Annotated in this window: 98 protein-coding genes, 9 tRNA genes, 2 riboswitches and 2 other annotated features (1 of these 111 cut by a window edge); of the genes, 73 read left to right on the top strand and 34 right to left on the bottom strand. The window is 38.7% G+C overall.

Translation table 11 applies throughout. The features are described 5' to 3' along the window. Positions 1 to 101: 101 nt before the first annotated feature. From WKH56_RS05270 to WKH56_RS05205, 14 genes are all read left to right on the top strand, one after another. Positions 102 to 178 (top strand) — tRNA-Met (locus WKH56_RS05270). Between the two features lie 4 nt (positions 179 to 182). Then, positions 183 to 258, top strand: a tRNA-Asp gene (locus tag WKH56_RS05265). Between the two features lie 8 nt (positions 259 to 266). Next, positions 267 to 342 (top strand) — tRNA-Phe (locus WKH56_RS05260). A gap of 10 nt (positions 343 to 352) precedes the next feature. Continuing rightward, positions 353 to 428 (top strand) — tRNA-His (locus WKH56_RS05255). A gap of 11 nt (positions 429 to 439) precedes the next feature. Then, a tRNA-Gly gene (locus WKH56_RS05250) sits at positions 440 to 513 on the top strand. 6 nt (positions 514 to 519) lie between these two features. After that, positions 520 to 596: transfer RNA gene (locus tag WKH56_RS05245), tRNA-Ile, on the top strand. A gap of 3 nt (positions 597 to 599) precedes the next feature. After that, a tRNA-Asn gene (locus WKH56_RS05240) sits at positions 600 to 674 on the top strand. A gap of 3 nt (positions 675 to 677) precedes the next feature. Next, positions 678 to 768 (top strand) — tRNA-Ser (locus WKH56_RS05235). Positions 769 to 788: 20 nt separating this feature from the next. Beyond that, positions 789 to 860: transfer RNA gene (locus WKH56_RS05230), tRNA-Glu, on the top strand. A gap of 294 nt (positions 861 to 1,154) precedes the next feature. Then, positions 1,155 to 3,116 carry a 1,4-alpha-glucan branching enzyme gene (gene glgB / locus WKH56_RS05225; protein WP_310884125.1) on the top strand — a complete coding sequence of 654 codons (1,962 nt, stop codon included), beginning with the start codon at positions 1,155 to 1,157 and terminating at the stop codon, positions 3,114 to 3,116. Then, a complete protein-coding gene (locus WKH56_RS05220; protein WP_016765788.1) occupies positions 3,067 to 4,218 on the top strand; it encodes a glucose-1-phosphate adenylyltransferase in 1,152 nt (383 codons plus the stop codon). Before glgB ends, WKH56_RS05220 begins: the two co-directional genes overlap by 50 nt. 22 nt (positions 4,219 to 4,240) lie before the next feature. Beyond that, positions 4,241 to 5,266, top strand: a complete 1,026-nt coding sequence (locus WKH56_RS05215; RefSeq protein WP_025750736.1) for a glucose-1-phosphate adenylyltransferase family protein — start codon at positions 4,241 to 4,243, stop codon at positions 5,264 to 5,266. Continuing rightward, complete coding sequence (gene glgA, locus WKH56_RS05210) at positions 5,263 to 6,693, top strand: glycogen synthase GlgA (protein ID WP_033579578.1); 1,431 nt, start codon at positions 5,263 to 5,265, stop codon at positions 6,691 to 6,693. Before WKH56_RS05215 ends, glgA begins: the two co-directional genes overlap by 4 nt. 13 nt (positions 6,694 to 6,706) lie before the next feature. After that, the gene (locus tag WKH56_RS05205; protein WP_028411871.1) at positions 6,707 to 9,118 is read left to right on the top strand and encodes a glycogen/starch/alpha-glucan phosphorylase; all 2,412 of its coding nucleotides are present in this window, start codon (positions 6,707 to 6,709) and stop codon (positions 9,116 to 9,118) included. Positions 9,119 to 9,156: 38 nt separating this feature from the next. Here the strand turns inward: WKH56_RS05205 and WKH56_RS05200 are convergent, their stop codons facing one another. Both WKH56_RS05200 and WKH56_RS05195 read right to left on the bottom strand, forming a co-directional pair. Next, on the bottom strand, positions 9,157 to 9,954 hold the full coding sequence (locus WKH56_RS05200) for a TIGR00266 family protein (RefSeq protein ID WP_063248614.1): 798 nt from the start codon (positions 9,952 to 9,954) through the stop codon (positions 9,157 to 9,159). A gap of 94 nt (positions 9,955 to 10,048) precedes the next feature. Continuing rightward, on the bottom strand, positions 10,049 to 10,801 hold the full coding sequence (locus WKH56_RS05195; RefSeq protein ID WP_013059568.1) for a TraR/DksA C4-type zinc finger protein: 753 nt from the start codon (positions 10,799 to 10,801) through the stop codon (positions 10,049 to 10,051). Between the two features lie 353 nt (positions 10,802 to 11,154). On the opposite strand from WKH56_RS05195, the gene WKH56_RS05190 reads away from it, so the two are divergent. The 8 genes from WKH56_RS05190 (at position 11,155) to WKH56_RS05155 (ending at position 22,519) form a co-directional block, all read left to right on the top strand. Further along, complete coding sequence (locus WKH56_RS05190; protein WP_063248615.1) at positions 11,155 to 12,576, top strand: isochorismate synthase; 1,422 nt, start codon at positions 11,155 to 11,157, stop codon at positions 12,574 to 12,576. Continuing rightward, complete coding sequence (gene menD, locus WKH56_RS05185; RefSeq protein ID WP_033579580.1) at positions 12,563 to 14,317, top strand: 2-succinyl-5-enolpyruvyl-6-hydroxy-3-cyclohexene-1-carboxylic-acid synthase; 1,755 nt, start codon at positions 12,563 to 12,565, stop codon at positions 14,315 to 14,317. Before WKH56_RS05190 ends, menD begins: the two co-directional genes overlap by 14 nt. 3 nt (positions 14,318 to 14,320) lie before the next feature. Continuing rightward, entirely contained in the window at positions 14,321 to 15,130 is an 810-nt protein-coding gene (gene menH / locus WKH56_RS05180) for a 2-succinyl-6-hydroxy-2,4-cyclohexadiene-1-carboxylate synthase (RefSeq protein WP_028411867.1), read from the top strand. 16 nt (positions 15,131 to 15,146) lie between these two features. Further along, positions 15,147 to 15,965, top strand: coding sequence for a 1,4-dihydroxy-2-naphthoyl-CoA synthase (menB, locus tag WKH56_RS05175; protein WP_013085280.1), 819 nt, complete (start codon positions 15,147 to 15,149; stop codon positions 15,963 to 15,965). 82 nt (positions 15,966 to 16,047) lie between these two features. Then, positions 16,048 to 17,511 (top strand): o-succinylbenzoate--CoA ligase, encoded by a 1,464-nt coding sequence (locus WKH56_RS05170; RefSeq protein ID WP_028411866.1) that lies wholly within the window; start codon positions 16,048 to 16,050, stop codon positions 17,509 to 17,511. 3 nt (positions 17,512 to 17,514) lie between these two features. Next, complete coding sequence (gene menC / locus WKH56_RS05165) at positions 17,515 to 18,618, top strand: o-succinylbenzoate synthase (protein ID WP_063248617.1); 1,104 nt, start codon at positions 17,515 to 17,517, stop codon at positions 18,616 to 18,618. A 278-nt stretch (positions 18,619 to 18,896) separates the two neighbouring features. Continuing rightward, positions 18,897 to 19,082, top strand: a riboswitch (cobalamin riboswitch). Between the two features lie 133 nt (positions 19,083 to 19,215). Continuing rightward, entirely contained in the window at positions 19,216 to 21,459 is a 2,244-nt protein-coding gene (locus tag WKH56_RS05160; protein ID WP_028411864.1) for a ribonucleoside-diphosphate reductase subunit alpha, read from the top strand. Between the two features lie 16 nt (positions 21,460 to 21,475). Beyond that, the gene (locus WKH56_RS05155; RefSeq protein WP_013059560.1) at positions 21,476 to 22,519 is read left to right on the top strand and encodes a ribonucleotide-diphosphate reductase subunit beta; all 1,044 of its coding nucleotides are present in this window, start codon (positions 21,476 to 21,478) and stop codon (positions 22,517 to 22,519) included. Between the two features lie 29 nt (positions 22,520 to 22,548). Here the strand turns inward: WKH56_RS05155 and WKH56_RS05150 are convergent, their stop codons facing one another. Continuing rightward, on the bottom strand, positions 22,549 to 22,752 hold the full coding sequence (locus tag WKH56_RS05150; protein ID WP_013059559.1) for a hypothetical protein: 204 nt from the start codon (positions 22,750 to 22,752) through the stop codon (positions 22,549 to 22,551). Between the two features lie 66 nt (positions 22,753 to 22,818). After that, entirely contained in the window at positions 22,819 to 22,977 is a 159-nt protein-coding gene (locus WKH56_RS05145; RefSeq protein WP_013059558.1) for a DUF1540 domain-containing protein, read from the bottom strand. A 207-nt stretch (positions 22,978 to 23,184) separates the two neighbouring features. Here WKH56_RS05145 and WKH56_RS05140 point away from each other — a divergent pair, with 207 nt between their 5' ends. The 3 genes from WKH56_RS05140 to WKH56_RS05130 are packed head-to-tail and all read left to right on the top strand — an operon-like array spanning position 23,185 to position 24,750. Continuing rightward, positions 23,185 to 23,466: a DUF2325 domain-containing protein gene (locus WKH56_RS05140; RefSeq protein WP_028411863.1), complete on the top strand. Its 282-nt coding sequence runs from the start codon at positions 23,185 to 23,187 to the stop codon at positions 23,464 to 23,466. A 54-nt stretch (positions 23,467 to 23,520) separates the two neighbouring features. Further along, positions 23,521 to 24,276, top strand: a complete 756-nt coding sequence (locus tag WKH56_RS05135; RefSeq protein WP_230624654.1) for a hypothetical protein — start codon at positions 23,521 to 23,523, stop codon at positions 24,274 to 24,276. 15 nt (positions 24,277 to 24,291) lie between these two features. Continuing rightward, positions 24,292 to 24,750, top strand: coding sequence for a flavodoxin (locus WKH56_RS05130; RefSeq protein ID WP_063248618.1), 459 nt, complete (start codon positions 24,292 to 24,294; stop codon positions 24,748 to 24,750). 29 nt (positions 24,751 to 24,779) lie between these two features. Here WKH56_RS05130 and WKH56_RS05125 read toward each other — a convergent pair whose 3' ends face one another. Next, positions 24,780 to 25,817 (bottom strand): cytochrome d ubiquinol oxidase subunit II, encoded by a 1,038-nt coding sequence (locus WKH56_RS05125; RefSeq protein ID WP_048019669.1) that lies wholly within the window; start codon positions 25,815 to 25,817, stop codon positions 24,780 to 24,782. Positions 25,818 to 25,832: 15 nt separating this feature from the next. Further along, complete coding sequence (locus WKH56_RS05120) at positions 25,833 to 27,167, bottom strand: cytochrome ubiquinol oxidase subunit I (RefSeq protein ID WP_028411859.1); 1,335 nt, start codon at positions 27,165 to 27,167, stop codon at positions 25,833 to 25,835. Between the two features lie 152 nt (positions 27,168 to 27,319). On the opposite strand from WKH56_RS05120, the gene WKH56_RS05115 reads away from it, so the two are divergent. After that, positions 27,320 to 27,565, top strand: a complete 246-nt coding sequence (locus WKH56_RS05115; RefSeq protein WP_013059552.1) for a type B 50S ribosomal protein L31 — start codon at positions 27,320 to 27,322, stop codon at positions 27,563 to 27,565. Between the two features lie 29 nt (positions 27,566 to 27,594). Here the strand turns inward: WKH56_RS05115 and WKH56_RS05110 are convergent, their stop codons facing one another. Both WKH56_RS05110 and WKH56_RS05105 read right to left on the bottom strand, forming a co-directional pair. Then, complete coding sequence (locus WKH56_RS05110; RefSeq protein ID WP_028411857.1) at positions 27,595 to 28,554, bottom strand: metal ABC transporter solute-binding protein, Zn/Mn family; 960 nt, start codon at positions 28,552 to 28,554, stop codon at positions 27,595 to 27,597. 83 nt (positions 28,555 to 28,637) lie between these two features. Continuing rightward, positions 28,638 to 29,825 (bottom strand): GTP-binding protein, encoded by a 1,188-nt coding sequence (locus WKH56_RS05105; protein ID WP_310884124.1) that lies wholly within the window; start codon positions 29,823 to 29,825, stop codon positions 28,638 to 28,640. A 119-nt stretch (positions 29,826 to 29,944) separates the two neighbouring features. Between WKH56_RS05105 and WKH56_RS05100 the strand changes: the two genes are divergently transcribed. Beyond that, complete coding sequence (locus WKH56_RS05100) at positions 29,945 to 30,517, top strand: beta-class carbonic anhydrase (RefSeq protein ID WP_028411855.1); 573 nt, start codon at positions 29,945 to 29,947, stop codon at positions 30,515 to 30,517. A gap of 3 nt (positions 30,518 to 30,520) precedes the next feature. Here WKH56_RS05100 and yidD read toward each other — a convergent pair whose 3' ends face one another. Continuing rightward, positions 30,521 to 30,748 carry a membrane protein insertion efficiency factor YidD gene (gene yidD / locus WKH56_RS05095; protein ID WP_080754454.1) on the bottom strand — a complete coding sequence of 76 codons (228 nt, stop codon included), beginning with the start codon at positions 30,746 to 30,748 and terminating at the stop codon, positions 30,521 to 30,523. A gap of 150 nt (positions 30,749 to 30,898) precedes the next feature. Between yidD and WKH56_RS05090 the strand changes: the two genes are divergently transcribed. The 5 genes from WKH56_RS05090 (at position 30,899) to ytkD (ending at position 33,453) form a co-directional block, all read left to right on the top strand. Then, positions 30,899 to 31,372, top strand: coding sequence for an S-ribosylhomocysteine lyase (locus WKH56_RS05090; RefSeq protein WP_013059547.1), 474 nt, complete (start codon positions 30,899 to 30,901; stop codon positions 31,370 to 31,372). A gap of 163 nt (positions 31,373 to 31,535) precedes the next feature. Beyond that, positions 31,536 to 31,976 carry a Dps family protein gene (locus WKH56_RS05085; RefSeq protein ID WP_013059546.1) on the top strand — a complete coding sequence of 147 codons (441 nt, stop codon included), beginning with the start codon at positions 31,536 to 31,538 and terminating at the stop codon, positions 31,974 to 31,976. Between the two features lie 81 nt (positions 31,977 to 32,057). After that, positions 32,058 to 32,483, top strand: coding sequence for a phage holin family protein (locus WKH56_RS05080; protein WP_014457957.1), 426 nt, complete (start codon positions 32,058 to 32,060; stop codon positions 32,481 to 32,483). 74 nt (positions 32,484 to 32,557) lie between these two features. Continuing rightward, complete coding sequence (locus WKH56_RS05075; RefSeq protein WP_033579584.1) at positions 32,558 to 32,878, top strand: hypothetical protein; 321 nt, start codon at positions 32,558 to 32,560, stop codon at positions 32,876 to 32,878. A gap of 104 nt (positions 32,879 to 32,982) precedes the next feature. Further along, a complete protein-coding gene (gene ytkD, locus WKH56_RS05070) occupies positions 32,983 to 33,453 on the top strand; it encodes an RNA deprotection pyrophosphohydrolase (RefSeq protein ID WP_034271379.1) in 471 nt (156 codons plus the stop codon). A gap of 46 nt (positions 33,454 to 33,499) precedes the next feature. Here the strand turns inward: ytkD and WKH56_RS05065 are convergent, their stop codons facing one another. Genes WKH56_RS05065 through WKH56_RS05055 form a run of 3 tightly spaced genes read right to left on the bottom strand, consistent with a single transcriptional unit; the run spans position 33,500 to position 36,063 of the window. After that, a complete protein-coding gene (locus WKH56_RS05065; protein ID WP_033579585.1) occupies positions 33,500 to 34,306 on the bottom strand; it encodes an ABC transporter permease in 807 nt (268 codons plus the stop codon). Further along, positions 34,293 to 35,063: an ABC transporter ATP-binding protein gene (locus tag WKH56_RS05060; RefSeq protein ID WP_025750714.1), complete on the bottom strand. Its 771-nt coding sequence runs from the start codon at positions 35,061 to 35,063 to the stop codon at positions 34,293 to 34,295. The genes WKH56_RS05065 and WKH56_RS05060 overlap by 14 nt, the downstream gene beginning before the upstream one ends. Before the next feature lies 1 nt (position 35,064). Continuing rightward, complete coding sequence (locus WKH56_RS05055) at positions 35,065 to 36,063, bottom strand: ABC transporter substrate-binding protein (protein WP_048019671.1); 999 nt, start codon at positions 36,061 to 36,063, stop codon at positions 35,065 to 35,067. A 172-nt stretch (positions 36,064 to 36,235) separates the two neighbouring features. On the opposite strand from WKH56_RS05055, the gene WKH56_RS05050 reads away from it, so the two are divergent. Next, entirely contained in the window at positions 36,236 to 37,018 is a 783-nt protein-coding gene (locus WKH56_RS05050) for an alpha/beta hydrolase family protein (RefSeq protein ID WP_028411850.1), read from the top strand. A 54-nt stretch (positions 37,019 to 37,072) separates the two neighbouring features. Further along, on the top strand, positions 37,073 to 37,315 hold the full coding sequence (locus WKH56_RS05045; RefSeq protein WP_028411849.1) for a DUF2584 domain-containing protein: 243 nt from the start codon (positions 37,073 to 37,075) through the stop codon (positions 37,313 to 37,315). Between the two features lie 34 nt (positions 37,316 to 37,349). On the opposite strand, the gene pckA is transcribed toward WKH56_RS05045, so the two are convergent. Beyond that, on the bottom strand, positions 37,350 to 38,939 hold the full coding sequence (pckA, locus tag WKH56_RS05040) for a phosphoenolpyruvate carboxykinase (ATP) (RefSeq protein WP_028411848.1): 1,590 nt from the start codon (positions 38,937 to 38,939) through the stop codon (positions 37,350 to 37,352). A 373-nt stretch (positions 38,940 to 39,312) separates the two neighbouring features. Beyond that, positions 39,313 to 39,430: riboswitch (SAM riboswitch) on the top strand. Positions 39,431 to 39,562: 132 nt separating this feature from the next. Here pckA and metK point away from each other — a divergent pair. After that, a complete protein-coding gene (gene metK, locus WKH56_RS05035) occupies positions 39,563 to 40,765 on the top strand; it encodes a methionine adenosyltransferase (protein WP_013059536.1) in 1,203 nt (400 codons plus the stop codon). Between the two features lie 33 nt (positions 40,766 to 40,798). Here metK and WKH56_RS05030 read toward each other — a convergent pair whose 3' ends face one another. The 3 genes from WKH56_RS05030 to WKH56_RS05020 form a co-directional block, all read right to left on the bottom strand. Further along, positions 40,799 to 41,944: a glycosyltransferase family 4 protein gene (locus WKH56_RS05030; RefSeq protein WP_310884123.1), complete on the bottom strand. Its 1,146-nt coding sequence runs from the start codon at positions 41,942 to 41,944 to the stop codon at positions 40,799 to 40,801. An 18-nt stretch (positions 41,945 to 41,962) separates the two neighbouring features. Beyond that, positions 41,963 to 42,487, bottom strand: a complete 525-nt coding sequence (locus tag WKH56_RS05025) for a phosphatase PAP2 family protein (protein ID WP_028411846.1) — start codon at positions 42,485 to 42,487, stop codon at positions 41,963 to 41,965. A 191-nt stretch (positions 42,488 to 42,678) separates the two neighbouring features. Next, on the bottom strand, positions 42,679 to 43,206 hold the full coding sequence (locus WKH56_RS05020) for a gamma carbonic anhydrase (protein ID WP_028411845.1): 528 nt from the start codon (positions 43,204 to 43,206) through the stop codon (positions 42,679 to 42,681). A gap of 107 nt (positions 43,207 to 43,313) precedes the next feature. Here WKH56_RS05020 and WKH56_RS05015 point away from each other — a divergent pair, with 107 nt between their 5' ends. Both WKH56_RS05015 and WKH56_RS05010 read left to right on the top strand, forming a co-directional pair. Next, a complete protein-coding gene (locus tag WKH56_RS05015; protein WP_013059532.1) occupies positions 43,314 to 44,090 on the top strand; it encodes an alpha/beta fold hydrolase in 777 nt (258 codons plus the stop codon). Between the two features lie 31 nt (positions 44,091 to 44,121). Then, positions 44,122 to 45,180 carry a tetraprenyl-beta-curcumene synthase family protein gene (locus tag WKH56_RS05010; protein ID WP_028411844.1) on the top strand — a complete coding sequence of 353 codons (1,059 nt, stop codon included), beginning with the start codon at positions 44,122 to 44,124 and terminating at the stop codon, positions 45,178 to 45,180. 12 nt (positions 45,181 to 45,192) lie between these two features. Here the strand turns inward: WKH56_RS05010 and mnmM are convergent, their stop codons facing one another. Together mnmM and mnmL are read right to left on the bottom strand one after the other, a co-directional pair. Then, the gene (gene mnmM, locus WKH56_RS05005) at positions 45,193 to 45,762 is read right to left on the bottom strand and encodes a tRNA 5-(aminomethyl)-2-thiouridylate-methyltransferase MnmM (protein ID WP_034271406.1); all 570 of its coding nucleotides are present in this window, start codon (positions 45,760 to 45,762) and stop codon (positions 45,193 to 45,195) included. Beyond that, the gene (gene mnmL / locus WKH56_RS05000) at positions 45,759 to 46,721 is read right to left on the bottom strand and encodes a tRNA modification radical SAM protein MnmL/YtqA (protein WP_063248622.1); all 963 of its coding nucleotides are present in this window, start codon (positions 46,719 to 46,721) and stop codon (positions 45,759 to 45,761) included. Before mnmL ends, mnmM begins: the two co-directional genes overlap by 4 nt. Before the next feature lie 169 nt (positions 46,722 to 46,890). On the opposite strand from mnmL, the gene WKH56_RS04995 reads away from it, so the two are divergent. The 7 genes from WKH56_RS04995 (at position 46,891) to WKH56_RS04965 (ending at position 53,797) form a co-directional block, all read left to right on the top strand. Next, complete coding sequence (locus WKH56_RS04995; protein WP_013059528.1) at positions 46,891 to 47,154, top strand: YtzC family protein; 264 nt, start codon at positions 46,891 to 46,893, stop codon at positions 47,152 to 47,154. Positions 47,155 to 47,166: 12 nt separating this feature from the next. Then, complete coding sequence (locus tag WKH56_RS04990) at positions 47,167 to 47,322, top strand: hypothetical protein (protein WP_013059527.1); 156 nt, start codon at positions 47,167 to 47,169, stop codon at positions 47,320 to 47,322. Between the two features lie 158 nt (positions 47,323 to 47,480). After that, positions 47,481 to 48,668 carry an MDR family MFS transporter gene (locus WKH56_RS04985; protein ID WP_033579590.1) on the top strand — a complete coding sequence of 396 codons (1,188 nt, stop codon included), beginning with the start codon at positions 47,481 to 47,483 and terminating at the stop codon, positions 48,666 to 48,668. 157 nt (positions 48,669 to 48,825) lie between these two features. After that, the gene (locus WKH56_RS04980) at positions 48,826 to 50,148 is read left to right on the top strand and encodes a GntP family permease (RefSeq protein WP_028411840.1); all 1,323 of its coding nucleotides are present in this window, start codon (positions 48,826 to 48,828) and stop codon (positions 50,146 to 50,148) included. A 132-nt stretch (positions 50,149 to 50,280) separates the two neighbouring features. Then, positions 50,281 to 50,478: a hypothetical protein gene (locus WKH56_RS04975; RefSeq protein ID WP_155404579.1), complete on the top strand. Its 198-nt coding sequence runs from the start codon at positions 50,281 to 50,283 to the stop codon at positions 50,476 to 50,478. 81 nt (positions 50,479 to 50,559) lie between these two features. Continuing rightward, positions 50,560 to 50,778, top strand: a binding site (T-box leader). A gap of 64 nt (positions 50,779 to 50,842) precedes the next feature. Then, complete coding sequence (leuS, locus tag WKH56_RS04970; RefSeq protein WP_310884122.1) at positions 50,843 to 53,257, top strand: leucine--tRNA ligase; 2,415 nt, start codon at positions 50,843 to 50,845, stop codon at positions 53,255 to 53,257. 228 nt (positions 53,258 to 53,485) lie between these two features. Beyond that, on the top strand, positions 53,486 to 53,797 hold the full coding sequence (locus tag WKH56_RS04965; protein ID WP_028411838.1) for a rhodanese-like domain-containing protein: 312 nt from the start codon (positions 53,486 to 53,488) through the stop codon (positions 53,795 to 53,797). Positions 53,798 to 53,843: 46 nt separating this feature from the next. On the opposite strand, the gene WKH56_RS04960 is transcribed toward WKH56_RS04965, so the two are convergent. After that, the gene (locus tag WKH56_RS04960; RefSeq protein ID WP_342834732.1) at positions 53,844 to 53,984 is read right to left on the bottom strand and encodes a hypothetical protein; all 141 of its coding nucleotides are present in this window, start codon (positions 53,982 to 53,984) and stop codon (positions 53,844 to 53,846) included. Between the two features lie 27 nt (positions 53,985 to 54,011). Between WKH56_RS04960 and WKH56_RS04955 the strand changes: the two genes are divergently transcribed. Then, positions 54,012 to 54,191 carry a sporulation protein Cse60 gene (locus WKH56_RS04955; protein ID WP_013059521.1) on the top strand — a complete coding sequence of 60 codons (180 nt, stop codon included), beginning with the start codon at positions 54,012 to 54,014 and terminating at the stop codon, positions 54,189 to 54,191. A 4-nt stretch (positions 54,192 to 54,195) separates the two neighbouring features. On the opposite strand, the gene WKH56_RS04950 is transcribed toward WKH56_RS04955, so the two are convergent. After that, the gene (locus WKH56_RS04950; protein WP_028411837.1) at positions 54,196 to 55,467 is read right to left on the bottom strand and encodes a BaiN/RdsA family NAD(P)/FAD-dependent oxidoreductase; all 1,272 of its coding nucleotides are present in this window, start codon (positions 55,465 to 55,467) and stop codon (positions 54,196 to 54,198) included. Between the two features lie 210 nt (positions 55,468 to 55,677). Here WKH56_RS04950 and WKH56_RS04945 point away from each other — a divergent pair, with 210 nt between their 5' ends. Together WKH56_RS04945 and WKH56_RS04940 are read left to right on the top strand one after the other, a co-directional pair. Continuing rightward, complete coding sequence (locus tag WKH56_RS04945; RefSeq protein WP_168761354.1) at positions 55,678 to 57,321, top strand: putative polysaccharide biosynthesis protein; 1,644 nt, start codon at positions 55,678 to 55,680, stop codon at positions 57,319 to 57,321. A gap of 50 nt (positions 57,322 to 57,371) precedes the next feature. Next, positions 57,372 to 58,088 (top strand): pseudouridine synthase, encoded by a 717-nt coding sequence (locus WKH56_RS04940; protein WP_028411835.1) that lies wholly within the window; start codon positions 57,372 to 57,374, stop codon positions 58,086 to 58,088. A 222-nt stretch (positions 58,089 to 58,310) separates the two neighbouring features. On the opposite strand, the gene WKH56_RS04935 is transcribed toward WKH56_RS04940, so the two are convergent. Beyond that, a complete protein-coding gene (locus WKH56_RS04935; RefSeq protein ID WP_013059517.1) occupies positions 58,311 to 58,532 on the bottom strand; it encodes a DeoR family transcriptional regulator in 222 nt (73 codons plus the stop codon). Between the two features lie 408 nt (positions 58,533 to 58,940). Here WKH56_RS04935 and pepV point away from each other — a divergent pair, with 408 nt between their 5' ends. Further along, positions 58,941 to 60,344 (top strand): dipeptidase PepV, encoded by a 1,404-nt coding sequence (gene pepV / locus WKH56_RS04930; RefSeq protein ID WP_028411834.1) that lies wholly within the window; start codon positions 58,941 to 58,943, stop codon positions 60,342 to 60,344. On the opposite strand, the gene WKH56_RS04925 is transcribed toward pepV, so the two are convergent. Both WKH56_RS04925 and cysK read right to left on the bottom strand, forming a co-directional pair. Then, entirely contained in the window at positions 60,337 to 60,552 is a 216-nt protein-coding gene (locus tag WKH56_RS04925; RefSeq protein WP_047749728.1) for a hypothetical protein, read from the bottom strand. The two genes, pepV and WKH56_RS04925, sit on opposite strands and share 8 nt — an antisense overlap. 126 nt (positions 60,553 to 60,678) lie before the next feature. After that, a complete protein-coding gene (gene cysK / locus WKH56_RS04920; RefSeq protein ID WP_033579594.1) occupies positions 60,679 to 61,611 on the bottom strand; it encodes a cysteine synthase A in 933 nt (310 codons plus the stop codon). A gap of 189 nt (positions 61,612 to 61,800) precedes the next feature. Between cysK and thpR the strand changes: the two genes are divergently transcribed. The 4 genes from thpR (at position 61,801) to WKH56_RS04900 (ending at position 66,637) form a co-directional block, all read left to right on the top strand. Further along, the gene (thpR, locus tag WKH56_RS04915) at positions 61,801 to 62,355 is read left to right on the top strand and encodes an RNA 2',3'-cyclic phosphodiesterase (RefSeq protein WP_028411832.1); all 555 of its coding nucleotides are present in this window, start codon (positions 61,801 to 61,803) and stop codon (positions 62,353 to 62,355) included. A gap of 135 nt (positions 62,356 to 62,490) precedes the next feature. After that, positions 62,491 to 63,417, top strand: a complete 927-nt coding sequence (locus WKH56_RS04910) for a hypothetical protein (protein WP_048019679.1) — start codon at positions 62,491 to 62,493, stop codon at positions 63,415 to 63,417. 92 nt (positions 63,418 to 63,509) lie between these two features. Then, positions 63,510 to 65,651, top strand: a complete 2,142-nt coding sequence (gene pulA, locus WKH56_RS04905) for a type I pullulanase (protein ID WP_048019680.1) — start codon at positions 63,510 to 63,512, stop codon at positions 65,649 to 65,651. A gap of 161 nt (positions 65,652 to 65,812) precedes the next feature. Continuing rightward, on the top strand, positions 65,813 to 66,637 hold the full coding sequence (locus WKH56_RS04900) for a phosphotransferase family protein (RefSeq protein WP_176344694.1): 825 nt from the start codon (positions 65,813 to 65,815) through the stop codon (positions 66,635 to 66,637). A gap of 6 nt (positions 66,638 to 66,643) precedes the next feature. On the opposite strand, the gene WKH56_RS04895 is transcribed toward WKH56_RS04900, so the two are convergent. After that, complete coding sequence (locus tag WKH56_RS04895) at positions 66,644 to 66,922, bottom strand: YtzH-like family protein (RefSeq protein ID WP_028411828.1); 279 nt, start codon at positions 66,920 to 66,922, stop codon at positions 66,644 to 66,646. 127 nt (positions 66,923 to 67,049) lie between these two features. Here WKH56_RS04895 and trmB point away from each other — a divergent pair, with 127 nt between their 5' ends. Together trmB and WKH56_RS04885 are read left to right on the top strand one after the other, a co-directional pair. Then, a complete protein-coding gene (gene trmB, locus WKH56_RS04890) occupies positions 67,050 to 67,700 on the top strand; it encodes a tRNA (guanosine(46)-N7)-methyltransferase TrmB (protein ID WP_028411827.1) in 651 nt (216 codons plus the stop codon). A gap of 75 nt (positions 67,701 to 67,775) precedes the next feature. After that, a complete protein-coding gene (locus tag WKH56_RS04885) occupies positions 67,776 to 68,633 on the top strand; it encodes a YtnP family quorum-quenching lactonase (protein WP_048019681.1) in 858 nt (285 codons plus the stop codon). On the opposite strand, the gene WKH56_RS04880 is transcribed toward WKH56_RS04885, so the two are convergent. Continuing rightward, positions 68,602 to 68,913, bottom strand: coding sequence for a PepSY domain-containing protein (locus WKH56_RS04880; RefSeq protein WP_310884121.1), 312 nt, complete (start codon positions 68,911 to 68,913; stop codon positions 68,602 to 68,604). The two genes, WKH56_RS04885 and WKH56_RS04880, sit on opposite strands and share 32 nt — an antisense overlap. Positions 68,914 to 69,065: 152 nt before the next feature. Here WKH56_RS04880 and WKH56_RS04875 point away from each other — a divergent pair, with 152 nt between their 5' ends. The 6 genes from WKH56_RS04875 to WKH56_RS04850 all read left to right on the top strand — a co-directional run bounded on the left by WKH56_RS04875 (position 69,066) and on the right by WKH56_RS04850 (position 76,217). Continuing rightward, positions 69,066 to 70,139, top strand: coding sequence for a M42 family metallopeptidase (locus WKH56_RS04875; protein ID WP_013059506.1), 1,074 nt, complete (start codon positions 69,066 to 69,068; stop codon positions 70,137 to 70,139). A gap of 58 nt (positions 70,140 to 70,197) precedes the next feature. Continuing rightward, positions 70,198 to 70,722, top strand: a complete 525-nt coding sequence (locus WKH56_RS04870; RefSeq protein WP_033579598.1) for a DUF84 family protein — start codon at positions 70,198 to 70,200, stop codon at positions 70,720 to 70,722. A 153-nt stretch (positions 70,723 to 70,875) separates the two neighbouring features. After that, positions 70,876 to 71,193 carry a thioredoxin family protein gene (locus tag WKH56_RS04865; RefSeq protein ID WP_028411823.1) on the top strand — a complete coding sequence of 106 codons (318 nt, stop codon included), beginning with the start codon at positions 70,876 to 70,878 and terminating at the stop codon, positions 71,191 to 71,193. A 72-nt stretch (positions 71,194 to 71,265) separates the two neighbouring features. Further along, entirely contained in the window at positions 71,266 to 72,078 is an 813-nt protein-coding gene (locus WKH56_RS04860) for a DUF1444 domain-containing protein (RefSeq protein ID WP_080754456.1), read from the top strand. A 2-nt stretch (positions 72,079 to 72,080) separates the two neighbouring features. Further along, positions 72,081 to 72,686, top strand: coding sequence for a YtpR family tRNA-binding protein (gene ytpR, locus WKH56_RS04855; RefSeq protein WP_310884120.1), 606 nt, complete (start codon positions 72,081 to 72,083; stop codon positions 72,684 to 72,686). A 429-nt stretch (positions 72,687 to 73,115) separates the two neighbouring features. Beyond that, entirely contained in the window at positions 73,116 to 76,217 is a 3,102-nt protein-coding gene (locus WKH56_RS04850) for a DNA translocase FtsK (RefSeq protein ID WP_310884119.1), read from the top strand. 68 nt (positions 76,218 to 76,285) lie between these two features. On the opposite strand, the gene WKH56_RS04845 is transcribed toward WKH56_RS04850, so the two are convergent. Then, positions 76,286 to 76,498, bottom strand: a complete 213-nt coding sequence (locus WKH56_RS04845) for a hypothetical protein (protein WP_155404578.1) — start codon at positions 76,496 to 76,498, stop codon at positions 76,286 to 76,288. A 59-nt stretch (positions 76,499 to 76,557) separates the two neighbouring features. On the opposite strand from WKH56_RS04845, the gene WKH56_RS04840 reads away from it, so the two are divergent. Then, positions 76,558 to 77,211 carry a hypothetical protein gene (locus WKH56_RS04840; protein ID WP_028411819.1) on the top strand — a complete coding sequence of 218 codons (654 nt, stop codon included), beginning with the start codon at positions 76,558 to 76,560 and terminating at the stop codon, positions 77,209 to 77,211. Between the two features lie 185 nt (positions 77,212 to 77,396). Beyond that, entirely contained in the window at positions 77,397 to 78,698 is a 1,302-nt protein-coding gene (gene murC / locus WKH56_RS04835) for a UDP-N-acetylmuramate--L-alanine ligase (protein WP_013059499.1), read from the top strand. Between the two features lie 42 nt (positions 78,699 to 78,740). On the opposite strand, the gene WKH56_RS04830 is transcribed toward murC, so the two are convergent. Then, positions 78,741 to 79,856: an aminopeptidase gene (locus WKH56_RS04830; protein WP_310884118.1), complete on the bottom strand. Its 1,116-nt coding sequence runs from the start codon at positions 79,854 to 79,856 to the stop codon at positions 78,741 to 78,743. A 282-nt stretch (positions 79,857 to 80,138) separates the two neighbouring features. Between WKH56_RS04830 and WKH56_RS04825 the strand changes: the two genes are divergently transcribed. The 7 genes from WKH56_RS04825 to motS all read left to right on the top strand — a co-directional run bounded on the left by WKH56_RS04825 (position 80,139) and on the right by motS (position 86,043). Continuing rightward, on the top strand, positions 80,139 to 80,624 hold the full coding sequence (locus WKH56_RS04825) for a DUF948 domain-containing protein (RefSeq protein WP_028411817.1): 486 nt from the start codon (positions 80,139 to 80,141) through the stop codon (positions 80,622 to 80,624). Positions 80,625 to 80,651: 27 nt separating this feature from the next. Further along, entirely contained in the window at positions 80,652 to 81,107 is a 456-nt protein-coding gene (locus WKH56_RS04820) for a YtxH domain-containing protein (RefSeq protein WP_013059496.1), read from the top strand. Positions 81,108 to 81,354: 247 nt separating this feature from the next. Continuing rightward, positions 81,355 to 81,678, top strand: a complete 324-nt coding sequence (gene ytxJ / locus WKH56_RS04815; RefSeq protein WP_028411816.1) for a bacillithiol system redox-active protein YtxJ — start codon at positions 81,355 to 81,357, stop codon at positions 81,676 to 81,678. A gap of 227 nt (positions 81,679 to 81,905) precedes the next feature. Next, positions 81,906 to 82,982: a bifunctional 3-deoxy-7-phosphoheptulonate synthase/chorismate mutase gene (locus WKH56_RS04810; protein ID WP_028411815.1), complete on the top strand. Its 1,077-nt coding sequence runs from the start codon at positions 81,906 to 81,908 to the stop codon at positions 82,980 to 82,982. A 559-nt stretch (positions 82,983 to 83,541) separates the two neighbouring features. Beyond that, positions 83,542 to 84,540, top strand: coding sequence for a catabolite control protein A (gene ccpA / locus WKH56_RS04805; protein WP_013059493.1), 999 nt, complete (start codon positions 83,542 to 83,544; stop codon positions 84,538 to 84,540). A gap of 53 nt (positions 84,541 to 84,593) precedes the next feature. Continuing rightward, on the top strand, positions 84,594 to 85,397 hold the full coding sequence (gene motP / locus WKH56_RS04800) for a flagellar motor protein MotP (RefSeq protein ID WP_014458004.1): 804 nt from the start codon (positions 84,594 to 84,596) through the stop codon (positions 85,395 to 85,397). Next, positions 85,387 to 86,043, top strand: a complete 657-nt coding sequence (gene motS, locus WKH56_RS04795; protein ID WP_028411813.1) for a flagellar motor protein MotS — start codon at positions 85,387 to 85,389, stop codon at positions 86,041 to 86,043. The genes motP and motS overlap by 11 nt, the downstream gene beginning before the upstream one ends. Positions 86,044 to 86,072: 29 nt before the next feature. Here motS and WKH56_RS04790 read toward each other — a convergent pair whose 3' ends face one another. Genes WKH56_RS04790 through WKH56_RS04780 form a run of 3 tightly spaced genes read right to left on the bottom strand, consistent with a single transcriptional unit; the run spans position 86,073 to position 88,540 of the window. After that, complete coding sequence (locus WKH56_RS04790) at positions 86,073 to 87,236, bottom strand: acetoin utilization protein AcuC (protein WP_028411812.1); 1,164 nt, start codon at positions 87,234 to 87,236, stop codon at positions 86,073 to 86,075. After that, positions 87,236 to 87,877, bottom strand: coding sequence for an acetoin utilization AcuB family protein (locus WKH56_RS04785; RefSeq protein WP_028411811.1), 642 nt, complete (start codon positions 87,875 to 87,877; stop codon positions 87,236 to 87,238). The genes WKH56_RS04790 and WKH56_RS04785 overlap by 1 nt, the downstream gene beginning before the upstream one ends. Positions 87,878 to 87,907: 30 nt before the next feature. After that, positions 87,908 to 88,540 (bottom strand): hypothetical protein, encoded by a 633-nt coding sequence (locus tag WKH56_RS04780; RefSeq protein WP_028411810.1) that lies wholly within the window; start codon positions 88,538 to 88,540, stop codon positions 87,908 to 87,910. A 284-nt stretch (positions 88,541 to 88,824) separates the two neighbouring features. On the opposite strand from WKH56_RS04780, the gene acsA reads away from it, so the two are divergent. Together acsA and tyrS are read left to right on the top strand one after the other, a co-directional pair. Then, entirely contained in the window at positions 88,825 to 90,540 is a 1,716-nt protein-coding gene (acsA, locus tag WKH56_RS04775) for an acetate--CoA ligase (RefSeq protein WP_028411809.1), read from the top strand. A 139-nt stretch (positions 90,541 to 90,679) separates the two neighbouring features. Continuing rightward, positions 90,680 to 90,890, top strand: a binding site (T-box leader). Positions 90,891 to 90,963: 73 nt separating this feature from the next. Continuing rightward, entirely contained in the window at positions 90,964 to 92,223 is a 1,260-nt protein-coding gene (gene tyrS / locus WKH56_RS04770) for a tyrosine--tRNA ligase (protein ID WP_028411808.1), read from the top strand. A 72-nt stretch (positions 92,224 to 92,295) separates the two neighbouring features. Here tyrS and rpsD read toward each other — a convergent pair whose 3' ends face one another. Together rpsD and WKH56_RS04760 are read right to left on the bottom strand one after the other, a co-directional pair. After that, entirely contained in the window at positions 92,296 to 92,898 is a 603-nt protein-coding gene (rpsD, locus tag WKH56_RS04765; protein ID WP_013059485.1) for a 30S ribosomal protein S4, read from the bottom strand. A gap of 415 nt (positions 92,899 to 93,313) precedes the next feature. Continuing rightward, positions 93,314 to 93,793, bottom strand: a complete 480-nt coding sequence (locus WKH56_RS04760) for a GAF domain-containing protein (RefSeq protein ID WP_014458011.1) — start codon at positions 93,791 to 93,793, stop codon at positions 93,314 to 93,316. A gap of 217 nt (positions 93,794 to 94,010) precedes the next feature. Between WKH56_RS04760 and refZ the strand changes: the two genes are divergently transcribed. Next, positions 94,011 to 94,658, top strand: coding sequence for a forespore capture DNA-binding protein RefZ (gene refZ, locus WKH56_RS04755; protein WP_310884117.1), 648 nt, complete (start codon positions 94,011 to 94,013; stop codon positions 94,656 to 94,658). Here the strand turns inward: refZ and hisJ are convergent. Next, on the bottom strand, positions 94,650 to 95,444 hold the full coding sequence (gene hisJ / locus WKH56_RS04750) for a histidinol-phosphatase HisJ (protein ID WP_048019685.1): 795 nt from the start codon (positions 95,442 to 95,444) through the stop codon (positions 94,650 to 94,652). The genes refZ and hisJ overlap by 9 nt on opposite strands. 213 nt (positions 95,445 to 95,657) lie before the next feature. Between hisJ and ezrA the strand changes: the two genes are divergently transcribed. Then, complete coding sequence (gene ezrA, locus WKH56_RS04745) at positions 95,658 to 97,349, top strand: septation ring formation regulator EzrA (protein ID WP_013059480.1); 1,692 nt, start codon at positions 95,658 to 95,660, stop codon at positions 97,347 to 97,349. A gap of 30 nt (positions 97,350 to 97,379) precedes the next feature. On the opposite strand, the gene brnQ is transcribed toward ezrA, so the two are convergent. Continuing rightward, positions 97,380 to 98,628, bottom strand: the 3' portion of a protein-coding gene (gene brnQ, locus WKH56_RS04740) for a branched-chain amino acid transport system II carrier protein (protein WP_014458014.1). 107 nt of this gene lie beyond the right edge of the window; 1,249 of the gene's 1,356 nt are visible here — the last part of the coding sequence; its start codon lies beyond the right edge, outside the window; it ends in the stop codon at positions 97,380 to 97,382.

The raw sequence follows: 98,628 nt of genomic DNA, 5'->3' as shown, positions 1-98,628 counted from the left end.
CGGCTGAAGGGATCGGTCTTGAAAACCGACAGGGGTGTTAAAGCCCGCGGGGGTTCGAATCCCTCTTCCTCCGCCATTTATTTATATCATATTCATATCATCGCGGGGTGGAGCAGTTCGGTAGCTCGTCGGGCTCATAACCCGAAGGTCGCAGGTTCAAATCCTGTCCCCGCAACCAAAGTGGTCCCGTGGTGTAGCGGTTAACATGCCTGCCTGTCACGCAGGAGATCGCGGGTTCGATTCCCGTCGGGACCGCCATTTTGTTTGGCTCGGTAGCTCAGTTGGTAGAGCAAAGGACTGAAAATCCTTGTGTCGGCGGTTCGATTCCGTCCCGAGCCACCATTTTAAGACGGCGATTGTGGCGAAGTGGTTAACGCACCGGATTGTGGTTCCGGCATTCGTGGGTTCGATTCCCATCAGTCGCCCCATCTTAAGTAACGCGGGTGTAGTTTAGTGGTAAAACCTCAGCCTTCCAAGCTGATGTCGTGAGTTCGATTCTCATCACCCGCTCCAAATAATGGGCCTATAGCTCAGCTGGTTAGAGCGCACGCCTGATAAGCGTGAGGTCGGTGGTTCGAGTCCACTTAGGCCCACCATATTCCACAGTAGCTCAGTGGTAGAGCTATCGGCTGTTAACCGATCGGTCGTAGGTTCGAGTCCTACCTGTGGAGCCATACGGAGAAGTACTCAAGTGGCTGAAGAGGCGCCCCTGCTAAGGGTGTAGGTCGTGTAAGCGGCGCGAGGGTTCAAATCCCTCCTTCTCCGCCAGTCGTTTTAAATTTAAATATGGCCCGTTGGTCAAGCGGTTAAGACACCGCCCTTTCACGGCGGTAACACGGGTTCGAATCCCGTACGGGTCATCTTAAAAAGGTTTGCATATATGCAAACCTTTTTTTATTTGCGCTTTTTTAAAGATTAAGTAAACAGGAATAATAATTAGGAATAATTACCATGAATTTTCAGAATAAAAAGTAAGTTTTAAGCAGGATTTTCCCTATATCATATGGAATTATTCATAAAGTAATAAAGTATGAAGAGTATGGAATAAAGAGTAATTTTAAAGAACATTTATTCTATTATATTTGTAGAAAAGGTTTATGTTTTTACTATAAAAGGGAATGAGTGGTAAGAAGCGTATATTATGTGCGTATATTATGTTTGAAGTTAAAGGGGTGGCAAAAGTGAATCTAGCGGTTCAGCCTACTGAATTTGATGTTCATTTGTATCACGAAGGAAACTTATTTCGCAGTTACTCTATTTTCGGTGCGCATCAGGTAACGGTAGAAGGAATTGAAGGCGTACGATTTTGCGTGTGGGCACCTCATGCAAAGGGTGTAAGCGTTGTAGGTGATTTTAATAAATGGAACGGTTTTCAACATTCAATGGTTAAAGTTAATGAAGAAGGTATTTGGATGACATTTATCCCTGAATTAGAACAAGGGACTATTTATAAATATGAAATCATCACACAAAGCAATCAAAAAAAATTAAAAGCAGATCCATACGCTTTCTTCAGTGAAGTGCGTCCAAACACTGCGTCTATTGTTTACTCATTGGATGGGTACAAATGGAACGACCAATATTGGCGTAGAAAGAAAAAACAGCAAAATATATATGAAAAACCACTGTGTATTTACGAGCTGCATGCAGGGTCTTGGAGGACTCATGAAGATGGCAGCCTTTATACATACAGTGAATTAGCACAGGAGCTTATTCCTTATATTGCTGAACAAGGTTTTACACATATTGAGTTATTACCAGTCATTGAGCATCCGCTCGACCGATCCTGGGGATATCAAGGAACTGGATACTATTCTGCTACCAGTCGATACGGTACACCTAAAGAGTTGATGAACTTTATAGATGAGTGTCATCAAAATAATATAGGCGTTCTTTTAGACTGGGTACCCGGGCATTTTTGTAAGGATGAACATGGTCTGTATATGTTCGATGGAGAACCTACTTATGAATACAAAAAAGAACCCGACCGTGAAAACTATGTTTGGGGAACAGCTAATTTCGATTTAGGCAAGCCTGAAGTACAAAGTTTTCTCATTTCGAACGCTTTGTTTTGGTTGGAGTACTTCCACATAGATGGATTTCGAGTAGATGCTGTAGCTAATATGCTTTATTGGCAAAATTCTTCTGGAAAAGCAGTAAATGATGGAGCTGTCAGCTTCTTAAAAAAATTGAATGAAGCTGTTTTTAAATCTGATGAAACGATATTAATGATGGCAGAAGATTCAACGGATTGGCCCCTTGTTACAGCACCTACGTATGAGGGCGGTTTAGGCTTTAATTATAAGTGGAACATGGGATGGATGAATGACGTTTTAACGTACATGGAAGCTGGCGTGGAAAGACGTCCCTATCTTCACGATAAAATGACCTTTTCACTAATGTATGCGTTTAACGAAAACTTTATTTTGCCGCTTTCTCATGATGAAGTCGTACATGGGAAAAAATCATTGCTTAATAAGATGCCAGGTGATTACTGGCGCAAGTTTGCACAGCTTCGACTGCTATATGGATATTTCTTTGCACACCCTGGAAAAAAGCTTTTATTTATGGGCGGAGAGTTTGGCCAATTTGATGAGTGGAAAGATTTAGAAGAGTTAGACTGGATGCTTTATGACTTTGACATGCATCGCAATCTTAACGGATATATGAAGGATCTCATCAAGATTTATAAAAGAAGCAAGCCTTTATATGAATTAGACCATAATCCAGATGGATTTGAATGGATTGATGTTAACAATCATCATCAACAAATTTTCTCCTTTATTCGCAAGTCGAAAGAAAATCAGGAGATTTTTATAGTTGTTAGCAATTTTTCTGAGTATCCATATCATTCTTACAAAGTTGGAGTTCCAGTTGAGACAGAGTACATTGAAGTTATTAACAGTGATGACGAAGTGTACGGCGGTTCAGGCATTGTAAATAAAAAGGCATTAAAATCAGTGGATGAATCGTTTCACGGTCAACCTTTTTGCATTGAAATGAATATTCCGCCGTTTGGCATTAGTATACTACGAGCAAAGAGAAAACGAGGGGAGAGAAAACAACATGTTAAAAAAGAAATGCGTAGCGATGTTATTGGCAGGAGGAAAAGGTAGTCGGCTAAGTTCACTTACAAAAAATCTAGCAAAGCCAGCTGTACCATTTGGTGGTAAGTATCGAATTATTGATTTTGCTTTAAGTAATTGTACAAATTCAGGTATTGAAACAGTAGGTGTATTAACACAATATCAACCGCTAGTTCTCAATTCATACATTGGAATTGGAAGCGCTTGGGATTTGGACCGACGGAATGGTGGCGTCACAGTATTGCCTCCATACGCGGAGTCAGATGGAGTAAAGTGGTATAAAGGCACGGCTAGCGCTATTTATGAAAATTTAAACTATTTGACACAATATGATCCTGAGTACGTACTGATTCTATCAGGTGATCACATTTATAAAATGAACTATGAAAATATGCTTGATTATCATATAAACAAAGAAGCAGATGTAACGATTTCTGTTATTGAAGTACCTTGGGAAGAAGCGAGCCGTTTTGGTATTTTAAATACAAATAGTGACCTAGATGTAATGGAGTTCGATGAAAAGCCACAGCGCCCTAAAAATAATCTAGCTTCTATGGGGATTTATATTTTTAAATGGAGTATTTTAAAAGAATATTTAGAAATGGATGCACGCAATCCATACTCAAGCCATGATTTTGGTAAAGATGTTATTCCGCTTTTACTAGATGAAAAGAAAAAGCTAATTGCATATCCATTCCAAGGTTATTGGAAAGATGTAGGAACTGTAAAAAGCTTATGGGAAGCGAATATGGATTTGTTATGTGATAAAGACGAGCTTAATTTATTTGACTCTTCATGGAAAGTATACTCTGTTAACCCTAATCAGCCTCCTCAATATATTGCGCCAAACGCCTGCGTGGTGGAGTCATTAGTAAATGAAGGGTGCGTTGTCGAAGGAAACGTAGAGCAGTCCGTGTTATTTCCAGGTGTACAAATCGGTTCAGGTTCTGAAGTTAAGAAAACGGTTGTCATGCCTACTGCAAAGATAGGCTCTAACGTATATATTGAAAACGCAATTGTTCCATCGGACATTGAAGTTCCAGACGGTACTATCATTCGACCGACCAAAGGAAGCGAAGAAGTAATTCTTGTTACTCAAGAATTGATTGAATCAGTTGCTAAATGCATTTAACGAACAGAGAGGATGAACGACATTGAATAATCAAATGCTTGGTATTATTGATGCTTGTACAAACACAACAGCGCTGCAGCCTTTAACCTTTTATAGATCGATTGCTGCCATTCCTTTTGCAGGGCGCTATCGATTAATCGATTTTACGCTTTCTAATATGGTGAACTCTGGAATTTCGAGCGTTGCCATTTTTCCTCGTGATCGCTATCGCGCATTGATGGATCATATAGGTTCAGGAAAAGAATGGGATTTGGATCGGAAGCGAGATGGATTGTTTATCTTCCCTCCTATGACAAGTGATTTACACTTAGAGAGTCCATCACTATTCACGCAGTTCCGTTATCATATTGATTATTTCTTAAGAAGTAAGCAGGAATACGTATTAATTGCTAATAGTTATACGATATGTACAGTTGACTTTGAGCACGTGCTGCAGCGTCATATTGCTTCAAATGCAGATATTACTGAAATGAAGCAGGGTGATAAATCGCTTAATATGTATATTATTAATAAATCTATTCTAGTTAATATTTTGCAAAATGAATCGCATGATTTTTATACGATTAAAGAAATGGTTCGATATATGGCACAATCTCATCGTGTAGAAAAGTACGAGCACCATGGATATACGGCTGAGATTTCTAGCTTAGATGCCTACTATAAAACAAGTATGGAAATTTTATCTCCAGATGTTTGGAAGCAGTTATTTATCAACGAACGTCCTGTTTTCACTAAAGTAAAAGATGAACCGCCTACTCGTTACGCAAAAAAAGCGGTTGTGAAAAACTCAATGATCGCAAACGGGTGCGTGATTGAAGGACATGTGGAAAATAGTATTATCTTCCGAGGCGTTAAAATTGGAAAAGGTACGGTCGTTAAGAATAGCATTGTGATGCAAAAAGGCGTTATTTTAGAAAATAGTGTATTAGAAAATGTTGTTTTAGACAAAGATGTGAAAATAGGAAGTAATGAAACGTTGCTAGGTGAGTCAGGTCTACCTAGAGTCATTGCTAAAGGAACAACTCAAGGAGCGTTGATGAAGTCGTGAATGTATTATTTGCTGTATCAGAATGTGTACCTTTTATTAAAACAGGAGGATTAGCAGACGTAGCAGGTGCCCTGCCTAAAGAATTAAAAAAGTTAGGAACGAACGTATGTGTAGTCATGCCAAAGTACGGAACCATTCCTCAACATTATCAAGATGAAATGGTGCTTGAAAAAGTTATTCATGTGCAGGTTGGGTGGAGAAGACAGTACTGTGGGATTGAATCGTTAACGATGGATGGCGTTAAATATATTTTCATTGATAATGAATATTATTTTAAAAGAGATAGCTTATATGGGCACTACGATGACGCTGAACGATTTGCTTTCTTCAGCAGAGCTGTGCTTGAAGCTATCCCATTTTTAGAGAATGAGCCTGATATCATTCATTGTCACGACTGGCATACGGCTATGATTCCATTTTTACTTCGTGCTAATTATGATATGTATGATCATATCCAGACGGTCTTTACGATTCATAACTTGCAATTCCAAGGAATTTTCCCTAAAAGCAATTTATATGAGCTATTAAATTTAAATGATTATTATTTTACTACAAGCCAGCTCGAGTTTTATGGGAATATTAATTTTATGAAAGCGGCTCTTGTATCAGCTGATAAAATTACCACGGTAAGTCCTACATATCGAGATGAAATTCAAATGCCCTATTACGGAGAAAGTTTAGATGGATTATTGCGTCAGCGAAATCAAGATTTAATTGGGATTGTAAATGGAATCGATGAAGAAGCTTATAGCCCAGACGCAGATCAGCTTATATCTTATCCATATTCTGTAGAAGAGATTGAAGGAAAATATAAAAATAAAAAAGAGCTCCAGCGCTATCTTGAATTAGAGGAAAATAAGGATGTTCCAATTATTTCGATGGTTACAAGGTTAACCCAGCAGAAGGGATTGGATTTAGTCAAGCACGTTTTCCATGAGACGGTTAACTTAGGAGCCCAAATTGTTATTTTAGGAACTGGCGAACACGAGTTTGAGCAGTTTTTCCGTGAGATGGAAGATACGTACCCGCAACAAGTAAAAGCCATTATTGGTTTTAATGAGGAACTTGCTCATAAAGTTTATGCCGGTACGGATTTATTTTTAATGCCTTCCCGTTTTGAGCCTTGCGGACTCGGACAATTAATAGCCTTAAAGTATGGAACCATTCCAGTCGTGCGTGAAACGGGCGGCCTGAATGACACGGTCAAAGCTTATAATGAATATAGCGGAGAGGGAAATGGCTTCTCTTTTAAGAATTATAATGCTCATGACATGCTTCATACGTTAGAAAGAGCTGTTTCATTTTATCACCAGAAAGATGTATGGAAAAAATTAATGATGGATGCTATGAGTCAGGATTATAGCTGGGGGCAATCGGCATTTAAATATAATCAATTGTATTCAAATTTGACATCTACTCCATCGTGAAAGGGTGAGCAGATTGTTCTCTGATAAAAAAAGCTTTCAAGAGGCTTTTTTAAAAAAGCTGGAAATGACATATGGAAAGAGCTTTAAAGAATCTACTGTTCAAGATCACTATCATACATTAGGAAATATGGTGCGAGAGTATATTAGCAGCGATTGGATTTCAACCAATGAAATTCATAGGTCTTCACATACAAAGCAAGTGTATTATCTTTCTATCGAATTTTTATTAGGCAGACTGTTGGGTCAAAATCTGTTGAACTTAGGAATTCGGGAAGTTGTAAAAGAAGGATTAAGTGATCTGAATATTTCACTTGAAAATATTGAGGAAATCGAAGTAGACGCAGGATTAGGAAACGGGGGATTAGGCAGGCTTGCTGCTTGTTTTTTAGATTCTCTTGCTTCACTTAATCTTCCTGGTCACGGTTATGGGATTCGCTATAAACACGGTTTGTTTGATCAAAAGATTGTAAACGGCTTTCAAATTGAGCTCCCAGAACAATGGTTAAGGCATGGGAATTCATGGGAAGTACGTAAATTAGATCAAGCAATCGAAGTGAACTTTTGGGGCGAAGTTGAAATGGTACAGGAAGACGGAACATTCTCTTTTCGTCATGTAAAAGGAGAACCCGTCTCTGCTGTTCCTTATGACATCCCGGTTATCGGGTATAAAACAGATACAGTGAATACACTTCGCCTTTGGAATGCGGAGCCTTCATCATTTCCAGTACATAAAGATGTGATGGAGTATAAGCGTCAAACAGAGGCTGTATCAGAATTTTTATATCCGGATGATACACATGAAGATGGTAAAATATTAAGGTTGAAACAGCAATATTTTCTTGTGTCAGCTAGCTTACAAAGTATTATCAGAGCACATCGAAATACCTATCAAACACTTACAAACTTTCACGAAAAAGTAGCCATTCATATTAACGATACGCATCCTGTACTTGCGATTCCTGAGCTAATGAGAATTTTACTGGATGAAGAAAAAATGGAATGGGAAGATGCATGGCATATTACGTCCAATACCATTTCATACACAAACCATACGACTCTTTCTGAAGCCCTTGAGAAATGGCCGATTGATTTATTTCAACCCTTGCTTCCACGAGTGTATATGATTATTGAAGAAATTAATGAGCGCTTTTGTAAAGAATTATGGGAAGCATATCCAGGAGACTGGCAGCGGATTGAAAATATGGCTATTTTAGCGCACGGGCTAGTAAAGATGGCTCATTTAGCAATTGTGGGAAGTTATAAAGTAAACGGCGTGGCAAAGATTCATACTGATATTTTAAAAGAACGAGAAATGAAAGATTTTTATCAGTTTTATCCTGCTAAATTTAACAATAAAACGAATGGAATTACCCACCGGCGCTGGTTGTTAAAAGCTAACCCGCAGCTTTCCTCTCTTATTACCGAGGTGATAGGAGATAAATGGATTAAACAGCCGCATTCTCTTATAAAGCTCCAAGAGTATGTGGAAGATCCAAGCTTTTTACAAGGACTAAAAACAGTAAAACAACAGCGTAAAAAGCTGCTTGCCGATATTATTCAAGAGCAAACGGGAATTAAAATAGATTCACATTCTATTTTTGATGTACAGGTTAAAAGGCTTCATGCTTATAAAAGACAGCTTTTAAATGTACTGCACATTATGTATTTGTACAATCGATTAAAAGAAGACCCTAATTTTCAAATCGTGCCTCGTACATTTATTTTTGGTGCGAAAGCTTCTCCCGGCTATTATTATGCAAAAAAAGTCATCAAGCTAATTAATTCTGTAGCTGATGTTGTCAATCATGATCCACAAACATCACCGTTTTTAAAAGTCGTTTTTTTAGAAAACTATCGAGTGTCACTTGCTGAGTATATCTTTCCTGCAGCGGATGTCAGCGAACAGATTTCAACCGCCAGCAAAGAAGCTTCGGGAACGGGAAATATGAAATTCATGATGAACGGAGCGTTAACTCTTGGTACGATGGACGGAGCGAACGTCGAAATTAGCGAGGCAGTAGGAAAAGATAATGTCTTTATTTTTGGGTTAAAAGCCGAAGAAGTATTGAGCTATCAGCAAAATGGAGGATACCGTGCCTATGATTATTACCATCATGATAAGCGGATTCGACAAGTGCTCGAGCAGCTCACAAACGGCTTCTTACCTGACACATATGACTTATTCGAGCCTATATATGATTCATTATTAATGCAAAATGATGAATACTACGTACTCCGTGACTTTGACTCATACGTTACGGCACAGCAAAAAGTAAACGAAGCTTATGGAAATGAAAATAAATGGCTTCAAATGAGTGCGACGAACATTGCACATTCCGGTTTTTTTTCTAGTGACCGAACGATTGAGGAATATGCATCTGATATTTGGGGAATTCATTCCACTAAAAATTTATTAAATCAATAAATAAAAAAGGTGTAGTCAACGACTACACCTTTTTTATTTTATCTGTTGTCACCGTTTAAGAAATCACCTAAAGAACCAAGGATACTGCCTTCGCCTTTACCTCCCGTTGGTGAAACTGCACTTGATAAAACGCGATCGGCTAGTCGACTAAAAGGAAGAGATTGAATCCAAACTGTTCCCGGTCCTGACAGAGTAGCAAAAAACATGCCTTCTCCTCCAAACAGAGCTGTTTTAATTTTCCCTACATACTCGATGTTGTAATTTACATCACGGGTCATGGCCACTAAACAGCCAGTATCCACACGAAGGCGTTCACCCGGCTGCAGCTGTCTCTTATGAATGGTGCCGCCTGCATGCAAAAATGCGAGGCCATTGCCTTCTAATTTTTGCATAATAAAACCTTCACCGCCAAAGAAGCCAGTTCCTAGTTTTTTTTGAAAGTCAATACCAACGGATACGCCTTTGGCGGCGCATAAAAAGGAGCTTTTTTGACAAATAATTTTATGATCGAGCTGCTCTAAATGGACAGGAATAATCTTACCTGGAAAAGGTGAAGCGAAAGATACTTTTCGCTTGTGATATCCGTTATTTGTATATACCGTCATAAATAAACTTTCACCAGTTAATACGCGTTTTCCAGCACCTTTTAGTTTATTAAAAAGTCCGCTGCTGTTGGAGGAAGAACCGTCACCAAAAATGGTTTCCATCTCAATATCATCTTCCATCATCATCATTCCTCCAGCTTCTGCTATCACACTTTCTGAAGGATCTAATTCAATTTCAACAAACTGCATGTCATCTCCATACAATTTATAATCAATTTCATGTGCATTCATTATGTTCACCTCATTATTAATTCTAATCTCCTATTCATTCGATGTCATCTCCCATAGCTCCTACTAAAAATAGAAAAAAGAGTAGTATGAAGAACTACTCCTTTTCAGTGTATGGATCTTTCTCATAGGCCGGTAAATCTCCAAATATGGTCATCGTACCTTCTTCATCCAGTGCATTTTCATATCGCTCATGCTCTTTTGAAGGGTAAATAGGAAGAGGCTGTCCATATAAATCGGTAGCGGCAAAGTTTTCATAATCTTCAACGTACCCAATAGCTTCATCCGCCTCAATATAGGTTTCACTATAGTTAGACGTATCTTCTATAAAATCAGAAGGAGATTCAGACGTCCCGTAACGCGCAACGTCTTGCCAAGAATCTTCTGCGTCGTATCCTGTCGTCTCGGTATCGTCATAGTCGTATTGACCAAATGGGTGATGGAGAACATTTTCTTCTACAGGTCTGTGCTTTGGAATATCCTGTGATGGGCTATGTTCTCTACAGTATAAAGTAGTTGGTACAGCCTGAAGTCTTTCAAACGAGATATCTGCTCCACATACTTTGCATGTTCCATACGTGCTGTGAGCGATTGCCTGCAGTGCTTCTTCTATTTCATGTAGCTCTTGTTTTGCATGTTCATTTAGTGCAAGGTCTTTTTCACGCTCGTATGTTTCTGTGGCTGTGTCACCAGGGTGGTTATCGTAGCTTGAAAGTTCTCCTACAGCATCGTGAGCGTCGCTTCGAGTTAGACCAAAATGATCATTTTGATCAAAGTGCGATTGAATATCAGCCTGCTGCTGCTGTAAATTTTGTTTTAACTGACTGATTTCTTGTTTTGAAAGTGTCATGAAGCTCCCCCTTAAAAATTTAGTGTGCTTTTGTAGTATGTGTTAAAAATTCAAAAAAACACGATTCATATTAGGAGGATTTGGGGTATTCATGAAGCTAAGAGAGAAATGGAGTGGAAAATTAAAGAAAGGTAAAGGTTATAGAAAAGGGTATGATAAAAATAACGTTCTTGAGGGCTAAAGAGTACTAAATAGATCATAAAGATTTTTTTATTGGTTTACTGAAAAGGCGTAATTTAGACAAGCGAAATTAATTTTTGCTCATGAATCGCGATGCTAGATTTTTTTGAACTGAAAGTTTATAATAAGTTAGTTACAGACTTAAGAAAAAAAGATGAACGGGGGGACGTAGTGTGATTGCAACGACCGAACAGTTAGTACAAGAATACATTAAAGATGCGATTGAGTGTGCAAAAAATGAAAATCAGCCAAAATTGGTCAGTTTAGTGAAAAAAGTAAGACCTATTGACCCCCTTATTTTTTATGCGAACGGACATGACCAGTTTTATAAAGAACGCTTTTTTTGGAAAGATCCCAACAGTTATTATACATTTGTTGGATTAGGATATGCGCATACTATTTGCACCAATGCGGCAAAAGAACGTTATTTCCACATTGAAAATGAATGGAAGCGCTTTATAAAAGAAGACTTTTATAAAAATAACCAAATTTTCCCTGATGGGACAGGTCCTCTTTTATTTGGAGGATTTTCATTTGACCCAAATCAGTATCGAGAAAACTATTGGAGTGATTTCCCGAGTTCAAAATTTATGATTCCAACTGTGTTATATACCCAGGTAAATAAAGAAGGATATCTTACCGTTAATATGATGGTTAAAGGACAAGATTCTGTAAAAGAGCACATCAATTATTTCGAAGAGGTCCAAAAACTTGTTCTTTGTGAAGAGTACGACGGGGAATCTCATATTTCACCTTTGCTGTTGGAAAAAGAAGAAATTGGGGTAGAGAAATTTAAAGGAAATATTGAAAGAGCTACTACTTTAATTAAGCAACAGGTTATAGAGAAAGTGGTTCTTGCTCGCCAATTAAAAGTAAAATTTAATGAAGATATTTCTACTGAATACGTGCTTCAGCGTCTGTTAAAGGAACAGCCAACTAGCTACACATATATTTTAGAGGGAGAGCATCAGCATTTTATCGGCGCTTCCCCAGAAAGACTAGTACAAAAACAAGGAGATTACGTGTTTTCCACTTGTTTAGCGGGTTCGATTCCAAGAGGAAAGACAAGGCAGGAAGATCACGAACTAGGTGAGGAATTGCTTCAGGATCCTAAGAACTTAATTGAGCACGATGTTGTTGTTCATATGATTAAAGAAGCGATGAATTCTTATTGTTATGAAGTAGAAATTCCAAGTAAGCCAAGTTTATATAAAACAAAGCATATTCAACATTTGTATACACCTGTGAAAGGGCGTATAAAGGAAGATGTGACGCTATTTTCATTTATTCAAAAGCTCCATCCAACACCAGCGTTAGGAGGATATCCTCAACAGGAGGCCTTGCCTATTATTCGAAAGCTCGAATCCTTTGACCGAGGGTGGTACGCAGCTCCTTTAGGATGGATGGATATCAATGGAAACGGTGAATTTATAGTAGGAATCCGCTCGGCTATTATTCAGCAAAAAGAAGCTGTTTTATTTGCGGGCTGTGGAATTGTAGCAGATTCTACGCCTGAAAGTGAATATGAAGAAACAAAAATTAAATTCAACCCGATGCTTTCAGCTTTAGGAGGGATTATGCGTGGAACACATTAAATCATTAACAACGTATATTGCGTCATTCGTGGATGAATTAGTAGAAGCAAATGTTGAAGAAGTAGTGGTCAGTCCAGGGTCACGTTCAACGCCTATTGCGATGCTTATGGCTGAGCACCCTGATATTCATGTGCATTTAAACATTGATGAACGTTCTGCCGGCTTTTTTGCTCTAGGAATAGCAAAAGCAAAGAAAAAACCAGTGGCGCTTGTATGTACATCTGGAACAGCTGCAGCGAATTATTATCCTGCAGTAATTGAAGCTCACTACTCACGCATTCCTTTAGTCGTTATCACAGCCGATCGGCCGCACGAGTTAAGGGATATAGGTGCCCCGCAGGCAATTAATCAGAATCATCTTTTCGGTCAGTATGCGAAGTGGTTTGTAGATACAGCTTTACCAGAAGAAAGTGCAGATATGAATCGTTATATTCGAACAGTAGCTTCAAGGGCTGTTCATACAGCTCAAGCTATACCGAGCGGTCCTGTACACATTAACGTACCTTTACGTGAACCGATTGTACCAGATTTGTCTATTGAAGATTTATGGAGTCAGGGGAAACGCGGTAAATCATATGTGGCTGCTATTCATGGAGAAGCATCTCTATCTGAAAAAGGATTCGAAGAAATTGCGAAGCGCCTAGAGGGAACAACAAAAGGACTTATTATATGCGGAGATCAAATGTCTTTAAAAGCAGTAGACAGCGTATGCCGTTTAGCTGACGCTTTAAGCTTTCCGGTGCTCGCAGATCCGTTATCACAATTAAGAAGCGGCAAGCATTCAAAAGAAAATGTAATAGAGACATATGATACATTTTTAAAAAGTGATAAGGTTGATGAGCGTTTTTACCCCGAAGTTGTCATTCGTTTTGGCGCGATGCCGGTATCGAAACCGCTATTGCAATTTTTAAAAGCACACGAGCCGAAAGAAATGTTTGTAGTTGACCAAGGTAAAGGCTGGAGAGATCCTACTTTGCGTTCAACAGTGATGATTGAAGCCAATGAAACATTATTTTGTGAAGAACTGATCAAGCGCCTTTCAGCGAATCAAGAGGAGTCTACTTCATGGCTGAGTCTATGGAAAAAGATTAATGCTCAAACTGCACAGGCTCTCAAAACATTAACTTCTGGCCAGGAATGGTTCGAAGGACAAGTAGTTCAAGAAATTGTGGATGTAGTACCTGAAGGCACGGCTTTGTTTGTTGGAAATTCAATGCCTGTTCGAGATATTGATTCTTTCTTCTTAAATACGGAGAAAGATATTCCACTTTTTGTAAACCGAGGAGCAAATGGAATTGATGGTGTGGTTTCGTCTGCTCTAGGCGTAAGCACGGCTTACGATCACACCGTTTTATTTATTGGTGACCTATCTTTTTATCACGATTTAAATGGTCTGCTGGCAGCTAAGATGCATAATTTAAATTTAACCGTTGTGCTAGTTAACAATGACGGCGGAGGAATTTTTTCATTTTTACCGCAGTCAAAACAAGAAAAGCACTTTGAATTTTTATTCGGTACGCCAACTGGATTGAATTTTGAGCATGCCACTCGTCTGTATGATGGCACATTTTCTTCAGCAAGCAGCTGGGAAGAATTTCGACATGCAATGAACCATGCTTTCACAAAAGGCGGGTTACATGTTGTAGAGATTCGCACAACTCGTACAGAAAATGTAGAGACTCATCGCAGTTTGTGGAAACTTGTTTCCGAGGAAATAAATTTGTCAAACGGTGAGGAATAAGCAATGATGTATCAATTAAATGGTGTATCTTACTATGTGCACACCGAGGGAAAAGGAGAGCCGCTGCTGCTTCTTCACGGCTTTACCGGTTCTTCTCAAACCTGGCGTACCTTTATGAAGAAATTCGTTAAAGACTATCAAGTGATTGCTGTTGATATTATTGGTCATGGCCAATCAGCAGCTCCGAAAGAAATCAAACCATATTCAATGGAAGCAGTTGTTGAAGCACTGCATGAGCTGCTTCAACAGCTATCTCTATCACAGGTGAATGTAATTGGATATTCGATGGGAGGAAGGCTTGCTCTCTCATTTGCTCAGCGATATCCACACCTTGTGAAAAAGTTGGTATTAGAAAGCGCATCGCCTGGTTTAAAAACGCGAGAAGAACAAAAGCTAAGAAAAGAAAAAGATGAGCAGCTGGCGAGCCGCATTGTGAAAAATGGAATTGAAGAATTTGTGAACTTTTGGGAGGAAATCCCTCTTTTTCGTTCTCAAAAGCAATTGCCTAGCTATGTTCAAGAAGCGGTGCGTCAAGAAAGACTTTCGCATACAGAAATCGGCCTTTCCAACAGCTTGAAAGGAATGGGAACAGGAGTCCAGCCGTCCCTTTGGGAGAAGCTGGACGATCTGTTGATGCCGGTTTTGCTTATTACAGGAGAAGTAGATCAAAAGTTTTGTTTAATTTCCAAAGAAATGCAAACATTAATACCAAATGCTACTTCTAAAATTATTTTAGGGACAGGCCATGCAATTCACGTGGAACAACCCGAGATTTTTGGTAGAATAGTAAGTGAGTTCTTAGCTACTACATAATTAGGAGGAAATAAAGATGACAGTTGAATGGACATCAGTACGTCAATATGAAGACATTTTATACGAAACATATAACGGAATCGCTAAAATTACGATTAACCGTCCGGAAGTGCACAATGCATTCCGTCCAAAAACAGTAATGGAATTGATCGATGCATTTGCTTATGCTCGTGACGATGCAAGCGTTGGAGTAATTGTATTAGCAGGTGCTGGGGATAAAGCATTTTGCTCAGGCGGAGACCAAAGAGTTCGCGGTCACGGCGGCTATGTAGGAGAAGATGAAATTCCACGTCTAAACGTTCTAGATTTACAGCGTTTAATTCGCGTAATTCCAAAGCCGGTTGTTGCAATGGTATCAGGCTATGCAATTGGTGGAGGCCACGTTCTTCACGTTGTATGTGACTTAACAATTGCAGCGGATAACGCAGTCTTTGGACAAACAGGTCCTAAAGTTGGAAGCTTCGATGCAGGATATGGCTCTGGTTACTTAGCTCGCATCGTAGGCCATAAGAAAGCACGTGAGATCTGGTTCTTATGCCGTCAGTACAACGCTCAAGAAGCACTAGACATGGGATTAGTAAACACGGTCGTTCCATTAGAACAGCTTGAAGCTGAAACAATTCAATGGTGTGAAGAGATGTTAGAAAAAAGTCCAACCGCTCTTCGTTTCTTAAAAGCAGCATTTAATGCTGATACGGACGGCTTAGCTGGTATCCAGCAATTTGCGGGTGACGCAACGCTTCTTTATTACACAACGGACGAGGCAAAAGAAGGTCGCGATGCATTTAAGGAAAAACGCAATCCAGACTTCCAACAGTTCCCACGTTTCCCTTAAACAGCTGAAACAGCTTGGTGATTATCATCAGGCTGTTTTTTCAATTTGATTTAGTTAATTAGTATAAAAAGGAGAGAAATTTATGAGTGGCCAAACGATTCCTAATGGGCTTATGCAAAGAGCATATTTGACGCCAAACCGAGTGGCGGTAGAAACACTGCAAACGTCGCTTACTTTTCAAGAGCTTCATAAGCGTGTTCAAAAAGTAGCGCAGCAGCTTTCGTTTAACGGTGTAAAGCAAGGTGATACCATTGCTTTATGCATGAAAAACAGCGTGGAGTTTATTGAGATTTTACATGCGGTTTCTTATATTGGCGCTCGGGTGCTGCTCGTCAATACTCGTTTGACAAATGAAGAAATCAATTATCAGCTAACAGATGCAAACGTGTCGTTGCTTATTACGGATGAAGCATTTTTAACGAGAGAGTTCCAAAGTTCCATTACTCAGCTTCCTTTATCTTCTTTAAAAAGTTCTCCAGAAACAGAAACGTATTTTCAGAAAACGTGGAATCTCGAGGAGACGTTCACCATTATGTATACGTCTGGAACAACAGGTAATCCAAAAGGAGTGCTGCAGACATATGGAAATCACTGGTGGAGTTCCATTGGTTCAGCGCTTAATTTAGGATTAAATGAAAAAGACTGCTGGCTTATAGCGGTTCCTTTGTTTCATATTAGCGGATTATCCATTTTAATGCGGAGCGTCTTTTACGGAATGAAAATCATTTTAGAAGAACGATTTGAAGCAAGAGCGGTGAATGAAGCCATTGAAAACAAAGGAGTAACAATTATTTCGGTTGTCACTTCCATGCTATCGAATATGCTGGATGAATTAGCTGAACGTAAATATCCAAATACATTTCGCTGTATGCTTTTAGGAGGAGGACCCGCACCGCTTACTATTTTAGAGGCTTGTGTGAATAAAGAAATTCCTGTTTATCAAACGTATGGAATGACAGAAACATCTTCACAGTTCGTTACGCTTTCACCTGAAGATAGTTTGCGAAAACTGGGATCAGCAGGTAAACCATTATTTCCGTGTGCAATGAAAATTGTAGATGAGAATGGAAATGAAACACGTGAAGCAGGAGAAATCATTGTTAAAGGTCCAAATGTTACAAAAGGATATTTAAATAAACCTGAAGCTACTAAAAAAGCCCTTCAACAAGGCTGGTTCTATACAGGAGATATCGGGAAAGTGGATGAAGAAGGCTTTCTATATGTATTAGACAGACGTTCGGACCTTATTATTTCAGGTGGAGAAAATGTATATCCAGCTGAAATTGAAAATGTTTTGTTGAAGCATCCGGCTGTTAAAGAGGCCGGTGTAACGGGAGTAGCCGATGGAAAATGGGGACAAGTTCCTGCAGCATGCATTGTTATAAACGAAGACGTTTCAGATGAAGAGTTATCTTTACACATTCAACAATTTTTAGCAAAGTACAAACTTCCAAAGTATTTCGTTCGAGTAGAGGAGCTACCGCGAACGGCCTCTAATAAAATCATACGCCGGAAGCTATCATCGTTCATACAGAAAGGAATTTAATCGATGATTATCAAAAAAGTACATCTTTATAAAATTGACATGAAGCTTCTTTCTCCTTTTTCAACAAGCTATGGTACGGTCCAGGATCGAGAATTGATTTTGCTTGAAGTAGAAGATGAAAAAGGATTTACAGGATGGGGAGAAGTCGTTGCTTTTTCATCTCCTTGGTATACGGAAGAAACGATTCGGACATGTTTTCATATGTTAGACGATTTTTTAATTCCTTCTCTTCTTCACCAGCAGCTTCAAAAACCAGAGGATGTTCAAAAGTTATTCAAACCTCTAAAGCGCAACAACATGGCTAAAGCAGCTTTGGACTGTGCTGTATGGGATTTGTATGCAAAGCGCCAAAATAAGCCCTTAGCCGAAGTAATTGGCGGAGTAAGGCCTGCTGTAGAAGCTGGAGTGGTAGTTGGCTTAAATGATATTTCCATCATGAAAGAACAAATAAAGACTTATATGAAAGATGGTTATAAGCGCTTTAAAGTGAAAATTAAGCCAGGCGCTGACTATGAGCTACTGAAACAAATTCGAGATGAATTTCCAAGCATTCCTCTTATGGCTGATGCCAATTCAGCCTATACGTTAAGCGATAGTGATTCATTGAAAAAACTAGATGAATTGAATTTAATGATGATCGAACAGCCGTTAAGTTCGGATGATATCCTTGATCATCGATTATTACAAAAGCAAATGAAGACGCCGATTTGCTTAGATGAAAGTATTGTGAGCTATGAAGATGCACGTCATGCAATCGAACAAAAAAGCTGCAAGATTATCAATGTGAAAATCGGTCGAGTTGGCGGAATGTCTGTAGCAAAAAAAATTCATGATTTATGCGCCCTACACGGTGTAAGGCTTTGGGTTGGCGGAATGTTAGAAGCCGGGATTTCACGAGCTCATAACATCGCCCTTGCCACACTGCCTTCTTTCACGATACCAGGTGACATTTCTGCGTCGTCTCGCTATTGGGAAAAAGATATTATTAAGCCCGAAGTAGAGGTAGAAGCCGGAGTAATAAAGGTGAAGGAAAAACCGGGGATCGGATACGATATTGATAAAAAGTTTATCAAAACAATCACAGCATTTGAAAAAGAATACAAATAATTAAAAACCGTTTTTTATGAAAAACGGTTTTTTTATTGATGTTGGCAATGTTTAGTAGAAAAATAGGACAAATTTTTTAAAAAGAGCACATTGTTCCATCAAGCGTGTCAAAACATGTTATGATGGAGTAGTTTGATGAAAAAAGTCGAAGGATTTTATCGTAAAAAACAAAATTATTTTTGAAAATAGGTTGATAGTTTTCTAAGTTGTCCTATATAATGTGTTTATAACATAACACAATATGTTGTTTGTTAAACAATAATAAAATACTATATTTTGTGTTTTCCAGTGAAAAAGGTGTCTGATAAAAAGACTTAAAAGGGAATTTGGTGAAAATCCAAAGCTGTCCCCGCAACTGTGAATGCTGATGAAATAAGGAGATCCACTGTGAGTAAACATCATGGGAAGGCCTTAAAGTAAAAAGAAGCATAAGTCAGGAGACCTGCCTTTTTTATGTCGTTTTATCTTCTTCGGGAGGTGAGAGGGTAGAGCGAGGATTGAGAAAAGACTTAGTGTCTTCTTCTATCTTCGTTCTATTCGCTCACCGAGGTACGGTGAGCGATTTTTTATTTTGAAGTGAAGAGAGGAGCCATATTTATGGTGAATACATTAAAGCCTACAATTCTACATGAATTAACTGCATATATTGAACGTTTAAAAAAAGAATTTACGCAGCTTGATTTTTCTTTGTATGAGGAAAAGGTTATTCAAACTGTTACAGTAAAGGAAAATATGACGGACGAAAAGGTTGCAAACGTACTAATTTTGGCAGCCCTAGAGCGTATTTCAATGGAAGAACCAGATTGGACGTACGTGGCGGCAGACGTCTACTTAAACGAACTATATCGAAAAGCAGCGGACAACCGAGGTTATGATAAAAAAGAGAAGTACGGTTCGTTTTATCAGCTTATTCAAGAACTAACAAAAATCGGCATTTATAATAAACAGCTATTAAAAACATATACAGAAGAAGAAATTAATGAAATTGCTTCAGTCATTATTCCTGAACGCGATCGTTTATTTACATACATTGGATTGCTGACATTAGCAGATCGCTATTTAGCGACATCACATGATAAGCGTGTATACGAATTACCGCAAGAACGTTTTCTTATCATTGCTATGACGCTGATGTCTCAAGAAAAGAAAGAAAATCGAACAGCATTAGTAAAAGAAGCGTACTGGGCGCTTTCTAGTCTATATATGACGGTTGCCACACCAACACTCTCAAACGCAGGAAAGAGCTACGGACAGCTATCTAGCTGCTTTATTGATACGATTGATGACAGCTTACGCGGTATTTATGATAGCAATACAGATTTGGCCACGCTTAGTAAAAATGGAGGCGGAATTGGTGTCTACCTCGGTCATATTAGAAGCCGAGGAAGTGATATAAAAGGTTTTAAAGGCGTATCATCAGGAACAATTCCATGGATGAAACAGCTAAATAATACGGCTGTAAGTGTCGATCAGCTAGGTCAACGACAAGGAGCTATTGCCGTGTATTTAGACGTTTGGCATAAAGACATTTTTTCATTCTTAGACGCGCGTTTGAACAATGGTGATGAACGCCAGCGCACGCATGATTTATTCACTGGCGTATGTTTGCCAGATTTGTTTATGGAAAAAGTAGAAGCACGTGAAGACTGGCACTTATTCGATCCTCACGAAGTTCGTACGCTGATGGGCTACTCGTTAGAAGATTTTTATGATGAAGAAGAAGGCAGCGGTTCGTTCCGCACTCGTTACGCTGAGTGTGTAAACAATGAACAGCTTTCAAGAGAAACAGTGCCTGCTATTGAGATCTTCAAGCGCATTATGCTTTCGCAGCTTGAAACGGGAACTCCTTATATGTTCTATCGTGATACGGTTAACCGAGCTAATCAAAACCGACACGCGGGCATGATTTACTGCAGTAACTTATGTACAGAAATCACACAAAACCAAAGTACAACGGTCGTAACAGAGGAAATTACGGAAGACGGAAAAATTATTATTACAAAGAATCCGGGCGATTTTGTTGTATGTAATCTTTCTTCTATTAACTTAGCGAGAGCCGTAACTGAAGATGTACTTGAACGTTTAATTCCAATTCAAGTACGCATGCTTGATAATGTTATTGAGTTAAATGATTTGCCGGTACTTCAAGCAAAGCTAACGAATCAAAAGTACCGCGCAGTAGGGCTTGGCACATTTGGCTGGAACCATTTGCTTGCCTTAAAGAAAATAGCATGGGAGACAGATGAAGCGGTAGCATATTGCGATGAATTGTATGAACAAATTTCTTACTTAACCGTGCAGGCAAGCATGAACTTAGCTAAAGAAAAAGGCGCATATCCATTATTTAAAGGCTCAGATTTTGAGTCAGGCGCTTATTTTGAAACACGTGAATACACGAGCGAAGCGTGGAGTGAACTGCGTAGCGAAGTTCAAAGCAATGGGATAAGAAATGGATATTTAATGGCTGTAGCACCTAATTCATCAACATCTATTATCGCGGGTTCTACGGCAAGTATTGATCCGATTTTCCGTAAGTTTTATTCAGAGGAAAAGAAAAACTATAAAATCCCAGTGACGGCACCAGATTTATCGCCAGCAACAAACTGGTATTATAAGTCCGTTTATTTAATTGATCAGCACTGGAGCATTAAGCAAAACGCCAAGCGCCAGCGTCATATTGATCAATCTATTTCATTCAATTTATATGTACAAAATGATATCCGAGCAAAAGAGCTGCTGGATCTTCATATGACGGCATGGAAAGAAAAATTAAAAACGACCTATTACGTACGTTCAACATCAAGTGAAGTCATTGAAGAATGTGAAAGCTGTCATAGTTAAAAGGAGTGAATAATTGATGACAAGCATGTTAAAACGAGAATTAATGAACGAAACAGCTCCGAACCGTTCGACAGGAATCATCAACGGCAAGAGCTCCAATATTCTAAACTGGGATGACGTCCGATTTTCATGGGCGTTCCCTAAATACAAGCGTATGCTAGCTAATTTCTGGACGCCGTTTGAAATTAATATGGGTCAAGATATTAAACAGTTCCCTCAGTTAACCGCTGACGAACAAGAGAGCTTTCTAAAAATTATTGGCCTGCTGGCGCTACTGGACAGTATTCAATCAGATTATGCTAGCAAAGTAGCTGACTATGTAACCGATTCTTCGATTAACGCTCTAATGATTATTTTAGCGCAGCAAGAAGTGGTTCATAATCATTCGTATTCATATGTTTTATCAAGTCTTGTACCAAAAGGAAAACAAGATGAAGTATTTGAATACTGGCGTACAGACGAAAAGCTTCGCGCACGAAATGACTTTATTACAAACGGATATAAAGCATTTAGCGAAGAAGCAACGGTTGAAAACTTTTTGAAGTCTATGGTATATGATGTTATTTTAGAAGGACTTTTCTTCTATAGCGGATTTGCGTTCTTCTATAATCTTGCGAGAAATCAAAAGATGGTGGCGACATCTACGATGATTAATTATATCAATCGTGATGAACAGCTTCACGTTGGGTTATTTGAAAAGATTTTCAAGGAAGTACTAAATGAAAATCCAGCTTATCGTACGGAGGAGCTAGAAACGTTTGTAGTTGAAACGTTCCAAGAGGCAGCTCGTCTTGAAATTGAATGGGCGGAATCTGTTATTGGAGAAAAATTCGACGGCATTACGATGAAAGAACTGCAGCAGTACATTGAATATATGGCGAATAAACGCTGTAATCAGTTAGGCTTCGGTCGAGCTGCTTTCCCAGAAGCACCGATTGAAAATCCTCTTCGTTGGATTATTGCTTATCAAGAGGTAGATTTAGGGAAAACCGATTTCTTTGAACAGAAATCACGACAATATACAAAAGCATCAGATGCAAATGGATTTGATGATCTATAAACACAAAAGCTGACTAATTTCCTTATTGATTAGTCAGCTTTTTTTAAGTGAATAAGTCCAAGTTCTAACGCACGTGTGGTAATTAAGTCATCAATTTCTTCTGGAATGTTTTCAAGTGTTCCCCATTTGTATGTCCATAAATGAGTAAATGATTGTACATAGATTGGAAAGGTTTGTTCATTTGCTTTTATGGCTTCTTCTTTAAAAAAATGAATCAGTTGTTCAGTCTTCATACTAGTCTCCTTTTTTATGATCTTGAAGAGAGAAAAAAGACAACCCAGAGGCTGTCCTTTTGCGGGTTACGCTTCAGTTGGCTTGAACGTTTTACAGTCTGTTTCATAGCTGCTTGCTGCATGTTTTCCGCTATGACTTACTACGTAAATTTCTTCTGCACTGCAGTGATTTCCATTTTTCCAAAAGTGACAGTTATTTACTTCACAAAGAATGTTTTGTTCCAACGTTAACCCTCCTTTGTATGTGATAGCTATAGTATGGTCAAAATTCAACTAACTTATAAGAAAGGTGGTAGACTTTCATTTTAATTGAGAATTTTTATCAATTAAACATTGACAAAGAGAATCATTCTCAATTAAACTGTATATATAGTAAAGAATACAGGTTGTTGTCAAATCATTAAATGAATAATTAATTGGGAGGGAACAAACATGTCATCAGTCATGGTTGTAGGAGGAGACAGGTTAAAGCATATTACAGATCGTCTAGCGGGAGAAGGGTTTAATGAAGTAATTCATTTAGATGGCCGTAAAAGCAATATGGTGAAGCGAGAAATTCCCGAACATATTGGGTTTGTATTAGTTATTACGGATTTTATTAATCACAATATGGCAAAAGTCATTAAAGAGAAAGCAAAAAAACAGCAAAAACCAATTTATTTCGTCAAACATTCATGGAGTGCTATTCGTAAAGTGATTGAGCAAATTTCATGATTTAATTTTTGATCATTATTGAGAATGAATTTCAATTAGGGTGGTGAGACATAGATGGAACCGATGAAAGTGCATATAAAGACACTCTCCAATAACCACATCGAACAATTTATTCGATGTCCGTACAAATTTTATCAGCAGCAGCTTCTTTTGAAAAAGACATCTATAGATTGGAAACAGCATGTTCAAGTAACCGTCCATCAAATCATTAAAACATACTATAGCAAGCCAGTTGAGTATCGCTCAAACCTCTATGTTTTACAGCTTATTGAAAAATATTGGCGTCTAAAGCCAAATATGTTTTCATCACCCATTCACTATTACGATGTGTTAGCTAAAGTAAGTGATTATTTACTGAGGTTTTTAGGCGAGAAAACACATGTGGAGCTACCACTTTTTGTGTTTGAGAAATACAGCGTTTATGTAGAAGAAATTCAAAGCAACCTTTCTCTGACCATTGATTTTGCTGCATGGACAGAGAAGTCTTATACGGTAACAAAATTCATTCTAGATGACCATGAAGAAGTGAAGAACGCAATGAAAGACTTTATTATCGTTTTTTCGAAACAAGCTTTTAAAAAGGTTCCTGAACAAATTCGTTTTTATTCATTATTAACCGGAGAAACAACAACTTATTATATTGCAACAGGCGATTATGAAAAAGCCATACTTCAACTACATATTGTCAAAAGTGTGTTAATGGAACCAAAACATTTTCAAAAGAACTATGCATCCAGTGAGTGTGAAAACTGTCCTCTTAAGCAAGAATGTGATGAAGAAGGGGATGTGCGGCCCACACTGCTGGTGTAAAGGAGCGTCATTTACATGAAGGAAATCTTACTAGCTTATGCGAGTATGTCAGGCAACACAGAAGCAATAGCCGATTTGATCGAAGAAGAATTAGTCAAGCATGGATTGCATGTGAAACGAGCAGAAGTATATGACATTGATGCTTCGGACCTTGTATTGGCAGAATCTATTATCTTTGGAGCTTATACGTGGGGAGATGGAGAGCTGCCAGATGATTTTTTAGATCTTTATGATGAAATGGATGATATAGATCTCAGTCAAAAGCAGATGGCTGTATTTGGTTCAGGTGATTCATCATATGATGTTTTTTGCGGAGCAGTTGATTTAATTGAAGAAAAAATAAAGGGACGCAACGGAAATATAGCTGTTCCTGGTTTGAAAATCGAGCTTTCTCCCTTTGGAGAAGATGTAGAAAAATGTAAGGTATTTGCTAAAGACTTTGCTGAAGTAGTGGCAAAATCTGCTACTTCATAAGAAAACCCGGTCAAGTGCTGACCGGGTTTTTAATATGGCTTCTTTTTGCTGTATTCTTTATTATCTTTCATAAATAGACGCCAGAAATAAAAGAATCCAGGAAATAAAATCGCAAAGCCAACAATATACACAATAAATAACGAATGGAACGCATCGGGATGTGTAAATCCATTCTCAATCGTTACGTTTGGATACACGACATACGGTAAATGACTTCGTCCGTATACGTAACTTGCTAAGAAATATTGAAGGACGATTGATACCACGGCTAAACGAGGCATTCCTTTTCCTTTTTGAGAAGGCAGCAGCAGAGCAATACCAGCTACTACAAATAGACCTACAGACCCGTAAAGAAGTGGCTTAAACTGCATCATTTTATCATATAACCAGCTGGCTTCTGATTGCATTGTAATCATAATAAAGATAGCCATTAGCAGTGAAAGAGGTCCTGTAATGAGCGCATCGCGCCGATAGACCGCATAAGCTTCCATTTCGTCAGATGACTTCGAGTAATCTGCTAATAAAAGAGACGACAGAAACAGGGAAGAGGTAATGGCAAAACCAATAAATGAATAGACGTGCGGACTTGAAAACACTTTTGCTAAATTTAATCGCTGCGTTCCGTCAATTACATCAATAAATCCACCTTGACTTACGGGCAGTACGGCGATTAAAAAAGCAGGAATTAATACGCCAGATATACCAGATACATAAACCAACGCTCTCCGATATTTGAAGCTGCCAGCATAGTGTGAAAACACTAAAAATCCGCTTCGAATAGATAAGAGAAGTAAAATGATACTCCCCGGTACTAGTAGCACTGTTCCAAGCGTAAATGTAGCTCGCGGAAAAAAGCTAAACAGCGCAACAACAATCGCAACGATAAATACATTGGTTACTTCCCAAGTAGGCGAGAGATATCTGTTTGCTACATCTGTAGCATTTGTTTTCGTACGGTTAATATAGACCATCGACCAAAAACCAGCTCCAAAGTCCATCGTTCCCATTACAGCATAGATAAAAATGAAGCCCCATATTACAGTAATTGCTAGTAATGAATCACCCATATTCTCACATCCTTTTTAATCTGCTTGCGCAGCAAGCTCTTTAGAAAGCGGATTTCGTCTAAAATAAAACACCAGTACAAGGGCGACTGCGGCCACGAGTACGATATAAACAAGCAAAAACAAGAAAAATAAAATATGCAAATTAGCAGAAGTAGTAACGGCTTCTGATGTACGCATGATGCGGTAAATGACCCAGGGTTGTCTGCCTGTACATGCGAAAATCCATCCGAATTCAATGCCCATAATCGCGAGAGGGCCCGTTGCGACAAATGCCCACATGAAAACTTTAGGGAAGCTTTTCTTCTTTAAAAACTTGTACCAAACAACGCCCACTAGCGCCACTAAAATTAAAATCGATCCGATAATGACCATACCGTTAAACAAGGTATGCACAAAAAGCGGCGGCCAATAATCTCTAGGGAAGTCATTGAGTCCAGTAATCACTGTATTAAAGCTATTACCCGACAAGAAGCTGAGCATCCATGGAAACTCAATGCCATACTTGACTCGCTGTTCTTTTTCATCTGTAAATCCGCCTAAAGCTAATGGCGCATGATCTTGCGTTTCAAATAGACCTTCAGCTGCTGCAAGTTTTTCGGGTTGATATTCGTATACTTTTTGCATCGATTCATGTCCATTCAAAGCTGTTACAAAAGAAAAAATCCCGCCGATTACTAATCCCATCATCAATGCTTTATGATGAAATTTATATTCTCTTGGATTATGTTTTCGCGCACGAAGCATTTTAAAGGCAGCGACTGAAGCAATGACAAAGCCTCCGGTTGTATAAGCAGAAACGGCTACGTGACCGGACGTTACAAAGAAACTCGGATTAAAGAAAGCTGCCCAAGGATCTACGCTTACAATTTCGCCATTTAAAATTCGAAAGCCAGCAGGTGTTCCTTCAAATGCGTGCACGTTTGTAATTAAAACGGCAGAGGCAAGAGCGCCTATTGCTACTAAAATGAGACTGATAATCCTCATTTTTCGAGAAATACGGTCCGCTGCGTATACGTAAATAGAGAGAAAAAGAGCCTCAATAAAGAAAGCATAAATTTCAATTTGAAAAGGAAGAGCCATCACTTTTCCTACGATTTCCATAAAACCCGGCCAAAGCAACGCTAATTGCACACCAGCAATCGTTCCCGTAGGAATAGCGACTCCAAGCAGGACAGCAGCTCCTTTTGTCCAGCGCTGTGCCATAAGTTCATAATCTTTATCTTTTGTTTTGTAGTAAAGAATTTCAGCCAATAAAATCATGAGAGGAATGCCGACGCCAAGAGTGGCAAAAATGATATGTACTCCCATGTTCAGACCAAACATTGAACGTGCAGTAACTAAATGATCCATTCATTTTTCAACCTTTCCAGTAAAGTATTGATAAACCTTATTGTCCACTTTTTACCACGCTTTATGCATCAGAATTGGTAAAACATATAACTTGAAAATAGTAATCATTACGATTATAATAAGTATATATTGTTTTAAAGGAGAGATATTTAATGAAAACAAATATTCATCCAGACTATCGTAAAGTTGTGTTTATGGATACAAATAGCGGAACATCATTTTTATCAGGATCTACAAAACAATCAAATGAGACCGTCCAATGGGAAGATGGCAACACATATCCGCTTTTAAAAGTTGAAATTAGTTCGGATACACATCCATTTTATACAGGAAAACAAAAATTTGCTGATAAAGGCGGCCGTGTGGAACGCTTTAAGCAAAAATATAAATTACAATAAAAAAACTAGCCGAGAGGCTAGTTTTTTTATTAATATAATGCTTTTTTCAACGTATCAATGTTGTGTTGCATAATGGAGAAATAATCTTCTTTATTTTTAACATCGTTTTTCGTTAATGACTCTAAGTTATGAAGTGTTAAAGCTTGAGCTCCCACTTCATTTTTTACAAGTGTAGACACTTTAGGCTTTAAATTTTGGTCAAAGATAAAGTATTTGATATGGTCTTTTTTTGCTTGTTTTACGATGTTTTCTAATTGTTTTTGAGACGGCTCATTTGTAGGAGATAAACCCGCTACGCTAATTTGCTTTAATCCGTATCGTTTTTCCCAGTAGCCGTAGGCTGCATGTGATACTAAAATTTCTTTATGAGGTGCGTCGCCAATCGTTGTTTTTAACTCTTGGTTCACATCTTCAAGCTGAGTCTTTAAGGATTGGAAGTTCTTTTCAAATTCTGCTTTTTTATCTGGTTTTAATTCAACAAGTTCATTTTTAATATTTTCTGCTAATTGAATAGCTAAAATAGGATCAAGCCAAACGTGAGGGTCTGTATCTCCGTGGTGATGCTCTTCTTCATGTGCATGTTCGTCCTCATGGGCATGCTCATCTTCAGAACTCTTTGCTAGTTCAATTCCTTTTGCAGCTTCTACTAAAGCGACATCTTCATTCTTTAGCGTAGACTGTGCTTTATCTGCAAAGCCTTCAAGCCCAATTCCTGAGTAAACGAATGCGTCCGCGTTTGCGATTTTGACCATTGTTTTTGTGGTAGGTTCAAATGAGTGAGCATCTACACCGGTTGGTAAAATGCTTTTAGCTTCTACATATTTTCCACCGATTTTTTCAGTGAAATCCTGTAAAGGGTAAATTGTTGTGTAAACTTCTAATTTTTTATTTTTATTATCAGATGCGTTATTTGCACTGCTTGAACTGCACCCTGCAAGGGCTGTTCCAATTCCTAATGCCAGCACCATTAAAAGTGGTTTGAATTTCATTATGTTGCTCCTTCCGTTCGTATCGTAACCATTTATGACCTATGTTATTATATCGTAATTATTACGATTTGAAAACTAAAAATTTACGCACTTACTGTAAACTTAGGAAGGGGGTCTTTGAAAGTAGCCCAATCTTGATTCATTTCCTCATTTGTCAGCAAACAGTGGTCTAAAGTTTCAATTATTTCAGCTTTGTTCATATCAATACCAATCAATACAAGCTCGTTAATACGGTCTCCAAATTGTTCATCCCATTTTGCTCGTAATTCAGGTTCTTCCTTTAAGGTTTGTTCCCTTTCCTCTGCTGTGTACGTTGCGACCCATTCACCCGCTCCTTGAATCATAATGGACGTACCTGCTTGAGAAAGAAGTCCTGCCATATGGTTACGTGAAGCAAGCCAGAAAAATCCTTTTGCACGTACAATATCAACCGGCCAGTCCTCTAACCATTTCATAAAGCGTTCAGGATGAAGGGGACGATTCCTTCTATATACAAAAGAAGAAATACCAAACTCTTCTGTTTCAGGCGTATGGTGTTCTTCATTTAATTCTTTAATCCACCCGGCTCCTTGACTAGCTTTTTCAAAGTCGAATAAGTCGGTATGAAATATGGCTTCAAGTTTTACCTCACTATTAATTGTTTGGATAACAGTGGCCTCTGAGTTTAATTTGTGAAGAACAGCCTGCAGCTCATCTGCATCATCTTTTGTTAACAAATCAACTTTGTTTAATAAAATGACATTTGCAAATTCAATTTGATCGATTAATAAATCAACCACTTCTCTTTTATCGTTTTCATCCGTTCCTTCTTTGCGGTCTAATAAGCTTTCGCCGGATGAAAAGTCTTCCCAAAAGCGATTAGCATCTACTACAGTGACCATCGTATCTAATGAACATTTCTGAGTTAAATCAATGCCAAGCTCTTCATCAATATAAGTAAATGTTTGAGCAACAGGGATAGGTTCGCTGATTCCGGAAGATTCAATGACAATATAATCAATATCATCATTGTCAGCGAGGCGTTCTACCTCTTTCATTAAATCATCTCGAAGCGTACAGCAAATACAGCCATTTTGCATTTCAACAAGTTTTTCTTCTGTTCGAGAAAATCCGCCTTGTTTAACTAAGTCTGCATCAATATTTACTTCGCTCATGTCATTGACAATGACCGCGACCTTTAAACCTTCTTTATTTTTTAAAATATGGTTCAAAAGAGTTGTTTTACCTGACCCAAGGTATCCGCTTAAAACGGTAACGGGAATTTTTTTCACTGTTATAACCTACTTTCTTGTCTTTAAATAATAATGATTACGATTTAACACTTTTCATCTTATAGGAAAAAGTATTATAATACAAGAAAGAATTTTTTTTATGAAGGAGAAGACAGCAAATGAGCTTATTACAAGATGTTTTAGAATTCAACAAAAAATTTGTAGAAGAAAAGAAGTATGAACTTTACGAAACAAGCAAATTCCCTAATAAAAAAATGGTTATTTTATCGTGTATGGACACAAGATTGGTAGAATTGCTTCCGCACGCTTTAAATCTGCGTAACGGAGACGTGAAAATTGTTAAAAATGCAGGAGCACTTGTTTCACATCCATTTGGAAGTATTATGCGAAGCATTTTAGTAGCTGTGTACGAGCTACAAGCTGATGAGGTATGTGTAATTGGTCACCATGACTGCGGAGCAGGTAAACTTCAGGCGGAACCTTTTTTAGAGAAAGTAAGAGCAAAAGGCATCTCAGATGAAGTGATTAATACCATTGAATATTCTATGGACTTGAAAAAATGGTTAACGGGTTTTGATTCAGTAGAAGAGACTGTTCAGCATAGTGTAGAGACAATTCGTAATCATCCTCTATTTTCAAAAGATACTCCTGTACATGGACTAGTTATTGATCCAAATACAGGAAAGCTAGATGTTGTTGTAAATGGGTATGAAGCAATCGAAAACAACTAAAGCTTAGTGTGATTTTTTCTCAGGTACTTCATCGATGCCACCCGGATGGAACGGGTGGCATTTTAAAATGCGTTTTATAGTCAAATAAGATCCCTTTACGGCACCAAAGCGTTTAATGGATTCAACTCCGTACTGGGAGCAAGTAGGGTAAAACCGGCACCTTGCCGGAAGAAAAGGCGAAATTCCTTTTTGATATCCTTTTATAAGTAAAAGCAAAAGCTTTGCAATCATTTATTATCACGTTCTTTCTTTCGTGTTTGCTCATACTATAAGGGATAGAAGGAATAAAAAGCAACTAAAAGAAATAAAGGTTATTAAATGGATGAAATATATCGGAATTGCATGTTATGATAGGTGAAAGAAGAAAAAAGGAGTGGTATTATGCCATCAGTAGAAAGTTTTGAGCTAGATCATAATGCAGTTAAAGCACCTTACGTAAGACACTGCGGTGTTCACAAAGTGGGAAGCGACGGCGTTGTAAATAAATTCGATATTCGTTTTTGCCAACCAAACAAACAAGCAATGAAGCCGGACGTTATTCATACGTTAGAGCATTTATTAGCTTTTAATATTCGTACTCATGTAGAAAAATACGATCACTTTGATATTATTGATATTTCGCCTATGGGATGTCAAACGGGATACTACTTAGTAGTGAGCGGGGAGCCGACTGTACGTGAAATTATTGATTTGTTGGACGATACGCTAAAAGATGCAATTAACATTACTGAAATTCCAGCAGCAAATGAAAAACAGTGCGGTCAAGCAAAACTTCACGATTTAGAAGGAGCAAAACGCTTGATGAAGTTCTGGTTAGAACAGGACAAAGAAGATTTAGAAAAAGTATTTGGCTAAAAATAAGCAGTCCGCTGGGCTGCTTATTTTATTTGGAAAAAGATGAAGACGTTTCTCTGAGTCTAAAGAAAGGGAAATGTCTCTTTTTATGAAAAAAATGTTTTAATCAACTAAAAAAGGGTACAACTATACTATATAAAGAGTTCATAAAGGAGCGAACAACATGGCAGCAAATGTAAATGAAATTGTTAATAAACAAGTGGCAAACTTTAGTGTAATGTACATAAAACTTCATAATTTTCATTGGTACGTGAAAGGTGAACAATTCTTCACTCTTCATGAAAAGTTTGAAGAGCTGTATACGGAAACAGCTACAATTATTGATGACCTTGCAGAACGCCTTTTAGCACTAGAAGGAAAACCTGTGGCAACAATGAAAGAATCGTTAGAGCTTTCTTCTATTAAAGAAGCGGATGGAAGCGAAACGGCTAAAGACATGGTTGCTTCTTTAGTAAGCGATTTTGATACGCTAACTGCTGAATTAAAAGAAGGAATGGATGCAGCCGGTGAAGCGGGCGATGAAACAACAGGAGACATGCTGTTAGCTATTCATCAAAGCTTAGAAAAACATACGTGGATGTTAAAGTCATTCCTAGGCAAGTAAGTAAAACCTGCGAGCAATCGCAGGTTTTTTTATGATAAGATGGACGAACACTTTTTTTTCACCGGCATATACTGTAGGGATATGACTGCTGAAAGGGTGAAAAAAGTGGATATGCAGAAGCTTTCTGTCTTGATAATTTCAAGTTTAGGTTCACTGGCTTTTTTTTTATTTGGAGAGTGGGACTATTTACTAATGGCTTTAGTAGCATTAGTGGCAATGGATTACTTGACAGGCACGATTGCAGCTTTTATAAATAAACGTTTATCTAGCAAAGTAGGTTTTAAAGGAATTGCCAAAAAAATTTTTATTTTTGCCATGATTGCTGTAGCAAACTTTATCGATTCTGTATTTTGGGAAAACGGTCATATTATTCGAGATGGAGCTATTTTGTTCTATATTTTAAACGAAATGATTTCAATTACAGAAAACGCAAGAATTGTAGGGGTTCCAATTCCAGAGCCGTTAAAAAAAGCAATAGCGATTTTAAAAGACCGCTTTAAATCGTAGAGTGTATAAAAAAAGAATAAGATACACATAAGAAAGATAAGTTGGCACTAGAAAGAAGGAGCTGAATATCTTTCATGACAAAAAAATATTATGTATCTCTGAGTTCAGGGGAAATCAATCAGTCAAATACTGCTTCAGATTGGAATTATGCGATTGAAGCAACAGATGAAGAAGTGGAGCAGCTGAGAACCTATTTAGATCAGCGCGCTTCAAGCGATTGGTCAAGCTTTTGGCGATCCCATATTCCGTATCTGGAATATCATCATGATTCTCAAAATGATATGTACGATAAAACAACAGTTGACATATATGCCATGCTTTATCAGCTGGGAGACGATGAAACAAAATCACATATCAAACAGATGAATATTTTATCTTCAGATAGAACGGAATAAGGGGTAAAATGCAAAGAAAAAAAGTACGAGCATACTTTTCTTATCAGGTATGGCCATAATGTATGATAAAATAAGGGAAAAATCAAATGGAGTTTGAGTCGACCATGTACACATTTAAGGATGCATATCATAATCAAGTATTTTTATCATTTGAAAAAAATCCATTCTCGAAAACTCCACGTCATGTTTGGGTCGTATGCAGGTATGAAAATCAATGGTTGCTAACGAATCACTCAAAACGAGGTTTAGAATTTCCCGGAGGAAAACTAGAAGGCAATGAAATACCAGAAGAAGCAGCGGTTCGAGAAGTGTTTGAAGAAACAGGCGGAGAAGTCTCTTCTTTAACTTATATTGGTCAATATAAAGTAGTAAGTAAAGGAAAGACCATTATTAAAAATATTTATTTTGCTACGATTGGAAATGTAATTAAAAAAGAAGACTACATGGAAACAGATGGTCCCGTAATGATTGACGAACTACCTTCGGGCATTCAACAAGATGATGCGTACAGCTTCATTATGAAAGATAATGTTTTGCAGTATGTAATGAAATATGTAAAGCGAACATTTTTGTAAAAGCATCATATCAACGAAAATACCCCCGTTTGTACGGGGGTATTTTTTATGAGCGTCGAATCAATTTCTTTTCTAGATAAGCCACGCCTTGGTACATAATCGTAGCGAAAATGGCAATTAATAATAAGCTGAGAAGAACAAGAGTAAAGTTGAAGACTTGGAAACCATAAATAATCATATATCCAAGCCCTTTTGAAGAAACTAAAAATTCTCCTACGATGACGCCTACCCAAGATAAACCGACGTTTACTTTAAATGTGGAAATAATGGCAGGCATGGAAGCTGGAAGAATTGCTTCTTTAAAACAGCGGGTTTTCGTTGCCCCGAAGCTTTTTAGTAATTTAATATAGTTTGGATCCACTTCTTTAAAGGCTGTGTAAACGACGATGGATGTAATGATAACGGATATAATCGCTCCCATCGTTAAAATTGAGAAAAATCCTGGCCCAATTGCTACAATTAAAATAGGGCCCAGCGCTACTTTAGGCATGGCGTTTAAAATAACGAGGTAAGGGTCTAATATATGTGCAAGCCTAGTTGAATACCAAAGGGCCGTTGCAAGTAAAATACCTAGCACTGTGCCTAAAATGAAGCCAAGAACTGTTTCGAATAACGTAAAACCAATATGTTCTGCCAGCGAGCCGTCGGCAAGTTTAATTAAAAATAAATGCCATACTTTAGTAGGGGAACTGAAGATTAAAGGGTCAATCCACTTTAAACGAGAAGCCAGTTCCCAGAAGCTAAAAAAGGCTAAGAAAATGACCAGCTGTACGCTCAGTACTAATCGTTTTTCGCCCCGAACCTTGCGAAGGTAGCTTTCGTGAAGAGTATCTAGGGAGCTAGTGGGTTTCAAGTTGATCAAGCTCCTTCCATATGTCCATAAATAAATCGTTATAGACAGGATGCTGTCGTGCTTCAAACGGAGAGAGGGTTCGTAAAATAGAAGGAACCGTGAATGTTTTTGCGATTTTTCCTGGCTTGGCTGAGAATAAAAAGATTCGGCTGCTCATAGCAATGGCTTCGCCGATATCGTGCGTGACCAAAACGGCCGTTTTTTGATAAGTCATCAGTGTTTTGGAGACAAGTTCTTCAAGCTTGAGTTTTGTTTGAAAATCAAGTGCTGAAAAAGGTTCATCCAAGAGTAAAATAGCGGGGTCAATGGCAAGTGTTCGGACTAAAGCGACGCGTTGTCTCATGCCTCCGGATAATTGGTGTGGATATAGGTCATCTACGCCTTGTAGACCAATTTCTTTTAGGAGCAGCAGTGCTTTACTCTCCGTTTTGTCTGTTAGCTGTCCGCGAATTTCAAGCCCAAGTAAAATATTTTCTTTAATGGTTTTCCACGGAAACAAATAATCTTGTTGAAGCATATAACCGATGTTTGGAACTGATGTTCCGATATTTTCACCGTCTATTGTGACAGAGCCTGACGTTGGTTCAATCAAGCCTGCAATAATCGATAGAAGCGTCGTTTTTCCACATCCGCTTGGGCCGAGAAAGGAAACGAATTCTCCTTCTTCAATAGACAAATTAATATGTTCAAGTGCAGTGGTAGCAGACTTTGTCGTAAGGTACATATGTTGAACATCTTGAATGTGAAGTTTTGTCATATTACTCCCTCATTGCATCTTTTGCGAATTTTGTGTTGACTAGCTTGCTGTGATCAATGTGTCTTGGAAGTTCTCCAGATTCGTCCATGATTGTTTGTAAATGATCCCACTCTTTCTCATCTAATAAAGGGTTAGTTGCAAAGGATTTTTGCGATTTATAGCGGTCAATAACAGTTTTTAGCGTGTCTTTAGGTGTATCTTCAAAATACGGTGCAACCACTTCAGCAATTTCATCTGTGCTATGTGTATTCACCCATTTTTGTGCTTTGTAAATAGCTCGAGTAAATTTAGCTGCTGCTTCAGGGTTATCTTTTAAATAGCTTTCTTTGGCCATAAATGTTGTATAAGGAACTGTTCCTGATTCTTTTCCGAAGGAAGCAACGATATGTCCTTTTCCTTGTTTCTCTAAAATACTAGCCGTTGGCTCAAATAATTGAACGTAATCTCCAGTACCAGAAGCAAAAGCATTCGCAACGTTAGCAAAATCAATGTTTTGAACGAGTTTTACATCTTTTTTAGGATCAATATTATGCTGTTTCAACACATATTCCCCTACCATTTGCGGCATGCCGCCTTTACGTTGACCAAGAAACGTTTTGCCTTTAAGCTGATCCCATGAGAATTGATTGACCTTTTTACGCGCTACTAGAAATGTTCCATCGGTTTGGGTTAGCTGTGCAAAGTTGATGACGGGATCACTAGACCCTTGTGCATATACGTAGATTGACGTTTCCGAGCCGACTAAGGCGACGTCGATGCCATCAGATAAAAGTGACGTCATTGTCTTATCTCCGCCCCAAGTTGTTTTTAAATCTACCTTTAGTCCTTCTTCTTCAAAAAAGCCTTTTGAAATAGCGACGTACTGGGGAGCATAAAAGATAGAGCGAGTTACTTCGCCGACACGAACCGTTTGTACAGATGTTGTTTTGCTGCAGCTAATTAGTGGAATGAGTAAAATCATAATAGCAAGCAAAGAAAAAAGCCATTTAATTGGTTTCATAAAGCAAGCCTCCTTAAAGTAATAAAATATTTTATGATAATGTATGTAAAGAAGTGGAAGAAGGTGAGTGCCTATATAACTATGTGGAAAATCAAAGAAGTAGTAGTCAACGACTGAAAGTAAACCTTAGCGGAAGAAAGTAGGCTAGTTATATAAAGAATGGAGGAAAAAAATGAAAGATGGAACAATTCTTCATAAACAGCGTTTCCCATCATCAAATCCTCGCGTGACGCTGTGGGTGATTACATATGCATGTCAAGGGCTTAAGATTAAAGGAATGCTTGCAGAGCCAAAAGAAAAAGGAATGTATGACGGCTTTTTATACTTAAGAGGAGGTATTAAGAACGTAGGAACGGTTCGCCCTGCTCGCCTCATTCAATTTGCTTCACAAGGTTTTATTGTGATGGCTCCGTTCTATAGGGGAAATCAAGGAGGCGAAGGAAACGAAGATTTTGCAGGAGATGATCGTTACGATGCTTTTGCTGCTTACGATTTACTGAAACAGCTCCCTAACGTCCACCATGACCGCATTCATATTTTTGGGTTTTCACGAGGGGGAGTGATGGCTTTACTCACAGCCATTGAAAAAAAAGACAGCCGTTCTCTTGTGCTGTGGGGAGGCGTCACGGATATGGTGCTGACATATGAAGAAAGAGAAGATTTAAGAAGAATGATGAAGCGGGTGATTGGAGGAACTCCTTCTAAATATCCTGAAAGATACGAATGGAGGACACCTTTGCATCGTGCTCATCTCGTCGAGCCGCCGGTCTTGCTTATTCATGGTTTAGAAGATAAAAACGTCTCAATTGATCATTCCTATCAGCTCGAATCTAAACTAAAGAAGTCCAATAAAAAAGTTACCAGCTGGTATTTTGAAAACTTTCCACATGCTTTTCCACCAAAAGAAAACCGAGAAACGGTAAAGAAGTTAACGAAGTGGATGAAAGCGCAATAAAAGATATGCTACGATAGAAAAAACAAGTAGAATAACAGTGAGGAGTGAGAGAAAATGGGGATGCCGCTAGAATTAAATACAATGATTGTGACAAAAGGCAACGAAAAGCGTGTAACAGATAACATTTTTCAAGTTGAGAAAAAAGGATATCGTTTGTATCCGTTAGATATTCCATTAAACATTCACAAAACGAAAAATGGAGAATGTATTGGAACTGCTGTTGTGCGTAAGGTAGAAATGGAGCAGGAAAAAACCATTGTCACATATGAACTGACAAAATTACATTCGACTAACTAAAAAACCGATCGTCTATAAGACGATCGGTTTTTTATTAGACTCTAGGTCCGCCTAATGTTGAAATGTCCGATGCTACATCATTAAAACGCTTGAAGTTCGCTTTGAATTTAGCGGCAAGTTCAGTTGCTTTTTGGTTATAAGCTGTTGCATCGTTCCATGCTTTAGAAGGCTGAAGCACTTCATCAGGAACTCCCGGAACATGAGTTGGAATCGATAAACCAAAAATAGCATCTGTTACTGTTTCGGTATTAGCTAGTTCTCCTTCAAGAGCTGCTTGAACCATAGCTCGAGTGTAACTTAACTTCATTCGTTCACCCACGCCGTATTCACCGCCGGTCCATCCAGTGTTTACAAGGTAGACATTTACGTTATGTTCATCGATTTTCTTTCCTAGCATTTCTGCATAAGTTGTTGGAGCAAGAGGTAAGAAAGGCTCACCAAAGCATGTAGAGAAAGTAGCCTGTGGCGATGTTACGCCGCGCTCTGTTCCAGCTAATTTACTAGTGTATCCGCTCAGAAAATGGTACATCGCTTGTTCTTTTGTAAGCTTGCTGATTGGAGGTAAGACGCCGAAGGCATCAGCAGTTAAAAAGACAATAGCTGTAGGGTGCCCAGCAACGCTTGGCAATACCGTATTATCAATAGAGTCAATTGAATAAGCGGCACGAGTATTCTCTGTTAAACTATTATCATTGTAATCTGCTACTTTTGTATTTTGATTCAACACTACATTTTCCAGTACTGCGCCGAAGCGAATTGCATTAAAAATTTGCGGTTCTTTTTCTTCGGAAAGCTGAATGCACTTCGCGTAGCAGCCTCCTTCAATATTAAATACACCAGAGCTTGACCAACCGTGCTCGTCATCTCCGATTAAACGACGGTTTGCATCAGCAGAAAGCGTTGTTTTACCCGTTCCAGATAAACCAAAGAATAATGCAACGTCACCTTCTTCTCCTACGTTAGCAGAACAGTGCATGGATAGAATATTGTTTTGAGGAAGCAAGAAGTTCATCACTGAAAAAATAGATTTTTTCATTTCACCAGCGTATTCAGTTCCTCCAATTAGCACAATGCGTCGCTCTAATGAAAGAATAATGAAGGTTTCAGAATTCGTCCCGTCTGTTTCAGGATCAGCTTTGAACGTTGGAGCTGCTACAATTGTAAACGGCTTCACATCATCATTTGTTTTTTGTTCAGCTGAAGGGCGAATGAATAACTGCTGAGCGAATAGGTTGTGCCATGCAAATTCATTAACTACTTGAATTGGTAACTGATACTTTTTATCAGCTCCAGCATATCCATTAAAAACAAAAAGTTCATCCTGTTTCTTTAAGTGGGTTAAGACTTTTTTGTATAGCGCATCGAATCGCTGAGCAGAAATTGGCTGATTGACGGGTCCCCATTCAACCGTTTTTGAAGATACAGCATCGCTTACAATAAATTTATCCAAAGGAGAGCGACCTGTATATTTTCCGGTTTCGACTGACACAGCACCTGTAGAAGTCAGCGTTCCTTCGCGTCGAGCTAGAATTTTTTCAACAAGTTGTGGAACAGATAATTGGTGTTTTGTTGTTTTTAATTGAAGCAAACCATTTAATTCGATAGACATATCAACAGTACTCATGTGCACTACCTTCCTTTTTAGCTATTATTTATTCATTAATGTTTGAAATTTATAATTAGTATAACACATTTATTTAATTATTCTATACTATTTAACTAAAAATGTTTGTGTATTATAAAAAAATGTACGTTATACCTATTTTAGACACATGTATATGTGCTAGAAGCGAAAAAAGTGAAGCTATTTCAAGTGAAAGCCTTTTTTTGGTCTGTCTTGTTAACCAAACTTCGTGATCATTCTTAATAAGGTATACTATTTTTAAATTTGAGTATGTTACATTAAAACAGATTCAAACATAAAGAGATGATTTCCATTTGAATGTTGTTGACAGTGAAGCGCTTTTTCATGTATTATATGTCCTTGAACGGATACTCTCTTATCCCGAGCTGGTGGAGGGACAGGCCCTGTGAAACCCAGCAACCATCGTCATTTTTTTGTGTAGACGATAAGGTGCTAACCTGATGCAAGGGCACAACCTTGATCGATAAGAGTGAAAGGCTTATGTAGAATTTGATACCTTTCCTCGATACAAGGAAAGGTTTTTTTATATTTTTTAACGTGTAATGAAAATAAGGGAATGAGTACCGTATCACAATGTATCGTATTTATAAGGAGGAAAACTGATGTCAACACAACGTCGTCTGTTCACGTCAGAATCTGTTACAGAGGGACATCCCGATAAAATTTGTGACCAAATTTCTGACTCAATTCTTGATGCTATCCTAGCAAAGGATCCAAATGCTCGTGTTGCTTGTGAAACAAGCGTAACAACTGGTTTAGTTTTAGTAAGCGGTGAAATTACAACTTCTACTTACGTGGATATTCCTAAAACAGTTCGTGAAACAATTAAAGGAATTGGCTATACTCGTGCAAAATACGGATTTGATGCTGAAACTTGTGCAGTATTAACATCTATCGACGAGCAGTCAGCTGATATCGCTGCTGGTGTAGACCAAGCGTTAGAAGCACGTGAAGGTCAAATGTCCGATGAAGAAATCGAAGCAATCGGAGCTGGAGACCAAGGGTTAATGTTTGGTTATGCATGTAACGAAACAAAAGAATTAATGCCTCTTCCAATTTCATTAGCTCATAAACTTGCTCGCCGTCTAACAGAAGTACGTAAAGAAGAAATTCTTCCTTACCTTCGCCCGGATGGTAAAACACAAGTAACAGTTGAATATGATGAAAACAACAAACCTGTTCGCATCGATACAATTGTTATTTCAACTCAGCATCACCCAGAAGTAACGTTAGAGCAAATTCAACGTAACTTAAAAGAATATGTAATTAATCCAGTTGTTCCAAATGAGTTAATTGATGAAAATACAAAGTATTTCATTAACCCAACAGGACGTTTCGTAATCGGCGGCCCTCAAGGAGATGCTGGTTTAACTGGTCGTAAAATTATCGTTGATACTTACGGCGGATATGCTCGTCACGGCGGCGGTGCATTCTCTGGTAAGGACGCAACAAAAGTAGACCGTTCAGCAGCTTATGCAGCTCGTTATGTTGCGAAAAACATTGTAGCAGCTGATCTTGCTGATAAATGTGAAGTACAACTAGCATATGCAATTGGTGTTGCACAGCCAGTATCTATTTCAATTGATACATTCGGTACAGGAAAAGTTTCTGAAGAAGTACTAGTAGATGTAGTACGCAAAAACTTTGACCTACGTCCAGCAGGCATCATTAAAATGCTTGATTTACGTCGCCCAATTTATAAGCAAACAGCAGCTTACGGTCACTTTGGTCGTACAGATGTGGAGCTTCCTTGGGAGTTCACAGACAAAGCTGAAGCATTAAAAACTCAAGCTTTAGCTAAATAATAAAAAAAATCTCCGTGAAAACGGAGATTTTTTTTATGCCCATTGAATACCTTCAGCAGATTTTTCTACGACATCTTCATATTCTGAAAGCAAATGCTGAAAAATGGCGTCCCATGATTGAGTAAGAGCATAGTGTCTCGCTGCATGGCCAAAGTGAAGCCGCTGGTGCAAATCATCAAGTAAACCTGTAATAGCCGAACTGAATTCTTCTAAGGAGTGAGGTTTGCAAAGGTAGCCGTTTCGCCCGTGCTGAACCATCTGTTTAACTCCTCCTGCATTTGCTGCCACCACGGGAGTTCCAGAAGCAAGAGACTCCAGTACGACATTTCCGAACGTTTCTGTTTCTGAAGGGAAAACAAACAAATCAGATGAAGAATAGATATGAGCAAGTTGCTTACCTTCAAGAAAGCCTGTAAATGTCATATGCTCAGATGCTTGCTGTTGCATTTGTTCTTTTAAGGGACCATCTCCCACAATAAGCCAGTGAACTTGGTGGCGGATATGATCAGGTAAAGATCGGGCAATTTTTAGTAAAAAATCAGCGTTCTTTTCTTTAGCTAACCTTCCTACATACGTTAAGATGTAGGGTTTTTTTATATTATATTTAATACGAATATCAAAGCGGTCATAGTGGGGATGGAACAATTTGTGATTTACCCCTCGCGACCAAATAGCTACGTTGTGAAACCCTTGTTTTTCTAGCTGCTGTTTGGTCACTTCGGAGGGAGCGAATAATTTTTGTACAGGTTTATAAAACCATTTCATATATTTTTGCAGTGGTACACGCATTTTTTCAAGTTCATAGTGAGATAAATAATCATCAAAATTGGTATGATAAGAGCCGACAAGAGGAATACCTAATCTTTTTCCGTAATAGGAGCCGGAAAGCCCCATTGTAAAAGGAGTGGCCAAATGAATAAGAGAAGGGTTGAATTCCTGCAGCTGCTTTTTAATTTTTAGAACGTTTGGCAATGAAAAACGGCTGTTTGGATAAAGGAAAAACGGCATGCTAGGCGAGCGGTGAACATACGTTGAAAACGACCGATTATGAGCAAATTCAGGAGCAAATACCTGGATGGGAATTTGCTTTGATTTGACATACTGAGTAAATTGATAAAGTGTTTTAGCAGCTCCGTTAACTTCCGGAGCAAATGTATCTGTAAATAAAGCAATTCTCATGAGTACTCCTCCTATCAATTAGACTAAAAATATGTTCAGTGAAACAGCACCTGAAAAGATGCCGAGTATCAGGCCTACCATGACATCCGTCGGATAGTGCAGACCGAGATAAATTCTTGAAATGCCTACCGTTACTGCAAGCGGCAAAAGAACGGCAGCGAAGGCTGGGTAAGTAATCATCAGAGGGGTAACTAACGAAAAAATAGCCGTTGTATGCCCCGATGGAAATGAATGATCTTTTAATGGATTTTCTAATACTTTTGTATGCTTTAGTTGAATATAAGGCCGTTGTCTCGGATATAGCTTCTTAGCAATGGCAACAGGAATATGGCTAACGGCTAGAGAAAAGGCACAGGCGTAAGCGACGGATGAAGGATGCAGAAATAGTAGCAAGCACGCTATCACAATGGTAAACGTGGCTCCGCCGGCATGAGTTAGTAAACGTAAAAATCTATTTAAGTGCTTTCGATCAAAATGTTGATTTACACTTTTGAATAATCGGCATTCGGCATCGTATACATACTGAATTAACTTGGCTTTCATAGAGTCGCTCCCTTTTTAATAAATACGTCTTTATTATTCAGTTTAATCTTTAATTGTGGAGGCAGTACTAAAACGATGTAAATTAATATGGAAATTTCTTTACAATTGTGGAGAGAATAGAACATGATTAGAGAGTTTGTGGAGATACTAAAAAAATTCCCTCAGTATGACTTTCTGAGGGAACGTTTCCTTTATAATGAAGAATCAGATTTCTTAATAGACTTATAATACTGCCCTTTTTCTACATATTCTGTACGAATGCGCTGCATATCTTTTAAATCCTCCTCAGTCAGAGTGCGGATTACTTTAGCAGGTCGACCGAGTGCGAGAGTATTAGGTGGTATTTTTTTACCCGGAGGCACTAAACTTCCTGCACCGATAAAAGCACCTTCACCAATTTCCGCACCGTCTAAAATAATAGAGCCCATGCCAATGAGCGCGCGTTTGCGGATGATGGAGCTGTGTAAAATAACTTGATGTCCTACTGTCACATCATCCTCAATAAGCAAAGGAGCATTTGGGCTTTGATGGAGTGTTGATTGATCTTGTATATTTACTCGTTTCCCGATAATAGTAGGCGAAACATCTCCTCTAATAACGGTGTTAAACCAAATGCTACTTTCTTCACCAATGGTGACATCTCCAGTAATCGTGACATAGTCTGCGAGGAAGCAGCTGGGTGCAATATTAGGCATTTTTTCTTTATACGGATAAATCATCAAATCATCTCCCTTTATTAGTTGAAAAAAAGTAGTAAATCTTCTAATGTAAGTGTACAAAGGTTTTTAAAGCAGGTAAACAAAAAAAGGAAGAAGGAGTAACTCAAATGCATAAATGGGAAGCAGTAAATCCAAAAGGCGTTATTGTCATGGTCCATGGAGCAGCGGAGCATCACGGGCGCTATCGCTGGCTGATTGAGATGTGGCGTTCGGTTGGAATGCACGTAATCATGGGAGACCTTCCTGGCCAAGGCTTAACAACGAGAAGAAGAGGACATATCCTATCCTTTGATGAATATGTATATGAAGTGGAAGAATGGGTACGTGAAGCGCAAAAATATGATTTGCCTATTTTCCTGTTAGGACATAGTATGGGAGGACTGGCGGTTATTCGTACGCTGCAGACAAAAAATCTTCCTATATGGGGTGCGATTCTTTCCTCACCTTGTCTAGGATTAAAAGAGCAAGTACCAGCTTACTTAGATATGTTATCTAAAGGATTAAATAAAGTCATGCCGAACAAACTTTTTGATTTGGGTCTTACTGTTGAAAAAGCAACAAGAAACCAAGAAGTTCGAGATGAAGATGAAAACGACTCACTGTACGTTACAAAAGTTTCTGTAAGATGGTACCGAGAATTGATTCAAGCTGTTAACTTAGCTTTTAAAGATATCGATCGTTTGCCGGATGTTCCGCTTCTTGTGATGCAGGCAGGAGAAGATAAAATTATTGAAAAGCTGATTGTTAGACAGTGGTTTGATGAAATAGAGCTAAGTGAAAAAATCTACAAAGAATGGTCTCAGCTGTATCACGAAATCTTTAATGAGCCTGAAAGAGAATACGTTTTTACATACGCGAAAAGCTTTGTTGATCTTCACATTTAATGAGTGCTGTCAGAAATTGAGGTGAAAATAAATGAAGATTCCGTCTCGTCCTATTTCATTAATGAGAAAAATTTATCGAGAAGTGTTTCCCGTCGTTCATCATGAGCTTAACCATTGGCGGGAACGGGCAAAAGAGATTCCTAATAAAGAATTACGCACTCAAGCATTGGCAAGTATCGATACAAAAACTTTTCATTGTGAAGGAGGCGGCATCCTATCGATTTTAGCGAAAGAAAACATGATTGAATGCGTAAAATTTATCGTTGCCTACCAAACAATCAGCGATTACTTAGATAACTTATGTGACCGCAGCAATTCGCTCGATCCTAAAGATTTTGCAGCCTTACATGAATCGATGCCAGATGCGTTGACTCCTCATGCACCTCTTGGGGATTACTATCGTTTTCGAACGGATAAAGACGATGGAGGATATTTAGCGGAACTTGTCCAGACTTGTCAGCAGTCCTTGCGAAAAGCCTGTAATTACCATATCGTCTCTTCACATTTATTAGAACTAGCTACTTATTATTGTGATTTGCAAATACATAAGCATGTTGAAATCAAGGAAAGAGTTCCACGATTAGAGAATTGGTTTGATGCTCACCGGCACAGTGTTCCTGAAATGGAGTGGTATGAATTTTCAGCGTGCTCTGGTTCAACGTTAGGCATTTTTTGTTTGGCCGCTTACAGTTTTCAAGAAGAGATGACCAAAGAAATGACGGAGAAAATAAAAGCGGGATATTTTCCTTATATTCAAGGTTTACATATTTTACTCGATTATTTAATTGACCAAGAAGAAGATAAAGCAGGAGGAGATTTGAACTTTTGTTTTTATTATCCTCACTATCAGCAAATGATGGACCGCTTTTTGCATTTTGTTGTAAAAGCGGACGAATATGCTAAAAAACTGCCGGATTATCACTTTCACTGCTTTATCTATAAGGGACTCCTGGGCGTTTATTTGTCCGATCAAAAAGTGAGGGCACAAAAACATGTTCATGTGAATGCACGTCGATTAATCAAAGCGGGGGGAGCACTCAGCTACTTTTTCTATATCAACGGACGCTTGTACCGAATGTTAAAAAGATAAGCCATATGCGGCTTATCTTTTTTCAATAGCAATGATGAACGGAGGATTGTTTTGCTGATTCATGAAGCGATATTGTAAAACATGGACGTCTTTTTGATCCAGATTTTGGACGTACGTTAGTAAATCGTCTCTTTCTTGTTTCCCTTGTTCGTGTCCGTGATAAATAACGAGCACAATCACTCCTTCAGGTGCTAGCAAATCAAGTAACTGCTCAATTGCAGAAATTGTTGTTTCAGAAGTGGTGACGATGTCTTTATCTCCACCTGGTAAATAACCTAAATTAAAGACAGCGCCCGTCACTCGTCCATTAATAGAGTGGGGAAGCATGCTTATATTGCTATGGCTTTCTTGGATAAGCGTGACTCGTTTTTCTACATGATGTTCTGTCAATCGCTGCTGAGTTGCTTGAATGGCTTGGGGCTGAATGTCAAATCCATATACACGACCTGTATCTCCGACTAAGTTGGCTAAGAACAATGTATCATGTCCATTTCCTGCTGTAGCATCAATCGCGACATCTCCTTCGGCCACAGCATTAGTGAGCAACGTGCGGGCAAAAGGCAGGATACGTTCTATTTTCATCTTTCCATCAACTCTTTTTCGTAATATTTTCCTTGATAGCTTTGGCGACGTTCGAGCTCTTGATCAATGGCATTTAATACGCTCCACTTATTTACGCTCCACATCGGTCCGATCATGAGGTCTATCGGTCCATCACCGGTAATACGATGAACAATCATCTCAGAAGGGATTACTTCGAGCTGATCGCATACAAGCTTTACATATTCTTCAAATGAAAGAAATTCAACAAGGCCCTTTTCATACTGTTTGACCATAGGAGTTCCTTTTAGTAAATGAAGCAGATGAATCTTAATTCCTTGAACGTCTAATTTTGCTACTTCCCGTACCGTTTCCATCATCATCTCAGGTGTTTCTAAAGGCAAACCATTAATGATGTGAGAACAAACGCGAATACCGTGTTTTCGAAGCTTTGCTACACCATCTACATAGCATTGATGATCGTGTGCCCGGTTGATAAGCAGTGAAGTTCGTTCATGAACAGTTTGCAGTCCAAGTTCTACCCATAGATAAGTTCGTTCATTTAATTCAGCCAAGTACTCCACCACATCGTCGGGGAGACAGTCAGGGCGCGTGGCGATAGAAACCCCAACAACTCCGGGAAGCTTTAAGACCGCTTCATATTTTTCACGAAGCTCCTCAACAGGAGCGTGAGTGTTAGTGAATGCTTGAAAGTAAGCAACGTATTTTCCGTCTTTCCATTTATGATGCATTTTTTCACGGATTTCGTTAAATTGTGTCACAAGATCATCCGCTCTGTTTCCAGCGAAATCTCCTGAACCGGCAGCGCTGCAAAACGTACAGCCGCCGTGAGCTACCGTGCCGTCTCTGTTTGGACAATCAAATCCTCCATCTAAGGCTACTTTAAATACCTTATGGCCAAAGTGGTTACGTAAGTGGTAATTCCAGGTATGATAACGTTTGTTTTCAGATTTATACGGAAATGGGTTTGTCTGATTCAAATCAGCAACCTCCTTTTTACATGCAATATACATCAACAAATTGTATCAAAAACGTGAAAAAGTGCCAAACAAATTTAAGGATGCTTATATTTAACAGGTTCTTCTTGTCGTAAAGGAGAGTAAAGTTGCGCAAAATAAGACAGAAATGAACGAATAGGAGGAATAGACAATGACAACTCGTCAAGCAGTGGATCAACTTATGCAGCAGTGTGAAGATGCTATTCGCTTTGGACAAGGTCAGTTACAGGAAGGCATGAAACAAGAACATTACAATGACACTGAATATACAAAAGCACAGGAAAAATTAGAAAATGCTTATAAAGAAATTGAAGAGTTTTCTCACAGTGCAAATGCACAGCAAAGAGAGCAGCTATATCGCATGCGCCTGCAAGTTCAGCAGCTGCAAAATAAATTGATTACAACTCAGCATTAAGGAGAGGATTTTATGGCAACTCGTTCAAATCAAAATAACCCGGAACAAAAAACAAAAAACGGGATCAACAGCAATGATATTGAGCTAGGAAAAGATTTTGATCCTGTAAAAGAATTAAAAGCACGGAACAGCAAGCGTGCCCAGCCGGTTCGTTCGAAGCAAAAATAAGCGGTAAAAAGGTGATTTTGCATGATATTGTCATGTGAAATCACCTTTTTAAATAGTCAGCGAATTTCAAATAAATTGTCTATATGTAAAAGCATTGCGAACCCTTTAAGAAAAGACTAGAATGTACGTTGGCATTCGAATAGATAGGGGGGAGATCAATGCCCAAGTCACTTTGGTTTTTGATTATTGGTATGCTTGTAAACGTAACGGGAGCTTCGTTTTTATGGCCTCTCAATACAATTTATATAAATGAACATTTAGGAAAGTCGTTATCCGTTGCAGGAGTGGTTCTTATGCTGAACTCTGCTGCAAGCGTAGTGGGTAATTTACTAGGGGGAACGCTTTTTGACAAAATTGGAGGATATAAATCCATTTTATCAGGAATTATTATTACCCTTGTTGCATTAGTGGGACTGGTGTTTTTTCATGGTTGGCCTACATACGTTGTTCTCTTGGTTATTGTAGGATTTGGATCTGGTATTGTGTTTCCATCTATGTATGCAATGGCAGGCTCAGTCTGGCCACAAGGCGGAAGAAAAGCATTTAATGCGATGTACGTTGCTCAAAATGCAGGAGTGGCTATTGGCGCAGCGGTAGGGGGCGTTGTAGCATCCTATTCATTTACGTATATTTTCTTAGCTAATACAATTTTATACGTTATTTTTCTTCTTATTGCTATTTTTTCATACCGTCATATTTCGGTTACAGTTGGGCAAACGAATGTCCTTAATGAAGCCGGTAGTATTCAGCACAAAACGAAACTGACGGCCCTTCTTATTTTATGTACAGGATACGTATTATGCTGGGTCGCGTATGTTCAGTGGCAAACAACGATTGCTACGCATACGCGTGAGTTGAATATACCTCTTTCTAGCTACAGTTTGCTTTGGACGATTAACGGCATTTTAATTGTAGTCGGTCAGCCTTTGATTGTGCCTATCATTCAAAAAGTAGCAAAGACATTAAAAGTACAGGTTCTAATTGGAACGGTTATTTTTGTGGCTTCTTTCATCATCGTGGTGAATGCCACAACATTTTCGCAGTTCTTAACAGCAATGATTGTGTTAACAGTTGGAGAAATGTTTGTTTGGCCAGCAATTCCAGCTGTCGCAAGTCAGTTAGCTCCATCAGGAAAAGAAGGGTTTTATCAAGGCGTAGTCAACAGTATGGCTACTGCAGGTAAAATGATTGGCCCTCTCTTTGGAGGCATTATTTTCGATGCGTTTAATATGTCTACCCTGTGCTATTTATTAATTGCACTATTGTTATTTAGCATGTGTACAACATGGATATACGATTATAAATTAAAAGAAAAACGTCAGCGTTCACTAACCATCTCTAAATAAATAGAGGTGGTTTTATTTTTGACTGTTCAATAAACGTAGGAATGTCTTCAGTATTCCTTTAATAATATAGTAAGGGTCGTGACAAGCAAAGAAAGGAGTATATACCTGTAAAAATGTAAGCGTTTTCTAATTATATAACTTCTTGGGGGGCTAGAATATGCTTAGTATGATTGGATTAATTGGAGGATTATTGCTGCTCATTGTATTAACGATGAGAGGCATGAATTTATTTATAGCAGGTCCGCTTAGTGCTTTAGTTGTTGCGTTAACAAGCGGAATGCCTTTATTTCCACAGCTGGTGAAAGAAGGAGAAGCAAATTTTGTTGGGAATTATATGTCTGGTTTCACAGGATTTATTGCTTCTTGGTATTTAATGTTTCTATTGGGCGCCGTTTTTGGAAAAGTGATGGAAGACAGCGGGGCCGCTGATAGTGTTTCTCGCTGGATTGTCAGTAAACTAGGAATGAAAAGAGCAGTGTTGGCGATTGTACTTGCCTGTGCGGTCTTAACATATGGAGGAGTCAGTCTGTTTGTAGTAGCATTCTCTGTCTATCCAATGGCTTTAAGCTTATTCAAACAAGCTGATTTGCCGAGGCGGTTTATCCCTGCTGCTTTAGCATTCGGTTCCGTTACGTTTACGATGACCTCGGCTGGATCGCCTGAAATCCAAAACTGGATTCCAATTGAATATTTAAAGACTAGTCCGTATGCAGGATGGGAAGTTAGTTTAGTTGTAGCGGTAGTGATGGCTGTATTCGGCTACTGGTGGTTAAAGCGCTTGATTTCAAAAGCAGTTAAAAATGGAGAGCGTTTTATATCACGCGAGAAAGATCCAGCAGTAACGGAAAATCAGTCTCTTCCTAATCCGTTATTAAGTTTGCTTCCGCTTGTGGTCGTGCTCATTATTTCTTTTGCACTTCATAAGCCGCTTCAGCAATCTGCGTTGATTGTCGCACTTTTAAGCGGTATTATTGTCACATACATTGTGAACCGAAAACACTTTAAAGGATTTTGGAATGCAGCATCAGAAGGGACGCTTGGAGCGTTAATTGCAATTGGGAATACAGCTGCTGTCGTAGGTTTTGGAGGGGTTGCTAAGGCTGTTCCCGCGTTTGGAGTGGCTGTAGATGCCATGACGCATATTCCAGGCAGTCCGTTGATAGGGGGAGCTATTGCGGTGAGTGTTATCGCGGGGATGACAGGTTCGGCTTCAGGAGGTCAGGCGATTGCTTTGCCAATTTTAGCCCCTCACTATCTAGATGCTGGTGTAAATCCAGAAGCTCTCCATCGTGTAGTAGCTATATCTTCTGGCGTATTAGATTCCTTGCCTCATAATGGTTATGTCGTCACCACAATTAATTCTATTTGTGGAGAAACTCATAAAGATGCGTATGGATCAGTTGCAGCGATGACGGTAATTGTTCCGCTTGTTGGTCTCGTACTTGCGATTATCCTGTTTTCTTTTGGATTTGGTATTTAATAATAGCTGTTAAAGAAAGTAGAGGCGGGGACAAAAGTATTTTAGCTGAAGGAAGATCCGAACGATAAATCGTTCGGATCTTTTCATTATTATGGTGAACTCGGCTTTTATGTGTTTAGTTGCTTTAAGCTGTTGATTGGAGCGCAAGATGAAGCCTTGCACGGAAATGAACAGTTTTGTAGCAAGGAGTCCAGATATCCTATTTATTCAGCTTTAGATAGGATTAACTTAATTATGTCTAAATCTCTTTGTTTGGCGTTGTATGTATGTTTTTGGGAGAAGTTGTTCATATATAAGAATGAAAGAGGGGATTTAGCAACAAAGCAGTGAGGCAGTGTAGAAACTTTTACAAAATCCGTTGAACAACTTGCAGTTTGCGAACATATTATTTACAATACAAGGTAGTATGATGTAAAAACTATGATAAGGAATAGTAGTGAACGAAGCGAGCTAAGAGAGCTGACGGGTGGTGCGAGTCAGCAAACGGGCGTTCATGAACTCACCTTGGAGTTGTAAATGTGAAGTAAAGTAACATTTACCGTCTATCCGCGTTAAGGAAAATGAGTGAGTACATAATTGTGCTAATTTGGGTGGTACCGCGGGAAGTTTATTCAACCTCTCGTCCCTTTGTTTGAGGGATGAGGGGTTTTTTAGTTTAATTAAATACAGCTGGAGCGTACAAGGAGGATTATGTATGGCTTTTAATCATGAAAAGATCGAACAAAAATGGCAAAAAGTTTGGGAAGAAAATAAAACATTTAGAACAACAGAAGATGAAGGAAAGCGTAAGTTTTACGCATTAGATATGTTCCCTTATCCATCTGGGGCGGGTTTACACGTTGGGCATCCAGAAGGTTATACAGCAACGGACATTTTATCTCGTATGAAGCGTATGCAAGGATACAATGTACTTCATCCAATGGGATGGGATGCATTCGGACTACCTGCTGAGCAGTATGCATTAGATACAGGAAACGATCCGGCTGAGTTCACTGAACTTAACATTAATAATTTCCGTCGTCAAATCAAATCGTTAGGTTTCTCTTACGATTGGGAGCGTGAAATTAATACAACTGATCCTAACTACTACAAATGGACGCAGTGGATTTTCTTACAGTTATATAAAAAAGGCTTAGCTTATGTGGATGAAGTAGCTGTTAACTGGTGTCCTGCGTTGGGAACAGTACTTGCAAACGAAGAAGTTATAGATGGCAAAAGTGAGCGCGGTGGGCATCCGGTTGAGCGTCGTCCAATGAAGCAGTGGATGCTTAAAATCACAGCTTATGCAGATCGTTTACTAGAAGATTTAGATGATCTTGATTGGCCAGAAAGTATTAAAGAAATGCAGCGAAACTGGATTGGCCGCTCTGAAGGAGCTCACGTTCACTTCACAATTGATGGATATGACGAAACATTTACTGTGTTCACAACGCGTCCTGATACGCTGTTTGGGGCAACGTATGCCGTTTTAGCACCTGAACATCCGTTTGTGGATAAAATTACGACAGCCGAACAAAAAGAAGCGGTAGAAGCGTATTTAGATCAAATTAAAAGCAAAAGCGATTTAGAGCGTACAGACTTAGCTAAAGACAAAACGGGCGTATTCACAGGTGCTTATGCAATTAACCCTGTAAACGGTGAGAGAATGCCAATTTGGATTGCTGACTATGTTCTAATGAGCTATGGTACAGGTGCAATTATGGCTGTTCCTGCTCATGATGAGCGTGATTATGAGTTTGCTGTTAAATTTGAACTGCCGATTAAAGAAGTAGTAGCGGGTGGAGACGTTTCAAAAGAAGCTTATACAGGCGACGGCGAGCACGTTAATTCAGACTTCTTAAATGGTCTAGACAAAGAAGAAGCAATTTCAAATATGATTCAGTGGCTTCAAGAAAATGAAAAAGGTGAAAAACAAGTAACATACCGTCTGCGTGACTGGTTATTCAGCCGTCAGCGCTACTGGGGTGAACCGATTCCTGTTATTCACTGGGAAGATGGCACAACAACTGCAGTTCCTGAAGATCAGCTTCCGCTTGTTTTACCAAAAACAACTGAAATCAAGCCGTCAGGTACAGGTGAATCTCCATTAGCAAACATTGATGACTGGGTGAACGTTGTAGATCCGGAAACGGGCAAAAAAGGGCGCCGCGAAACAAATACAATGCCTCAATGGGCAGGCAGCTGCTGGTATTACTTACGCTACATTGATCCAACGAACAGCGAAGCATTAGCAGATGCAGACAAATTAAAAGAATGGTTGCCGGTTGATATTTATATCGGTGGAGCTGAACACGCTGTTCTTCATCTATTGTATGCTCGTTTCTGGCATAAATTTTTATATGATATCGGCGTAGTTCCAACAAAAGAGCCGTTCCAAAAACTGTTTAACCAAGGTATGATTCTTGGAGAAAACAATGAAAAAATGAGTAAGTCAAAAGGTAACGTTGTAAACCCAGACGAAATCGTAGAAAGCCACGGTGCAGATACGCTTCGCCTTTACGAAATGTTTATGGGACCGTTAGATGCATCCATTGCTTGGTCAACAAAAGGGCTTGATGGTGCACGCCGTTTCTTAGATCGTGTATGGCGTTTACTTATCGAGGATAATGGTGAATTAAGCAGCAAGGTTCAAGAAAGCAATGATACTACACTTGAACGCGTATATCACCAAACGGTGAAAAAAGTAACGGAAGATTACGAAGGTCTTCGTTTTAATACAGGTATCTCTCAACTTATGGTATTCATCAACGACGCATACAAAGTTGATGTGCTGCCAAAGCAATACGTAGAAGGATTTGTGAAGCTATTAGCACCAATTTGTCCTCATACAACTGAGGAATTATGGAGCAAACTAGGCCACGAAGATACGATTTCATATGAAGCTTGGCCTGCGTTTGATGAAGCGAAGCTTGTAGATGATGAAGTGGAAATTGTCGTTCAAATTAACGGTAAAGTACGTGCAAAATTAAACGTACCTGCTGAGGCATCTCGTGAAGAGCTTCAAGATATTGCAATGGCTAATGAAGATGTTCAAGAGTTCATTGAAGGTAAGACAGTACGCAAAGTGATTGCTGTGCCTGGTAAATTAGTAAACATCGTAGCTAATTAAGTATTGATGTAGAACAGCCCCCCTGACTAAAGAGCAGTCAGGGGGGCTGTTCTAGACCTAAGCGTCTGATGTCCCCCTTTCGGGGTTGACATCAGGCCCTTAGTTTACGATTGGAAAAGCTTAGGTAGGCTGCTGCTTAAGCTTTTCTTATTTAGTGGCATAAAGGTATTTGAATTTGCTACAATAGCGATAGCAAGCTGAATGAAAGAATAGAGAGGAATGACGAAGATGGAAGAAGTAAAAGTGATTACGCCTGAAGAGCTTCAAAAACGCGTTGAAAATGGAGAAGAGCTTCATTTAGTTGATGTTCGCGAAGATGAGGAAGTAGCAGAAGGAATGATTCCAACTGCTAAACACATTCGTATGAATGATATTCCAACTAATGTGGATTATTTCGATAAAGAAAAAGAATATATTTTCATTTGCCGTTCTGGACGCCGCAGTGAAAACGTATGTTACTACCTTCAAGAACAAGGTTATAAAGTAACAAATATGGTTGGCGGTATGTTAGAGTGGGAAGGAAAAACGGTTAATAAATAAGAAAAAGCGCCTTTGACAGGCGCTTTTTTCTTTTGGAATGAAACTTCTACCATTCGACTAAAATGATAGTAGCAAAACAAATGATGACTAAATCTATAAAAGTCTTCATAAAAATAGAGGTAGGAAGAAGTTGAAAATCAGTACGAAAGCCATCATTGAGAGAAGCAGTCCATTCTGATTGAAACAAATTTGATAGGACAAGGTGGTAGAAGCTATGATACAGGTGAAAATGTTTGATAAAGAGCATGAAAAAGATTTAGAGTTTGCGGTGAACCGATTTTTACGCAAATTAGAAGATGAAGACGTCGTGGATATTAAGTACCAAGTCACAGTGGATGTTGATCGTGATGAGCAGGTGTACTGTTTTTCAGCCATGGTTATGTATAAAGCCTAGCATATTATGCTAGGCTTGTTGCAAATTCTCCTGCATTACTGCCAGCCAAACGGCCTGTTACAAGGGCAGAAGTAATATTGTATCCTCCAGTATATCCGTGGATATCAAGAATTTCCCCGCAGAAGTAAAGGCCTTGCATAAATTTAGAAGACATTTCTTTTGGGTGAATTTCTTTAACGGATACTCCGCCTCCTGTGACGAAGGCTTTCTCTAAAGAAAGTGTGCCGTTTACAGCAAATTCAAATCGTTTGCACATTCTCGAGAATTCTCTCAGTTTTTCATGCTGAAGCTGTCCCGCTAGCGCTTGGCTATCAATGTCTGCTTGCTCGAGTAAAAATAATAGATAGCGTTCAGATACAAAACCTTTTAAAACATTTTTAATCGCTTTTTTCGGCTCTTCTTTTGTTGTTTTGACTAATTGTTGAAAAATCTCTTCTTCGTTTTGGCTAGGAAATAAATCAAGAGACATTTGAACAGTGTTGCTTTTTTGTTTCTTTAACTCTTTAACAACATATTGGCTGCAGCGAAGAGCGGCAGGGCCAGAGATGCCAAAGTGAGTGAAAATCATATCCATCTGATGAGTGATGACAGGTTTGCCTTTTTTATTAAGTACGCTTAGTCCTACGTTGCGAAGCGATAGACCTTGAAGCGTTTTTGTTTTAATAAAGTGTTCGCTAGATGTAATAGGAACTTCTGTTGGGTAAAGTTCAGTAATTTTATGACCTGCATCTTTTGCCCATTGATAACCGTCTCCTGTCGAACCCGTATGAGGCACTGATTTTCCGCCTACTGCAATCACAACGCTTTTCGTTTGGATTGCTTCTCCGTCTTGAAGCACAACTTCTTTCACGGTGTTGTTTTCATAGTTTACGCGTTTAACGGCTGTGTTTGTGCGAATTGTTACACGAAGACGGTGAAGTTCACTAATTAATGCATCAACAACAGATTGTGCTTTATTGCTAACCGGAAACATACGCCCGTGATCTTCTTCTTTTAATTTAATTCCAAGGCCTTCAAAATAGGAGATGATATCTTCGTTATTAAAAACAGAAAACGCACTGTATAAAAAGCGTCCGTTTCCTGGAATGTGTTTAATAAGTTCATCAATCGGAAGGCGGTTTGTTACATTACAGCGGCCCCCTCCAGAAATGGCAAGCTTTCGTCCGAGTTTATTGCCTTTATCAATTAATAATACGTTTGCACCTGACTCACCAGCTGCAATCGATGCCATCAAACCAGAAGGTCCTCCTCCGATTACGACTACATCATATATCATACTTTCACCAACCTGTCTATTCTTAAAAAATTTTAGTTTGTTCACTGACAAATCTCTCAACATTGGATAAAATGGGCTATAGTCTTTGTTTTTTAGCTTGTTGACGAGTGTGAGTGAGTATAAGACCTTTCTTAGTGTATACTCTCACTTGCTTCTTTTCAATTCTATCATTATTATCAGTATGTAACATTAAGTATCGGAGGCAAACGTATGTCTGATTCAAAATTGTTAAGAGGGACCTTTGTGCTAACGCTTGGCACTTATGTATCCCGAATTCTGGGAATGATTTATTTATTTCCATTTGCGATCCTTGTTGGAACCGTAGGGGGAGCACTGTTTGGTTATGGATATAACCAATATGCTATTTATTTAAGTATTGCTACAGCCGGTATGCCAATGGCCGTATCGAAATTTGTATCAAAATATAATGCACTCGGTGATTATTATACGAGTAGAAGAATGTATCGGGCCGGCATGAAATTAATGCTTGTCACAGGAATACTTGCATTTTTACTTTTATATTCGTTAGCGCCTGTTATGTCTAGAATTACACTTGGAGGTTCTGATTTAAATAACTCCTTAGAAGATGTAGTAATGGTTATGCGAATGGTTAGTGTTGCGTTAATTGTAGTACCGATGATGAGTTTAATGCGAGGATTTTTCCAAGGTCACCAGTCTATGGGTCCAACAGCCGTTTCACAGGTAGTTGAACAACTTGTGCGGGTTGTCTTTTTATTGGTATCTACCTATATTGTGATCAAAGTTGTGCATGGAAGTCTTGCACTAGCCGTTGGATTTGCTACAATGGGTGCTTTTGTAGGAGCTCTTGCTGGACTTGCCGTATTAATTTGGTACTGGAAAAAACGAAAGCCTCATCTCGATAAAATGGTGAACGAGCAGACGGTAACGCCTACGCGTATTTCTACCGTATCCATTTTTAAAGAGCTGCTTACGTATTCATTGCCCTATGTATTTGTCAGCTTAGCTATTCCGCTTTATCAGTATGTGGATCAATTCACATTTAACCGTGCGATGGTAGCGGCTGGACAAAAAGAAATAGCGGAGTCCATGAACGGAATTGTTCAGTCTTATGTTCCAAAGCTTGTGATGATTCCTGTTTCATTAGCTACTGCATTCGGTTTGACTCTTGTACCAACGATTACACGTTCATTTGTGAATAAAGATTATAATGTATTGCAAAAGCAAATTGATCAAACATATCAAACGATTATGTTTCTTGTGCTGCCAGCATCTGTAGGGTTAATGGCTTTAGCTGGTCCAGCATATACGTTTTTCTTTGGAACAGATGCATCGGATGCGGGTGGAAATGTCTTGCTTTATTATGCACCCGTAGCTTTATTGTTCTCGTTTTTCACGGTTAATGGAGCTATTTTACAAGGGATCAACAAACAAAAATATGCTGTTTTAAGTCTATTATTTGGATTGATTGTGAAAATTGTCGTGAACGTGCCATTTATTCTTATGTTCCACGAGATCGGTTCAGTTTTAGCGACAGCACTAGGCTATATCGTATCTCTTGTTTATATGTTTGCGCTTATTCAAAAACACGCAAAATATAACTACAGTGAGTTTATAAAACGCTCTGTGCTCATTCTCATTTTTGTTGCGATTATGGGAATCAGCGTAAAAATTGTTTCAGTAGTAATTGGTCTGTTTACAACCCCAGGACGATTCTCTGCCACGGTTATTACGATTATAGGAGCAGCAGTAGGCGGCCTTATTTACTTTATTATTACCTATCGTTCAAGCCTGCTTGAAAAAGTAATGGGAGCGAGGGTAACAGGTGCAATTGAACGAAAGATACTGCGCCGAAATAAACAGCGCAGTGCATAAGAAGATGACTCGTTAGAGTCATCTTCTTTTCAAAAAAAGGAGGATATTACATGCGTTTGGATAAATTGCTTTCTACCATTGGGTACGGAAGCCGAAAAGAAGTTAAAGGTCTTTTAAAGACTGGAGCTGTTAAGGTAGACGGTACAGCGGTTAAAGATGCTAAGGTACATGTTAATCCAGATGAACAAGAAATAACTGTGCATGGCGAAGCCGTTTCTTACCGAGAATTTGTTTACTTTATGCTGCATAAGCCGCAAGGTGTCATATCAGCGACGGAAGATTCTCTTCATGAAACAGTTTTGGACTTATTGGAAATTGACGATGCTGTGTATGACCCATTTCCGGTAGGGCGTTTAGACAAAGATACAGAAGGGCTCTTGCTGCTGACAAATGATGGTCAGCTTGCACATCAGCTGCTATCTCCTAAAAAGCACGTTCCTAAAACGTATTTTGCAAAAATTAATGCGCCGGTGACTGAAGAAGATGCTGAAGCATTTAGACAGGGTGTCACTCTTGATGATGGATACGTAACAAAATCAGCAGAGTTAAAGGTACTAACAAGCGGTGTGGAATCAGAAATTGAATTAACGATCGTTGAAGGGAAATTTCATCAAGTGAAGCGTATGTTTGAAGCAAGAGGAAAAAAAGTAACGTATTTAAAACGTTTATCTATGGGAGCTTTGCTATTAGACGAGTCGTTAGATTTAGGAGAGTACAGGGAGTTAACGGAAGAAGAACTAGCTTTATTACAAAAATCAAATGCCTAAGAAGAGGCGAAAGAAAAAGGAACCTAAGTCTAAAATGGTTCCTTTTTTTGTCCACTTTATTCGACAAGTGAAACATTTCACGTTAAAGCACTTAAACGAGTACCAACTCTGCTTGACGTGCAAATGGAGCGGGGGACTATGCACTCGTCCAAGTCTTGACTTTCTACTGCGTAGAATTTTATCTCTATATATAAATCACTTACTACCCTTGAAATAAACTTACTAGGATGACATCTTGACCTTCTTTTGCGTAGTCGTCCATGTACCGCGACTTGGGCTGCGAACTAAATCATTATATGCTAACACATTCAAGTCACGCTGAATGGTTCTTGGTGTAATACCAAATTCGTCTACGAGCTCTTGCGTTGTAACTGTTCCATTTTTACAAATGAACATATAGACCGATTTGATACGAGTTAGCATTCGATTAGTTGAAGGTTTCAAAAAACCACTTCCTTATTCGTTTTTCGTAAGGCACAACTTCTTTATAACTCTGAGATGTCAAGCACTATTTCAGTCCTTATCCTTATTGTACACAAAATCGACAGAAAAATAAAAGAGAAAACGCAAATTAACACAATATTTACAAAAAATGATATAAATATGTAATCCTTTCGTAACATCTCCTTCCTCTATTTGCACATTTTTTATAGTATATGTAAACAATAAACAAATAGAATCCGTTTTTATCGATTGTGCCTACAAATTATTTCCCGGAATTTTGACTCTGTAAACCTTTGATATAAAAGGAAAGAGACAATTATTTCTTTCTATATAAAGGTATGATAAAGTTAAATTTACCAATAGTAATGATAGATACAATCTGTAAAAGCAGGCAAAGGAGGCACACAGATGACAGCAATTAATTGGAAAGAGGAAGTGCAAAAAAGAGAAGCTGAAATTCTAGCTGAGACGCAGCGTTTTTTGCAAATTAAAAGTGTTTTGACAAGCACAGAAAAAAAAGAAGAGCCATTTGGACCTGGAGTTGCTCAAGCGCTTCACTTTCTTTTAAACAAAGGAAAAAATGACGGGTTTTCCGTCAAGAACGTAGACGGATATGCAGGTCATATTGAAGCGGGAGAAGGAAAAGACCTTCTTGGCATTTTGTGTCACGTAGACGTCGTTCCTGAAGGAGACGGGTGGTCGGTTGATCCATACGGCGGTGAAATAAAAGACGGGAAAATTTTTGCTAGAGGAGCAATCGACGATAAGGGCCCGACGATGGCTGCTTATTATGCGATGAAAATTGTGAAAGATTTAGGGCTTCCTCTATCTAAGCGGGTTCGAATGATTATTGGAACGGATGAAGAAAGTGACTGGAGATGTGTGGACCACTACTTCAATCATGAAGAGATGCCAACGATGGGATTTGCGCCGGATGCGGATTTTCCTATCATTTATGCTGAAAAAGGCATTACAGATGTAGAAATTCGCCAGCAGCCCATTGAAGGAACAAAGGGAAGCGTCCAGCTTACATCATTTGTCTCTGGGCGACGCTACAATATGGTTCCTGATCTTGCAACAGCTGTTCTTGAATTCCATAGTGAAACGGATATTAAAAATAAATATGATCAATTTTTAAAAGATAAGTCTTTAAAAGGTTCAATAACCGAAAAGAGCGGTGCGTATACACTTACTCTAGAAGGAGTTTCAGCACATGGAAGCGTGCCTGATAAAGGGAAAAATGCTGGGCTTACACTTCTTCGCTTTTTACACACATTAGAACTTGATGAACAAGCTAATCAGTTTGTAGGTTATGCAAATGCGTATTTAGTCCAAGATGCACTAGGAGAAAAAATGGGCTTAAATCGCAAAGATGAGGTCACGGGTGATTTAACGATAAATGTGGGAATCATGTCTTATAATCAAGAAGAAGCGGGGCACTTTGGCTTAAATATTCGCTATCCTGTATCAGCTCATATTGACGATATTATTGATACGATTAAAGAAAAAAGTGAATCTTATCAAATGACTATCAAACATTTTACAGATTCTAAACCACATCACGTCGATCAAAAACATGAGCTTATTCAAACGCTTCAAAAGGTTTACCAAGAACAAACAAATGAAGAACCTACGCTTATTTCAATTGGAGGAGGAACATATGCCAGAGCATTAGAAGCGGGTGTGGCATTTGGACCTCTTTTCCCAGGCCGTGAAGAAGTAGCGCACGAAAAAGACGAGTACATGGTAATTGAAGATTTGCTTCGTGCAACAGCTATTTATGCACAGGCTATTTACGAATTGGCTAAATAAAAAGAGGTTGAGACATAACGAAACGAATCCAATTTAAAGGTGAATAACTAGGATACATGAGCTGGACTGTTTGTGACACCGCAGTTGATTTCCATGCAAGGCTTCGCTTTCCGCGGGCGGCCGCTGAGTCTCCTCGTCGCCTGGGCTCCTGCGGGGTCTCACCTGTTCTGCTTTTCCCGCAGGAGTCTTCGCCTTGCCCTCCAATCAACTGCTAGAAGTAACGAAACCGATGAACCTACATTCACCATCACAAAAAAACGAACCATGAATCAAACATGTTGATCAATGGTTCGTTTTTCATTTGAGCTAAAATCCTTTTGTTCCAGCCTCTTTATTATTCATATGAGAATAGGTCGCTTGATAAATAACGTTCACCTGTATCGCAAGCAATACATACGACCACTTGATCAGGAGATAATTTTTTGGCTACCTCGATAGCAGCATAGCACGCAGCGCCAGATGAAGGACCGACTAAAATCCCTTCTTCAGAAGCTAGGCGTCGCGTAATATCGTAGGCTTGTTCATCTTTAATTTTTAAAATTTCGTCGTAAACCTCTATGTTAAGCGTATCAGGAATAAATCCAGGGCTTGTTCCTACAAGCTTGTGCTTTCCAGGTCTTCCTCCAGATAATACAGGAGACCCAGCTGGTTCCACAACATGAACGGTCATATTTGGGTAGTTTTCTCTTAGGACTTCACCTGTGCCCGTGATCGTTCCGCCTGTTCCAGCAGTAGCAACAAAAGCAGATAGGTCTTTTCCTAAATCGTTCATTGCCTCAATAATTTCCTTAGCAGTCGTTTTTCGATGTGCGTCAGGGTTTGCATTATTTTCAAACTGCATGGGCATAAATGCATTTGGAATTTCTTTTGTAAGCTCTTCTGCCTTACGGATTGCGCCAGGCATTTTTTCATCGCCAGGTGTTAGAACAACTTCAGCACCATATGCTTTTAACAAGTTAATTCGTTCTTGAGTCATCGTATCGGGCATGACTAAAATAGAACGATACCCTCTTGCTGCTGCATTCATAGCTAAGCCAATACCTGTATTTCCGCTCGTTGGTTCAATAATGGTGGAATTTTCATTGAGCAAGCCTGCTTTTTCAGCTTCCACGATCATATTAAAAGCAGCACGGTCTTTTACACTACGGCTCGGATTAAAAAATTCTAGTTTTAAGTAAACGGATGCTCCATCTGCTGGTTGAAGACGATTCAATTTAACAAGAGGTGTCTCGCCAATCAAATCAGCCATATTGTTAACAACTTTCATTTTTCTCATCCTTTTCTTATAAAAATTCTCTGTATTATTTCTATGATAACACAATTTCTTATTTTTTAAGCACATGACAAATTTTCAGAAAAACCTCTCTATTTGATCCAGAAAACCTTTAAAATAAATCTAGCTCTTTTTGAACATGACAAATTGGGGAAAGATAATGAAAAGAAAAGGAGGGATTTGATGAAAAGTGATCAACACTATTTTATTGGAATCAACGTGCCAGTCTCCATTGCATATCAGGCAGAAAATTGGGCAAAAGAATTAACACCTTTTCCTTTTAAACAATGGACATACCCTGACGATTATCATATAACACTACAATTCTTAGGATTTGTAGATAACAAAAAGGAAAAGCTGATTAACCGCTTAAAAGAAGTAGCCTCCCGTCATTCAAGTTTTTCACTGCAGACCGTTCAGTACGATGTGTTCGGTGCGTATAACAAGCCTAGAGTGCTTTATGTAAGCCTTAAGCCAAATGATAAGCTTGTGAATCTACAAAGGGATATACAAGCTGTATGGGGAGACCTAAGCGGCTTATACGAAAAACGTCCTTATCGTCCTCATATTACGATTGCAAAGAAGTGGGGAGGGGAAGCCGGGCTTTCGGAAGAGCAGTTAAAGCAAACGTCGGTTGAAGAACAGTTTCAAGTAAGTTCATTTGCCCTTTTTGAAGTTCATCCTGCTAGCAAACCTAAATATAAAAAAATACTATCTTTTTCATTGCAGTCACAGTAGCATATGAACATACAAGCATGGAGAGAGGTTATTTAAAGATCACTCTTATTAAAGGAAAGAAAACGCCGATGATAATAGAGAAACAATCGGTGAACCAAGTGTTAGAGGAATTTTAATTAGGGGATTGATGTAAACGTGGCGCAGCTACTTAAGGTGCAAGATTATATTTCCCGTTATGAAAAAGACGTTTATCACTACACGTCTCAGTTTAATCATTTAAAAAAACATAATTGGAAGAAAGCAAAGCAATTGTTTGAACAAGGGCTATTACATGGCCCTCCTGTAAAAGAAGAAACAAAAGCTCAACGTTCATTTTTGCAAAAAGCAAAAGAGCGGTTTACAAGGAAAAAAGAAACGCTTGAAGTGGAAGAAGCGTTCTCTAGCGATAGCGTGGAAAATCAAGAGCTATTGAGGTTTACAACTCTTCCACAAACAGCGGAAGATTTGAAAATATTGTTTTTAGAAAATGTATTTGATCTTCAAATGAAATGGGCTACATCCACTTTATTTGAGTTCTCGCAAGCAGATCGTAAATATTACCATGATGAAGCTCTCCGTTATTTTATTCAGCGCTTTCCTGATACGTATCTCGTGATGTACAAGCCTGTTTTCCTGATTAATAAAGCTCCGGTAGAAGGGGATATCATTATTGTTACTCCAACGGAAACCCTCTGTATTTGTTTAATAGAAACATATAAAAGTGCTGTTTTTCAGTATTCAAAGGAAAATTTTTGGACAGAGTTAAGAGGAAGAGATCAAAAAAAGATATTAAATCCGTTAATTGGGTTAAATCGAATGGAGCAAATTGTCCGAAGTATCTATCGTACTCACGATATTGAACATAGCGTAAAGAAAATATTACTAAGCAGAAATGGATACATTGACTACGCTGCGGAGCCTTATCAGGTTGAATTTGTAGATGCTAGAAAGTATGAAGAATGGTTTTATGAACTTAGGAAATCTAAAGCGCCTTTAAAGTTTAAACAGATGAAAGCAGCTCAGGTACTGCTCGAACACAGCCAGAGTATTTATTTTGACCGGGAATTCGAAGCAGATGAATAATCCGAACATTCATGCTATGAAAGTGCTTTCGTTTTTGCGTTTGCTACATATAATGCTACTAAAGAGGTAATTGGCATAAGGAGGAGAAAAGGATGACTGGTGATAATAAGTTTCAGGCTTATTTAGATCAAATAGATCGTATTACTGTTTTAGTTCCAACTTCTTATCATGAAGGTCAAATTGATTTTTTTGTGATTAAAGGTGCACAAATGCATGAGACCATCTCTATTGAAAACGTACATGAATTAGAAGGTTTTATCAAATATGAAGGTAAGGTTGAAGAGAGCATAGAAATTGGACATTCGTACGTTATCTGTGATAATCACGGGGAGAAAGTTCCGTTGCAGGTAGGGGCTGTTATACGAACAAAAGAGTTTGATGAAAGATTTTATTATAATCAAAATGATTTGGGTGCAGCCTTTTATTCAGATCATATTATGATAAAAGTCTGGGCCCCGACTGCATCAGCAGTGGTTTTAAAATTAATACATGCAAATAGCGGAGAAGAAGAACTGTACGTTATGACTCGTCAAAGAAAAGGCGTATGGGAAAAGGAACTTCCCTTAGATAAAGAAGGGTATTATTATCGATTTTTAATAGATGTAAACGGTCGGACAAATGAAGCGGTGGACCCTTATGCCGTTGCAGCTACAGCAAATAGTGAATACGGAGTTCTGATAAATCTTCATACAGCCTATGTTCATCCCCATGAAAAGCCGCCTTTCCTTCAGCCAACGGATGCCGTTATTTACGAAATGCATGTTCGAGACTTTTCTATTCATCCTTCAAGCGGGATAGAAAAAAAAGGTACGTACCTAGCTGTTACTGAATCAAGCGGTCAGCCAGGCAAACCAACAGGCCTCCATTATTTAAAAGAGCTAGGAGTGACCCATCTTGAATTTCTTCCTATTAACGACTTTGGCGGAGTAGATGAATTAAATCCTCATGCTTCTTATAATTGGGGGTATAATCCATTGTTGTTTAATGTGCCGGAAGGAAGCTACTCCGCTGACCCTTCAAATCCCACCACTCGTATTGTTGAAGTGAAGCAATTAATATCAACGCTTCATCAACAGGGATTCCGTGTTATTATAGATGTAGTTTATAATCACGTATTTGTACGAGAAGAATCACCTTTTGAAAAAATTGTTCCGGGCTATTATTTTCGACATGATGAGTTTGGGATGCCTTCGAACGGGACGGGAGTAGGAAATGATTTTGCTTCTGAACGGAAAATGGCGCAAAAGTTTATTATCGATTCAGTATTATTTTGGATAAAAGAGTACGATGTTGATGGTTTTCGTTTTGACCTCATGGGAATTTTAGATATAGAAACGATGAAAATCATTCGGAAAAAAATAAATGAAATTGATTCTACTATTTTAGTGTTTGGCGAAGGCTGGGATTTAAATACGCCTCTTCCCCACACTCAAAAAGCAATGATGGCGAATGCCCGCCAAACACCTCAAATCGGCTATTTTAATGACCGCTTTCGAGATTCTGTAAAAGGAAGCACGTTCGATGTGTATGAAAAAGGTTTTATCAGCGGGAATATTCATCAAAAAGAAGCAGTGCAATCTGTGATAGCGGGTAGCATTCTGGATAAAGAAGACAGTCCCGCTTTATTTATAAATCCAGCACAGTCAATTAATTATGTTGAATCACATGATAATCATACGCTGTGGGATAAGTTAACGAATTCAAACGGAGAAGAAGACGAAGACACTCGTAGAAGTCGTCATCGCCTTGCTACTGCTATTGTGCTTCTTTCACAAGGCATACCGTTTCTTCATAGTGGTCAAGAGTTTTACCGCACTAAAAAAGGCGTAGAGAACAGCTATAATTCACCCGATGATATTAATGCACTCGATTGGAATCGAAGAAGGGAATTTTCTTCTGATGTGAATTGGGTTCAAGAGCTGATTCGTATTCGCAAACAGCACGATGCATTTCGCTTGGGGGATGCTTCAGCGATTAGGCAGCATGTCTCTTTTCTAAACACGCCGCAATCCGTTATTGGCTATTGCTTATCAAACGTATTGGCTTACGGTCCGTGGAAGAATATTATTGTGTTTTTTAATCAAGGCCTAATGGAAGAAAAAGTAGTTTTGCCAGAAGGACCATGGAAAATAGCACTTGATCATTGTAAAGTATATAAAAATGGGTATCCTACTATAGAGGATAATGCTATAAATGTTCCAAAGCTTAGCGTTCTTATTTTATTTCAAACGTAATTATTGTCTTCAACCACTTGACGAAAAAAGTGTGATGGAGATAATATTTATAAAGGATGGCTATTGATACATATCCTCAATAGCCGTCTTTTTTATTTACTAAGAAAATAACGTCATGATGTCTTAATAGATTGCTTTATTGAGTGAAATTTTTAAACGAAATGTGTGTGTTGAAATTGAAGGTGAATTGGTTGGAAGATATATTAGGAAGCGAATGGGAAATTACTCCTGCTGGCGGAGCGACAGGAGAAGCTTATTTTGCAAAATTTCAAGACCGAAAGCTTTTTTTAAAGCGTAATTCATCACCTTTTTTAGCAGTATTGTCAGCTGAAGGAATTGTACCGAAGCTCGTGTGGACAAGACGAATGGAAAATGGAGATGTGATCACAGCTCAGCACTGGCTAGATGGTCGAGAATTAAAACCAAAAGATATGAATTCGAGTCGAGTGACAGAATTGCTTAGTAAAATTCATCATTCAAACGAGTTATTAGATATGTTGAAAAGGTTAGGGAAAACACCGCTTCTTCCCGGAGACGTGCTAGCCGATATTCTAGAGAACGTGGACGAGCGACTTCAAAAAGAGAGTATTGTAGAGCAGGGAATCAGCTATTTACAAGCAGAGCTTCCGTCCATTCAGACAGATAAATATGTGGTATGTCACTGTGATGTGAACCACAATAACTGGATGCTTGGAGAGAATACGCAGCTATATTTAATCGATTGGGACGGAGCGATGATTGCAGATCCTGCTATTGATTTAGGTTTATTGCTTTATTGGTACATCAATCCATCTCAGTGGGAAGAATGGCTTGAGCATTATGGGGTTGAACTAACTGAGAACTTGAAAACGAGAATGAAGTGGTATGTGATAAGTCAAACCATTTTATTCATTGAATGGCATCGTTCGAAAAATGAACATTCTGAAATGAATTACTGGCTTGAATATCTTCGGATGTTGCTCGTCAACGACATTCAAGCACAGTAGCAAAGGTTATGACAAGGTAGATAGTTCTTGGACCCATTGTGATAAATTTTGTTGATTGGTTTGAATATGTTCGTCTAAATGAGCAGCACTTTTTGCATCTTGCGTGTATTTATAAACGTTTTGTAGTGTTGCTTGTACGTCTGTGCTAGCATATCCTTTTGCTAACATTGATTGAATTAAACGTTCAACCTGTTCACATTCCGCAACCGTTCCGCAGCAATCACTTTGATGATTAGATAAAATATCTTTTACTATATTCATTTGGTGTTCGGCATTTAAAGGCATTAAGCATCATCCTTTCTCGTATGATGCTCTTATTTTTTTCTATCTAAACACAATTATGCATGAAAATGTCGGTTGTTTCGAATAACCGACATTTTCAATGCGTCAAAATAAATTAAAGAGGTGCAACATGAGATTACGAAACAAACCTTGGGCAAAAGATAAAATTGCTGAAAATCCCCAATACGTGGTTCCAAATCCAGCGGAGTATAAAGGAAACTGGAAAGAAGTTTTTGGAAATGAAAATCCTCTTCATATTGAAGTAGGAACAGGAAAAGGCCAATTTTTAGTAGGGATGGCTAAACAAAATCCGCATATCAACTATATTGGAATTGAAATGTATGAAAGTGTCATCTTAAGTGCTCTAGAACGATTGATTGAAGAAGAGCTTCCAAATTTAAAGTTGTTGAATGTAGATGCTAACCATCTTAGTGAGTTTTTTGCAAAAAATGATGTGGGTCGCGTTTATCTCAATTTCTCTGATCCATGGCCAAAAAAGAGACATGCCAAGCGCCGCTTAACATACAAAACGTTCTTAAGCATGTATGAAAATCTACTGGTTGATGGTGGAGAAATTCACTTTAAAACAGATAATCAAGGGCTATTTGAGTATTCATTGACAAGCTTTTCAGAATATGGACTTCTTCTCAAGTACATTAGCTTAGATTTGCATAAAAGCGATTTTGAAGGCAATGTTATGACGGAATATGAAGAGAAATTTTCGCAAAAAGGCAGCCGCATTTACCGCTGTGAAGTAAAATACCTGAATGAAAAAGACTGAGTTCCTCAGTCTTTTTTTGTTCAAAAAGAGAAGGGGATAGTGATAAAATAAAAAGGAATATAATGGAGGTGTAAAATGGAAACGCTAACAATAGGCGAATTAAAAGTTACATGGCTTCGTGGAGGGAATAATCATTTAGATGGAGGGGCAATGTTTGGTGTTGTTCCAAAAGAGCTTTGGACAAAAAAATATCCCATTTCAGACGGGAATCGAATTCCCATGAGGACTGATCCTTTGCTCGTTCAAACTGAAAAACACCTCATGTTAATTGATGCAGGTATAGGAAATGGGATGTTGGATGAGAAAAAAAAGCGTCATTTTGGCGTAACGGAAGAATCATTTATTGCTGAAGACTTACAAAAGTTAGGGTTCACGTGCGAAGATATTACTCATATCATTATGACGCATCTCCACTTTGATCATGTGTCAGGCTTAACAAAATGTATCAACGGAAACTTTTCCTCTGCTTTTCCAAATGCAAGAATTTTTGTTAGTGACATCGAGTGGAATGAAATGAGGAATCCTAATATACGTTCTAAAAATACGTATTGGAAACAAAATTGGGAATTTATTCAGCATCAAGTAATAACATTTAGCGACAAAGATGAAATTGTGCCTGGAGTAACGGTTCATCATACCGGCGGTCATAGCGATGGTCATGCTGTAGTTATATTAAAAGGAAACAATGACATCTTAGTGCACATGGGCGATCTTTTGCCAACACATGCACATCAAAATGTCTTATGGGTAATGGCATATGATGACTATCCAATGACTTCGATTGAACAAAAGCAGCACTGGTTAGCTTATGCCTATGAGCATCAAGCTTGGCTAAGTTTTTATCATGATGCTTTTTATCGAGCTGTAAAATGGGATAACAAAGGAGAAATAGTTGACGAAATTAAACGGGTGTATTCAGCGTCAATTCAATAATAGCACCGCTTTTTTTATCAATGAAAAACTCGTAATGTTCCTGTTTTGCATCACGTGTTCTGATAATTCCACCTGTATAACCATAAAAAGAGAGACCATGCTTTTGAATGACCTTAGTCGTCGTTTCAATCCATGAGCTGTCGATTGCCCCATTTTGTTTAAAAGCGCTTTTAACAATCGTAAGGGCTTCCGATGAGGAAATTGACGACGTTCTTTTTTGAATAATATAAGCGCTTGCAAATCCGACTGCAGCTCCTGCTATTAGTTGAGTCCATTTCACGTTATTCACCTGCTTTTTAAGGATATGTTTTCATCATTATATCAAATTGTCGAATGCTTTGTTAAGTTGAGTCATAGAAGAGAAGGACGGAACTAGCAACTATTTCCGGTTTTCGATACAATAAAGAAAATGATACATAAAGGAGAGTATATATGAACAATGAAACGCTATCTCTATTTAAAACATTAACGGAGTTACCAGGTGCCGCTGGAAACGAACATCAAGTACGTTCATTTATGCGCTCGCAAATTGAACCCCTTGTAGATGAAGTCATTCAAGATGGGTTAGGAAGTTTATTCGGCGTTCGCTATAATGAAGAAAAAGGTCCTAAAGTAATGGTAGCAGGACATATGGACGAAGTAGGATTTATGGTTACGTCTGTAACTGATAAAGGAATGCTTCGTTTTCAAACTCTAGGAGGATGGTGGAGTCAAGTACTTCTAGCTCAACGCGTCCATGTTGTGACAAAAAAAGGTCCTATCACCGGCGTAATTGCTTCTATCCCTCCCCATTTATTAGACGAATCACAGCGCAACAAGCCAATGGCCATTAAAAATATGATGATTGATGTGGGCGCAGATAGCAAGCAGGAAGTAGCAGAAATGGGCATTCGTCCTGGCGATCAAATTGTACCGATTTGTCCGTTTACGCCAATGGCAAATGAAAAGAAAATACTGGCAAAAGCATGGGATAACCGCTATGGGTGCGGACTTGCGATTGAATTATTAAAAGAAGTAAAAAATGAAAAATTGCCAAATATCTTATATTCTGGAGCTACTGTTCAAGAAGAAGTAGGACTTCGCGGTGCTCAATCAGCTGCGAATATGATTAAACCGGATTTGTTTTATGCACTAGATGCTAGTCCTGCTAACGATACGTCAGGCGATAAAAATGCATTTGGACAATTAGGAAAAGGCGTATTACTTCGTATCTTTGACCGTACGATGGTCACACATAGAGGAATGAGAGAATTTATCTTAGATACAGCTGAGACAAACAGCATCCCTTATCAATACTTCGTTTCTCCAGGAGGTACGGATGCAGGGCGCGTTCATACTTCTAATAACGGAGTTCCTTCTGCAGTGATCGGCGTATGTTCACGTTATATTCATACCCATGCATCTATGATTCATGTGGATGACTATGCAGCTGCAAAAGAATTATTAGTCAAACTTGTACGCTCTACAGACCAAACAACGCTTGATACGATTAAACAAAACGGATAAAGAAGAACAAAGCAGCTGCTTTTGCGGTTGCTTTGTTTCATCATGACAGGAGAAAAAAATGAAAATTGCAATCGGAACGAAGAACCCAACAAAAGTAAATGCAGTAAAAAAAGTATTTGGAGATACTTTTACATATGTAGAGGTAGACGTGCAGTCCGGGGTGTCACCACAGCCTTTTTCTGATGAAGAAACCATCCAAGGAGCGATTAACCGCGCGCGTGCTGCTGTTAAAGAGACAGGTGCTGATATTGGCATTGGACTTGAAGGAGGGGTACAGGAAACACCTCATGGCTTATTCCTTTGCAATTGGGGAAGTCTTGTTACCTCTAAGGACCTTGAACCGATTTTAGGTGGAGGAGCTCGTATTCGGCTTCCTGAAGCGGTAGCCGACATGCTTCGTCATGATAAAAAAGAATTAGCCGAAGCTATGGAAGTGTATACAAACCAAAAAAATATTCGAAAAAAAGAAGGAGCAATCGGCATTTTCACCAATGGGAATTTAGATCGGACTTCTATGTTTTATCAGGTTGTTTTAATGCTAAAAGGACAGCTGGATTTTAGGACAAATCAAGCTGTTCAATAGGAAATTCCTTTGTAACCCTTTATAATAGAAAAGCATCAGTGTATGATAGTTGCAACAACTCATATACTATGTTTTGATGTAGAAGGATCAAAAAATGTATAGGGCTTTAGCCGTTTAAATACGAAAGTAAAAGAAAAAGTGGAGGAAAGAAAAATGGAAAAAATGCAAACAATTGAACAATACAAAGAAGTCATTAAAGAGGGAAAGCATATCATGATGTTTTCAGCAGACTGGTGCCCAGATTGCCGAGTAATCGAGCCTGTGCTTCCAGAAATTGAGGCGAATCATAGCGAGTATACATTTCACTATGTGGATCGCGACGACTTTATCGATCTTTGTGCAGAATTAAGCATCTTTGGTATTCCAAGCTTTGTTGGTTACAGCAACGGAGAAGAAACAGGACGTTTTGTCAGCAAAGACCGTAAAACAAAAGAAGAAATTGAAGAGTTCATTAACGGCTTAAATGCATAAAACAAGTGAAGACTGATAGCGATAAATTGCTATCAGTCTTCATACATAAAAATGAGAAAAGGAGGCGTAAATATGGCGAAAATGAATAGTCAAAAGATGAGAAAGCTACTTGAAGAGCGATTAACGGGTGCGGATTGGTCATTTTTATTTGACCGTGAAAAAGATACGCTTCGCGTTGAACATAAGGAAACGAAAAAAGGTGTAACCATTTCTTTACCTGGGTTAATTGCAAAATGGGAAGAAAAAAAGGAAGCGGCTCTAGATGAAATGGTATATTATATAAAAGAAGCTCTTCGTGTTATGAACGATGAACAGCAGGTAACGGGAAAAGAAAAGCGCATTTATCCAGTTATTCGCTCAACGTCTTTTCCGGATAAATCGAATGAAGACGTGCCGTTGATTTATGATGAACATACAGCTGAAACACGCATTTATTATGCGCTTGATTTAGGCAATACATATCGTCTATTAGATGAGAAACTAATTCGTAAGGAAAATTTAGATCTATCCGCAGTGCGGGAAATGGCTAAATTTAATCTTCGCTCTTTGCCGATTTCACATAAAAAAGATACGGTAGCAGGCAATGACTTTTATTTTGTAAATCAGAACGATGGATACGATGCAAGCCGAATTCTTAACGAGGCATTTTTGCAAGATTTTGCTTCTAGTGTTTCGGGCACAATGGCTGTAGCAGTACCTCATCAAGATGTGCTGATTCTAGCTGATATCCAAAACGAAACGGGTTATGATATTCTTGCGCAAATGACCATGAGCTTTTTTGCAAGTGGACGTGTACCCATCACAGCTCTTTCATTTTTATACGAAAACGGTGAGCTAGAACCTATTTTTATTCTAGGAAAAAATCGCAGTAAAGGACGGGACTAATTATGAATCTTTTTTATAATAAAGAAGGTATCGGCGATACGTTAATCGTCAAGCTAGAAGATATTGCAATTGAAAATCGCACGTTTGAAACAAAAAGCGACGTTGTGCGTATCTTTGATCAAAAATCAAATACAACGGCTGGCTATAACATCTTTCATGCTTCTTCTAAGTTAAAAGTAGAGGGAAATGGTTCTCTTGAATTAACAGAAGAAATGGTGGAAGAAGTAAATCGTGTACTTAGCGAAAGCGGTTTTGAAGGTAAACTTGAAGTGGATTTATCTTCTAAGTTTGTAGTTGGATATGTTCAAGAAAAAGAAAAGCATCCAAATGCAGATAAGCTAAACATCTGTAAAGTAGATGTTGGCACAGAAACACTTCAAATTGTATGTGGAGCACCAAATGTAGACGCAGGTCAAAAAGTCGTCGTAGCAAAAGTAGGAGCGGTTATGCCAAGCGGTATGATCATTAAAGATGCAGAGCTGCGCGGTGTACCTTCTTCAGGCATGATTTGCTCTGCTAAAGAGCTGGCGCTTCCGAACGCTCCTCAAGAAAAAGGGATTTTAGTACTTGAAGACAAATATGAAGTAGGTCAGCCTTTTCAAGCATAAAAACAGAGTGTGATACTAATTTATAGGGCAAAAGCAGGATGTTTTTTTACACGTATATTTCAAAGCGTTACAGTTGCTGAAAAGCAATTGTCAATTCTTAAAAAGGTTTGATAAAATTAAAAGCCACTAGTATAGACTAGTGGCTTTTTTCGCGTTTAATTATGAGTGCTAATTAAACATGAAAAAATATTTTTGCAAAGAGGAATTTTACTGTATAAATAAGGGAAGCAAAATAGTAGATTTTATAGTAAGAGTTCAAGCATACGTGATAGAATGATAAATGAAAAGATAGTATATATATCCATCTCAGAGAATACTTTGAGGCCAAAGGTAAATAAAGGATGCATGGATAGCTTTTTGTAGATGTCGCAGCACTGCGATATAAGAGGCTAAACGAAGTAAGATAGTCTGATAGAAAGAGTGATAAAAATGGGTTTTGTACGAAAAGTAATGGATTATTTACTAGGATACGAAGTGAAAGAAATCGTTGTAGACGAACATGGAAATACAACGGAAGAATACCCTTTAAATAGAGAAAAAACAATTCCTAAAAAGAAGGCTACTAAGCCTAAACAAATGCAGTCAGTTCATCAAAAGCCAGTGATGAAAGCAGCGCCAAAACCTTCTGTTCCACACTCGGCCAGAACGCAAAAGCGGAATTACAGTGAAGAGCAGCAAGATGTTCATACAAAAGTAGCTTATCAATACCCAAAAGGAACGTTTCGTTTCCCTTTAATTGATGATACGGGAGAAGCAAAAAAGGCAGCAGCTCCTAAAAATGAACCAAGGCCTGTAGCAAAAAAGGCACCGGCTCCGTTTTATCAAGAGCCTGTTCGCAAGTCGGCGCTAACGCAGCCTAAGTCAGTATCTCAGCCGTTAAAAGCGGTATCTGAAAAGAAAGAAGCGATTCCGCAAGTAAGAAAACGTCCGTTCCGTCCGACTGAAATCCCTTCACCTGTTTATGGGTTTAATAAGCGGCCTTCTAATGTTGTACAAAACGGAAGTGAGGAAGTAGTAGAATATGAGCTTCCGAGTACACAGTTATCAAAAGCAGCGTTTGAAGATGAAATTTACCGACGAGCGATGAATACGTCTGTTGTAGAGCCGTTAAGAAAACCAGTTTCTAAGCCTATAGCGGAAGAAGCACAGATTCAAGAAACGGAAGAAATGATGCAACTGTCTTCTCAGCGTTTTGCTCAGTGGAAGCAATATGAGGAAAATCAAAAAGAGAAGATATCATTTCCTGAAGAAAAGCCAAGTTCTTCAGTAGCCGTAAAAGAACAGGAAGAGGTTCCAACTTTTGAAGAATCACATGCGGTCGAACCGTTAGTGGCAAAAGAGAAAGCTACCGACTGGGATTTGGCGGAAGAAACAGCAGTAGCTGAAGAGGCTCCAATTTCAAAGGAAACGCCTCCGTTTGAATCATCCGTTTCTTTCCAACAAGAGATCGGAAATGAAGCTGAAGAGGCAGAAGCAGAAACGTTGATGGAAGAAAGCCCAGCGTTTTTACAAGCAGAAGAAGTAGAAGCACTAAAGCCTAGAAAGAGAGAAGAAGTTCCAGCCGCTGAAAAAGAAAGTCACGTCATTCTAGAAGAGCCAACAAACAGTGTTCATGTTGAAACAGAACATGAGCTGAATTCTGAAAGTTTACATCCATCGCAACCCGCAGCTGATGAATGGCAACCAGAAGCGGTATCCGCTGTTGTGCACCGAGAGCTTGAAAATTCAGTGATAAAAGAGGAAGAGAGCAGGATGCAAGAAAGTCAAGAGTTACAAGGACAAGTACAGCAAGAGTCAGCTGTAGAACCTCTTGTACCTGCAGAACAGCCAGGGAATGCTGAACGAGCTCGCGGTAAGCGATTAGTGCCTTTTAACGTGATGATGCTGAAAAAAGACCGCACAAAGATGGATAACAGCGCTCGAGAAAAAAGTCAGCCGTCCCAAGGTTCATACCAAACGCCGAAGGCAGAAGCTCTGCAAAAAAAAACGGAAGTAAGTAGGCAAGAAGAAGTTCACGGTGAAAAAACCGAAGAAGCGGTTCCGCAGGCTTCATTAAAATCTGAAGAACCTGTAAATGTAAAAGCTTCTTCTCCTTATACATTTCCTGGAATGAACTTGCTTAACATTCCTCCAGCTGCTATTGAAGAAGATAATCAATGGGCGGATGAGCAGCGTGAGCTTTTGGATATGACATTAAAAAACTTTAACGTTCGAGCTAAGGTCGTAAACGTCACGCAAGGTCCTACCGTAACCAGATTTGAAGTACATCCTGAACCCGGTGTGAAAGTGAACAAAATTACGAATTTAACAGATGATATTAAACTGAGCCTAGCCGCGCGTGATATTCGAATTGAAGCGCCAATTCCAGGGAAAAATACGATTGGAATTGAAGTGCCAAATCGTCAAAGTAAGCCGGTGTTAATTCGCGAAATTTTGAGGCATCCTTCTTTTAGAAAAGATAACTCTCCTTTAACGGTGGCGTTAGGGTTAGATATTTCAGGAACGCCGGTTGTGACTGACTTGAACAAAATGCCTCACGGTTTAATTGCTGGAGCGACGGGGTCTGGTAAAAGTGTGTGTATTAATACCATTATCGTCAGCTTGCTTTATAAAGCTGCGCCACACGAAGTCAAGCTTATGTTAATTGACCCTAAAATGGTTGAGCTAGCTCCTTACAACGGCATTCCGCATTTAGTCAGCCCGGTTATCACGGATGCGAAAGCAGCTACTACAGCTTTAAAGTGGGCAGTAGAGGAAATGGAGCGCCGTTACGAACTGTTTGCACATGCGGGCGTACGTGATATTACAAAATACAACGAACGTGTAAAAGAACATAATGAAAAAAGCGGGGAGCTGCCGTATCTAGTTATTATTATTGATGAACTTGCCGACTTGATGATGGTATCTCCAGGGGAAGTAGAGGAAGCTATTTGCCGTATTGCACAAAAGGCAAGAGCGTGTGGCATTCACTTATTGCTTGCAACGCAGCGTCCTTCCGTAGATGTTATTACAGGCTTAATTAAAGCAAATGTGCCAACGCGTATCGCATTTTCTGTTTCTTCGCAAGTTGATTCACGTACAATTATCGACACAGGAGGAGCAGAGAAGCTATTAGGTAAAGGTGATATGCTGCTTCTTGAAAACGGATCTTCTAAAAGCGTTCGAATTCAAGGGAACTTTGTTTCAGATGAAGAAATTGATCGCGTTGTAGATCATGTCAAAAAGCAAATGAAGCCAACATACTTATTTGATCAAGAAGATTTGTTGAAAAAGCAGCAAAGCTTTGCTTCAAATGAAGAAGATGAGCTTTTCTATGAAGCATGCGAGTTTGTGCTAGACCAAGGCGGTGCATCTACTTCCAGTCTGCAAAGACGCTTCAGAATGGGGTACAATCGCGCAGCGCGCCTAATTGATATGATGGAGCAGCAAGGAATTATTTCAGAAGCAAGAGGAAGCAAGCCAAGAGATGTACTCATTACCGAAAACGAGCTTCAGGAAATGGAAAGTCAAACAGCCACTTCTACATTTTAAGCTGTTTTTCTGCATGTAGGTTAAAAAAAGAGGCTATGCAAAATCAGCAGGATACAGCTTTATGTGAGCTAACGCTCTGTCACTGTATCCGCCGCCTCTTTTTTTCCTCCTTTAAGTTCGTTTATACAGAATTTGAGTAGGGATTTTGGAAGAAATCCATCAGGAAAAAAAGGAAAAGGTTTGTCAGAACTAGTAAAATGATTTACTATATGTAAGGATAATGTGTGTTTTGCTTTTTTAGCATGTGATAGTTTGCTATCATTTCTCACCAGCTGAAACATATGAGCTGAAGGCGTTTAAAGAGGACAAACCAAAATAATTAGAGTACGAGTGAAGAGTAATGACAGAAGAAAATCATGAACTGATTAACTTTAATGAAATTCGTGAACAAAAGCAGCTTCAGTCTGATAATGCTATTTGCGACTTTTACAATCAATATTTCTTTTTTGTGAACCGCTATACGAATATACGAGAAAAAGTGCGGGCTTCACATCTATTTAAAGAGTTAGTAAACTTGCCTCATGAGGCGGCTCTATCTGATTCCCATGAACAATTATTTTTTCAGTGGTTTGCATTTGAATATGTAACCATTCAGGGGAAAACCCTGCTGCAGCTGTTTTTAGCTGATCAGGCGAAGCAGAAAACAGAGTCGTTTTTAATTCAAGGAGCCTTTTTTTTGACGAGTGTACTAGAGCCAATTATTGTGTCTAAAGTACCTAATTCGTTTTTCTTAAAAGGATATACCCCATTGACAAATGAGCAGGTTATCATCAAAGATGTAAGAGGAAGATTTGCAAATTTAGAGGAACAACAAGTAATTTGGATTCGAAAAATAAAATCAATCGGATATGACGTGTTAATTGACTCTTTCTTTTTAGGACATAAACAACGCATTGAACAGTTAGTAACCCAATATAATGACAAAAAAAATGCAATGACATGGCGATCGTTTTTAAAACAACAGGCTATATACTATGTGATGAAGCCAAAATAAAAGGCCGTTTCGCAATGGAAGAGAGTAGAAATGGAGTCATGGAGTTATGTTATAAGAAGTGATATAATGTACGAATGTTATCGTGAAATCAGCAATCAAACGACATTTATATACGTTTGTAAGAGCAATTCTAGATAACCGTCATATACTGTCTTACAGATAGACGAATGTTGGAGGTTCTTTATATGACAGTTTACCATTTTGTAGGTATTAAAGGAACAGGAATGAGTGCGCTTGCGCAAATCCTAAACGATATGGGCTTTCAAGTTCAAGGATCGGATATTGAAAAAGAAATTTTTACGCAAAAAGCACTAGAACAGCAGGGAATTCCTGTTTTACCATTTGATAAAAATAATATTAAAGACGGCATGACTGTAATTGCAGGAAATGCTTTTCCTGATACGCATGAAGAAATTGCAGAAGCAGCTTCAAAAGAAGGAGTCAAGCTTGTACGCTATCACCGTTTCTTAGGTGACTTTATGAAACAGTATACGAGTGTAGCCGTAACAGGAGCACACGGAAAAACATCCACAACGGGTATGTTAGCGCATGTGATTCAAGGAGCTGAACCTACTTCATATTTAATTGGAGACGGTACGGGTAAAGGTGTAAAAGACAGCAAGTATTTTGCGTTTGAGGCATGTGAGTATCGCCGCCACTTCTTATCTTATACGCCAGACTATGCAATTATGACGAATATTGATTTTGATCACCCTGATTATTTTGCCAATATCGATGATGTATTTAGCGCGTTCCAAGAGATGGCACTTCAAGTCAAAAAAGGAATTATTGCCTGTGGTGACGATGAACATCTTCAGCAAATTCAAGCGAAGGTACCTGTTCTTTATTACGGATTAGGCGAAGAAAATGATTTCCAAGCACGTAATATCGTAAAAAGCACAACAGGCACAACATTTGACGTGTTCGTTCGAAATACATTCCACGCATCATTTGAGATTCCAGGGTATGGCGACCATAACATCTTAAATGCACTTTCCGTTATTGCACTTTGTCATTATGAAGAAATTGACGTTGCTGTGCTGCAAGAGCGTTTTAAAACATATCAAGGTGTAAAGCGTCGTTTCAGCGAAAAGAACGTTGGCAAACAAGTGCTAATCGATGATTATGCACACCATCCAACGGAAATTAATGCAACGATTTCAGCTGCTCGTCAAAAGTATCCAAACCGTGAAGTTGTGGCTGTTTTCCAACCGCATACGTTTACGCGTACACAAACGTTCTTAGAGGACTTTGCAGCAAGCTTACAGCACGCTGATAAAGTATATCTATGTGACATTTTTGGATCAGCCCGTGAGCATCAAGGTAAATTATCAATTGAAGATCTACGAAGCAAAATCAGCGGAGCTGAATTAATTAATGAAGAAACAATTGAATCGTTAAAAGACCATAATGAAGCTGTATTAGTATTTATGGGTGCTGGAGACATTCAAAAGTTTGAAAAACTATATCAGCAAACCGTATCATAAAAAAAAGGCACTCTCCTGAGTGCCTTTTTTTTATTTCAAAACTCATTTTAAATTTTCAGGGTTTAACGCTTTTAATTCTTCAATGACAAATAGCCCGTCTTTACGAATCAACACGTCATCGAAATAAATCTCACCGCCGCCGTATTCTGGGCGCTGAATCATCACCATATCCCAGTGAATATTTGACTTGTTTCCGTTATACGCATCTTCGTAGCACTCGCCAGGAGTGAAGTGGAAGCTTCCGTCAATTTTTTCATCAAATAAAATGTCTTGCATTGGATGTTGAATATACGGATTTACGCCAATCGCAAATTCGCCAACAAAACGAGCGCCTTCATCTGTATCAAAAATGCCGTTGATGCGTTCTGTATCATTAGCGGTTGCTTCAACAATTTTACCGTTTTTAAATGTTAAGGATACATTCTCAAACGTAAAGCCTTGATAGTTAGAAGGAGTGTTGTAAGAAATTGTTCCGTTTACAGAATCACGTACAGGAGCCGTGTATACTTCACCGTCCGGAATATTCATTTCTCCGGCACACTTCACTGCAGGAATATCTTTAATAGAGAACGTTAAGTCTGTATTCTCACCCGTTAAACGCACTTTGTCCGTACGGTTCATGAGCTCAACTAAAGCATCCATCGCTTTGCTCATTTTGCCATAGTCTAAGTTGCATACATCGAAATAAAAATCTTCAAATGCTTCTGTACTCATTTTAGCAAGCTGCGCCATTGAATCGTTTGGGTAGCGAAGAACGACCCATTTTGTTTTTGGAACGCGAATTTCTCTATGTACTTTTTTACCGATCGTATTCCCTTGGATTTTCATTTTATCTGCCGGAACATCTGATTGTTCAAAAATGTTTGAACCAGAACGTAAGCCAATATAAGCATCCATTTCTTTCATCACATTTGCTTCGAAGTCTGCCATCATATTGTACTGCTCTTCTTGTGCACCGTTTAAAAGAGCTCGGTCTACCGAATGATCTTTTAGCAGTACAAACGGGTAGCCACCGGCCTTGTACGCTTCATCTACAAGTGTTGTCACAAGCTCGCGCTGAAGTCCAAAGTTTTCGATTAATACTTTTTCTCCTTTTTGAAGGCGAACAGAATAATTAATTAAATTTTTAGCTAATGTTGCAATTCTAGGGTCTTTCATAAATAGTGCCTCCTTAAAATAACAATGATTGATGATTCACTTTCTATTGTACCCCACTGAGCTTATTTTGTTTGTTTTTATGCTTTAAAATCCTTTTTTTCTTTAGGAAGGGAAATAACTCATATATCGCGAAATAATGTAGCAATCTTCCCTTTTTATGAATAAATGCAGAGAGAATATGGTAAAGTTAAAGAGTCTATAGGGAATAGAAGGTTTAATTGTTTATAAAATTGGGAAAGTAGTTATAACAAGAGAGATGAAAATAGGAGGTGCCTTGCACAGATGGTTATTATTCTTTATTTAAGCGCTGCTATTGTTGCCATTGCGATTTTTTACCTGGTGGTTTCCGTGTCAAAAACATTGAAATCCGTTCAGCACACATTAAATTCAGTGGCAGGTACTTTAGACGGTGTAGAAAAGCAAATGACAGGAATCACAGCTGAAACAACTGCACTTTTACATAAGACTAATCTGTTAGCTGAAGATATTCAGCGTAAATCCGAAGCGCTGAACACAGTCGTGGATTCTGTTAAAGGCGTAGGTGACTCAATCCAAGACCTAAATAAGTCGATTAAAAGCGTATCATCAAGCGTTTCAGAGAAAGTAGAAGAAAATAAAGAAACTGTTGCTCAAGTCGTTCAATGGAGCAATGTTGCATTAGACGTATGGGAACGTATAAAATTAAGAAAACAGAAAAAAATTGACGCGGAGCCTGTACCTGTTGAAGTAAAAGAAAAAGCGGTTCAACGCTCACGCTCATTTTCATAAGGATGAACTTTAAAGGAGGAGACGCATATGTCAAACAAACCAAATAAACCAAACAACACTTCAAATAAAGGCTTTTTAGTAGGAACAGTGATTGGAGGAGTTGTAGGAGCTGCAACGGCATTATTACTTGCTCCAAAATCAGGTAAAGAGTTCCGTTCGGATTTAAATGAGCAGGCAGCTTACGTTCGTTTAAAAACAGAGCAAGCGAAAAACAGTGCTGTTGAAAAAGGACAAGGGTTTGCTCAAACGGCTAAAGAAAAAACGGCTGGTTTATCACAAACATTATCTGAGCAATCTTCACAAGTAGTGGACAAAGTGAAAAACTTCCGTAAAGTAGATCCTGAACACGAAGCATTACCTCCAACGAGCTTAGAAGTGCTTGCTGATGAAGTGGAGTCTCAAAGCAACGAAGACGTTCAACAGAAGCTAACAGAAGCTCAAAAAGCATTAGATGAAGTGGAAAGCACAGTGCCACGACCATAATAAAGAATCAAAAGCGTTTAACCTATAGGGTGAACGCTTTTTTTGTATGTAATTTAGGTTGAACGGCAAGTAAATGTTAGTTTCATGAGAGGGATTTTAATTTAACAAGTTCTTTTCTTTCTATGCTGAAAATAACTTCACCTTATAAATAAATTCATTAGCATTATACATAAAGCTGAGCACTCTTTTTGTATGGAAACGGTCAAACCATGTAAACTTAAGAGTAAGTACAGAAAGGGTGAAAAAAATGAAAAAGATTTCAACAGTTGAAGAGTTCGAACAAGTTATTAAGGAAAACCATCGCTTTTTATTTTTAAAGCACAGCACGACGTGTCCAATTAGTGCAGCTGGTCATGAGGCATTTTCAGCGTTTGCTTCTAGTCATGAAGACATTCCTTCTTATTATCTTCATGTGCAAGATTCACGAGACGTATCCAACTATATTGCTGAAACGTATGAAGTGAAGCATGAATCACCTCAAGCGCTTCTGTTTGAAGATGGAAAAGTGAAGTGGCACGCTTCTCACTGGAACATTAACGAAGAAGAATTAGCGAAAAATGTAGCTCATTAATTGAAAGAGGCTGGTACAAAAGCAGTTTAGGTGAAGGAAGATCCGAACGATTAATCGTTCGGTTTTTTTTGTAAGCTGATTGCGGTTTCATCCACTTTTTCGTACAATAGATGTAGTTTAGCACATAAAAGCAGAGAAGCCCCTTACATATATCCTCCATCACCTATCATCTTGTGTAGTAACCCTGCTAAACGGATTTTTTAAAATCAGTGAAAGGGTGGACGTACATGACGAATTCAGATCTTCAGCATTTGCGATCTCAAATTGACGAAGTAAATATGAAACTGTTAAAGCTTATTAATGAGCGAGGCGAGCTTGTTCAAGAAATAGGAAAATTAAAAGGAATGCAGTCAACCAAACGGTTTGACCCTGTTCGTGAACGAGCAATGCTTGATGCGATTTTAAGCAAGAATGAAGGACCGTTTCAAACATCTACGCTTCAACATATTTTCAAAGAGATTTTCAAAGCTCATTTAGAGCTTCAAGAAGATGATCACCGTAAAGCACTTCTTGTATCCCGTAAAAAGAAGCCGGAAAATACAATCGTTACGGTAAAAGGAGAAACAATTGGTGACGGACTTCAGCGTTTTGTAGCAGGACCTTGTTCCGTTGAAAGCTATGAGCAAGTAGCAGCCGTAGCAAAAGCCGTAAAGCAGCAGGGTGTGGGGATGCTTAGAGGCGGAGCCTACAAGCCAAGAACATCTCCTTATGATTTTCAAGGCCTTGGCTTAGAAGGACTGCAAATTTTAAAAAGAGTAGCTGACGAATATGATTTAGCCGTTATTAGTGAAATTGTCGACCCCGCTGATATTGAAACAGCTGTAGAATACGTAGATGTGATTCAAATTGGTGCTCGTAATATGCAAAATTTTGAGCTGTTAAAAGAAGCGGGTGCGGTGAAGAAGCCTGTCTTATTAAAGCGGGGCTTAGCCGCTACGATTGATGAGTTTATTAATGCTGCTGAATACATTGTATCAAAAGGAAATGATCAGCTGATTTTGTGTGAACGAGGAATTCGTACGTATGAGCGAGCAACGCGAAATACGCTGGATATTTCAGCCGTTCCCATTTTAAAACAAGAAACTCATTTACCTGTTTTAGTCGACGTCACGCATTCAACAGGAAGACGAGATTTGCTTGTTCCAACGGCTAAAGCGGCTCTTGCCATTGGTGCGGATGGAATTATGGCAGAAGTTCATCCAGATCCGGCGGTAGCACTTTCTGACTCAGCTCAGCAAATGGATATTCCGCAATTTACAGAATTTATGAAGCAGCTAAAACCTATATGTAACTTAAATTTATAAAAAAACGTAAAAAAGAAAAATTCGTATACTTTTATGACAAGTTTGAGGCACTTAATGGTTTCAAGCTTGTTTGCCTTTCGTTATAATAAAGATAAGCGAAATTATCACGTATTTTGAAAACAGTCGATAACTTTTGTCAAAATAGGAAAGAATAAGTGCAAATCCAAAAAACAAGAATTTATGAAATTCTCGTGAAACTTGTCGGAAAAAGGCGGTAAATACGTTGCGGTGAAGCACATAGTATCGTATAGTAGTTACAGATATTCGCTATCATTCTGTGAGTGCATATGATATAAATTCGCGATTCACTTTTTTTATTTACTTACTATACACCGTCTTTTACATTGTTACATATAAACTGGTAAAATTGTCTTTGCACACGTAATAATAAGGGCATAACAGGAATGATTTAGATGCATACAGGGTATCTAAGCTGTATGTAAGAGTGAAGGAGCTAGAAATAGCCATTCTATAAAGGAAGATGGATTTATATACGTAAATACAAGAAATGAAATAAGGATAAAATAAACGAAATGTTTTTCGATAAGGAGTGTTTGTTGTGAACGTAACAATTTATGATGTAGCAAGGGAAGCAAGCGTGTCGATGGCAACGGTTTCTCGTGTGGTAAACGGAAATCCAAATGTAAAACCATCAACTAGAAAAAAAGTATTAGAAACAATTGAAAGACTAGGCTATCGTCCGAACGCAGTAGCGCGTGGATTAGCCAGTAAAAAAACAACGACAGTAGGAGTTATCATTCCTGATATTTCAAATATTTTCTATGCAGAGTTAGCGCGTGGAATCGAAGATATTGCAACAATGTACAAGTATAATATCATCTTAAGTAACTCCGACCAAAATCAAGATAAAGAACTTCATCTTTTAAATAACATGCTTGGTAAACAAGTAGACGGAATCATCTTCATGAGTGGGAATGTAACGGAAGAACACGTAGAAGAGTTAAAAAAATCACCGGTTCCAGTTGTACTTGCAGCATCAATCGAATCAACTAACCAAATCCCATCTGTAACTATTGATTATGAACAAGCAGCTTTTGATGCAGTGCAATCACTAATTGACAGCGGTCATAAAAATATTGCATTCGTTTCAGGCACGCTAGAAGAACCGATCAATCATGCGAAAAAAGTAAAAGGGTACAAGCGTGCTCTTACTGAAAGCGGATTGCCTGTACGCGATTCTTATATTGTAGAAGGAGACTACACGTACGATTCAGGTATTGAAGCAGTTGAAAAACTATTAGAAGAAGATGAAAAGCCAACTGCTATTTTCGTTGGAACGGATGAAATGGCATTAGGCGTTATTCACGGGGCACAAGATCGCGGGTTGAATGTACCAAACGATCTAGAAGTTATCGGTTTTGATAACACAAGACTTTCAACAATGGTTCGTCCTCAGTTAACATCTGTTGTACAGCCAATGTATGATATTGGTGCAGTAGCGATGCGTCTCTTAACGAAATACATGAACAAAGAAACGGTAGACAGCAGCATTGTACAGCTTCCTCACCGCATCGAGTTCAGACAATCAACAAAATAATACCTGTGAATGAATAAGAACGAATCCAAAGTTCAGACACGGGGAGATAGAATATGAAAAAAATTGATATGCTCACACCTATAGGGATACTAATTGGTATCTCTATGGTTGTGTTTGGGGTTATTTCAAGTGGAGGAATGAGCGGTTTTTTAGCTTTTATTGATGTGCCATCGATTTTAATTGTACTGGGAGGCGTTTTTGGTACGCTGTGCGTGAGCTTTCCGTTAAAACAATTAAAAAATATGGGAAGAGTAGGGAAACAAGCGTTTCAATCGAAAGAAATAAACGTAGAAGAAATTGTAGGAACATTTGTACATTTATCGGAAAAAGCGCGTCGAGAAGGGCTTCTATCGTTAGAAGCAGAGCTTGAACAAATCGATGATTCATTTGTGAAAAAAGGTATTTTGCTAGCCATTGATGGAGTAGAACCAGAAATGATTCGAGAGCTGCTTGAAGCTGAAATAGCTGCAGTAGAAGAAAGACATGCGAGAGGTCGAAGTATGTTTGAAAAAGCAGGCGATTATGCCCCCGCTTGGGGAATGATTGGGACGCTCGTTGGGCTAGTGCTAATGCTTAAAAGCCTTAATACCCCTTCATCGCTTGGGCCTAACATGGCAATTGCTCTTTTAACGACTTTCTACGGGGCGCTGCTTTCAAACTTGTTTTTTCAGCCAATCGCAGCTAAATTAGCTGGTAAAACGGAGCATGAGCTTTTTGTTAAAGAAGTGATTATTGAAGGTGTCATCGGCTTGCAGGCGGGGCAAAATTCTCGCTTTGTGCAAGCAAAGCTAAAAGTATTTGCCCCTGTTGAAAAACGAAAGCTGGAAGAAAAGAGAGAACACGTTCGTGAAGCGTAGAAGAAAAAGGTATTCGGCACAGTCACCAAAATGGATGGTAACATTTGCTGATTTGGTGACGTTAATATTAGTTTTTTTTATTTTACTATTTTCAATGTCTAGCGTTGATAATCAAAAGTTTCAGACCGTTGTCAATTCGCTTACAAGCGGTGGCTCATTAGCTTCTGTAGAAAAGAGCCAGCAGTCTCAAAAGCTGGATAACATTTTAGCGAAAGTGCAAAATTACCTGAAGGAAAATAAGCTTCAGAATGTTATTACTGCTAAGCGAGATGAACGCGGAGTTGTGCTTATTTTACAAGAACAGGTGCTGTTTGAAACAGGACAGGCAGACATTTTGAAGAAAGGTACCCCTTTCCTGGATGAATTAGGAAGGTTATTCAGTACTATTCCAAACGATATTAAAGTAGAAGGTCATACCGATAATCGACCTATTCACACCTATCGTTATCCATCTAATTGGGAACTATCGGCAGCGCGTGCCAGCGGCGTCATACGTTATTTAACGAACCACTTTTCTCTTTCTGCTAACCGCTTTGAAGCACTTGGATACGGAGATACAAAGCCGCTTGTTCCGAACACGTCTAATGACAATTTACAAAAAAATAGACGCGTCGAAATTATTATTTCAGATCCCGAAGCACAGTGAAAAAGGCCATACGTTTGTATAGCCTTTTTTTAAGAATGAGATGTATGAGAACGAATAGGATAAAGAGCGCGCTCAAGAGTTTGAGCGTTTTTTTCTGTTATTTCTGGTTTTCTTGGAATTGGCTGATAGATATTAGGTTCATCATCCCACTGCGTGCAAATGGGGTGAGGCGATACTTTTGTCCATTTTTCAAGCCATGATAGAGGAAGCATGCCTTCTGCCTTTCGTTCAATCATTTCAAGCCAAATGAATGACCAAGCCCGAGGAACAACCCGCCAAATATCATAACCTCCTCCGCCAACCGCAATCCATCTTCCCTGACAGTATTCATGGGCAATTTCATGAGCAATTTTAGGAATCTCACGGTATATTTTCGTGGTGCCGCATAAATGAGTGAGCGGATCGTAATAATGAGAATCGGCTCCATTTTGTGTCAAGATAACATCTGGTTTAAAAAAAGCAGCTACTTCTTTTAAAGAGGTCTTATAAACGTCGAGCCAAGACTCATCTTCCGTATAAGCATCAACAGGCACATTAAATGAATAACCATAGCCTTCACTGTGCCCGCGTTCGTTAACGTTTCCCGTGCCTGGAAACAAGTAGCGTCCCGTTTCATGAATGGAAAGAGTACAAACGGAAGGATCGTCATAAAATGTCCATTGCACGCCGTCACCATGGTGAGCATCTGTATCGACATAGAGGACGCGCGCGTTGTACTTTTGCTGCATATATTTGATGGCTACCGCGCTATCGTTATAAATACAGAAGCCGGAAGCTTTTCCTCGAAAGCCGTGGTGCAATCCTCCTCCTAAATTTAGAGCATGCTTAGCTTTTCCAGTCATCACATAATCTACAGCCGTAAGTGTACCCCCAACTAAAAACGCACTGGCTTCATGCATGTTGGGAAACATAGGTGTATCTTCTGTTCCAAGACCAAAATCTGCTGCTTTTTCAACAGAAAGCTCGCCGCTTCCTGCTAATTTTACCGCTTGAATATAGCTAGTATCATGGACAAGCTGAAGTTCTTCATCAGATGCCATCCGCGGTAATACAATATCTTGATTGCCTAAAGCGCCAAATTCCCGTAACAGTTCATATGTTAGTTGAACACGAAGCTGGTTAAACGGATGATTATTGCTGAATTTGTACGAAAGAATATCATCTGAATAAATAAATACAGCATTACTAGTCATTACGTCATCTCCGGTAATTTAGGCCATAGCACCTCATAGCCGTTTTCTTTTAATGTATTTATACTAATCAATGGATTAATAGCTTGAATGCGAAGCACAAGGATTTTATATCGTTCATCTACATCAGGGTAGACAAGTACGCTTAAGATGTTTGTTCTCTTTGAACCAAAGAGGGATGTAACTTCAGCGAGCACGCCAGCCTTATTTTCTACTTTTATTTCAATTTGTGAACCTGGCTTATTAGTGCCGGTAAGTTGAATAAACGTATGTAGTAGATCTCTTTCGGTAACAACTCCTACTAACCGCTTGTTTTTTGTGACGGGAATACAACCGATTTGGTGTTCATAAAAAATGCTTGCAATTTCTTCAACAAAATCAAGAGGGTGAGCTGTAATGACTTCTGTTTTCATAATCATCCGCACGGGTTCGGATAGAAGAGCAGATGTATAAGTATTATCTAAAATAGATGGACTTGCATCTCTTACGTCTCGATCAGAAATGATGCCAACTACGTGATGAAGGTCATTAACGATAGGAATATGTCTAATCTTATGTGTATCTAAAAGTTTCATAGCTTCAGCAATCGTATGGTCGGGGGTTAAGGTAACGAGATCGGTTTTCATCATCTCTTCAACAATCATCAGACACAGCTCCTTTTCTTAAAGGTCAGCTCAATACATAAAGCGATTTCGAAAGCGCAGGCTATCAAATTCTTGTATGCTTTCTTGAGGGACTCTGCTCCCGATTCTTACCATCAAACAATTAGCAGGGTGGGAGCTAATCTCCGGATCATCTGTGGCAAACCACGTCAGTCCGCCTTTATTCATCATTTTCTCCATAATTTTGCGGTAATCCCACACATTTAGCCCTGTTCCTTTTAAATCCCAATGCCAGTAGTATTCTGTCGTAATGACAATATAATCTTCCATTGCATCATCCATCATAGATACGATAAGCAAGTTTTTGCCAACAGCGTAGCTGCGAAACGGGGCAGCTACCTCTATAGCTCCTAATTCGATTAAATTCTCCATATTTCCTTCCGACCATCGTTCTAGAGGATCGGGATATAAAAAGGTGACATAACCAATGATTGTATGATGATGACGAGCAATAATGATTCTACCTTCAGGCAAGTTGGCAATCTCGATCAATGCTTCTTTTTGCTGTTCAGGTGGACGAAAGGCCGTTAGTTGCTCATGAAAATCAAGTTGTTGCAAGGTTTGTGAGGAGACAGGTCCTTCAATAACAATTGCTCCAACCGCTGTTTTTAGTTCTTTCATATTGTATGTTTGGGAATGTTTCACATGAATCACCACCTTCAAGCAGTCTTATCTGTATTATAATACAAAAAAAACTCTACATTAAAGCGTTTTCAAAAAATTAAATAAAAGAAAAGGAGTTTTTTCAAAAACATAGAATAGGAAATTAAAAGAGATTCTTGTTAATTCGACACTTATATAACAAAGGTTGTCATATAACAAGGGAGACTATTATCCCAATTCCGACAAATAATTTTTATAAAATTGTGAAAAGTCTATTTTTGTTATATAATAGGTTTGTAAATTTTATACATAAGGGGGAGTTTGTGATGAAGGTGGAAGCGCTTCCTGTAATTGAAGGGGTATACAACTTACAGGACTACGATAAAACGTATCAAACCTTTGACTGGTCACAAGTGGAGAAGGAATTTTCATGGCATGAAACAGGTAAATTAAATGCAGCTTATGAAGCAATTGATAAGCACGCAAACTCTACGCGTAAAAATAAAGTTGCGCTTTATTATCGAGATGCGCAGCGCAATGAAAAATATACATTCAAAGAAATGAAAGAATGGTCAAACAAAGCCGCAAACGTGCTAAAACAAGCAGACGTAGAGAAGGGAGATCGTGTGTTTATCTTTATGCCTCGCTCTCCGGAACTTTATTTTGCATTGTTAGGCGCGGTGAAGCTTGGCGCTATTGTTGGGCCTTTGTTTGAAGCATTCATGGAAGGTGCAGTAAAAGATCGTTTGCAAGACAGTGATGCAAAAGTGTTAATTACAACGCCTGAACTGCTGAGCCGCGTTCCGGTGAAGGATTTGCCAGCTTTAAAACACATTCTCCTTGTAGGGGAAAATGTAGCAGAAGAAGGCATTCAACTAGATTTTCTGAAGCGATTAGAAGCGGCGAATAAAGAGGTGGAGATTGAGTGGGTAGATAGAACAGATGGTATGCTGCTTCATTATACATCAGGTTCAACTGGAAAACCAAAAGGGGTGCTTCACGTTCATAATGCAATGCTTCAGCATTATCAAACTGCTAAGTGGGTGCTCGACTTAAAAGATGACGATGTGTATTGGTGTACAGCAGATCCGGGTTGGGTAACGGGAACTTCCTACGGAATTTTTGGTCCTTGGCTTGCTGGAGCAACAAATGTGATTGTAGGAGGACGCTTTAGTCCAGATGCATGGTATCAAGCACTTGAAGATTTTGGCGTAACGGTTTGGTACAGTGCGCCTACAGCATTTCGTATGCTAATGGGTGCTGGAGATGACTTAGTTAAACGCTATGATTTAAGCAGCCTCAGACATGTATTAAGCGTGGGAGAACCATTAAATCCTGAAGTGGTACGCTGGGGAATGAAGGTTTTCCAAAAACGTATTCATGACACGTGGTGGATGACTGAAACTGGAGGTCAGACGATTTGTAATTACCCGTCTATGAAAATTAAACCAGGATCTATGGGAAAACCTATTCCGGGTGTACAAGCAGCAATCGTTGACGATCAAGGACAAGAGCTTCCACCTTATCGAATGGGTAACTTAGCAATTAAAAAAGGCTGGCCATCTATGATGCATGCAATTTGGAACAACAAGGAAAAGTATGAGTCATACTTTATGCCAGGCGACTGGTACGTATCAGGTGATTCCGCGTATATGGATGAAGACGGTTATTTTTGGTTCCAAGGCCGAATTGATGACGTTATTATGACCGCAGGAGAACGAGTTGGTCCATTTGAAGTAGAAAGTAAGCTTGTTGAACACCCTGCTGTAGCAGAAGCGGGTGTCATTGGTAAGCCTGATCCTGTGCGTGGGGAAATTATTAAAGCGTTTATCGCACTTAGAGATGGGTATGAATCTTCAGATGAACTGATTGAAGATATTCGTCAATTTGTGAAAAAAGGGTTAGCTGCTCATGCAGCTCCACGTGAAATCGAGTTTAAAGATAAGCTACCTAAAACACGAAGCGGTAAAATTATGCGTCGCGTTTTAAAAGCGTGGGAATTAGATTTGCCAACGGGCGATTTGTCGACGATGGAAGACTAAGGAGTAAACGTTTCAATCTTTGTATGGAAAATAAGTGATTTTTATAAAGTTCAAACAGCCAGCTGTTTGAACTTTTTTTTGGACTTGAATTTTAAAATGAAATCATTCATAATTGTGGGGTGTAAACTTTTAAATAAAATAAACTGCAGTGATAGGAAGAAGTAATACTTGTCTCCCTGTTTAAGAGAGCTGATGGTTGCTGAAAATCAGTACATAGACAAATATGAAATACGTCCTTGAGCATCTTTTGTGAACTTACAGTAGCAAAAGACGGGTAGACCGTTACATCATTTAAGTGGGAAATAATTTATTTCCAAATAGGGTGGTACCGCGATATTTTCGTCCCTTCTTTTTTAAGAAGGGGCGTTTTTTATGTTGTTCAACAAATTGTAACGAGCAATTAGATAAAGGAGAGAATATAACATGGATATTTTACAAGATCTTGAGTTTCGAGGGCTCATTAATCAACAAACGGATGAAAAAGGTTTAAATGAACTTTTGAGTAAAGAGTCTGTTCGTTTGTACTGTGGATTCGATCCAACAGCCGACAGCCTTCACATCGGCCACATGCTTCCTGTTTTAATTTTGCGTCGCTTTCAACAAGCTGGACACCAACCGATTGCATTAGTTGGTGGAGGTACGGGTCTTATTGGAGATCCAAGCGGTAAAAAAGCAGAGCGTACGTTAAATGAAAAAGAAACGGTTGCTATGTTTAGTGAGCGTATTAAAGGTCAGCTTTCACGCTTCTTAGATTTTGAAGAAGGTGAAAATGCAGCGGTTATTGCGAATAACTATGACTGGATTGGCACGTTAGATGTTATTACATTCCTACGAGATATCGGTAAAAACTTTGGTATTAACTACATGATGGCAAAGGATTCTGTTCAATCTCGTATCGAATCAGGCATCTCATTTACGGAATTCAGCTACATGATTTTACAATCATATGATTTCTTGAACTTATACCAAACGTATAACTGTAAGCTTCAAATTGGTGGCAGCGACCAATGGGGAAATATTACAGCCGGCTTAGAATTAATTCGTAAATCAGAAGAAGATGCAAAAGCATTTGGATTAACAGTTCCGCTTGTAACAAAAGCAGACGGCACGAAGTTCGGTAAAACAGAAGGCGGAGCAATTTGGTTAGACGCTGAAAAAACAAGTCCGTATGAATTCTACCAGTTCTGGATTAATACAGATGATCGTGATGTTATAAAATATTTAAAATACTTTACATTCTTATCACATGAAGAAATTAATGAATTAGCAGCATCTGCAAAAGAAGCGCCTGAAAAACGCGAAGCACAAAAAGCACTAGCAGCGGCGATGACTACGCTTGTACACGGTGAAGAAGCTCTTGAGCAAGCCATTCGTATTTCGCAAGCTTTATTTAACGGAAGTATTTCAGAGTTAACAGCAGAAGAAATTAAGCAAGGATTCAAGGATGTTCCTTCTTACACGCATACAGGTGAAGATATTGGTTTAATCGATTTACTTGTAGAAAGTAAAATCTCTCCTTCTAAACGTCAAGCGCGTGAAGATATTTCAAACGGTGCGATTTACTTAAACGGTGAGCGTGAGCAAGATTTGCAAAAAACAGTAGGAGCAGAAGACCGTATTGAAGGTCAATTTACAGTAATTCGTCGAGGCAAGAAAAAATATACGCTTATTCAATACGCATAAAAAAAGGCCGAAAGGCCTTTTTTTGTATAAAGAAAGTAAAAAAGCCGCTCCATAGGGAACGGCTTTTTACTATTAACGAGAGTAGAACTCTACGATTAGTGCTTCGTTGATTTCAGCAGATAATTCAGAACGCTCAGGTAAGCGAGTGAATGTACCTTCTAATTTCTCAGCGTCTACTGTTAAGTAGTCTGGTACGAAGTTGTTAACTTCAAGCGCTTCTTTCACGATTGAAAGGTTGCGAGATTTTTCGCGAACACCGATCACTTGACCAGGTTGTACACGGTAAGATGGGATGTCAACGCGTTTACCGTCAACTAAAACGTGACCGTGGTTAACTAATTGACGAGCTTGACGACGAGTGCGTGCAAGACCCATACGGTATACTAAGTTATCAAGACGAGCTTCTAAAAGAATCATGAAGTTCTCACCGTGCTTACCAGTTAATTTACCAGCAGCAACGAATAAGTTACGGAATTGACGCTCAGTTACACCATACATGTGGCGTAATTTTTGCTTTTCTTGTAATTGTAAACCGTACTCAGAAATTTTCTTACGTTGACCTGGACCGTGTGGACCTGGAGCGTAAGGGCGTTTTTCTAATTCTTTACCTGTACCACTTAGAGAAAGACCTAAGCGACGAGAGATTTTCCAACTTGGACCTGTATAACGAGCCATGATGACTCCTCCTTGTTTGTGTTTTTATTTTATGCAAAACAAAAACAGACACATTCTAGCGATATGCTCATTTTGTTTTCATGTACCATCGCTCTAGCAGCAGAGAGTTACACGATACACCATCTTTTTAAAAGAATTGCTACTTCTGTAAAACAACCTTTTAATGAGGAACAAAATGAAAAAACATAAAGAAGATTGTATAAGCTGCAATATTTCACACAACGAGTATTATAGGTGTTTCCTCGTATAAAGTCAAGGAAGATTGAAGATTAAAAGATTGTAAAAGAAAGGATATATTCATTTGAAGTATGAAAAGAGAAGAAAGAACGTAAGAAAACGGTGGTGATGGCTAATCAAACGTTTGTTTAATAAGCAAAAACCGCTGATTTGCAGCGGTTTTTTTGCTTATTCATATTTAAAGAAAAGAAGTGAGTTCTTTGACGAATTCTTCAAGATACTGTTGATCGATTTCATCAAAGCGATTTTTGATTGGACTGTCAATATCAAGAACACCTAAAAGCTGACCGTCTTTTACAATTGGTACAACGATTTCAGATTGAGAAGCGGCATCACATGCAATGTGGCCAGGGAAGGCGTGAACATCTTCAATTCGCTCTGTTTTTTGATTTTGAGCTGCTGTACCGCATACACCTTTTCCAAGTGGAATACGAACGCAAGCCGGCAGTCCCTGGAAAGGTCCAAGCACTAACTCCCCGTCTTCCATTAAATAAAAACCTACCCAGTTTACTTCATTTAAAAATTGATTTAGCAAAGCTGAAGCATTTGCTAGATTAGCAATCGTATTGCTTTCTCCTTCTAATAAGGCGCGTAATTGCTTAATTACTAATTCATAATCCTTTTGTTTTGAGCCGCTGTAGTTTTCGACATTAAACAATGTATTCTCCTCCATTCAACATAAGATTTAATGAATTTTTATCAGGAAACGTCAGTTTTAACGCTACTTTGTCGATAAAAGATTACAGGAACTAAAAAGCCTATCACGAATTATGTAGAGAGGCTACTAAAATCCTTTTTAAATACTGTAACGATTTCTACACAATTTTGCAATCATATGTGTTTTGTAAAAATAAATCGAAATGAGGTGTAGATAGATGGCTGTACAGTCAAAAACGAAAGAGAAAATTATTGATGCGGCCGTTTCTCTTTTTAACGTAAAAGGTTTTGATGGTACGTCGGTGCGCGAGATTGCAGGAAAAGCGAAAGTGAACGTAGCGAATATTTCATATTATTTTCATAGCAAAGAAGGATTGCTTGAAAGTTTAGTGATTTCTTATTTTGAAGGTTATATTGGGGTGTTGGAGCAAGCATTTCAAGAAATGAAAAAGCTGTCTTCAACAGAAAGTATGATCGTAATGATTCGAGCTATCTTACATTACCAGCACGAAAATAGGCATATTGCCCGGCTCGTATATAGAGAAATCTCTCTTGACACGATTTTAATTCGAGAAGTTATGACTACGTATTTAACCAAGGAAAAATACTACTTAAAAACAATCCTTGAAAGAGGGATGAAAGAAAAGGATTTTCGAAAGCTGCACGTTTCCTTTACAATCATTGAGCTTAAGGGCATGCTGTCTATGCCTTATCTTCATCCTCAGTACCTAAGTGAAGTTCTTCATATATTGCCTCACGAACCGTATTTTGTTCAGCAATATGCGATTGAGCTTGAGCGATGGGTGCACACAACGGTATGTTTGCCATATGAACGGACAAACAAACTTCGCGTTCAATTATCTTAAATGAAGCTCTCTATAGCCTTGGCCTAAATCCTTCGCACAGTGGGCGTCTGACCCATATACGAGAGGGATTTTTTTCTGTTGGGCTGCCTTTACGACAAAGGGAGCTGGATACGCTTCCTTGCACAAAGGTTTAAACAACCCTGCACCATTATAATCCAACGCCAGATCTTTCATTTTTATTTCATCGAGTATTGATAAAATAATAGGGGAAAGTGTGTCTTCATATGGAAAGCGAGTTTGAAATTTATGTACGAGTGTCATATGACCAATGCGCTTGGGCTTATAAACGCCTAAATTGGCCTGTACAGAGCGTAATACCGTGTTGTAATACTTATCATATACTTTGCTTACGCTGCCAAACTTCTGTACAATATGTGCAAATACGTCAGCGCTAAAATCCAGGCAGTCATATCCTTCTTCATGTTTTAAGAAATGGACAGAAAGGATGCTGTCATCGAGACAAGGACCATACTCGTTTAAGAAATCTGTTGTTTCTTGTTCAAATCCTTCAATAAAGTCAACTTCCAATCCGACATTGATACGAATATCGCGCTCAAATTCTTTTTTAACTTGCTGTACGTTTTGAATGTAGCGATCAAGTTTGTCAGGATCCATTCCGCTGTCGCGATCAGGCGTCGGATCACTGAAGCTTTTTGGTAATGGAGCATGCTCTGTAAACGAAATCTCGCCAAAGTTCAGGGAAATCGCCTGTTCAACATATTGTTGCAATGAATCAGGTGAACCGTGTGGGCAAAATGGAGTATGAATATGTTTGTCAACTTTCATAAAAAATGCCTCCTTTTTTCTTCTTTTTCCATTGTAACGACACAAAGTGACTCCATGCCAATATTTTGTATAAAAAAATTTAATTTTTTGCTCAAAAGTTGGACTTTACATGGTATCATAAAAACATTGACGCAAAAAAATTTAAAGGATTAAATTCACCCTTTTTATAAATAAGAAACTTGTCATGTAGAACGCACTGTAAGGGGGCTTAGTATGGAATTCATTATAGCACTAATCATACTTATTATCGGATTAGTTGTGTACGGAATGTTTTCACGTAAAAAGATTTATCAAGAAATTGATCGCCTGGAAACGATCAAAGTCGAATTAGCAAATACGCCAGTTGCAGAGGAAATTTCAAAAGTAAAAGAATTGAACATGACAGGTCAAACTGAAGAGCTATTTGAACGTTGGCGTGAGCAGTGGGATGAAATTATATCAACTAATCTCCCGAAAATTGATAAAGAACTGTTTGAAACGGAAGAAGCAGCAGATAAATACCGGTTTAAAAAAGCGAAGCAGTTATCTATACATATTGATCAAGCCTTAGAACAAACCAAGATAGATATTGAAAACATACTTACTGAACTTCAAAATTTAATTGGTAGCGAACAAGATAATCGATATGATATTGAGGAATTAAATCAGCTTCACCGCCACGTGAAGAAAAAATTGCTCGCACATCGGTATTCCTATGGAAATGCTGAAAAAACGTTAGAATACGCAATTAATACATCTAAAGAGCAGTTTAAAAAATACGAGGAAGAGACGATTAACGGAAACTATCTTCAAGCACGTGAGATTGTTCTTCAATTAAAAACTGATTTAACAGCTATTGATTCGTATTTAGAACAAATTCCAAAAGTGTTAGTTGAGTGTCAGACCACTCTTCCTGTTCAGTTCAATGAACTGCTTGACGGGTTCCGCGAAATGAGTGAGCAGGGATATGTGTTAGATCATCTGCAAGTAGAAGAAACGGTAGAGCTTTTAAAACAAGAAACTGCTGAAATTATTGCAGATATTGAAGAATTATATGTGGAAGAAGCGATTACAAAACTAGATGATGTGAACGAACGCTTAGAGCAGTTATATGACTCACTTGAGCATGAGGTTTTCTCCTATCATAAAATGAACCGTGAATCTCATACGGTATCTAACTTCCTTCGTATGCTTCAAGAACGAAACCGTGAACTTCGTGAAGAAACGCTATTTGTACAGCAGAGCTATCATTTTAAAGAGCGCGATTTAGACGTATATTATAAAATGGACCGCGAACTAAAACGATTGACTAACTTGTACTATAATATTTCGGACAAGGTGGCGGAGCACAATTTAGCCTACAGTGTGATCCAAGAAGAACTCGAAGACGTTTCCAAACAGCTTAACCAATTAAAAGAATCTCAGGAATCCTATAGCGATATGCTACAAGCTCTTCGCAAAGATGAGCTCTCGGCTAAGGACAAAATAGAAGAATTGAAATCTCAGTTGATTGAAGCAAGACGCCTTATTCAAAAAAGCAACCTTCCCGGTGTTCCTGAAGAATACAAAGTGCAGCTTGAAAAAACGGTTCATATCTTAAATGAAGTAACCGCTAAGCTGAAAGAAAAACCGCTTAATATTCAAGCTGTTCAATCTTTACTTGAAGATGCTGTTGGTTTTGTTCAGGATACATTTGATGAAACAGAGGCAATGTTAGAAGAGGCGCGACTCGTTGAAAGAGTGATTCAATACGGTAACCGTTATAGAAGTACTCATCACTCGATTGCACAGTCTTTAGAAGAAGCAGAAGAAGCGTTTCGTCATTACGAATACAAAGAAGCATTAAAACAGGCATCTGCAGCTATTGAGCAAGTAGATCCTGGTGCGCTGGATCGTATACAGCGTATTGTATCTTCACAGAGTTAAAAAGCTCGTGTCCAAAGGACACGAGCTTTTTTATGACGCTTTTCTTTGTATACTATCTGTGTGATGTGTACCTCTTGCAATACTAATAATATAGCCTATGAAGGCAGCAGCAACTGTTGGAATAAGCCAGCCAAGGCCTTGGCTATAAAGCGGCAAATAGTTTTTGAAAAAATTGTCTATGCTTGTTAGGATAATTCCTGCTGCTTTTAACCCGTCAAAAATGCTCAGAATCGAGCTAATGATTACGGCTGTCACATATACTTCTCGACCAAACGAAATGGCTCTTTCAATTAATGATAAAGCAATTAGCGTAATGGCAATAGGGTATACAAAGGTCAAAATAGGTATGGAAATAGAAATTAATTGAGTAAGCCCTACATTTGAAATAACAGCACTAAACAGCATTAAAATGACAACAAATGTTTTATATGACATGCTTGGCACCAGCTGCGTGAAAAATCGTGCGCAAGCAGAAGTTAATCCGATGGCTGTCGTTAGACAAGCAAATGTAATAGCGAGTCCTAAAATAATGGTGCCAAACGAACCGAATAATGTTGTAGCTACAGCTGTTAAAATAGCTCCTCCATTTTCTTTCATACCAATTGCTTCTACGCTTGAAGCGCCGACATACGCGAGAGAAAGATAAACGATAGCTAACCCAGCAGCAGCAATCAACCCGGCTTTGATACATACCGAAGCAAGTGTTCGTTCGTCCGTTACGCCTTTTTCCTTAATACTGTTGATAACAACGATGCCAAATACGAGAGCTGCAATTGTATCCATTGTCAAATATCCATCAATAAAGCCGCCCGTAAATGGAGAGGCTATATATTTGGCGTGAGGTTCTTGAAAAGAACCCATAGGTGTCATTAAACTTTTGATAGCTAAAAGAGCTAATACTGCGAGCAGTAAAGGAGTTAGAATTTTTCCTATGCGATCAACAATTTTAGTTGGATTCAATGATAAATAAAGTGTTAGGCCAAAGAAAATAACGGTATAGACCATTAAAGGAATCTTGCTTGCAACCGCATTTTCTGATAAAAATGGGGTCACACCGATTTCAAACGCTACCGTATCCGTTCTGGGTATACCAAAAAAAGGGCCAATTGCTAAGTAAAGCAATATAGTAAAAGAAATCCCGAAAATAGGGTGAACTTTTTTAGCTACTTCGGTAAAGTTTCCATTACTTTTAGAAACAGCGATTATCCCCATAAGCGGAAGTCCTACACCTGTAATGAGAAAACCGATAATGGAACTCCAAGTGTGTGTTCCGGCTTGC

This window comes from Priestia sp. SB1, assembly GCF_038898415.1.
This window is presented reverse-complemented; position numbering and strand designations above follow the sequence as displayed.

Bases quoted from the DNA above. Each gene is read 5' to 3' on its own strand.
- WKH56_RS04985 (WP_033579590.1), top strand. From the start codon at position 47,481: ATGCCCAAGTCACTTTGGTTTTTGATTATTGGTATGCTTGTAAACGTA.
- WKH56_RS04850 (WP_310884119.1), top strand. From the start codon at position 73,116: ATGGGTTTTGTACGAAAAGTAATGGATTATTTACTAGGATACGAAGTG.
- WKH56_RS05220 (WP_016765788.1), top strand. From the start codon at position 3,067: ATGTTAAAAAAGAAATGCGTAGCGATGTTATTGGCAGGAGGAAAAGGT.
- metK (WP_013059536.1), top strand. From the start codon at position 39,563: ATGTCAACACAACGTCGTCTGTTCACGTCAGAATCTGTTACAGAGGGA.
- WKH56_RS05160 (WP_028411864.1), top strand. From the start codon at position 19,216: ATGGTGAATACATTAAAGCCTACAATTCTACATGAATTAACTGCATAT.
- WKH56_RS04885 (WP_048019681.1), top strand. From the start codon at position 67,776: ATGGAAACGCTAACAATAGGCGAATTAAAAGTTACATGGCTTCGTGGA.
- WKH56_RS05010 (WP_028411844.1), top strand. From the start codon at position 44,122: ATGAAGATTCCGTCTCGTCCTATTTCATTAATGAGAAAAATTTATCGA.
- WKH56_RS04955 (WP_013059521.1), top strand. From the start codon at position 54,012: ATGATACAGGTGAAAATGTTTGATAAAGAGCATGAAAAAGATTTAGAG.
- WKH56_RS05115 (WP_013059552.1), top strand. From the start codon at position 27,320: ATGAAAACAAATATTCATCCAGACTATCGTAAAGTTGTGTTTATGGAT.
- WKH56_RS05150 (WP_013059559.1), bottom strand. From the start codon at position 22,752: ATGAAGACTGAACAACTGATTCATTTTTTTAAAGAAGAAGCCATAAAA.
- WKH56_RS04995 (WP_013059528.1), top strand. From the start codon at position 46,891: ATGACAACTCGTCAAGCAGTGGATCAACTTATGCAGCAGTGTGAAGAT.
- pepV (WP_028411834.1), top strand. From the start codon at position 58,941: ATGACAGCAATTAATTGGAAAGAGGAAGTGCAAAAAAGAGAAGCTGAA.
- yidD (WP_080754454.1), bottom strand. From the start codon at position 30,748: ATGATTGCAAAGCTTTTGCTTTTACTTATAAAAGGATATCAAAAAGGA.
- menC (WP_063248617.1), top strand. From the start codon at position 17,515: ATGATTATCAAAAAAGTACATCTTTATAAAATTGACATGAAGCTTCTT.
- WKH56_RS05140 (WP_028411863.1), top strand. From the start codon at position 23,185: ATGTCATCAGTCATGGTTGTAGGAGGAGACAGGTTAAAGCATATTACA.
- WKH56_RS04895 (WP_028411828.1), bottom strand. From the start codon at position 66,922: ATGCCTTTAAATGCCGAACACCAAATGAATATAGTAAAAGATATTTTA.
- WKH56_RS04820 (WP_013059496.1), top strand. From the start codon at position 80,652: ATGTCAAACAAACCAAATAAACCAAACAACACTTCAAATAAAGGCTTT.
- acsA (WP_028411809.1), top strand. From the start codon at position 88,825: ATGAAGGTGGAAGCGCTTCCTGTAATTGAAGGGGTATACAACTTACAG.
- WKH56_RS04845 (WP_155404578.1), bottom strand. From the start codon at position 76,498: ATGTTTCAGCTGGTGAGAAATGATAGCAAACTATCACATGCTAAAAAA.
- refZ (WP_310884117.1), top strand. From the start codon at position 94,011: ATGGCTGTACAGTCAAAAACGAAAGAGAAAATTATTGATGCGGCCGTT.
- WKH56_RS05110 (WP_028411857.1), bottom strand. From the start codon at position 28,554: ATGAAATTCAAACCACTTTTAATGGTGCTGGCATTAGGAATTGGAACA.
- WKH56_RS04870 (WP_033579598.1), top strand. From the start codon at position 70,198: ATGAAAATTGCAATCGGAACGAAGAACCCAACAAAAGTAAATGCAGTA.
- WKH56_RS04950 (WP_028411837.1), bottom strand. From the start codon at position 55,467: ATGATATATGATGTAGTCGTAATCGGAGGAGGACCTTCTGGTTTGATG.
- WKH56_RS05135 (WP_230624654.1), top strand. From the start codon at position 23,521: ATGGAACCGATGAAAGTGCATATAAAGACACTCTCCAATAACCACATC.
- WKH56_RS04785 (WP_028411811.1), bottom strand. From the start codon at position 87,877: ATGATTGTTGAAGAGATGATGAAAACCGATCTCGTTACCTTAACCCCC.
- WKH56_RS05170 (WP_028411866.1), top strand. From the start codon at position 16,048: ATGAGTGGCCAAACGATTCCTAATGGGCTTATGCAAAGAGCATATTTG.
- ytkD (WP_034271379.1), top strand. From the start codon at position 32,983: ATGTACACATTTAAGGATGCATATCATAATCAAGTATTTTTATCATTT.
- WKH56_RS05075 (WP_033579584.1), top strand. From the start codon at position 32,558: ATGACAAAAAAATATTATGTATCTCTGAGTTCAGGGGAAATCAATCAG.
- menH (WP_028411867.1), top strand. From the start codon at position 14,321: ATGATGTATCAATTAAATGGTGTATCTTACTATGTGCACACCGAGGGA.
- motP (WP_014458004.1), top strand. From the start codon at position 84,594: ATGAAAAAAATTGATATGCTCACACCTATAGGGATACTAATTGGTATC.
- WKH56_RS04790 (WP_028411812.1), bottom strand. From the start codon at position 87,236: ATGACTAGTAATGCTGTATTTATTTATTCAGATGATATTCTTTCGTAC.
- WKH56_RS05195 (WP_013059568.1), bottom strand. From the start codon at position 10,801: ATGACACTTTCAAAACAAGAAATCAGTCAGTTAAAACAAAATTTACAG.
- WKH56_RS05085 (WP_013059546.1), top strand. From the start codon at position 31,536: ATGGCAGCAAATGTAAATGAAATTGTTAATAAACAAGTGGCAAACTTT.
- WKH56_RS04860 (WP_080754456.1), top strand. From the start codon at position 71,266: ATGGCGAAAATGAATAGTCAAAAGATGAGAAAGCTACTTGAAGAGCGA.
- WKH56_RS05130 (WP_063248618.1), top strand. From the start codon at position 24,292: ATGAAGGAAATCTTACTAGCTTATGCGAGTATGTCAGGCAACACAGAA.
- WKH56_RS05060 (WP_025750714.1), bottom strand. From the start codon at position 35,063: ATGACAAAACTTCACATTCAAGATGTTCAACATATGTACCTTACGACA.
- WKH56_RS05125 (WP_048019669.1), bottom strand. From the start codon at position 25,817: ATGGGTGATTCATTACTAGCAATTACTGTAATATGGGGCTTCATTTTT.
- WKH56_RS04945 (WP_168761354.1), top strand. From the start codon at position 55,678: ATGTCTGATTCAAAATTGTTAAGAGGGACCTTTGTGCTAACGCTTGGC.
- WKH56_RS05020 (WP_028411845.1), bottom strand. From the start codon at position 43,206: ATGATTTATCCGTATAAAGAAAAAATGCCTAATATTGCACCCAGCTGC.
- tyrS (WP_028411808.1), top strand. From the start codon at position 90,964: ATGGATATTTTACAAGATCTTGAGTTTCGAGGGCTCATTAATCAACAA.
- glgB (WP_310884125.1), top strand. From the start codon at position 1,155: ATGTTTGAAGTTAAAGGGGTGGCAAAAGTGAATCTAGCGGTTCAGCCT.
- WKH56_RS05155 (WP_013059560.1), top strand. From the start codon at position 21,476: ATGACAAGCATGTTAAAACGAGAATTAATGAACGAAACAGCTCCGAAC.
- WKH56_RS05025 (WP_028411846.1), bottom strand. From the start codon at position 42,487: ATGAAAGCCAAGTTAATTCAGTATGTATACGATGCCGAATGCCGATTA.
- murC (WP_013059499.1), top strand. From the start codon at position 77,397: ATGACAGTTTACCATTTTGTAGGTATTAAAGGAACAGGAATGAGTGCG.
- WKH56_RS04965 (WP_028411838.1), top strand. From the start codon at position 53,486: ATGGAAGAAGTAAAAGTGATTACGCCTGAAGAGCTTCAAAAACGCGTT.
- pulA (WP_048019680.1), top strand. From the start codon at position 63,510: ATGACTGGTGATAATAAGTTTCAGGCTTATTTAGATCAAATAGATCGT.
- mnmM (WP_034271406.1), bottom strand. From the start codon at position 45,762: ATGAAAATAGAACGTATCCTGCCTTTTGCCCGCACGTTGCTCACTAAT.
- menB (WP_013085280.1), top strand. From the start codon at position 15,147: ATGACAGTTGAATGGACATCAGTACGTCAATATGAAGACATTTTATAC.
- WKH56_RS05120 (WP_028411859.1), bottom strand. From the start codon at position 27,167: ATGGATCATTTAGTTACTGCACGTTCAATGTTTGGTCTGAACATGGGA.
- WKH56_RS04865 (WP_028411823.1), top strand. From the start codon at position 70,876: ATGGAAAAAATGCAAACAATTGAACAATACAAAGAAGTCATTAAAGAG.
- WKH56_RS04875 (WP_013059506.1), top strand. From the start codon at position 69,066: ATGAACAATGAAACGCTATCTCTATTTAAAACATTAACGGAGTTACCA.
- WKH56_RS04990 (WP_013059527.1), top strand. From the start codon at position 47,167: ATGGCAACTCGTTCAAATCAAAATAACCCGGAACAAAAAACAAAAAAC.
- WKH56_RS04940 (WP_028411835.1), top strand. From the start codon at position 57,372: ATGCGTTTGGATAAATTGCTTTCTACCATTGGGTACGGAAGCCGAAAA.
- thpR (WP_028411832.1), top strand. From the start codon at position 61,801: ATGAAAAGTGATCAACACTATTTTATTGGAATCAACGTGCCAGTCTCC.
- WKH56_RS04980 (WP_028411840.1), top strand. From the start codon at position 48,826: ATGCTTAGTATGATTGGATTAATTGGAGGATTATTGCTGCTCATTGTA.
- WKH56_RS04840 (WP_028411819.1), top strand. From the start codon at position 76,558: ATGACAGAAGAAAATCATGAACTGATTAACTTTAATGAAATTCGTGAA.
- hisJ (WP_048019685.1), bottom strand. From the start codon at position 95,444: ATGAAAGTTGACAAACATATTCATACTCCATTTTGCCCACACGGTTCA.
- ezrA (WP_013059480.1), top strand. From the start codon at position 95,658: ATGGAATTCATTATAGCACTAATCATACTTATTATCGGATTAGTTGTG.
- WKH56_RS05045 (WP_028411849.1), top strand. From the start codon at position 37,073: ATGGGGATGCCGCTAGAATTAAATACAATGATTGTGACAAAAGGCAAC.
- WKH56_RS04825 (WP_028411817.1), top strand. From the start codon at position 80,139: ATGGTTATTATTCTTTATTTAAGCGCTGCTATTGTTGCCATTGCGATT.
- WKH56_RS04830 (WP_310884118.1), bottom strand. From the start codon at position 79,856: ATGAAAGACCCTAGAATTGCAACATTAGCTAAAAATTTAATTAATTAT.
- WKH56_RS04810 (WP_028411815.1), top strand. From the start codon at position 81,906: ATGACGAATTCAGATCTTCAGCATTTGCGATCTCAAATTGACGAAGTA.
- WKH56_RS04900 (WP_176344694.1), top strand. From the start codon at position 65,813: ATGTGTGTGTTGAAATTGAAGGTGAATTGGTTGGAAGATATATTAGGA.
- trmB (WP_028411827.1), top strand. From the start codon at position 67,050: ATGAGATTACGAAACAAACCTTGGGCAAAAGATAAAATTGCTGAAAAT.
- WKH56_RS05080 (WP_014457957.1), top strand. From the start codon at position 32,058: ATGACTGCTGAAAGGGTGAAAAAAGTGGATATGCAGAAGCTTTCTGTC.
- rpsD (WP_013059485.1), bottom strand. From the start codon at position 92,898: ATGGCTCGTTATACAGGTCCAAGTTGGAAAATCTCTCGTCGCTTAGGT.
- WKH56_RS05090 (WP_013059547.1), top strand. From the start codon at position 30,899: ATGCCATCAGTAGAAAGTTTTGAGCTAGATCATAATGCAGTTAAAGCA.
- WKH56_RS05100 (WP_028411855.1), top strand. From the start codon at position 29,945: ATGAGCTTATTACAAGATGTTTTAGAATTCAACAAAAAATTTGTAGAA.
- cysK (WP_033579594.1), bottom strand. From the start codon at position 61,611: ATGAAAGTTGTTAACAATATGGCTGATTTGATTGGCGAGACACCTCTT.
- pckA (WP_028411848.1), bottom strand. From the start codon at position 38,939: ATGAGTACTGTTGATATGTCTATCGAATTAAATGGTTTGCTTCAATTA.
- WKH56_RS05015 (WP_013059532.1), top strand. From the start codon at position 43,314: ATGCATAAATGGGAAGCAGTAAATCCAAAAGGCGTTATTGTCATGGTC.
- leuS (WP_310884122.1), top strand. From the start codon at position 50,843: ATGGCTTTTAATCATGAAAAGATCGAACAAAAATGGCAAAAAGTTTGG.
- WKH56_RS05050 (WP_028411850.1), top strand. From the start codon at position 36,236: ATGAAAGATGGAACAATTCTTCATAAACAGCGTTTCCCATCATCAAAT.
- ytxJ (WP_028411816.1), top strand. From the start codon at position 81,355: ATGAAAAAGATTTCAACAGTTGAAGAGTTCGAACAAGTTATTAAGGAA.
- WKH56_RS05030 (WP_310884123.1), bottom strand. From the start codon at position 41,944: ATGAGAATTGCTTTATTTACAGATACATTTGCTCCGGAAGTTAACGGA.
- ytpR (WP_310884120.1), top strand. From the start codon at position 72,081: ATGAATCTTTTTTATAATAAAGAAGGTATCGGCGATACGTTAATCGTC.
- WKH56_RS05055 (WP_048019671.1), bottom strand. From the start codon at position 36,063: ATGAAACCAATTAAATGGCTTTTTTCTTTGCTTGCTATTATGATTTTA.
- WKH56_RS05200 (WP_063248614.1), bottom strand. From the start codon at position 9,954: ATGAATGCACATGAAATTGATTATAAATTGTATGGAGATGACATGCAG.